The organism is Microbacterium album, assembly GCF_014643695.1.
GTDB lineage: Bacteria > Actinomycetota > Actinomycetes > Actinomycetales > Microbacteriaceae > Microbacterium > Microbacterium album.
The window spans coordinates 115,344-222,196 of the sequence record NZ_BMJY01000001.1; the positions used below are offsets into that span (position 1 = coordinate 115,344).

A 106,853-nucleotide genomic window follows, 5' to 3' on the forward strand; every position below is an offset into this window, starting at 1 on the left:
GGCGCCGGATGTCCCGAAATCCGTCGCTGCTGGAGTGCATGAGCGGCAGCTCCACGTTCTCCAGGGCGCTCAAATGGGCAACGAGTCCGGAGTTCTGAAGCACGAATCCGATTGACGTTGCGCGCAACCTGGCCGCTGAGCGCTCGCTTAAGCTCATGATTTCCGTGTCGCCGAGGTGATAGGAGGTGCCGCGGTCGAACGGGGCGAGAAGACCGAGGCAAGACAGCAGCGTGCTCTTTCCTGACCCGGATCGACCGACGATCGCCAACGACTCGCCAGCCCGCAGCTCCAAATCCACCTCGTGCAGGACGCGTGCGCCGCCCGAGAGGGTACGCGATGCGTTCTCAAGCCCGATGATCCGGTCAGCCATCGGAACCCAGCAGCGAGGGGCTCGGAATCCGCACCACGTCTCCCACCTTCACGCCGCTGACAATCTCGATGTATGCGCCGTCGGTGATGCCCAGTTCGACGGGGCGAGGTTCGTGGCCCTCACCGGCATAGACCATGCCGCGCTCGCGAGTACCAGCAACCGCGTCGATAGGTAGCGATGGGACGTCCACACGCTCGTCGAGAGTGAGTGCCAGCAGCCCCGTTGCGCCGACGACGCTGGGGACGTCCGTGGGGAGGCGACAGTACAGCGCATACACGTCGCCATCGTGTGTCGGTCGTGGATCGGCGAGGGTACAGTCGAAGGGGCCGGTCGAGCCGGTCAATTGCGCTCGGGCTGCGTTGGGCGTGCGGCCGGCTAAGCGAAGCACCTGCGCCGGGGTGAGCGTGGCCATGAGCAGTAGCGCTGAATCGTGGGCGCTCAGCAAAGGTGTGCCTTCCCCGACCTCGGCCTCAAGAGCGGCGAGCGGCTGCACCGAGGTGACCGTTGCCGGGAGTGTGATCGGCTGCGCGACGCCGTCTGCGCCGGAGAACGCGTAGCCTTCTTGACTCTCGTTCAGCCTGCCGGCTGCGTTCGCTGTGATGGCATAGTCAGCCCCGCTGGTCACCGTGACGTCAAGCGTGAGCACGTCGGTGATCGTTCGCGACGTAACGGTCGCGCTTGCTACCACCTCGGTGTTGTCGGGGTCAGACACCGACTCGCTACTGCTGACGTAACAACCGGCGAGAGCGGCCACGACGCTCCCCGCGACCGCCGCGCCCAGCGCGCGTCGCAGGACCGGAACAGTGCGCGTCACTTTCCTTCGACCTCTCGGTAGTACCCACAGTCGGAGTCGTACCACCCGCGCAATTGCGTCAAGTCGCCTAGTTCAGCTGCATCCAGCGCCTTATCCCAGATACCGTCCGGATCCGAATAGTGGGCAAGCGCCCAATCTGTCAACTGGAACTTGCGCATGTTTCTCATAGCGGTCGCCTGAGCTGCCGGATCCTGGGAACTCAGATAGACGTCCTCCCATGAGCAGTTCCAGAAGAAGTAGGCAGCCGCTCCGGCGTTGCCGTCACCGATGTTCCCATCCATATGGGGAGGCTCATCGGGCAACGTGACCCCCGGCGGAAGCTCCTCCGGGAAAGACGCGGCGATCTGCTTGTACAGCTCGACATACTCCTTGCTATTGAGCACGCGCTCCGTTCCTACCGTTTGACTCTGGTTCGATGCGCTACACGCCGTGATGGCCGCGAGGCTCAACGCCAACGCGACCACCACAGCGCTCCGTCGACGGTTCACAGGGTGAGAATCCCACTGAACGTCGGAGGCCAGAGCGCGACACACCCGCTGGTCGTTTCGGTCTTCCCGACCCTCGCGTTCATCGCGAGCGAGGTGTTCGGGATCGAGGTGCTTCCGCTGGAGGTCTTGTAGGAGTGCTTGCTCCGGTTCGTCGGAGCCTGTTCGAGTGTCGCCGTGACCTGGGTGCCGGACGTGTTGCGTAGGCCGGTTCGCAGTGTCCACACGCTTGCCCAGTGAGCGTTGGCCGTTAGTTGAAGACTCGCGCCACTGCCGGCTGTGTGCGCCCGGAAATTGCCAGACTGGAACAGGGCTCCCGCGCAGTTCAGGGTTGCGCTGACGTCATGCGTCGCGGCGGCCGCGGGAGCCGTCGTCGCCATGGTCAAACCGATCGCAGTGGATGCTGCCATCAGGGCGAGCCGTGCGCGCTTCTTGATGTGCTTCTTCGCGTCGCCGCGCTCCTGCGCAGCGGCCAGCTTTCTTTTCATGTCGTCCTCGTTCCGCTCGGTGTCTCTTATGAAGAGCGCCGGGGGTGGCGTCCTCATTCGGTCTATTTCCGGCAGACGCTGATGTGTTACATGCCACTTGAGAGTTTCGGACGCGGTTCGCGTCGGACCTGCGGCACCGAGCCCATCGGCCTGAATGACCTTCTGAGCGACTTCAAAGCGACCCATCGCGAGCCCCATCGAGGGTGGCGAAGCGGTAGGCGAGGCCAGCCGCCTTCGCCAGGTCGGGCTGCGCGTCGACCGGCGCGTCGCGACGAGCGATGACGTCGGACTCGGACAGGTCGTTCCCGAGTTCCTCATGCCGGCGCACGTGATCGGTCCACAGCTGACGAACCTCACGCTCGGGAAGCTCTCCGACCTCAAAGCCGAGTGGGGCGTCTCGATGCAGGCGCTTTTCGAACGTGCCTACCGGATGGGAAAGGCCGCCGCGTCGCCCCGCGCTGCGCTCCCGTCGGCACCGGTTCGTGGTCGCGCGGTCAGTCGAAGATGGCGCGGGGCGGCTCCAGGTCGACGTTGCACAGTTTTGCGCGTCTCAGCACCTCGACGGCCCGGGGGGACAAGAAGATGCCGCCATAGTTCGGCGCGACGAAGAAGTCCGACCCGTCCCACGAGTCGCGGTCGATTCTCTCCCCGTATTCGACCTTCTGTTTGGGCCCGCACCGTCCGAGCACCTGCAACAACGACAGTTGCCCGATGTCCTCTCGCCCGGTCACCTCGAGCGGCAGGAACTGACATCCCGTCAACTCCGCCTCGCGCACAGCCTCGACGAAGGCCTGCGACGTCGCGAGCAACACGGCCCAGCCTGTCCCGATCAGGTCTCCGAGCCGTCCGTGCGGATCTGCCGTCACGCTCGATGGCTCGAACCGAGCCCCCTGAAGAACGTCGAACTTATGAACGCCACCGAGATTGTTGATCCAGATTTGCGCCCCGGAATGCGATTTCAGTCTGAGCACCCGGAACTCGGGGGCCTGCCCGCTAGAAGTGGGTGTCGAAGCCATATTTGCCTCCCATTATTCGCCCGAAGTCGAGGATCTCAGCGCGCGTTCGATCCCTGCTCAAGAACTCGTGCCAGGTGCCGATCCTCACAACCCCGCCCGCCCGGGGGGCAATGCGCACCGTACGCCCGCCCCGTGAACTCGCGGTGACCACGCGTGTCGCGTCGCCCGCTGCCATTCGCTTCGCGCCCACCCTGCGCGCGCGTCCGCGAGTCTCCTCCGCCCAAGCCGCGCTGCTCGACTGCGCCTTATGGGTCTTGGTTGCTTCCTAGGAGCGGGAGCAGCTTCGAGGCTCTGGTGGCGGCTGGTCCTTGTTCCTTTGGGCTTCCCTTTCGGTGAGGATGTGCTTTCCGAGCGCGACGCCGGCATTCGTGGGGGACAGGGTCACGACCATTGTGGAGAGGAAGGGCTGGGTGATTTCTCCCCAATCCTTGCCGACGCGTTCCACGGTCTGCGCGGCGCCGGCGTCCCAGGACGTGACGCTCGACATCCCGGTTTCGGGGTCCTTTTTCACGGTCATCGGACGAGCCAGTCCGAGCGACACGAGCTCCTCGATGGAGTGCAACACATAGTGCTGCACCAATGGATCCGAAACGACCTTCGCTGCATCGTCCAACCCGAGGATCCTCGCGGCACGCGCAGCGAACTCCCACAGCGTCGCCGGATCTGTCAGGTTCGAGACGAGGAACTCTTCCGACAATCTCAGTATTCGTTCAAACGGAACTCGATCGACTTCCAAGCCCAGGGCCGTGGTGTCGAGCGTCTTGCCGCCCCCGCTCCTGTGAGCGGGAGGACGCCATACCGGCGGCAGGGGTTGGATGCCGTTTGCGTAGAGCTGCTCTCCGAGCGCGGTCCCGGCATCGGTGGAGGAGAGGCTCACGACCATGGCGGAGAAGAGAGGTTCAGTGATCTCTCCCCACTCCTTGCGGACGCGTTCCACGGTCTGCTCCGCGTCGGTGTCCCAGAACGTCAAGGTCCACTCCCCGGTGACGGGATCACGTCCCAACGTCAGCGGAAAAGCCAGCCCGAGTGACACCAACTCCTCGATGCAGCGCAGAACATACTGCTGCACCAACGGATCCGGGACGACCTGCGGCGCGTCGTCCAACCCGAGAGCCCGGGCGGCAAGAGAAGCGAACTCCCACAGCGTCGCATCGTCATCGAGATTCGTGACGAGGATCACTTCCGACAATCTCAGCATTCGTCGTCCAAATGGAACTTCTTCGTCTCTTCCATACCAGGGAACTTGAGATCGAGCGTATCGTCGTACTTCCTACTGGTGTGCCAGCCGAAGTACGTCCCGTCCCCCAGAGTCCAGCCGCCGTTGCTATGAGCAGTGGCTCCCAAGCCGCGCAACTGCTCGAACACTCGCTGCATCTGTTCTCGCCCGAGGGGTGAACCAATCGCGGAGCGAGGCGGCCACCGCCGACGGGTGTTCGTAGGGGGCCAGATGCCCAATGTCGTCGAGCACGAGCACATCCGGATGGTCGGGAAACCTGGATTGAAGCTCGTACGCCTGCCGGAGGGGCAGCCAGGGGTCATCGCGGCCCCAGCCGATACGTACGGGACAACGGGTAGCGCCCAGCTTCTCTGCCACGTCACGAGTATCGGAGGAGGTCAGGGCCGCAATCTGCTGGTAGAACGCCACCTTCCCGACGGGATCCAACCACGGAGAGGCAAGCGCATCGATGCGCGCTGCGGGCGTCCGTGGCGATGGACGTTCCGTCGACGACAACCGGGACCGGGTCAGGGAGCAGCGGATCGTGTGTGCGAGCATGGGATGACGCTAAGACTTCAGGCTCACCTGAAGTCAAGACTGAAGGACGCGCATCGATGAAGATCGGTGAGGCTTCGCGACGCGTCGGCGTCAACGCCCACGTGCTGCGGCACTGGCACGATATGGGCGTGGTCGTCCCGAATCGCGCCCCATCGGGCCATCGGATCTACACCGAGGAGCACATCCGTCGCCTCCGCATCGTCCAGGCCTGCCAGAGCGTCGGCATGAGCCTCGCCGAGGTAAGGCTCGTGCTTCACCGCGATGAAGCGGGCCGTGCCGAGGTCATCGAACAGAGGCTCCGATGGATCCGCACGCAACGCGCTCAGCTCGAGGACGCCGAGATGTTCCTCGAACACGTCGTCGGCTGCGCTCACGACCTCCTCACCCGGTGCCCGGACTGTACGAGATACGCGGCGAGGTACTCCTCAGGCCAGCACTCGACCGGCGATAGCGCGGCCGTGAAATCCGCGCTTTAGCCTGCCGCCGAGAACACCCGCCCGCGCGGTGATGATCGCGTTAGCTGTAGAGGACGGACCAATAGCCCGTGAGGGCCAAGGCGATGGCCAGTGCTCCTGCGGCGCGGCTGAGCCAGGCGCGACGAAGTCTCGGTCGGCTCAGCCCCGCCCAGATCGACACTCCGGCGGTCAGAACGACGGCAATCGACCACATGCTCGCGTTCGGGATGCGCGAGTCAGGGGCACAGCCAGGACCCGCGGGCAGAATCGACCGACAGGTTTCCTCCCCTCCAAGTGGAGCGGCGAGCCACCACATGCCGGCGATGGCGAATATCGACACGAGCGCGACGATCATCGGCCAGATCACGCGCGACAGACGTGCAGCCCCGGAGGTCGTCGGCTCCACCTCAAGACGCTGGGGTGTCGATTCCGCGGCCATGCTCGCCATGTTATCCAGGGGGGTTCGAGGTCCGATATGTCTATGCAGACGCCGCAGCCCACGTTCGGGTGCTCTGAGCGGCCGCATCGTATTCCGGCTCACCGGATTCCGCGATGAAGCGCAGCAGGTGCAGGGGCTCGTAGCAGTGAGGGATCGGCCCCACGCTCGGAAACTCACCTTCGAAGATCAGCCACTCCGCGTCAGCGCGCGAGTGCACGAGGATGTTCCCGAGGAAGACAGCAGCGCCGGTTTCCGGAATCGATTCGCGAACCTCCGCGTTCTGCGCGCGGATGAAGTCTCCGAAGCTGCTCACGCTCTCCGCGATGCGTGCCACATCGAAGCCCCGCGATTCGATCCACGCCTGAAACGGCTCGTAGCCTTCAAGGTGCCGAACTGGAGTCTTCGACGCCCCGTTATGCGCTTCATAGCCAGAACAACCGCGTGGTATCACTCGCACCGCTCCGATCGCGTGACTCGGGCCGGTGAATGGTCGTGTAGTCACCGAGGTGCTGCCTTCCGTCGCGCGTCGCCGATGACGCGACTTTACCCCGGTCATCCCGAGTGCTCCGACGCGTACCGACGGCCGATAGGCGCCGCTCGCTTCAGAGGTCCGTCTCGTCCTCCGCGAGGCGGAGCGCCTTCTCGGTGAAGTAGGTCACCTCGCCGTTGGTGTTCTCGACGCCGATCACAAACTTGCCGGAAGGGGTCGCCCGGACATCGACGACCTCACCGCGTCCGCGCGGCGTGACCACATCGGTGCCGGGCGTGAAGACTGTTCCGCTCATAGGGGAGATTCTGCGGGACCCGTCCGCACCCCACATCCCCCGCGAGACGGAGAGTTGCGATCATCGCGCGTGTACGTGCGGGCGGAGCCGCGCGACTCATGATGTCCTTCCGGTCAGCTCATCCGCACAGCAGCACGGGCAGAGCGAGAAGCACGCGCAGGGACCTGAAGGCACTCATGGGACACCAGACAGCCGGGGGCGGGCGTGACGACGTCAGCGTAGCGGCGCCCGCGGCCGACGGACAGCCCGGCGGGCGGACCGCCGGGCTATCCGTGCGGCCTCAGCGTGCGACCTTCCGGGGGAAGAGCACCGCGGCAGTCCAGACGGCGGCGACGATGAAGCCGGCGCACCAGAGGATGCCGATCCACCACTCGCTGCCCGGGGTCTCGCCGTTGAGCAGGGCGCGCGCGGCGTCGATGATGGGCGTCATGGGCTGGTGCTGGGCGAAGCCCTGCAGCCAATCGGGCATGGACTCCACCGGCGCGAAGCCCGAGGAGACGTAGGGCAGGAACAGGAGCATGAAGCCGTAGCCGCTGGCCGCCTCCGCGGAACCGGCGACCATCCCGAGGACCGCGAAGACGACAGTGATCACCAGGATCCACAGGGCGATCAGGCCGACGGATCCGACCAGCTGCAGCGGCGAGGCGTCGGTACGGAATCCCACGGCCCAGGCAGCCCCGTAGACCACCGCCGTCGCGAGCAGGTTGCGCACCATGGACGCGACCGTGTGCCCGAGCAGCACCGTGAACGACGGGAACGGCATCGTGCGCAGCCGGTTCATGAAGCCCGTGGTCATGTCGTTGCTGACGACGACGGCCGTATACGAGGCCCCGAAGCCGGCCGCCGTGACGACGATGGCCGGCAGCACGTAGGAGAGGTAGTCCTCCCGCGAAGCGGCGCCGTCGCCGGTCACGTCCATGGCCCCGCCCATCACGAACGTGAAGATCAGCATGAGCATGATCGGCAGGATGACCGCCATCAGGAGGGATTCGACGTCCCGGAAGGAGTGGGTGAGGCTCCGCGCCGAGAAGACGCGCAGCGCGGTGAGGAAGCCGGCGCCCGCCATCGGCGTGCCGCTCGAAGGCACCCGCTCGGGTGCCGTGATCGTCGTGGTCATCGGGCGACCTCCTTCGTGGCGGTGTCGGCGGGTGCCTGTCCGGTGAGCTCGAGGAAGACCTCGTCCATGGTGGGTTTGCGCACGGTGACGCTGACGTCGGGGCGGCGCTCGGCGATGCGCGCGAGCTGCCGCGCCAGGTCGTCCGCGGAGCCGTGCGTGGGGAGCGTCTCCACGATGTGCCCGGCGTCGTCGTGGAGCTGGATCGTCGACCCGCCCACGCGCTCCTTCAGCTGAGCGGCGGTGCCGTCGGCGACGATGCGGCCGGCGTCGAGCACCAGGATGCGCTCGGCGAGCACGTCGGCCTCCTCGAGGTACTGGGTGGTCAGGAAGATGGAGGTGCCGCTGGCCGCCAGCGCGTTGATCTCGTCCCAGAGCGCTTGCCGGCTCCGCGTGTCGAGCCCGGTGGTGGGTTCGTCGAGGAAGATCAGCCGCGGGGACGCGATGAGGCTCGCAGCGATGTCGACCTTGCGCCGCATGCCGCCGGAGTACGTCGACACGCGCTTGCCCGCGGCTGCGGTGAGATCGAAGCGGTCGAGCAGGACGTCGGCGCGCCGCTTGGCGTCCCGACGGGAGAGCCCGAAGAGCTGCCCCATCATCAGCATGTTCTCCATGCCCGACAGCGCGCCGTCCACGGCCGCGTACTGCCCAGTCAGCGAGATCATCCCCTGAAGGCGCTTCCGGTCGCGGCGCACGTCCAACCCGAGGACGCGCACCTCACCGCGGTCGAAGGGGATCAGGGTGGACAGGATGTTGACCAGCGTGGTCTTGCCCGCCCCGTTGGGGCCGAGGAGGGCGTGGATTCCCGAGGGGAGGGTCAGGTCGAGGTCGGTGAGCACCGGCTGTCGGCGGTAGCTCTTCGAGAGGCCCCTGACCTCGATGAGGGGCGTATCTGTGTACGACATATAGTGAGTATGTCATACACAGTCTATGAAGTACACAGTGCTCGGCTCGTGGGCGGCGGATGGCTCGGAATCGGGATGGGAGAATGGCCGGCATGACGGACGCCACGGAGACCGGGTTGCCGCGGGCTGTCGCGATCGCCTGGGGCATGCAGGAGGTTCCGCAGCGCGGTCCGAGCCGTGCACTGAGTCACGAGCGGATCGTCGAGGCGGCCATGCGAATCGCCGACGAGGACGGGCTGAGTGCCGTCACCATGCAGGCGGTGGCCGCGTCCGTCGGCTTCACGACGATGTCGCTGTACCGCTACGTCTCCGGCAAGGACGAACTGCTGCGGCTCATGCAGGATGCGGCGCTGACGGTGCCCGAGAAGCTCACCCTGCCCGACGACTGGCGTGAGGCCCTGCGGACGTGGGCGGTGATGGTGCGGGCGGCCTACCGTGCCCGGCCGTGGATGCTGCAGATCCCGCGGGGGCCGGTCTCGATCCTGATGCCCAACAGCATCCGCGTCGCGGATCTCGGGCTGGCGGCGATGAAGGACCTGCCCCTCGACGACACCGAGAAGACGGCCACCATCCTGGTGATCTCCCAGCACGTCAGCGCGTGGGTCGAGCTGGAGCAGAGCCTCGATGAGCAGGGGCCCCTCGCCGTGTCCGCCGAGGGCGTTCAGACCCTCGCGGAGGTCATCACGCCCGAGCGCTTCCCGCACCTCGCGCCGCTGCTGGAGTCCGGGCACTACATCGCCGACGGCGACCCCGCCGACGATCCCGACGGCATGGACGCCGAGTTCGAGTTCGGCCTCGAGCTGATCATCACCGGCCTGGAGGAGAAGGTCCGTCGGCGCAGCTGAGGGCGGCCTCGAGGGCGGCCGTGCGGCGCAGCAGGTCGTCCCGCTCCGCGCCATCGCGCAGCAGCGCGATCGCACGGCGGTACTCGGCGACCGCGTCGGCGGGGCGGCCCATCCGCTCGAGGATGCTGCCTCGGGTGACGGGCAGATACGGGTAATCGTGCGGGATGTCCGTCCGCGCATCGATGAAGGCGAGAGCCGCGTCGGGGCCGGCCGTCATCGCGACCGCCGCCCCGAGGTTGAGGGCGACGATGGGTGACGGCTGTGCGGCGAATAGGCGCCGGTAGAGCGCGACGATCGCCTCCCAGTCGGTCGCGTCGTACGAGGGGCTGGATGCGTGCAGGGCGGCGATCGCTGCCTGCAGCTGGTACGGGCCGGTGCGGCCCATGCCCGACGCGCGCTGCAGCAGCTCGTGGCCCCGGCGGATCCGCTCCCCGTCCCACCGGGAACGGTCCTGATCCTCGAGCAGGACCAGGCGGCCGCGCCCGTCAAAGCGCGCGGAGCGGCGTGCGTCGGTGAACGCGATCAGCGCGGCGAGCCCCAGGGCCTCCGGTTCGCGCGGCAGCAGCTGCGACACCGTGGTCGCGAGCCATTCCGCTTCCTCGCAGAGGTCGCCGCGGACCAGCCGCGGATGATCGCGGCTGGCGTGGCCCTCGGTGAAGATGAGGTAGATGACCTGGAGGACCGCGCGGATCCGGTCCTCGATCGCATCCGGCACGGTCAGGGGGATCCCGGACGCGCGGATCTTGTGCTTGGCCCGCACCAGGCGCTTGGCCATCGTCGCGGTCGGTACGACGTACGCTCGCGCAATCTGCTCCGTCGTCAGCCCGGCGACGTACCGCAGTGTGAGCGCGACCTGCGCTTCGAGGCCGAGCGCGGGATGACAGCAGGCGAAGACCATGCCGAGCAGCACGTCGTCCTGCGACGACGCGGGAGCGGGGGAGAGGAGCGGCAGGCGTTCGCGGAGCGCGCGGGTGCGACGCAGTCGATCGATCGCGCGCCGTTTCGCGAGGCGGTACAGCCAGCCCTCCGGGTTGCCGGGCGGTTCGCTGCCCCACGTCTCGCTCGCGGCGACGAAGGCGTCCTGCAGACAGTCTTCGGCGAGCCCCAGGTCGCCGGTGTCGTGGGCGAGCACCGCCACCAGCCGCGGCCAGTGCTCCGCGAACGTCTGCTCCAGGCTCATTCCCACTCGCGGATGGGGCGGATCTCCACCGCGCCGTACTCGGCCACCGGGATCTTCGCGGCCCAGCCGATGGCGTCGTCGAGCGTGGGCACGTCGATGATGAAGAAACCGCCCAGCGCCTCCTTCGTCTCGGCGAACGGGCCGTCGGTCAGCGTCACGTTCCCGCCGCGCACCCGCACGGTCGTGGCGCTGCTCGCGAGCTCGAGCTCTTCTCCGCTGACGAGAGCGCCGGCAGCCCGGAGCTCCTCATCGAGCTGCGCGAAGCGCGCCATCTCGGCCTCGGCTTCAGTCGAGCCGGGCTCGGCGTACGTGGACTCGTCGGCGGCCAGGATCAGAAGGTACTTCATCGTGGGTTCCCTTTCGTGAGGATGGGTGTCGTCGTAGAGACGAACGGGACGGGGCGATATGGACATCCTGGTCCGTGGAATGCAGCGTGTCTCGCGGATGTTCTCGGCGGGGCCGCGCCGTGCCCGTGGGGGCAGCGACGAGCCGAGTGTCGGCGGCTCGCGCTTAACCTATCCAGGGGCGCGCTGTCAAGGCTCCCGATAAAGCTGGACAGCCGGATGGCCTGCCGCCATCCTTTTATCAAGGCCTCCTCGGGGGAGGGGCCTCATAAAGACCAGGCCGACAGTTTGGGGACTGCGGTTTCACTGGTTCTCTGGGATATAGAGCGGGGCGGGGGCTGATTCGGGTACAGCCCCCGCCCCGATTCCCTTTCCCGCGCATACTTCCTTTTCCGCTGCGAATCACCTCGCCGCTCCACGGCGTCGCGGGACGCGATGAACCGGCGACGCGATGCCCGGACGCGATGCCCGGATGCGGGGCGTCAGCGGTCGCGCGGCTGACGTCCGGTGCGGATCGCGCGGGCCTCGGCGAGGTCCTTCTCCTCGGCCTCCGCGGCCTTGTCGATCTTCTTGGTGTCGCGGGGTGGAAGCTGAATCCGTTCTTCCGCGGGCATTCCGGCCTGCAGTTCGCGACCGCGCTCCATCTCCGCGTCGAATTCGGCACCGAACAGCAGCGCGATGTTCGCGATCCACAGCCAGAGCAGGAAGACGATCACCCCGGCGAGCGAACCGTAGGTGCGCTCATAGTTCGAGAAGTTGGCGACGTAGAACCCGAACCCGAGGGTCGCGAGCACCAAGACGACGATCGCGATGACAGCGCCCACACTGATCCAGCGGAAGTTCGGCTGTTTCGCGTTGGGCGTGAAGTAGTACAGCACCGCGACGATGAAGACGACGATGAAGGCGAGCACGGGCCAGCGCGCGATCTGCCACACCAGCAGGCCCGCCTCACCGATGCCGAGAGCCTCGCCGATCGCTTCCGCGACCGGGCCGGATACGACCAGCAGGACAGCCGCGAGTGCGACAAGGACGATCGCAAGCAGCGTCACGAGGAGCTGGGCAGGCTTGAGCTTCCAGAAGGGTCGGCCCTCATCGATCTCCCAGATCCGGTTGAGAGCCCGCGAGAAGGCGCCGACGTAGCCCGAGGCCGACCAGATGGCCAGGACGAGACCGCTGATGAGCGCGAAGCCCGCGGCGGGCGAGTTCGCGAACGACTCGATCGGTCCGCGCAGCGTGTCTGCTGCACCTCCCGGCGCCACGGAGTCCACGATGCCGAGCACTGCGTCGGCGGCCTGCTGCCCCTGCCCGACGACGCCGAGCAGCGAGAACACGGCGATCAGCGCAGGGAAGAGAGACAGCACGGCGTAGTACGTCAGGGCCGCCGCGAGGTCGGGACACTGGTCCTGGGAGAACTCGCGCACGGTCTTCTTCAGCACGTACTTCCACGACGGCTTCTCGATCTCCCCGAGGGAGTCCGGCTTGGTGGGGTGTTCCTCGTGGGGAGCGTGCTTCTGCTCGCGCCGCGACGACTCGCTGCTGCTCATGGTGTCCTCTCCCGACAGTGGCGGTGGCTCCCCGGCCACCGCCACTGTCTCGTGTGAATCGCGTTGCTCGCCGGATCAGCGAGCCCGGCTCACGCGCCGCCGACGTTGTCCCGCGCCTGCTGGGCGCGGTCGGTGACGTGACCCGCCGCGTCCTGGGCGTCGGACTGCACGTGGGAGGCGGCCTCGCTGGCGCGCTCCTTCACGGCCGCCGCGGCATCCTGGACGGGCTCCTTCAGGTCGGATCCCACCTGCTGGGCGACGTGCTTCGCCTCGTCCATCAGGGGCTGGGCCTGCTCTTTGACGTCGTCGGCCAGCTGCTTCTCCTTGGCCGAGGCCGGGATGAGCGACGAGATGAGCAGACCCGCGCCGAAGGCCATCAGACCCACGGCGAGCGGATTGCCCTCGGCCTTGCCCGCCGCCCGGTGCGTCGCGTGGGAGACACCGTCGGCCACGGATGAGCCCGCGTCGTGCAGAGACGAGGCGGCGTCGTCGGCCGCGCCCATCACGCGGTCACGAAGGGAGCCGAATGCGCCCTTGATCTTGTGCGTCTGGCGATGCGCGATCTTGGAGGGCGTCACCTTGTCGACGAGGGCATCGGCGTCCTGGCTGAGCTCGCGTCGGGTGCGCTCGATTTCGGCGCGGATCGCGTCGGGTGAATCGGTCATCGGTTCTCCTCATTTCTCTTCAGGGCGTCGGGGATCTTCCCCAGCGTCTCCGCGGTGCGCGGAGCGCCCTTGACTTCCTTGAGCTGGTTACGTCCCGTGAGGAACAGGGCTGCGGCGATCACGGCCCACAGCAGGGCGACCACGAGCGCCGACCAGCCCAGGCCGATCAGCTGCCCGATGCCCCACCACAGGGCGACAGAGAGGAAGAAGACGGCCATGAGAGCGGCGTATCCGGCGCCGCCCATCATGCCGGCGCCCTTCCCGGCGCGTGAGGCCGACTCCTTGAGCTCGGCCTTGGCGAGCTCGATCTCCTGCCGCATCAGCAGCGACAGATCCTGCGTCACCTCGCCCAGCAGCTCGCCCAGCGAGGTCGTCGCCGCCTTCTCCTCGGACGGGGTGTGCTCATCGGCCATCGTCGAAGGCCCCTCCCGTGCCGGCCCCGCCGTCGGGCGACGCGTTCTCGGTGTAGGCGGCGCGCGAGCTGTCGTACATCGGCGTCGGCTCCGCCGCGGACGGGTACTCGGCCGTTCCGCCGGCCCCGGACGCCGTGACGCCCGCCGCGGCCGCACCCGTGGCGCCGACCCCCGGTGAACCCGTCGCCGGGCGCGTGATGGGCGGTGTCGGCGCGGGCGGCGTCGTCCCCGCGCCCGCCGCGCCGGTCGTGCTCCCGCTCGGCGTCGAGCCGGAGGACCCGTGCTCGTCGGACGCGTTCTCGGCGAGCGCCCTCGTGAGGCGGCCTGCCACGACCCCCGCGACGAGCGCACCGGCGATGAACATGCCCGGCTTGCGCCGCGCGAACGACTTCACCTCGTGCAGCAGCGACCCCGGGTCGCGATCCGAGAGCCAGGAGGACGCCGCCGAGACACGCGTCGACGCCTGGCGGACCAGATCGGTCGCGAGGCCGGGGTTCTCCGAACCACGTGCGAGCGACTCCAGCTCCTCACCGATCGACCGCAGGCCGTCCGCGACGCGCTGCTGCTGTGACGCCGCCTGCTCGGTCAGCTCCTGTCGGGTCTGGGCATACACGTCCTTCACCTGGGACTTCGCCTCGTGCGCGACGGACGACGCCTCTTCCTTCGCCGTCTCGATGACGTGACCCGCCTCGGACTGCGCGACGTCCTTGACCTCGGCTGCTTCCTGCTTGGCGGCCTCGGTCCTGCCTGAGGACGCCCCCGTGCCGTTCCCCGCGGGCGGCACCTCACCATAGCTCTGCGACATCGGTCTTCCCTTCGGTTACCGCGTGTGGATGTGGGATCCCATGTAAGACGGTCGTCGCCGTTTGCGCGCGTGGGTTGACCGCAGCGAAACGGCGTGGCAGGGAGGACCGGGGCGCGGCTTTGAGCCGGGCGGGCCCGAGTGACGACCGGCAGGACGCAGCGGCGCGGCCGACGGCGAGCGGAGTGTCGAAGAAGCGGACCGGGGGATGCGCGGGATGCGCGGGAGCGCAGAGGGGGAGAGGGCGGCGTCAGCCGCGCCAGGTCACGAGGGCAAGCCCCTGCTTGGTGTCGGCGAGGAGGACGAACCCGTCGCCGAAGGCGTAGGTCATCCCGTAACCGTCGTCGTCGACGGTCGTCGCGAAGTCGGAGTTCTCCGTCAGGTACACGAACCCCTGACCCTCCTCGCGCCGCCACTGCTGCGCCTCGAGGTACTCCTGCATCTCGGCGGCGTGCGCCGGCTCGATCGGGGCCCAGCCGTAGATCTGCACGTGATCGGTCGCGATGTCGTGGTCACCCCACGTGCACTGGATGCCGCCCTCGATCACGTGCTCGCCGATGCGGAACTCCTCCTCCAGCGCCGTCATCCCGAAGCCGGTGAACTCGGCGGCAAGGGAGGTGGGGATGATCGTGTCGCACGCCGGCGTCTCGCCGGGCTCCGCGGGGTGCCCGGTGGTGTCGGCGCTGGGCATCGCAGAGGGGAACTCGTGCTCGCTGGGCGGAGGCTGGTCGGGGCCGCCCGAGCACGCGGTGAGCGTCAGCGCGAGCGCGAGCGCGAGGAGCGCGCTGCGGCGGCCGCGGTTCACGTCGTCACCGAGGCGGTGCCGGTCGTGAAGGGCCCCGTCCCTCCGGTCTTCGTCCTCCCGGCACTGTGCAGCACCTCCAGCACGGCGTCGTGGATGAGACCGTTGGTGGCGAGCGCCGATCCGGAGGCGATGCCGGGCTCCCCGTCGAATGACGTGAACCGGCCCCCGGCGGCGGTGACGATCGCGGCGGCGGCGGCGAGATCGTACTCCTTCACGTCGAACTCGCCGACGACCTCGAGCCGGCCTTCGGCGAGCAGCATGTACGACCACACATCGCCGTACGCGCGGTCGCGCCACACGCGCCGGGTCAGCGCCACGAGCGCGTCCAGGTGGCCGGCGTCGTCCCACTGCGCGATGCTCTGGAAGCTCACGCTCGCATCTTCGAGCGCGGCGATCCGCGAGACCGCGATGGGGCGGGCGGTGCCGCCCGCGGCCGTCCACGCGCCCAGGCCCTCGGCGCCCCACCAGCGGCGCCCCAGCGCGGGCGCACTGACCACGCCGAGCCGGACGGCCCCGTCGACCTCCAGCCCGATCATGGTGCCCCACACCGGCACGCCGCGCAGGAAGTTGGCGGTGCCGTCGATGGGGTCGACGATCCAGCGCCGCCCAGTGCGCTCGTCGGAGCCGTACTCCTCGCCGAACACGCCGTCGTCGGCGCGCTCTGCCGCGAGCAGGGAGCGAATGGCACGCTCGGCGGCGAGGTCCGCCTCGGTCACGTGAGTGTGATCGGCCTTGCGTGACACGTCGAGATCGGGTGAGTCGAAGCGTGGCAGCGTCTGCGCGTCCGCGGCGTCGGCGAGGCGCAGCGCGAAGTCGAGGTCCGCGCGGAGATCGCCCGCGAACGGGCGATCGGACGAGGCGGCGGACGCGGGGGAACTCACCGCTCAAGGATACCGGCGAGGCTTCAAGGAAACCGACCAGATCAGCCATCTTCCGTCATATGACGCCCTGGGTTGACGCCCTCGTCGGCGACCGGCGCCGAGCAGCCGGCGCCCGCACGAGGGATTGTGAGATGAGAGGCCGGCTCGATTCCGAGGTGCCGGCGATTCGCGCGCACGCCGCCGGCCTGGTAATGTGGACCCTCGGTTCGCGGGAGCGGAGAGCTCCTCCCGGCCATGCGCCTCTAGCTCAATCGGCAGAGCAACTGACTCTTAATCAGTGGGTTCAGGGTTCAAGTCCCTGGGGGCGCACCATTCGCAGAAGGCCCGCGATCCCTTACGAGAGTAGGGATCGCGGGCCTTCTTCTGTTTGTCGGGAACCGGTCCTGCCCACGTTTTGCCCATGTCTTCATCCGGCAGTCTGCAGCGCCAGCTCCCATGCAGGGCTGAACGTGGCTGCGCGCGCAGCGGCGTCGAGCTTGACGGCCACCGACTCGAGGTCGTCGTCGAATAGGTCCGCATAGGTGTCTAGCGTCTCGGCGGCTGAAGCGTGCCCGAGCATGAGCTGCAGCACCTTCACGTTCGCTCCGGCGCTGACCGCGAGCGATGCGGCGGTGTGGCGTAGGTCGTGCGGGGTGATGCGGGGGAACGTCGGGTCGATCTTTTGGGCGCGGGAGACGGCGCCCTCGAACCAGCCGGTTCCGTTCTCCACGCGTCGGAGGAATCCGCCATCGGGGTTGCTGAACAGCAGGTCGTTTGGTCGGCGCGCGTCGAGGAGCGCGGCGATCTCGGCGCCCAGGACGGCGGGGTAGGGGACGTGTCGGTCCTCCCAGGACTTCAGCTCTCCCTCGTGCACGACGCCGTTCACGGTGACGGCGTTCTTCTCGGCGTGGAGTCGGCGCTTGAGCTGGTTGACATGTCGTGCGCGCAGTGCGGTCGCTTCGCCCCAGCGAAGCCCGGTGTATCCCAGGACGCGGACGAGCGTGGGACGGGCGGAGCATCGGGCGAGGAGCTCGAGCTGCTGGTGGGATAGGTAGCTGCGGCCGGCCTTCTTCTTGGGCTTCTTCGGTCGGTTCTCGAGCCCTCGGGCGGGGTTCTTCTTGATGCGCCCGTCAGCGATCGCCATGTCGAGGATCCCGGCGAGCACGCCGAGCGCGCGCAGTGAGGTCGACGCGGACTTCTCGGAGGCGAGGCCGGCGAGCCACGCCTGCACTTCGGAAGGGACGATCGACCTGATCTCGCGGTGACCCCAGAACGGTTCGACGTGGTTCCGCCAGGCGCGAGGCAGCGGGTCGTACGACGACGGCTTGAGGACCTTCTTGCCAGCGAGCCATACGGGCGCGAGCTGCCCGACGGTGATCCGAGAAAGGGCGGGGTCGATGTACTCGCCGGTCGCCTTCGCGACGGTCACGGATGCGAGGAACACCTCGGCTTCCCGCTTCGTCTTGAACCCTCGCTTGTCGGTCTGGGACTTGTCGGGTTTCACGTAGCGGACGCGGTACCGCCTGCCCTTCGCGGTCGAGTAGGAGCTGATGCTGCCTGCCATCAGGACGCCTGTGCCACGTTCTCGCGGTGGTCCCACTGTCCGGCGCCCATCTTCGGACGTTCGTAGACGACGTCACCGAGGCGGAGCAGCATCCCCTTGTAGGCGTCGACGATCTCCACGGTCACGTCGAGGTCGTACGCCATCGAGGGGGAGTGCCCGTCGCGGAGACGCTCGACTTCCGCGAAAGCGTCTCGGTCGATGAGGAGACGTGCGGCCCACTCGAACGCTGCGCGCTCCTGGCGGGCGTGCTGCGGCCCGAAGATCGTCGGCGTGTGCCCGTGGACGGCGTGCCCGAGTTCGTGCGCGAGAACGGAGCGTGCGAGCCGCCGCGGCATGTGCGGGTTGAGGCGCACGGTACGGGACCCGTCGTGGTAGCCGCCGACCTTGCGGCCGCGGTGCTCGATCACGGTGAGGCCGAGCTCGTCGGCGAGGGCGAGTAGCTGCTGCATCGGATCAGGGGTGGTAGTCGTCGGTGTCCTGGGAGTGGTCGATGTCGCTCTCGAAAGCGACCTCGCCGAGAGCCTGGTCGTTGCCACCGACATTCGGCCGCATGTGCGTGACGTTCCCGAGCACTTCGCTGACGGGAACGTCGTAGGCGGTGTCCATCGAGGAGACGCGCAGGCGCCGCGCGACTTCCTCGACGATCTGCTCATCCGTGGCCGAGCGGAGGGCGGTCGCGGCCGCGTCGATCCCAGCGTCCTCCCGGCTCAGGTGTCCGGTCGAGACCAGCGCCGGGATGACCGGGAGCTCGTACTCCCGGCACACCGCGCGGACCGTCTCGAAGGAGAGCTGGTCGAGGTTGATCTGCCGATTGAGAGTGCCCTGGTTCATCCCGACTCGGCGGGCGACTTCGCGGATGGAGTCCTTGCCTCGAACCTCGTCGATCCACTTCATGCTCACGTTGACCATGTCTTAATCCTGAGTCATTCCTGTCTAACGCACAAGTCAATTGACGAACGCGGTTGACAGAGTGAGCGACATATCGGACGCGTGACGCATGAATCGGACAGTTGAGCAGGCGAGCGACATGATGGGCGTGATTCGTCCCGGTCTGCTCGACCGCCTGAAGGACCACTCGGGGATCAAGAGCGACGAGGCGTTCGCGCGGACTATCGGCGTGAGCCGGGAGACGCTGAACCGCCTCAAGAAGGGCGAGGAGCCGTCGCTTCGCACGGTGATCGGTATCGCTCACGCGTTCGGGCTCGCGCTCGGCGAGGTCGTGACGACAGTGCCGCGGCCGGACGCGAGCGAGGCGACGAACGGCGCCCGGAGCGAGGCCGCCTGATGGCCGCCAACGTCGTGCCGCTGCGCTCGAAGGCGCAGGCAGGGGAGCAGCAGTGGCTCTCGCCTGAGCAGGTGTGCGAGCGGGTCCCCGGGATGACCATCGACCGGCTCAAGGACATGCGCAAGCGCGGCGTCGGGCCGAAGTACTACAAGCCGACGCTGAAGACGGTGACCTACAGCTCGCGGGATATCGACACGTGGGTCGAGTCCACGGTCGTGACGACGAGGGAGCAGTCGTGATCGCCGTGCGCTGGGCGGCGCTCGTCGTCGCGGTCGCGTGCATGGCTGGGGCGTTGCACGCCGGGGTCGTGAACGGGTTCGTGCTGGCCGGCCTGGTGCTCCTGGTCGTGTTCGTGTGGCCGGCGCTGCCGTTCGTGTTGTGGGGTGTCGTCGCGGACGTGGTGTCCCCGGTGTGCCTGGACTGCCGGGACGGCAGGCACCTCGCTTGCGACGGCGGGTGCGACTGCCCGGTCGACCACGCCATTGAGCAACTCATCGCAGATGTCGATGCTCGGGCCGCCGGTGGTGTGCGATGAGCTTCCCGCTGCCTGATCTCGAGGCGAAGCCGGTCCGCTGGTGGCAGCCGTGGGCTGTGGCTGGTGCGGTGCTGTTCGTGGTCGATGTGGTCGGCCTGGCTGTGGCGGCGGTGGTCCTGTGAGCGTGCTGCTGGATCAGGAGACGGTCGTGCTCGAGGGGCTCGACTTCGAGCCTCGGTGTGAGGAGCGATACAGCGAGGAGCACGCGGCGACCCACACCATCATCTGCCGAGTCTGCGGTGGCGCTGTGCTCGCCTGTGAGAAGCACCTGGCGCATGCGCGGTGGCTGCTCCGAGACGAAGCGAAGCACATCCCGTGCGGCTCGGTCGAGCAGGGCTTCGACCTGCTGTTCACGTGGAGGCCACTGTGAACGTCCTCGGCGTAGACCCCAGCCTGACGTGCTCGGGTGTGGCGGTCGTGGAGTGGAACGCGGGCTCGCCGATCGCGGCGCCGTTTTGGGACACATGGCGTGCCCGGGCGGCGAAGCCGGAAGTCGCGACCGTGGCGGCCACGCGCCGCCGGATCCGGGTGATGTTGCGGGAGATCCTCGCGTTCGTCCCGGCGACGCTCGACCTCGCTGTGGTGGAGGGCCCGTCGTTCGGGTCGCGCACGGCTCTGTCGCTCGCAGACGAGCGCGCCGGCCTGCGGTGGATGCTCATCGATCAGCTCATGGCGCGGGTCGTCTCGCCGGATCGGGTGGTGGTCGTGCAGCCACGCAGTCGTGCGCTGCTCGCCACCGGGAGCGGCAAGGCGAGCAAGACGCAGGTGCTCGACACGGTGCGCGCGCTCGTCCCCGGCGCGCACATCCCCAACCACGACGTCGCTGACGCCGTCGCGCTGGCTGCGGCCGGCGCCCATCATCTCGGGCTCTCGCTGCCGTACAGCGACGCCCAGTCGAAGGCTCACGCGCGGATCGCGTGGCCGACAGCAGACGCGGCCTGAGCCGCACAACAGGGAGAGAGGCAGACATGGAGACCAAGCCGACCAGCTTCGCGCGCGGGGTGCCGCCGGAGGAGCGCAACGGGTTCTACGGCATGGAGGGCGACCTGATCGCGAACGCGCAGGACGCGCAGCCGATCGTCGCGATCGTGACGTACACGCTCGACGAGGTCGTGACGAAGACGCTGGCGGGTGAGACGTACCCGGTGGTGAAGGCGTTCTCGATCGAGCCGCTGCACGACGAGAAGGCGATCGTGGCGGCGATCAAGCTCCGGGACGCGGCGATGAAGCAGCGGACGGGCGTCGACACGCTCGATCTGCCCGAGGTGGACGAATGAGCGCGCCCACGCTGTTTCCGCAGTTCAAGCGCCGCAACCACGGGCGAGGGCACTCGTACTACATCGATGGCGAGAAGGTCGACGGCGTCACGACCCTGCTCGGCGACGGCGCCCGAAAGAAGGCCCTCGAGGCGTGGAACGGCAACGTGGTCGCGGACTACGCGGTCGACCACTGGGACGAGCTGTCCAAGCTGCCGTTCTCGCAGCGTCTCGACCGGCTGAAGAAGTCCCGCTACGAGGTGCGTGACGAGGCCGCGCGCCGCGGCTCCGAGGTGCACAACCTGGCCGAGCAGATTCTGCGCGGCGAGGAGGTCGCTGTGCCGGACGAGCTCGCCGGCCATGTCGAGTCCGCTGTCCGGTTCATGGACGAGTGGGAGGTCGAGGAGCTGCTCGTTGAGGCGCCCGGGGTGAACCTCGAGCACCGGTACGGCGGCACGTTCGATCTGCTGTTCCGGTCGCGCCGGTTCCCGGGGCGCACGTTCCTCGCGGACTGGAAGACGTCGAAGGACATCTACGGCGAGACGGCGCTGCAGCTCGAGGCGTACTCGCGGTTCGACTTCGTGCTCGGCACCGGCGGCGGCGAGGTGCCGCTGTCGGAGTTCGGGATTACCGATCACGTCGCGATCCACATCAAGGCGGACACGTACGTCGTCTACCCGATGCAGCGCGGCGACGACGTGTGGCAGCGGTTCCTCGCGACGGCGGCGTCGGCGCGCGCGAACCGCAAGGACGACATCGAGGCGCTGCGTGGCGACGCGATGTACCTGCCGGGGGTGGCGGCATGACCGAGCAGCAGGAGGCCCCGGTGGAGGAGCACGGCACGGAGGTGGAGCTCGCGCCGCAGCGTGGCGAGGTCGCGGCCGCGCAGCCGACCGCTGAGGCGGGTGTCGAGTGGGGGTCTGAGCAGCTGCTCCGGTTCGTGCGTGACCTGCAGCTGGCGCACACTGCGGCTCGTGCGCTCGTGAAGACGTCGTTCGTCCCGCAGTCGTACCAGGGCAAGCCGGAGGAGGCGGCGGCCGCGATCGTCACCGGTCAGGGCATCGGACTGGCTCCGTTGGCGTCGTTGCGGTCGATGGACGTCATCCAGGGCACGCCGGCGTTCCGGGCGATCACGATCCGCGCGATCGTGCAGTCGCACGGGCACGAGATCTGGGTCGAGGAGTCCACGTCGCACCGCGCGATCGTGAAGGGTCGCCGCAAGGGCACGGACAAGATCGAGACCTCCGTGTGGGACATGGACCGAGCCCGCGCTCTGGGTCTGACGAACAAGGCGAACTGGAAGAACCAGCCGGGCGCGATGCTCGTTGCTCGTGCGACTGCTGAGGTCGGGCGTCTGATCGCCGCGGACGCCCTGCTCGGCATGGCGTACTCGATCGAGGAGCTCGAGGACGGGGCGACTCCGGAACCGGTGGAGGAGAAGCCGAAGGCGGCGCGTGCGACGCGGACGGTGGCGCGGAAGCCGCGCGGCGCTGTGAGCGCACCAGAAGCGCAGGACGCTCCGGATGCACCCGCGGCGGATGTTCTCGCGCAGGACGGGCGCACAGAACCGGAGAGCACTGGTTCTGAGTCGGAGGAGGAGTACGAGGCGCGTGTGGCGGCGGAGTACGGGGCCGCGGTGGCGCGTGGGGAGGTGCAGTCATGAACGAGTTCAAGGCGAGCAACGGGGTGGCAGTGCGGCTCGTGTCGGCGGGGCTGGAAGCCCAGGTCGACAACGGGATCGGTGTCATTCACCTCGCGCTCGATCGCACGGCCGCTCTCCGTGAGTTCTTCCTGCACGAGCGTGACGAGCAGCTCGGCCGGTGGCGGTGGCCGGAGAACCCCGACTACGTGGTGTACCCGCGCGAGGAGCGCCGCGTCCGGGTCATCCATGAGCCGACTGGCGACTTCGCTGATTCCGTCCGTGGCACGACCATTCCGGGGCCGGTGAAGGATGCCGCTCGTGCCTACTTCGATGCTCACCCTGAGCCGAAGCCGTGGCGCGACGCGAAGCCCGGCGAGGTGTGGGTGGTCACCAAGGACGACACGGAGGGCGAGTTCGCGGCAGTCGTGAGCGACCCTGTCGTGACCGGCCGCACATCCTTCGACGCCGCAGCGATCAGCTTCCCCGTGACCGATCTCCGGATCACCGCGGCTCGCCGCATCTGGCCGGGGGCGACGTCGTGAGCGCCGTCGTCGATGCTCCCGTGGTGCGCACGGAGGACGGGGCGATCCTCGGCCCGGACTGGCGCCGTGCGGGCCTCGCGCGCCCGGAGTACACGGTGCCTGGTCGGATCCCGGCGGACGGTGTGCAGCCCGGTGACACGATCCGGGTGCTCGACATGGATCTGGTCGTGCTGAAGGTGTGGCGGGACCGTCCGCCGTTCGCTGCCGGCATCCGGGTGCTGGCCCGCACCGTCCGGGGTGCGGAGCTGGTGTTCGAGTACGCAGAGCGAGACATGGTCGACGTCGTCGCGGTAGGAGCGTTCGACCGATGAGCGAGCTGCCTCCCGCCCGGATCACGGATCCCGCGTCGGCGGTTGCCTGGTCGCACTACGTGCGCGAGAAGGTCACCCCGACGCCGGATCCGTCGCACATCGTCGCCCCTGACGACGTGATCGCTGAGCTGCAGAACCTGAAGGCCGCGGCCGGCCGGATGGTGCTGGTCGTGAAGGAGGCCGACGACCTCCGCGGGACCGCAGCGCGGGCCCTGGCCCGGGCGACGGCGAAGGCTCAGATGCAGGTCCGGGAGGAGGCGAAGGCCGAGAAGCTCACCGTCGACGAGAAGGCCGCTCGCGTGGAGCAGCTGACCGCGACGGAGGCGGACGAGGCGGCGGTCGCGGAGCGGGCGTACCAGTACGCGCGCTCCGTGGCCCGCCTGGTCGACGACCAGAAGTCGGCGGTGCAGACGATCGCTCGGCTGGTGGAGCTGACGTTCTCGCTCGCGGGATCTCGGAGGGCCGGCTGATGGGCATCCGAACGCTGAGGGCTGGCGACCCGATCCCCGCTGGCGAGCCACGTCGCTACCTGACCGGCGCCGGCTACATCAAGCTGCGCTGGAAGGTCGGCGTCGAGGACTACGTCGAGGTGTACGAGCACCGATTCGTGATGGGGATGCCCGACGATGACCTGCAGGTGCACCACCGCAACCGTGGACGCCGCGACAACCGTCCCGAGAACCTGGTCGTCCTCTCCGCCGCCGAGCACCGGGCGCTGCACGACGCAGAAGATCGTCCGGAGTTCGAGCGGCGCATGGCGGAGCGTGGCGGATATCGGTCACGAGCCGCGCAGCAGAAGGCCGAACGCGCCGCCGCTCGACGTGCTGCGTTGCACCGCCGCGCGCTCGCGATGCGAGCAATGTACGAGGCCGGATCGACGACGACGGAGATCGGTGATGCGTTCGGGATCCACTCGTCGAACGTCAGTATCCACCTGCGCCGCGTCGGTACGGAGATGCGGCCGTTCAGCTCGAGGTCGCGGCGATGAGCGCGGGCGGCAAGTTCCCGGCGGCGATGGTCCGGTTGATCTTCTTCGAGCGCGAGGGAGAGGCGTGCTTCATGTGCCGGAAGCCGCTGCGGTGGCATGAGCGCGGCATGGCGTGGTCGCTACACCACCGCAAGCCGCGCGGCATGGGCGGCACCTCCCGACAGGTGTCGCCGGCGGATGGCCTGGTCTTGTGCGGAAGCGGTGTGTCTGGCGATCACGGCTGGGCGGAGGCGAACCGGGCGCGCGCGATCGAGATGGGCGTGCTCATCTCGGCGCACGGCGTCGGCCCGGCGTTCGAGCCGGAGAACGTGCGGGTGCAACGGAACTCAGGCAGCTGGTGGCTGCTGACGCGCGATGGTCGCGCGGTGGAAGTGGAAGGAGGAGCGCGGTGAGCGTCAAGGTCACGAATCTCGTGTGGCACAGCGAGCAGGCTGCGCACCTGAAGGGGAACGCGTTCGTCGCGATGCTCGCGCTCGCTGACATCGCCGACGACGAGGGGCACGTGGTGTTCGCGCGCGAGGCGAAGCGGTCGCAGGAGGAGCTCGCGCGGAAGGCGCGCATGTCCGTGGCGACGTTCCGGCGGGCGACGCAGGATCTCGCGGAGCAGGGGCTGTTGGAGATCTCGCGGGAGTCGCAGCGGGCCGTGAACGACTACCGAATCCTGCTGACCGCTCAGATTGAGCGCTCAGAGGTGAGCGGTCACAGCGCTCAGGGTGAGCGGTCTGAGCGCTCATCTAGTGAGCGGTCAAACTCGAGCACTCCTTATAAGGGACGTAGTAACGGAAAGAACGTAGATGTAAGGCCGCGCAAGCGCGGCTCCCGCATCCCGGACCCGTTCGTGCTGACCGCCGAGATGAAGGCGTGGGCGGCCGCCGAGGTTCCCGGCCTGGACGTCGTCGTGCACACGCGCGAGTTCGTGGACTACTGGCGGGCGAAGTCAGGCAAGGACGCCACGAAGGTCGACTGGGTCGCGACGTGGCGGAACTGGATGCGGAAGGCGCACCGCTGGCAGGGCGAGCGGGCCTCGACGAAGCCAGCCCCCGATGACCGGCTGCGTGAAGGCCTCGAGCGCGGCGCCCGGCTGCAGGCCCTCGTCGGGGCTGAGCAGAGGGGGATCGCGTGAACATCCAGCAGACGAACGAGCTGCTGCTGCGGATCCAGGTGATCGACAACCGGCAGATCGGGGACTCGACGGTGCTGGCGTGGCACGAGCTCGTCGCGGACCTCGACTACGACGTCGCGGTGGAGGCGGTGCGGATGCATCGGATGGAGTCGAAGGAGTACCTCGTGCCGGCGCATGTGCGGGCGAACGCCGAGCGCATCCGCCTCGCGGGCATCGAGCGCACGGACGAGTGGGGCAACCGGATCGAGCCGGATGCGGCTGCGGTGGCTGCGCTCGAGCGGATCCGGCGTGGGCGCGCCGGTCAGCGGGCGGTGGGCGCGGCATGACCTACGACGAGATGCCGCCGGAGGACCCGTACACGGAGCCGGCGCCGCAGCCGGACGGCCGCGCGCTCGCGGAGCGGTACGTGATCGGCGCGATGCTGCAGAACCCCGCCGTGATCGGCGACGTGCAGGCCGAGGTCACCGCCGCGGACTTCGAGGACATCCGCCTCGGCGCGATCTTCGCAGGCGTGTGCCAGATGGTGGCCGAGAAGCAGCCCGTCGACTTCCTCACCGTGTGGGACCAGCTCGCGGCGTGGGACGTGCGCGGCATCGACCTGGGCACCCTGTCGTCCTGGGCGGATCAGGTGCCGACTGCACGGAACGCGGCCCACTATGCGCGGCTGGTGCGGGAGGCGTCGATGCGGCGCGCGCTCGCTGCGATCGGGTCGCGGCTGACGACGGCCGAGGACCCGGTGCGTGCGATGCGGGACACGCTCGACGCGCTCGGGAAGCTGTCGCAGCGCGGCGGGGCCGCGGCGGAGGCTAAGTCCCTCGGTGACCTGCTGAACGTGCCCGACGCGGACCTCGCCTACGACTGGGTGATCCCGGGACTGCTCGAACGGCAGGACCGGCTCATGCTGACCGGCACCGAGGGGTCGGGGAAGTCGGTGCTGCTGCGGCAGCTCGCGATCCTCACAGCGGCGGGCCTGCACCCGACCGAGTTCCACCAGATCGAGCCGCAGCGCGTGCTCGTGATCGACGCGGAGAACTCCGAACGGCAGTGGCAGCGGTCGGTCGCGGGGATGACGGATCAGGCGGCGACGCGCGGCCGGCGCGACCCGCGCCCGTACGTGCACGTCCGGTGTGCGCCGGCGATGGACATCACCCGCCCGGATGAGCAGGGCCGCATCCACCGGCTGATCGACGCGCACAAGCCGGACCTGTTGCTGATCGGGCCGCTGTACCGGCTGGTGCCGCGCGCGATCCAGTCGGACGACGACGCCGCCCCGGTGCTGTCGGTGCTGGACGGGTTGCGGGAGCGGGGCGTGTCGATGCTCATCGAGGCGCACGCGGGGCACGCGTCCGCGGGTGCGCAGGAGCGCGACCTGCGGCCGCGCGGGTCGTCCGCGCTGCTCGGGTGGCCGGAGTTCGGGCTCGGTCTGCGGCGGGACAAGCGGATCGAGGGTCGCGTGCCGACGTTCAGCCTCGTGCGGTGGCGAGGGGACCGGGACAGGCGTGAGTGGCCGTCGCGGCTGCTGCGGGGGCAGGCGTTCCCGTGGGAACCGACGCTCGGCTGACGAAGACAGGAAGCAAGGGAGAGACATGAATCCGTGGGAGATCTTCGGCTGGGTGGCGGCGCTCGCGCTCGCTGTCGTGGTGGCCGTGCTGGCGCTGGTGGTCTCGGTGGCGGCTATCCGTTCGCTGGGCGACGGGAAGAAGGCTCGGGAGGTGTTCCGTGGCCACGGGCAGTAAGGGCCGCCGGATGGTCGACGCGATCGACGACGTCGCGGCGGAGCTGCGCCTGGCGAACCGGATCGCGGTGCTGAAGCTCGGCGCGTCGGCGCTGGATCACGATCCGGGGAGCCGGGCGACGACTGATGTGGCGCGGGAGCGGGTCGCGCGGATGAACCGGCTGCGCGCGGAGATCCGCGCTGGCCTCGGACTGGACGGAGAAGGAGCATGAGCGAGCGGATCGACGCTGCCAAGGAGGCGTGGACGAATCTCGGGAGGGCCGGGGATCTGCTGGCGGCGGGGATCTCGGCAGCAGCCAGCGCCGCGGCCCACATCGCGCACACGCAGGCGACGCTCGCGCTTGTTGAGCAGCAGCGCATCGCGAACCTGATTGCGCTGGGAGGCATCGGCGGGGGTCCGATCAACAGCGCGTACCCCGATGAAGTGCTGCGGTACCTCCGGAGGGAGTATCCGGCCGCGGCCGACGCTCTGCGGGTGCAGGAGGTGTCTCGTGGCGATCACGGCTGAACTTCGGATCACGATCGCGGAGGTCGAGATCACGGACGAGTACCGCGTCCTGTTGACGACGGATCGGAAGAAGACGGACCTCGCGATCGACGAGGCCGAGCGACTCGCGCACGAGCTCATCGAAGCGGCGGCGGAGGCACGTGCCGCGCTGAAGCAGGACTTCTCGCGGGACGTGATGCGGCACGGGTTCGACGTGGACATGGCAGGGGAGGTCGGCTGATGCCGATCAAGGACTACACGACGACGATCAGCGTCGAGAAAACGATGGGCGAGATCACCGGAGCGCTCGCGCGCCGCGGCGTCACGCGCATCTCGACGCTGTTCGATGACGACGGGACGCCGGCGGGCCTCGGCTTCACCATGCGCACGGCGTACGGCCCTCGGGACTTCGAGCTCCCGGTGCGGACGTCCGGAGTGCTCGCGGCCCTCGAGGCTGATCGAGTGCAGCCGAAGTACCGCACGCCGGAGCACGCGGCGCGGGTGGCGTGGCGGATCGCGAAAGACTGGCTCGAGGCGCAGGCCGCGCTCATCGACGCGCAGCTCGCGACGCTCGACGAGGTGATGCTGCCGTACATGGTCGACGGCCGCGGCCAGACGATGTACGCGCTCTACGTGTCGAACCAGAACGCGATCGAGTCATGAGCACGCGGGATGCGCTCGTGAAGGCGCAAGAAGCAGTCGCGGACGCCGCGTCGGAGCTGATGCTCGACTACCTCGGCAAGCGTGCACGAGGCACCATCGACCCGGACACCACCGAGGAAGCGTTCAGCGCGCTCTACGAAGCCTTGGACGCGCACGGGTCGCTCGCTCTCGCGCTCGAGCATGTGGACGAGACGCCATGAGCGCCGGACCGATCAAGCAGTCGCGGGACGCGTGGAAGCCGCAGCCGAAGTCCACTCCGGACGCTCACCGGGTGTGCGCGCCGATGCCTCGCCGCGCGGGCCTTTCGTACTGCGGCAGGAACGGGCGCCGGGTCGTGTCCGACTGGGCGCAGGTGAAGTGCGCGGACTGCCTCGCCGCTCGCGCGGCCGACGTCGCGGCAGGTGCGGAATGAGCGCGGGCCCGAGGGTATGCACGCACGCGGGATGCGAGGCGCGGTCCGTTGCGCGGAGGCTCTGCCGCGCCCACTATCAGGCCGCGTGGAAGGCCGGCACGCTCGGCCAGCACCAGAAGCTGCCGCCGCGCGTGAAGGACCCGAAGATCTGCCCGCCGGAGCACAAGCACGCCGCGTCGCTGGTCTGCTACAACCTGCACCAGTGCCGGTGTACGCCGTGCAGCGAGCACCGCGCCGAAACCGATCAGCGGCGCGCGAAGCTGAAGGCGTACGGCCGGTTCGACACAGGCCTGGTCGATGCGGAGCCGGTGCGCGAGCACCTGCTGATGCTGGGCGAGTTCGGCATCGGCTACAAGCGGGTCGCTCGTCTCTCTGGTGTCGGCGTCACGCCCGTCAGGAACATCATCTGGGGCCGACAGGACCCGGGGCCGCGCAAGGGCGAGATCCCGAAGCGGATCAAGCGCGAAAACGCCGAGCGCATCCTCGCCGTCAAGCCCGACCTGAGCGCCCTGGCCGCCGGCGCGAAGATCCCCGCTCGCGGCACGCACCGCCGTCTGCAGGCGCTCGTCGCGATCGGATGGTCGCAGTCGAAACTGGCGATCCGGCTCGGAATCGAGCCGTCGAACTTCACCTCCGTGATGAAGCGCACACAGGTCACCGTTGCGCTGCATCGGAAGGTCGCCGCACTGTTCGACGAGCTCTGGTCGACGCTGCCGCCGCGCGATTCGTGGCGGGACAAGATCGCCTACTCCCGGTCTCTCCGGTTCGCGAAGGGACGCCGATGGCTGCCGCCTCTGGCGTGGGACGACATCGACAACGACATCGAGCCTCCTGTCCCTGACGAGGACGGAGTCATCGATGAAACCGCCGTCGAGCTCGCCCTCGCCGGCGAAAGCGTCCGTCTGACGCCGGAGGAGCGCCGCGAGTGCGTGCGGCGCCTGCACGTTGAGCGGTGGTCCGACGCGCGCGTCGCCGAGACGATCCGGGTGAACCCGAGGACGGTCCTCCGCATCCGTGAGGAGCTCGGCCTGGCCGCTTGGGACCAGAACGAGCTTCGGGACAAGGGAGCAGCATGACGATCCCCACGACCCTCGCCCTCGACCCCGCATGGACGGCATGGACCAAGCGCTACGAGTGGCACCTCGACCACGTGCCGGGACTGCTCGAACTGATGCGCGATTCGACACCGCGGATCTCGTCGGACTCGGCCCGCTACGGCAAGGAACGAACGAGCTCGTCGAGGGAGGCGCCGGTGCCGTTCAGCATCGACGCGGTGGACGACGCCGACGACCTCTGGGGTGCACTGGCGGCGTACACGCTCGAGGTCGCGGAACTGCTGGGGGAGCACCCACCGCATGTGCTCCGCGCGTCCTGGTGGCGCGCCGGCCAGGTGCAGGGCATCCGCGCCGCCGCCGACGCCAGGAAGGCCCGCTCGGACGCGTTCGAGGTCGTCGCCTGGTTGGTGGACCGGGAGACGCTGATCGCCGCGGAAACGGGCTTGCAGGACTCGGAAGAGCACCTGTTCGCCCTGGTGCGGAAGTCCCGCGCCCGGTGGCAGGCCGCGCCGAGGGCCCGCAGCGCTCGCCCTCGCCCGTGCCACGTGTGCGGGGAGGTCGCCGTGCTCATCGACTGGATGGACGTACCGGGCGGGATCGGGCCGGCGCTCCCCGTGGGGCGGTGCTCGCGGTGCGGGCAGCAGTACGAACGGAAGCCGACATGAGCGACAGACACCCGCTGAAAACCCGCGGCTCGCGCGCACGCACCGGGAGCTTGAAGCCATGCCAGACCGCGCCGTGATCATCGACGAGTACGGGCACGCATGGCAGAAGTCGGCCTATCTCGGTTTCTGGTACCGCGCGTTCGACGGGGACGGCATCAGCGCCTTCGAGCTGGCACAGAGAGCCGGGAAGCCACGGCAGGTGTCGCCATGACCGTCTGGCTCAACTACCGGCAGGCAGCGAAGCGAGTAAGCCGGTCCCGCCGCACGATTCGACGCTGGAAAGCACGCGGCATGCCCATGACGTTCGACGACCGCGGCCGCCGCGTCGTCGACGAGGAAGTGCTCCTCGCATGGTGGCGCGGACGACTCCTCGCAGACCCGATTCACCAGGCCCGACTCAAGGCGAAGCAGAAGGAGACACAGGTGGAGATCGACGAGGAAGAACTGCCAGGTCGAGGGGACTGGCGGAAAGACATCGACCCGGAGGAGGGACTGTGACCGACATCGAGCAGCCGTACACGCCGAGCCTGGACGAGGTGCGCGAGGCGCACGGCTGGACGGGACACGACAGCCACGTCGAGTCGAACCGCGCCGCCAAGCGCGCCGAGTTCGACCGCTGGCTGGCCGCGCATAACGAGGCCGTCCGTGCCGAGGCACTGAGGGAAGCGGGGCGTGACATAGACCGGATGATCGCCATTGCCCGCGACGATGAGCGCGAGAAGGCCGCACAGATCGCGGAGACGCACCCGGCCCCGCTCGGAGCTGTCGCCCGCCTCATCCGTGACGCCATCGCCGCCCGGATCAGGGCGCAGGGGAAGGAGCAGGGAGCATGAGCTGGACACCGCCGACCTATGACCAGTGGGGCGAGACGCCCGCTAACTACGAGCCTGAGCGGTGGGACGTGGTGCGTGATGACGGATTCGTGCTGATCGAGGGCACGAGCATCCTCGACGCGGACACGCAGGTCGCGTGGCTGAATGCACACCGACCGGGCGGACACACATACGAGAGCCGTCTGACAGAGGGGAACGAGTCATGACCGACATCGAGGCGCGCTTCTGGTCGAAGGTTGACAAGTCTGGCGACTGCTGGCTCTGGACGGCGGCGACGACCTACGGGTACGGCCGCTTCGCCATCACAAAGCGGCAGATGATCGGCGCGCATCGGTTCGCCTGGGAGACGGTGAACGGCCCGGTCCCGGATGGCATGGTGATCGACCACCTGTGCCGGATCCGGCTGTGCGTAAACCCGGCGCACATGGAGGTCGTGACGAACGGTGAGAACGTGCTTCGCGGCGAGGGACTGTCTGCCCTGAACGCCCGCAAGACGCACTGCAAGAACGGTCATGAGTTCACGCCCGAGAACACCATCGTGACGAAGAACCCTTCCGGCAATGGGCGTGCCTGCCGAGAGTGCCGCCGAGCGGCCTGGACCGCGCGCGCCACATGCCCGGAATGCGGCGGGAGTTTCAGCGCACGGAACCTCGCGCGCCACCGCACCAACCAGCACGGAGGTAGTCATGTCTGATCTTGCTCAGGAGGCCCGCGCCGAGGCGAACAGCGGTACAGGCTGGTACGAGGTGATCCATCCGCAGACCGCGACGACCGAGATCGTGCGGGTGATGGAGGACGGGTCGATCTACTGCCCCGAGGGGGTGCTGACGCGTGAGGAGTTCGCGTTCGCGTCGGCCCGAGGTCGCGTGCATCGTCTCGTGCGTGCTGACGACCCACCGGCCTCTCCCGTCACAAGGGAGACGGTGACCCCCGAGGCGCTCGCCCACGAGCTGTGGCGGTCGTACTCAGGATCGATCTGTGGACGGGACGGGTGCCGATACGAGAACGGCGAGAACGACGCCGACTACGAGTGTGGGTGCACCGAGTGCGTGACCACGTGGGAAGGCGTCGCTGACACCCTGATCGCCGCGTTCGACATCCGAGAGAGGAGCGAGTCGTGAAGATCACCGACGAGGCGGTAGAGCGGGCACTGGCGTCGTGGTTCGAGTCCGTGACTCATGCCGGCGCGTACGAGTCGGTCGCGGAGCACGTCAAGGAGCGGAACCGCCCGCGCATGCGCGCCGCTCTGGAAGCCGCGCTCGCTGAGGACGGGGGCGAGTGATGGACGCGCAGTTCATCCTCGACGCGATCCGCCGTGCCCACCCGGACGCGGCGGTCGTGCCCGAGGTCGTCATCCACGACCACCTGTGGGACGAGCGGAGGGCAGAGGCGAAGCCGATTCGTCGGATTGACGCGCTGATGGTCAGGAGCCTGCAACGCACGGCGATCGAGGTGAAGGTGTCGCTCGCGGACTGGAAGCGGGACACGTACCGAAAGCGCGCGCCGTGGGTTGCTGTCGTGAACAGGTTCGTCTTCGCCGTGCCGAAGAGCCTGCACGACCAGATCGGCGGCAACTACGGGATGCACCAGCTCGACACCTGGGACTGCGGCGTCTGGACGGTGGACGAGAACGGCCGGGTGGAGGTCGTCAAGAAGGCGAAGGTGCGCCCGCACCCTGAGCCACTGCCGCAGCAGGTCGTGCAGACGCTCGCGTTCCGCGCAGCGCGGGCAGCGCTCACCGAGAAGGGAGACGACCGTGCCACGCATGGTGAACGCTGACGTGGTGCTCGCCGGCCTCCGGGAGGCCCTGGCAACGCCCCGGGAGACTGGCCCACGCCGGGCGCTCGAGGTGTCGATCCTGCGCCGCCGGGTGTGGCGGCTCGCCGACTATGTGGAGGCGCAGGCTATCGAAGTCGAGAAGGGAGACAACCGTGCCTGACCCGGTCCCCGCGCCTATCCGCGCCGAGCTCGACCAGACCCCGGAGTGGTGGGACCGGCAGTACCGGGAGTTGGTCCGCGAGCGCATACCCCGGGACGCCGCATCCCACGAGGGACACGACCTCGACGAGATCAGCACCTACGACGGCACCACGCTCCGCCGCTGGTGCGTGGACTGCGGTGTGTCGATCGACCCGTACGCACAGCACGAAGACTCCGTCACCCGACGAACAGCGACATGATGCTCGCCGTCGCCCCGACCACCAGCCCGACCCCGATCAACGCGAGGTCAACCAGGGCCGCCCGCGGACGGGAGAGCAGGAAGTCAGCCAACGGTCCCACCATCGCGTTCATCTGAGCGCGGGACCCGTTCGAACCATCCGCGAGAGGGGAAGCCCGCCGCAACTCCGCAAGCCCCTCGTGGGCACCCAACGCGAGACGAATCAGACCGAACAGCGGCAGCGCCGCCGACACGACGTACATGGAGACGAGCAAGGAGACCATGCGCCGGATGCTATCGGCGTCGTGCGACACTCTCGGCGTGTCGCGTTTGACCCGCTCTCGTTGACCGCCCCTAACGTCAGAGTCGGATGATCCTGCGGCAGGGGCATGCAACGTGTCTGGTCGGCCGGTTCGAGCACTCTCCCGCTCGGCCGGCCGACCAGTTTCACATAGCGTCGAACGCGAGCAGGACGACGCCGATGGTGGCCGTCACCAGTAACACGGTCTGCCTCCTCCGCTCCGCCTGCGAGGCCGGCGCTCCTGACATCGCCAACGCTATGTCCGCCTCGGAGAGCGAAGGAGCGCGCTCCAGGCCGTGCGCCTTGAGGAGCGTCACCTGCAACTCGTGAACCTCGTCGTACGGACTGTGGAACACTCCGGGTTCCAGTCGTGACCGCACGGCTGACCGCGCCTCAGCGTCAGTTAGGCGCGCGTACGCCAACTTCTGCACATGCTCTCGAATCCGACGCTCTCGACGCAGGGCAGCGTGCTCGAGCAGGAACGAAGCGCCGCTGTAGAGGGAGCCCAGAATCGGGACGATGGCGGCGAGGAAGGCGAGCACGTTCCGAGAGTAGGGGAGCGAGACGATATGGGCAGCCACCCGATCCGCGACGGGAAGGGGCACCGCGCCTACCGGCGCCAGCAGGCCGCCCTGAAGCGGCGCACGAAGGTCGAGAAGCTGCCGTGCGGGTACGGCTCCCGGTCTGGCTGGGGATGCGGAGAGCAGATCGACCCCGACCTGCCGTCGACGCACCGCCGCAGCTTCACCGCAGACCACGACGAGGCGATCGCCAACGGCGGCAAGCTCGTCGGTCAGGTGCTCGTCCCGATGCACCGCGACTGCAACGCCCGCAAGAGCAACCACGCACCCGTCGAGATCTGGGAGGCATCGTGAACACCATCCACAAGGTGGACGTCGTCATCGCTGAGGGCGCCCCCGACACGACCACGACCGTGCCCGACTCCGGCCAGCCGAGCGAGCCGGAGCAAGTGGACGTCGTCCCAGACCCGCGCCGTCGCATCATCGTGCTGGCCCCGACGAAGCAGGCAGGTAACGACGAAGCGCGCGCGGCCGGCATCGAGCCCGTCGCCGTGGTCACGCCTCGGAGCCTGCACGCTGCACGCGGCATCACCGCCGATGAGCTGTGGGACGCGCCCAGCCTCACACCCGAGGACCGGGAGACGCTCCTCCCGCACGTCCTGCCGTCCATCGCCACCCACAAGGGAGAGTGACCCGTGGCCGCCATCGCTGGAACCCTCACGACCCGCATCCTCGTCGCCACCGGCGACAGTGAACCGACCGAGGTCGGCACCGTCACGACCGACCTGCACGCCACCGGCAACGGCGCAGGCATCACGCTCAGCGCCCGACGGTGGCGACGTGGCCTCGCCCTGGCCTTCCTCCGCATGGCCTGGGCCACCTGGACGATGGGGCGCGAGCATGGCACGCCGTAACGCCGCGACCGAGACGCGGCAACGTCCCATGGCGCACCTGCACCTCGCGTTCACCTCCGTCTTCGTCTCAGGGATAGGCGTCGGGGTGAGCATCGGCACCATCATCTCGGTGCTCGTAAACCGCTGACCGACTGGGGAGATACCCGATGATCAAGCGCCACGCCTACAGCCCGGAGAATGGCCGCCTCGTCGCGGCTATCACCGGCCCCGGATCCATCGAGGGACAGGGGCTCAAGCGCCTGCTTACCCGCGACCCCGTGTACGTCATAGCAGGTCGATGGCTAGTCGGTATCGGACCATGTCCCGACCGTGAAGGCCGGGCCCGGACCCGCCGACGTAACGGACACAGGGAGCTCGTCACCCGTCCTCGAGTCTTCCGCGTCCCCAAGGACCATCCCTGGCGAGCCAAGCGTCCCTGACCGCGCCCAGAAAATTCAGGGACTCCCGGTCGCTGCCAACCTCCCGCGCCGTCCTGGCGCGTTTCTCCCCGCACGGATTGGTGCTCCGCACCAGTTGTCGGGCCACACCAGTTCGGAGGTGCCCTGATGCCCCGAGCGAAGGCTCCGTGTGGCACGTACACCGCGTACAAGCGGCATCTGCGGATGCAGGAGCCGGTGGACGACGCCTGCCGTGTTGCGCAGCGTGAACACGACGCGGCGCGGTCGACGTCGGCGTCAGCGCGGGTAGCGCGACAAGCGGAACCGCCGCCACCGCCGGAGCCTCCTGCGCCGACTCCGACGACGGAGGACGGGCATGTGTCCCGACTCGAGGTGCTGAAGGAGCTGCTCGAGGAGCAGCGGAAGCTGCTGCCGGCGCTTCGCCAGTCGAACCCAGCGCGCGCGTATCTGCTGATGCGGGAGCAGCGGGAGACGGTGCGGGAGATCGCGGAGATTCAGGGCAATGGGCAGGTGAAGGGGGTCACGCTTGCCGACCAACTCGCCGAAGCTCGAGCGGCACGTGCTGCGAGGGCTGCAGGAGCCTAGGCTCTACACCCTTCCGCCGCGCGCGGGGACGCTCGTGGAGGACGCGCTCGATCTGTGGACGGTCGCTGGCCGCGAGCTGGACCCGTGGCAGGAGCTGTCGCTAGACGGGATCTTGTCGATCGATTCGTTCGGCATGTGGTCCTGCACGGAGTGGGGCGAGCTCGTCGCGCGGCAGAACGGCAAGGGCGACATCATCACGGCGTTCTGCCTGGCGAAGCTGTTCCTCTGGCCGAAGCCGGATGGGTCGCCGCGGACGATCGTGTACACGGCGCACCAGTTCAAGACCGCGCAGGAGATGTTCCGCCGGATGCGGTTCATCATCGAGAGTTCCGCGCTGCTCATGGGCGAGCTGCGTGGAGGGTCCCGAGGGATCCGCACGGCTCACGGTGAGGAGGGCTTCGAGCTCGCGAACGGGAATCGGCTGCTGTACCTCGCGCGCTCGCGCAACAGCGGCGTCGGCTTCACGATCGACGACCTCGTGGTCGACGAGGCTCAGGAAGCCTCCATCCCGGCCATGGACGCTCTGCTCCCGACCATGTCATCGGTGGAGAACACGCAGGTGTTGTTCTTCGGGACGGTCCCGGACGAGCTCAACGACGCCGAGTACTGGGAAGGCGTCCGCGATCGTGGACGTGCCGGCAACAGCCCTCGTACCGGGTGGATGGAGTTCAACCCGGAGGGATCGGACGATCCGGAGCTCGCGGAGAAGATTGACATCTACTCCAACGAGGTCGCGGCCGCAGGCAACCCCGGCCTGGGGTATCGCCCCGGCCTGACGCTCCAGCAGATCGCCGACGAGCGTGGCGAGCCCGGCGTCGATGGGCGCATGTCGAAGGACTCGTACCGGCGCCAGCGTCTGTCGATCTGGCCGAGCCGGCGACCGGAGGCTGCGGCGAAGCTGTCCGAGCTCGACCTCGACGTCTGGAAGCGGCACGCCAGGGAGGACGCCGCGGTGGTCGGTGACGGCGTCGTGCTGTCGCTGGCGCTCGGTCGTGGCGGCGGGTTCGCCACGATCGGCAAGGCGGTCCGGGTCGATACCGACGCGATCGCGGTCGAACACCACAAGACGGCGCGCGGCACGCTCTGGGTGGCCGACGACCTGAAGGAGCTCAAGGCCGAGCTCGGCAACGCGTTGGTGGTCCTCGACCCGAAGAACGCGGCCGCTGTGCTTTCCTCGCTCGATCAGGCAGGCATCAAGTACCTGGCGATGAACCTCGACGAGATCGCCGCGGCGCACACCCTGTTCATCGAGTACGTCAACGCCGGGATGGTCCCGCATCGGGATCAGCCAGAGGTGACAAAGTCCCTCGAGTTAGCCACGACGCGAAACATCGGCCGCGCTGGTGTCACCTGGGAGCAGTCGGACAAGACGAAGCCCGTGACCCAGGCGCAGGCGGTCACGTGGGCGCTGTGGGGCGTGCTCAAGTCCGAGGCGTCTCCGAAGAAGCCGCCACCGCCACCGCCTCCGAAGGCGCAGGCCATCACCCGCGACGACGTCGCCCGAGACGAAGCGAACCTCGCGCACGCGCGGTTCTAGACGAGGAGGTGGACGTGCCTGAGATCGGATACCAGGCTGACGCGGGACTCGTCACGTGGGGGACGCTCGTCGCTGAGACGCACGAGACGAACCCGGATCTGCAGTGGCCGAAGTCGATCGACGTGTTCGATCGGATGCGTCGCGAGGATCCGCAGGTGAAGTCGGTGCTCCGCGCGGTGACGCTGCCGATCATGCGCACCGAGTGGGCGATCGACGGCGCTGGGTGCCGGCCCGAGGTCATCGACCTCGTGGCCGCCGACCTCGGGCTTCCGGTGAAGGGCCGGGCGCCGGTCGCGCCGCTGCGCACCAAGGGCCGGTTCTCGTGGAAGGAGCACCTGCGGCTGGCGCTGCTGGAGCTCGTCTACGGCCACTCGTTCTTCGAGCAGGTCTACGACCAGGCGGGCGGGCGGGCGCACCTCACGAAGCTCGCGTGGCGCCCCCCACGCACGATCTCCGAGATCGACGTCGCGAAGGACGGCGGCCTGGTCGCGATCCGCCAGCACGGCACCGCAGGCAGGGGGGACGTGCGGATCCCGGTCGACCGTCTCGTGGCGTACGTGAACGAGCGCGAGGGCGCGAACTGGCTGGGCGAGTCGCTTCTCCGCTCGGCGTACAAGATGTGGCTCCTCAAGGATCGGGTGCTGCGCATCCAGGCACTGACCGCCGAGCGCAACGGCCTCGGCATGCCCGTCTACACGGGCGCCGAGCTGCCCGAGGGCATCGAGGGTGAGGAACGGGAGCGGTGGCTCGCGTCGGAGAAGGACGCCGGGCTCGAGCTCACGAAGAACTTCCGGGCCGGTGAGGCCGCGGGCGCGTCGATCCCGCCGAAGGCGAAGCTCGAGCTGATCGGGGTGACGGGTCGGCTGCCGGACACGGACAAGCCGATCCGCTACTACGACGAGCAGATCGCCCGCGCCGTGCTCGCGCACTTCCTGAACCTCGGCACCGAGACGGGATCGTGGGCCCTCGGATCGACGTTCGCGAACTTCTTCACGGACTCGCTGAACGCCGTCGCGCAGCACATCGCGGACGTGACCCAGCAGCACGTGATCGAGGACCTGGTCGACCTGAACTGGGGCCCCAACGAGCCCGCACCGCGGCTCGTGCCGGCGGCGATCGGCGAGCAGCAGGCGGTGACGGCCGAATCCATCCGAGCCCTCATCGAATGCGGCGCAGTCGTGGTCGACGAAGGGCTGCGTGCATACGTGCGAGACATGTTCGGCCTGCCGGTCGAGGAACTCATCAGCGGCTCGGACGCCGGCGCAACGGGCGCCGAGAACGCGCGGGCGGCGGCGGAGGTCGCGCAGAAGGTCTACCTCGCCACCGACAAGGTCCCGCTCCGACAAGACGAGGCACGCGAGCTGATCAGGCTCGCTGGGGCTGACCTCACCGGCGACGGGCCGGATGTCAGCCGTCTGCCGAACAACCAGCCCGAGGAGGCCGCATGAATCCGTTCCGACCGCTCGGCCGTGCTGAGGGCGAGCGAGCACCGATCCGAGCCGAGCTGCCGTCGAGCAAGACGGCGGGACCGGTGGCGACGATCCGGCTGTACGACCCGATCGACAGCTGGGGTGGCCCGTGGGGTGTGTCCGCGAAGGAATTCGCGCGAGCGCTCGACGAGCTGCCCGAGGACACGAGCGAGATCCGCCTCCTGATCAACTCGCCGGGCGGCGAGGTGTGGGAGGGCATCGCGATCATGAACACCCTGCGCGCACACTCGGCGCGCACGGTCGCGATCGTCGAGGGCATCGCTGCGTCGTCGGCGTCGTTCATCGCTGCGTCGTGCGACGAGCTGGTGATGATGCGCAACAGCGAGCTGTACATCCACAACGCGTGGGGCATCGTCATCGGCGACGCGGCGGACCTTCGAGCAGTCGCGGACGACCTCGAGCAGCACTGCGACCGGAACATCGCGAGCGTCTACGCGGCGAAGACGGGCGACACCGTCGACCACTGGCTCGCCGAGATGGACAAGGACTGGTTCCTCACCGCCGAGCAGGCGGTGCAGGAGAAGCTCGCCGACCGGATCGAGGGCGTCGGTGACGCCGCCTCGGCCAAGGCGAAGTTCGACCTGTCGGTGTTCGCACGATCGGACGGCCGCCGCGCCGCCGTTCGCGCGGGTTCCGCGAAGCTCCCGAGCTCGTCCGAGCCGGGTGACCCCAACCAGAAGGAGGAGCTCACCGTGAGCGACACCATCAAGGCTGGTCTCCGTGAGCGGCTCGGCGTGACCGATGCCGACGCCTCGGACGAGACGCTGCTCGCAGCGCTCGACCAGGCGCTCGAGGAGCAGGCCGAAGCCCCGACGGCGACTGTCGTCAACAACGCTGTGCCCGAGGGCGCGATCGTCGTCGACAAGGCTGCGTTCGAGCAGCTGCAGCGCGACGCGAACGCGGGCCGCCAGGCGAAGGAGTCCATCGACGCGCAGCGTCGCGACGCGATCGTCGCTACCGCGCTGAAGGAGGGCCGCATCGCCGCCGCCTCGAAGGACAGCTGGCGCGCCCAGCTGGACAAGGACGAGGACGGGATCGCCGCGATCCTCGCCTCGCTGCCGAAGAGCGCCGCCGTGCCGGTCGACGAGGTCGGCCACTCCGACACGCTCACGAGCGCTGACGACGCGCTGTACGCCCAGGTGTACGGCTCGAACGAGAAGGAGGCCTGACATGGCTGACTACCTGCCCAAGTTCAAGCCCGGCGAGGCAGTCACCTTCACCGCCTCCGCTGACGTCACCGGTGGCCGTCTCGTGGCCGTGACCGGCGATCGCACGGTCGGACCCGCTGATGCCGACTCGGCGGCGGTGGTCGGTGTTGCCGGCTTCGACGCCAAGTCGGGGGAGCGCGTCACCGTGTTCACCCGCGCCGGCGGCGTCCACCGACTGACCGCGGCCGGTGCGATCGCGGCCGGCGCATCCGTCATCTCCGCCGCGGACGGGAAGATCGCGACGGTCGGCGACGGCACCAACCCCATCGGCCTGGCCCTCGCGGCCGCCACCGCCAACGACGACGTCATCGACGTCCTGTTCATCTGAGAGGAGATGACGTGTCTTTCACCTACCCGGTGGCGCACCCTACGGGGACGCTCACCAAGGAGCAGCTTCACCTGTTCCTCGCGAATCCGCGACTCATCGCCCGACGAGTCGCCGACATCACGAAGATGCGCTTCATCGCGGACTACCTGCTGCAGGGCCGGTTCGACGCGACCGGCGGCGGCATCTTCTACGAGACCGGTGAGCCCGTCTTCGCGGCGGACGACCCGGAGGCCGTCGCGCCGCTCGGCGAGTACCCCACGGTCGTGCTCGAGGACGGCACGGTCGTCTCGGCGAAGACCGACAAGTGGGGCCTCGACACGATCATCTCGGACGAGAAGATCGCTCGTCAGGGACGCACCCCGGTCGACCGCGGCATCCTCCGCGTCAGCAACACGATCATCCGCTTCGTGGACTCGGTCGCCATGGCGGTGATCGCGTCGCGCGTGTCCAGCACCTTCAACTCGGGCGCGTGGGACTCGGCCGGCGCGGCCGTCGAGTCGCTGCTGACGATCCAGGCGGAGCGTGCTGACCTCGGGCTCGGCTTCGAGCTCGACACGGTCGTGCTGCGCCCGTCGCAGTACGCGAAGGTCATCGGCATGCTCATCGACGACAAGGCGCTGCCGCGCGAGTCGGGCGAGACGGCCATCCAGGGCAACCTGCCGGTCAACGCGCTCGGTGTGACGTGGGCGACCACGCCGCACTTCCAGGGCGCGAACCCGCTGCTGGTGGACCGCGACAACCTCGGCGGCATGGCCGACGAGAAGCTCGGGGGCCCCGGCTACGTCTCGGCCGGCGCCTTCGGCGTCGAGGTCAAGTCGATCCGTGACGACGACACCGAGGGCTACAAGGTCCGCGGCCGCCGCGTCACCGTTCCGGTGGTGACCGAGCCGCTGGCCGGCGTCCAGCTCGTGGGGACGGGCCTCTGATGGCCGCCGCGCAGACTGCCGAGCAGAAGGCCACCGCTCAGAAGGCGGCAGCCGATTCGCAGGCATCGGCCGCGGCCGAGCAGGACGTCGCGGCCAAGAAGGCCGCCGAGGATAAGGCCGCGGCTGAGCAGGCGGCGGCTGACGCCGAGCGCGCACGCCTCGAAGCGGCGAAGAAGGCCGCGTCGCAGCTGCAGGTCATCGGCCCGGTGGCCGTTCTGCCGCTGAAGTCCGGTGGCGAGCGGTACGTGTACCGCGGCGCGCCGGTCGGTGACGAGTTCACCGAGGAGGGCGTGAAGCACGCCCAGTCGGTCGGTCTCGTCGGCAAGCCGAAGAAGTAACGAGAAGGGGGGCGGTGCCGTGATCACGCACGACCAGATCGGGTCCGATGAGGACCTCGCTCGCGAGGTGCTCATCATCGGTCGCGACATCGCCCCCTGCCTCGACTCGTTCCCGGACGGGTCGGAGCAGCAGAAGGACGCGATCGCGATCCTGCGCCGCGTCTACAAGACCGCGGCCGCGCGGGGGTCGCACCTCATCAAGTCGCAGGCCATCGGGCCCGCGCGGGTCGAGTACGCCGACATCGCGTCGGCGTTCGACGGGCAGCCCCGCCGCGCCCTGCGGGCGCTGTGCGGCGCATCGTCCGCCGCGGGGCTGCCGGTCGGGTCGTTCCCGAATGAACGCCCCATCGCCCGCCTGTGGCCGGAGCGGTACGGATGAGCTTCCCGTTCGGCAAGACGGTGTACCGCCTTCGCGCGAAGCCGATCCTCGACCCCTACTCGCAGGAGCAGATCGGCGAGGACTGGTCCGAACCGGACGTGCAGCCCATCGAGGGCGCGTTCGTCGCGCACACCTCGACGTCGATGCTGGGCGGCGCGACTCGGTCGCAGGCGCTCGAGGCGAAGTCGCTGTACTGCGGGCCGGCGGACGTGCGCAAGGGCGACAAGATCCGCGACGGCGAGGACGGTGCGATCTACACGATCGATGGCATCCCGCCGGCGTCGGACACTCACCCGTTCACGGGATGGACCCCGGAGCGGGAGATCCCGCTGACCCGCGCGGTCGGCTGACCGGGGAGGTGTCGCATGGCTTACAGGGACCAGACGTCGGTCGACTTCAACGACGTCTACTTCGACAACATCATGAAGTCGGCGGGTGTCGATGCTCTGACGAAGGACGCCGCCGAGCGCGCCGCGGGCGTGGCCCGCAGCACAGCCCCGGTGGACACAGGGTCGTATCGCGACCAGATCCGGGTGGTGGTGCGAGAGTCCCGCTACCGGCGCGTGTACCGGGTCGTCGGGCACGATCCGAAGACGCTGCTGATCGAGTCGAAGACGGGCAACCTCGCCCGGGCGCTGAAGGCGGCGAAGTCGTGAGGGTCACGCCCCCGGACCTCGAACTCTGGCTGACCAGCTACGTCCGGGCGCAGGCGGCCGCTGACGGGCACAACGTGACGGTCAGCAACAAGGAGCCGGCGAACCTGTCTGCGCCGCTCACACGGCCGCTCATCGTGATCCGTGACGACTCCGGTTCCCGCCTGTCGCACGTGACGTTCGACCGTTCCATCGGCGCGTCGGTGCTCGCGGGATCGAAGCAGAACGACAAGCCGGCGAACGACCTCGCGCGCTGGCTGGCTGGAGTGTTGTTCGACCTGGATCTTCCGCTCGTGGAGGGCTGCCCGATCGCGGCAGTGGACCCGAGCGGGTGCAACGGCCCGTATGCCGTTGCTGACGAACTCGACGTGGCCCGCCGGTACATGACCGCTGGGTACACGGTCGTGGGCTCCTGGTGAGCCGCTGAACCCGATACCGCGGATGCGTCGGCAGCCGACGTGACCGCTCCCACCCATATCCGGCCCCGTGATGAGCGGGGCTTTTGTCATGCGAAGGAGAAGCAATGGCTGCCGACAACCAGGGCAACGACCTCGAGGCCGTTGGTGTCCCGATCACGGGCATGGCCGCGTACGCGCCGGTCGATGCGGAGAACGTGATCGCGAAGGCGGAACTCGGTGCGAGCCCGCTCGTGCTGCCCGCCGTCTACAAGCGCCTCGGCCTGTACAAGGTCGATGGTGGCCCCGCACCGGCTCGTGAATCGGGCGACCCGATCGAGTTCTTCCAGAAGGGCTACACGCTCGCGGGCGATGGCACGCGCTCCGTGGTGATCAACCTCGCGGAGCAGAACGCCGCCGTGCAGCAGCTCATCGAGGGCGCCGAGCCGGACGAGAACGGCGTCATCGAGGTGTCCTCGTCGCTGCCGGACAACCGGTTCATCCTGCTCGTCGTCACGAAGTACCGCGGCGGCAAGGAGAAGCGCCAGATCGGTGTCGCGTCGGTCACGGCGGTGGAGGCCGACCAGCAGACCCGCGGCGAGGTGGAGGGCCAGGCGGTGACGTTCACCTGGCAGGAGGACGACCTGTTCAACGGCGCCCCGTTCTGGCAGTGGGGTCCCGCTGCCCCCGGTGAGTCGGTGGACGCCGACGCCTGACGCAGACCGGCTGGCCGGGGTGCTATCGGGTCGCCCCGGCCAGCCTCTAACCCGAACCCGACAATCCCGATTGGAGGGCCACCATGGCCGCACGATCCCCGAAGACGGCGAAGCCCGAAGCGCCGGTGGAGGAGTACGACTTCGACGCGTGGACGCCGGAGGACGAGGAGAAGGCGATCGCGGCGATCGCGCCCGAGGTGAAGTACATCATCGTCGAGCGCACGTTCGTCGGTCGCTTCTTCGACGGAACCATCGTGAAGGCGTCGCTCGCGCTGAGCCTCAACGATGTTGACGCGCTGCAGGCCGAGCACGAGAACGAGATCGACCAGTTCCGTGCCCTGATCAAGGTGGTCGGCGGCGAGGAGAACGTGAGCGCGCTGAGCCGACAGGACATCTCGGACGTCGCCCAGATGGCTACGAAGTACTTCGACGTGCTGCAGCGAATCCAGGGAGCGAACCGCCCGGAATCCTGAGCGTCGCCCAGACCATCCGGGAGCACCGCGGGACCGTAGCGCGCACTCTGCGCGAGACCTTCGGCGTGGGGCTCTCGGATCTGGGTGACGCCGTCACCTGGGGTGAGGCGAAGCTCCTCATCGAGGAAGCCGCCGCCGACCCGTCGACCGCGTTCGGCGCGGAGCTCGCTGGCTGGGCGTATCCGGCGTCGATGCCGGCCTTGCTGGGGCTGATCGCGCAGATCGGCGACGCGAAGGCGTCGAAGCGGGTCATGCCGTGGGCGATGGAGAATCCGCGGCGGCCGAAGGAGACGGCAACGCCTGACGAGGTCGCGGCCGCGGAAGCCGAGCTTGAGGCGGGCATCGTCTTCGCCAACTGACGGGAGGTGCCATGTCGTCCGAGGTCGGTTCGGGGCACATCAGCATCTTCCCGGTGATGACGGGGTTCAAGTCCCGCGTCACGAAGGAGACGAAGTCCGCGGGCGCCGCCGGCGCGAAGACGTTCGAGGGCGGTTTCAAGGGCGCGGGATCGAAGGCTGGCCGCACGCTCGGCCGTGACCTGAAGGCGTCGCTGTCCGCGTCGGCGGGGAACCTCGGCGCGGCGGAGCTGCGGAAGCTGAACGGCGAGGTCGCGTCGGCGTCGTCGGCGCTGTCGAAGGCGCGACTGCGTCAGCAGGACGAGGCCGGCAAGGTCCGCGTCGCTGAGGTCAGGCTGCGGGAGGCGATCGAGAAGTCGGGCGAGGGGTCGTCGCAGGCGGTCGCCGCCGAGGAGCGCCTCGAGGCGGCCCGTCGCCGGCACCAGGCCGCGACCGACGCGGTCGCCGCGGCGTCCGACCGGCTCAAGGGTGCGCAGGACCGTCTGCGCACCGCGACGACGCAGACCGCCGCCGCGTCGCAGGCCGCGTCCCGTGGCCTGCGCGGCATGGTGTCGAACCTCCGCGACGGGTGGAAGGACTCCAACGCGGCGCAGTCGGCGTTCACAGGCATCGCCGGGTCGATTGGTGGCATCGCGCGCGCCCTCTCCGACATCACCGGCCTCACGCTGCTCGGGCGCATGGCGAGGAACGCTGCGGCCCAGGCGGCCAAGGCGTTCACGTCGCTCGCGACGATGGTCGGTGGTCGGCTCGCTGCGGCGTGGACGGTCGCGAGCCGTTGGCTCGGCGGCGTCGGCTCTGCCGTTGGCCGCGCGCTCGCGCCGGTCGGTCGGGTCATCGCGTCGGTCGGCACGACGATCGCGTCGCCCTTCATCAGGCTCGGCACTCGGGTAGCGACGTGGATGTCGCCGGTCACCACTCAGGTGTCCGCGATGTTCTCGAAGGTCGGCGCGTCCGCGGGCCCTGCGTTCTCCCGAATCGTCGGGCACGTGCGCCAGATGTCCGGACCCCTCGGTTCCGCCGCGGCGTCGGCGTTCCAGTCGGTCGTTGGCGCTGCCAGCCGAGCGGGCTCTGCGGCAGGGCAGGCGCTCGGAGCTGGGCTCCAGAACGCGGCCACCGGCGCTGTAACGGTCGCTGCCGCTGGCATCGGTGTTGCTCTCACGAAGGGCTTCTCCCGCCTCAACTCGATCGACACGGCGCAGGCGAAGCTGCGCGGCTTCGGCCACTCGGTCGAGAGCATCGACGCGATCATGCAGGACGCTCTCGCGTCCGTCAGCGGCACAGCCTTCGGTCTCGGCGAGGCGGTAACGGTCGCAGCGTCCGCGGTCGCGGCTCAGATCAAGCCGGGCGAGCAGCTCGAGAACCACCTCAAGAACATCGCCAACAACGCCTCCGCGGCGGGCATGTCGATGGAGGAGATGGGTTCCATCTTCAACAAGGCCGCCACGCAGGCTAACGGCGTCCAGAACGACGTCATCGGCCAGCTCGCAGACCGCGGAATCCCCATCTACCAGCAGCTCGCCGAGCAGATGGGAGTCACCGCCGGCGAGGTCTTCAAGATGGCCTCCGAGGGCAAGGTCGACTTCGAGACGTTCTCGCGGGCGGCGGAGTCCGCGGCGGGCACGGTCGCGAAGGAGATGGGCACCACCGTCCCGGGCGCGGCGAAGAACTTCTTCGCGGCCATGGGCCGGATCGGCGCGAACGCGCTCGAGGGTGTCTACGGCAAGATCGGTCCGCTGATCCAGGCGGCGACGTCGGCGCTCGGTCCCATAGAGGAGCGCGCGAAGGCGCTCGGTGACGTGCTCCTGCGGGTCCTCGGCCCTGCGATGGACTGGCTCACGGATCTGTTCAACAGGATCGGTGAGGGCGCGTCCCTGGCGGATCTCGGCTTGTCGAACATGCTGAGCCTGATCGGCCCGTTGGCGGGTGCGTTCGTCGCTCTCGGCGCGGGCGGGCTGGCTGGTCTGCTGAGCCGGATCCCGATGCTCACGGCGCTCCTCCCGGGGCTGACCGGCGCGCTCGGTCTGCTGGGCGGTCCGCTCGGGATCGCCGCCGCGGCGTTCGCGGGCTTCGCCCTGTCGGGCGGGGACGTCGGCGCCCTGGTGGAGAGCATCACCGGCATCGTCGACCAGGTCGTCGCGGCGCTCCCCGGGCTGGTGGAGCAGGTTGCGCAGTTCGTGCCGAAGCTCGTCTCCGCGATCCTCGAGCAGGTCCCGCAGCTGCTGGTCGCGGCGATCGAGATCGTCACGGCCCTGGTGCAGGGACTGATCGAGGCGGTGCCGGTGCTCGTCGAGGGCGCGCTCGCGCTCGTCGATGGTCTGATCACCGCGATCACCGACAACCTGCCCATGATCGTGCAGGCCGCGATCTTGCTCGTGACCGCCTTGATCGGCGGGCTCGTGCAGGCGGTGCCACTGCTGATCCAGGGTGCGCTGCAGCTGGTGACCGGGTTGCTGGACGCGATCGTCGGGGCGCTCCCGATGATCATCGACGGCGGCGTGCAGCTGCTCATGGCCCTCGTCACGGGTCTGGTGGGGGCGCTCCCGCAGCTGCTCAGCGCGGCTCTCTCGCTCGTGATGGGGCTGCTCGACACGATCATCCGGAACCTGCCGAAGATCATCCAGGGCGGCATCCAGCTGCTCATGTCTCTGGTGCAGGGGCTGATCCGGGCACTCCCGCAACTGATCAGTGCGGCGATCAACCTCGTTGTTCAGCTCGTCGCGGGACTGCTGCGGATGCTGCCTCGTCTGATTGAGGCGGGTATCCAGCTCGTTGTGTCGCTGATCGTCGGGCTCATCAGGGCGATCCCGCAGATCGTTGAGATGATCCCGCAGATCATCGAGGCGATCTGGAACGGGCTGACCTCGGTGAACTGGGCCGACCTCGGCGTGCAGATCGTCCAGGGCATCATCGCCGGGCTCGGCTCGATGGTCGGCGCTGTGGTCGACGCGATCACGAACGTCGCGAAGGCCGCGTTCGACGGCTTCAAGTCGTTCTTCGGGATCGCATCCCCGTCGAAGCTGATGCGCCGCACCACGAAGTGGGTTGTCGAGGGTGCAGCGCTCGGGGTGGAGGACGAGGCGCCGGCGTTCGCGGAGTCGCTGGTCGACATGGCATCGACGGCGTCGAAGCGGGCGCAGGCCGCGATGGGCACGGTGACCGCGACTGTCGCTGGGGCTGTTGCTGAGCGGCGTGCTGGATCGGCTGTGGCTGGCTCCATGGGCCCGTCTGAGACGGGTACCGGCGACAGCGCGGCATTCGTGAACTACGGCACGATCCAGGTCACCGACGAGAAGGCGCTCGTGCGGGAAGTCGAGAAGAAGCGCCGCCGTGGCAACCGGCGGGCCGGAGTGACGGGGGAGGTCTGATGGTCCTCATCCTCAGTGCGCCGCCTGTCGCGCCCCCGGTGCCGCCCGCGCAGTGGGTGGGGCTGGGGATCGAGTGGGTCGCTCCGGATGGCACCGTGTGGGATCTGACGGATCCGAGCAAGGGTGTCGTGCTCGTGCGAGATGGCGTCGAGGGGCTTCACTTCCCGCGGGTGGAGAAGTTCTCCTCGGCGTCGCGCGCCATCCCCGGGAAACGCTCTCGGGGGTGGCGCGCGCTCGCGCGGGACGTGTTCTGGCGGGTGTACATCTACCGGGACTCGTCGGCGGCGTGGCTGGAGCTCTACCGGCGGTTCTTCGATTCGATCCACCCCGACCGGGTGGGGACGTGGCGGGTGACCGCCGGGGACCAGACCCGGGAGCTGCGGCTCACGGGGACGTTCGACGAGCCGTGGGTGTACGACCGGGATCCGCTGTACCGGGGGTGGGCGCTCTACGGTGTCGCGATGGAGGCCGATCAGCCGTTCTGGGCGGGGGCGCCGATCAAGCGTGGCCCGTGGCGGGCGCCGGCTCCGGTGCCGTTCTTCGATGCGGATGGATCGCCACCGCTGCACATCTCGCAGGGGTCGACGTTCGCGTCCGCGCGGATCCCGAATGCGGGGGACGTGGACGCGTGGCCGGTGTGGACCCTAGAGGGCCCGCTTGATCCGGTGGAGGTCGGCATCGGGGAAGCGATCGTGCAGGTGCCGTTCCCGATCCTCGATGGCCAGGTGCTGCGGATCGACACGGACCCGCGGAACGTCACCGCGACGTTGGACGGCGCGGACGTGACTCGCCTGCTGGGGTTCCAGCGGTTCGCGCCGGTCCCTCCTGGCGGGGAGGTGCCGCTGCATGTCGCGGCGGCCGGCGGGGGTGCGGTGAGCGTCGAGCTCGTGCCGCTGTACTTCCGCGCGTTCTGAGAGGGGGCCGGGATGGAGCTGGATGCCCCAGCCAAGCTCGAGTTCGTCCTCTACGACAAGACCGGTGAGTTCCGACAGACGATCGTCCCCAACACGGTGCATGCCGAGCTGTTGTGGAACGGTGCCTCCTTCGCGGAGCTGACGTTCGATGACGACGACAAGGCATGGTCCGACCTCGGCCCCGGATCACGCGTGCGGGTGCTCGTCAACGGGCGGTCGGAGATCCACGGCCCGATCGTGGAGTTCGCCGGCGAGGGGCCGGAGGGCGGGACGACGATCACCGTCGAGGACGACTTCAGGCTGTTCCGGAACCTCGGGTGGCAGGTCCCTGGTGCGCCGATCAGCGGCCAGGGCGCCGCGGCCTACCGTCGCTACACCGGCCCCACGGAAACGGTCGTGAAAGCCGCGTGTGCGGACCTCTCCGCTCGGATGGGCCTCGGGTGGACGATCGCGCCGAACAAGCAGCTTGGGTCCGCGCAGCGGGTGGAGTTCCGCATGCATCCGCTGGTGGACAAGCTCGTCCCGCTGCTCGAGGCGGATGCGCTGACCTGGACGCTCCGAGACGGAGTGGTCGAGGTCGAGGCGGGGGATCTGTTCCCGCGTGTGCTCACCGCGGAGTCGGGGGTGCTCGGCGACTACTCGTGGCGGATCACGGCCCCCACGGCGACGCAGGTCGTCGTCGGTGGTGAGGGTGAGGGCGTCGAGCGTCTGTTCCAGCGGTTCACGAATCCGGCCGCGGAAGCGGAGTGGGGCTTCCCGGTGGAGATCTTCAAGGACTCGCGGATGGCGCAGGGCGTCACGGACCTGTCCCCGGACGGGCGTGAGGCGCTCGCTGAGGGCTCCGCGAAGGTCTCCCTGACCGCGGACCTCATCGAGAACTCCTGGTTCCGCTACGGGGCGTACAAGGTCGGGGATCTGGTGCAGGTGCAGATCGGGCCGGCGGACCATCCGCAGATCGACACGGTCGAGGTCATCACTCAGGTGGTGATCGACGACACGCCCGAGGAGGGGCTGACGATCACACCCCACCTGGGGGAGATCGAGGACGACGGCGACAGCCGGCTCGCCCGACAGGTCGCGCGGCTCAGCGCGGCTCTCCGAGACCTGAGGAGCGCATCATGATCACGAGCGTCGGATACGCCGGCACCGTCTCCGAGGTGGAGTGGGCCGATCTGGCTTGGAGGGCCGGCGGCGCCCGCTACGGGGTGGCAGGCATCGACGACTGGCGAGCCACGGTCGCGATGGGCGACCGCGCGGTGCAGATCTCTCCCGGCAAAGGCTGGGGCAACGGGGTCGTGGACACGTCCGACGCGCCGGAGGTGCTGACAGCGGCGCCCGTGGCCAGCGGCACCCGCTACGACTTGCTGGTCGCGCGTCGGGACTGGCAGACACGGCAGACGACGTTCGCGATCGTGCAGGGCAGCGCCGAGCGCGCGATCCCCGCCCGCGCGACCGACGTGGGGATCGTCGATGAGCAGCCGCTCTGGCTGCTGCGGGTCGTGGCCGGCCAGTCGCAGGTGCAGGAGATCATCGACGTCCGGGTGATTCCGGGCGACGGCGGGATGCTCGCGTTCGACCAGCTCGCCCTGTCCTACCTGGGCCTGCTGGGCACCGTCGTGCGCATCGGGGATGTCGTGTGGTCCCGAGTGCTCAACGCTGTCGGGACGCCAACCTGGCGGTCAGCACCTTCTCCCGACACCGACACCGGGTGGGTGACGCTGACGCCGCAGAACCAAGCCTGGTCGGTGGCGGCGCAGTACGGGTATCAGGCCCTCGCCGTGCGGCGGATTGGGTTCAGCACGGACCTCAGCGGCATCATCCGCAACGCGACTCAGCGCGTGCAGGCGGGGTTCGTGGGAGCGCATGTCCCGGCAGGGTCCCGCCCGCGCGCGCGGACGCTGCTCACCTGCCACATCGCCGGCGTGGAAGCCGTGGTGGAGCCGAACGGGCGGCTGCTGTTCGCCCGCGCGGACCTCGCACCGGGCACGCCGATCCCGCTGGCCGGCCACTGGATCTCCGAGAGCTGAGAAGGAGGCCCGTCATGGGCGGAACCGACACCACGGTGCGGATCGATGGGTGGCCCGTCGCGCCGGGCACCGCACACGCATTCCAGACACGGCTCAAGCCCGCGTTCGAGAGGGCGTTCCCCGGCATCACACTGCACGTGTACTCCGGCTACCGGTCCTACGCGGACCAGGAAGCAATCTTCCGGGAACGGTACCGGGCAGGGGCGCACAGCCCGTACGGGGACTACCGGTGGTGGAACGGCGTCCGGTGGGGGCGCGTGTCTGGCGAGGGCACCGTCGCGGTCCCCGGCACGTCGAACCACCAGTCCGGCCACGCGCTCGACGTTCGCGACTCGGGGCGCGACGCCGGGGTCACCGTCGCGGGCAACGCCCGGTCGAACTGGATCCGCCAGAACGCTCGCGACCACGGCTTCGACCCCGCCGGGTACGGCTTCGCGGAGCCCTGGCACATCGAGTACACCGGCGACCCGTGGGCGGCCCCTGCCGCGGTCGCATCCGTCCAGACCGCTACGGCGGCTTTCTCTGAGGAGGACCCTGACATGCCCATCCACATTCGTCGCGAGAGGGACGGCCACACCTGGACCGTCGTCCCCGGCCTGTACATCAAGCACCACCCGAACGTGCAGAACGGGAACATCGCCGGCTACCTCACCACCGGATCGACGAAGCGGCCCGACTTCCGCAGCCTCAACGACGCCGATCTCAGCATCGCGATGTGGGACCTCGGCTTCCCCGAGCTGAAGGGCGACATCGGCAAGCTCCCGAGGAACGGCGGCTACGTATGGGCCGAGCGTGCGGCGGCGACGACGTGGGTCAAGGACCGCCTCGGTGGCTCGGTCCTGGGCAACGCGCCCAGCATCTCGGCGCTGCTGGACCGGATCGCGAAGAAGCTCGGCGCCTGATGCGGCACCGGATCACCGCTCGAGGAGGTCCCGCCCTATGAGCCCTACCCGTGTCGTCAAGTTCCTGTGGAACTCGATCACCGAGCCGCGACACCTCAAGGTTGCGTACGCGGCGATCTACGCCGTCGTGCTCGGCACCGGCATGGCCACGCTCCTGCACCCGCCCCGCACGATCGAGGGCGAGCTCGGCCAGCTGCTCACGGTCATCTGGTCGGCGTTCCTCCTCCTCGGCGGGTTCGGCGGCCTCCTGACCGTGTTCCCGGGCTGGTGGTGGGCGGAGCGCCTGTCGATCGTGCTCACCCTGACGGGTCTCGGCATCTACGCGCTCGTCGTCGTGAGCCTGCACTTCACGTCCTCGGGGTCCAGGCTGACGCAGCTCGGCACGATCCTCCTCGCCGCGTCACCGTTCATCATCCGCTGGGTGCTCATCCGGAAGTACTCGTTCGAGCCACGCACCCGGGGGTAGCTCATGGACGCCCAGCTGGTCGCCGCGCTCGGCTCCTCCACGGTCCTCGGCATCGTCATCACGAAGGTCTTCGACTGGGTGCGGGACGCCCGGGCGGGCCATCTGCAGCGACGTCGTGCCGAGGTCGACCGTGCCATCACGGAGCGCGACAAGGCGCTCGTCGCGCTCGAGGCGTCGGAGTGCGCTGAGGAGGACGCGGCGCGCCGCGTCCGCATCGTCGAGGAGTCTCTCGCGATCCACCGTCGCGTCATCATCGACGCTCCCTGCCTCGGCCCCGAGGCGCTTCCCACCTACCCGTCCCGAAAGGACTGACGATGCTCACCAACCTGACCAGCAAGCTGTGGTGGCGCGACGCCGCGCTGCGCGCCCTGTACACGGCCGTGGCCGTCGCGCTGCCCTACCTCGGGGCCACGCTCATCACCGAGGTGCCGTGGCTCACGGTTATCCTCGCCGGCGGGCTCGGCGCGGTCGCGTCGCTCGCCACGTCCCTCGCAGGCCTCCCGGAGGTCGAGGGCGTCGACCTGCCGTGGTGGCTGGCCGCTGTCGAGCGCACCGTGAAGACGTTCGCGCAGGCCCTGGGCGCCGGGTTCGTCGGCGCGACGCTCCTGACCGACGTCGACTGGCCGATGGTGCTGCAGGCGGCCGCTCTGTCCGCGCTCGTGTCGCTGCTGCGCCTGGTGCTCGCCACGCTTCCCGCCGACCCGACCATCGCGCTTGTGCAGGAAGAGGAGCGCCGATGATCGACTTCTTCCCGGTGTCCCTCGCGGTGGACCCGGAGTCCCCGACCGTGATCGTCCCGAACGCGCAGGCGGAGGTCTTCGCGGCGTCCGACACGGGCTTCACGATTCCGCTGCCGATCACGGACCTCAGCGACGTGCCGATGACGCTCGTCAGCGGCCCGACCGGGATCTACCCGGCGTTCAAGGTCGCGACGGGTGAGACGCAGGTGCTCGTCCGGTCGGGCGGTCTGGTGACGCCGATGACGTCGGTCCTCGGGCAGCTGCTCGAGGTGATCCCGGACCCGCGGGCCGCAGCGGATGGCGACGTGCCGATGGTGCAGGGCGGCGAGTACCGGGCCGTGCCCCTGCCGACTGCGCAGGAGATGCAGGAAGCGATGGCCGCCACGGAAGAGGCCTCGCGCGTCGCGCAGGAAGCGGCGCGGATCCTCCAGGAGCTCGTCGATCACTCCGGCACTCCGCTGGTCCCCGACCCGGACCGCGAGGGCACCTTCCTCATCCTCAATCCCGTGGCGATCGCGCCGAACCCCGCCCGTGAGGGCACCTTCACGATCGGAGGAGCAGCATGACGTACGTGCCCGTGGGCATCGACGAGGACAACAACCTGCCGCCGGCAGCGCGTCAGGCGCTCGCCCAGTCGGACGAGCTATCGAACACATTCGTTGAGCTCGACGGGCTAACGCTTGATGCGCGTAGGTTCGGTGTCGCCGCGGATGGTGTAGCGGACGACACCGCCGCGCTGCGAGCGTGCTCGGCTGCCGCGTCGAGCGCAGCGGTCGCTGCTTCCCGGCCAGTCACGATCCTGCTGCCGGCGGGCCCCATGCGAGTTACGGGCGCGATCGGCACTCTGGCCTCCAACGGACGATACGAAATCCCTTCACGCGTGCGCTGGATCGGCCGAGGACGGGGGGTCACAGAGTTCCGGCCTGAGGGCTCTGGATACAGCCTCTTCACCCGAAAAGGCGGTGCGAGCGCCCCGCTTCTCGGCGTGGAGTTCGCCCACTTCGACATTCGCGGTGACGGTTATACCCAGCCGGGCGCGTACAACCCAGAGTTCGGCAAGGGAATCTTCGGCCAGTACTTCCTTGGCGCGTGGTTCCACGACCTCGGCATCTTCAACACGCTCGCGACCGGCCTAGGTGTGGACTTCCTCGCTGGGGGGTCGATCATCGAGCGTGTCTGGGCGGAAGGCTGCGGGCGTGGGTACACGGGGAACTTCGAGGGCAATATCGGTGCGTCTGGGATCGGTATCGGCACTCGGGGGTCGTGGACGGCGAGAGAGGACCTCGTCGTCCGCGACTGCATCGCGATCAACAACAAGAACAACGGCCTCTTCGACGAGGACCAGTTCATGCCTAACAAGGCTCCCGCGTTCGGGACGCGATACGTGAACTGCCTCGCGATCGGCAACCGGATTGGCTTCGCCTCGAAGGAGTCCAACTCACGGTTCATCGCGTGCGAGGCCTACGGGAACTCGCAGTGGGGCGCAGCTGTCGGTGACGCGGCCAGATTCGAGGGCGGCTCGTACTCGCGGAACGGCGATCCGGCCGATGCTGTGAGCTACGGAGACGGGATCGTCGTACGCCGGCACGAAGGCGACCTATACGGCGAGCCGACATTCTCGGGCAGCGTCCTTGTGGAGGGCAATGCCCGGTCCGGCCTGCGCTACGAGTTCCGCAGCGCCACGGCGAAGATGTCTCCTCTCAGCGGCATTGTGGCTCGTCGGAACGGTCAGTCGGGTGTCCTGTTCGTTGCTAGCCCGACCTCGCTTGCAATGCCGCGGGTCTACCTGGGCAGCATCGTCACTGAAGACAACGGACAGTTCCTGGTGTCCAATCGTCGAGCGGGTGTGACCTTCACCGGGACGGCGAGCATCGCCGAAATCCACGCTCTCGGTGGCACCTACCGAGACACGGGCGGCGGGACGCAGGAGCGAGCCATCCACGTGGTGGGGTCCTCCGTGGCTGTGGGGGGCGGCGAAGTGCAGGGGAACGTGATCAGTGGGCACACCCTCCAGGCGATCCGGTTTGAGAACACCGCATCGGAGGCGAACGTCTTGGTTCGCGGCAACGATGGGCTGAGGAGCGAAGCGCGCGGCGTTGCGACCATTCCCGATGGGAACATGACGGTCACAGTCGCGCACGGGCTGTTCAAGACGCCCACAGACATCGTGGCCACACCCCGCGGTACTGCGACCCCGCTGGCGGTCGACACGGTCAACGCCAACACCTTCCGAGTCACCCGGAGCCCTCTCACAGCGGGGGCTCTGGACGTGAACTGGCGCGCCGCGGTGTGATCAGCGAGCCACGGGCACCCGTCGACGGGAAAGGAGGGACTGCATCCCGTCGACGGGTGCCCGAAGCAGGCCGAACGCGCGATACCAGAAGTCCCGCAAACCCACCTCGATAATTCGGTGCAGCAGCCATGCCGAGACGATCAGACCGACGATCATCGCAGGGTAGACGAGCCACAGGTTTTCGTTGGTGCCGACTCTGTTCAGGACGGTATAGCCAATGTGGGCGTGCAGAAGGTAGATCGGGTAGGTGAGGTCACTGGTCGGGCGCGAGAGCGGGATCCGTAGCGTCTGAACCCGAGGGATCCACAGCAACGCGATCAGCACGAAGAAGATCGTGATGAGCCCGAGAACGACAGGCAGGGACGCCGAGAAGGCGTGGCCCGCATCCCAGGACGGGAAGCGCCGAGCGACGAACAACAGGGACGCAGCGAAGCCCGCGGTCAGTCCGATCACCCGGTAGACGCTGAAGCCACGCGACTGGATCGACGCCATGATCGCCCCGGACGCGAAGAAGGCGTAGAACGTCCCCATGTACGGCAGATTCGAGATCGAGGGCAACGCGATGTTGAGGGCGAGCATGACGATCGCCCACGCGGGGAAGAACGCGTCTAGGAAGCGTCCGAGCCCGACCATGATGAGGGCGAACACCAGAAGGTAGAACGAGATCTCATACGTCAGGGTCCAGTAGACACCGTCGATTGCGTTCTGATCGAACATCCCGGGCACCATGGTCAGGTTCGCGAGGAATTGGACGGGCGTGACCTTCATATCTGGATTGCCCCAGAACGTAACGACGAGAGTCGTGGCCGCCATAGCGACCCAATAGGCAGGGAACAGACGCACCCCTCGCCCGACGACGAACTGCCCTGCCGACTTCCCGCGTGCGGATTGCGTGACCACGTAGCCGCTGATCAAGAAGAACAGGTGCACACCGAAGTAGCCGTAGATGGCGATCGGCGCGAGCATGCCGAATCCGACCTCGCTGACCTTCCCGTTGTTGATCCCGTTGAAGAACCAGTGGAAGCACACGACCATCAGCGCGGCCACGAATCGCAGCACGTCGAGCAGTTCGAGGCGGCGATGCTTCGCGGGTTCGCCGACGGCAAGGGGTTCAGCCATAGCCGAATCGTAGTGGCGCCCTGTCTCCACTATCGAACGCAGTACATGGGGGTCTCTCGACCCCGCGAAGCACGATCGCCCCTCCCGGGTGAGCTACTGACACCGCACGCGGTGGCTGGCTCCCCGGGAGGGGCGGTTTCGTCGTGTCCGGGGTCAGCGGCGGCGTCGCCGCAGGCGCCCCTCGAGGAGCTTGAACACGAGCGCGAGCGCGACGGCCGCGCCGACGAAGGCCCACGGCCCGGGGTTCGCGGCGATGGCCGACAGCAGGAAGCCAGGCGCCTGCAGGACGGCGTCGAGGATGATCGCGCCCAGGTCGGGCATCTCGGGGGTCACGAGCGCGAGCATAGCGGTGTCCGCGCGCCTGCGTATGCTCTTCTTCTCGGCCGGAGAAGGGGACCGGTCTATGCGCAGCGAACGCGAGTGGCATCCGATCATGGCCGCGGTGGAGGATGAGCCGGCCCGGTGGCGGATGCTGGACTCCCTCGGCAAGGAGTACGCCCGAATCGAGCTGCGCCGTGTCGCCGGCGGCGGGCTCCGCTACAAGGTCGAGTTCCGTGGCGAGCTGATCGGGTGGGCGACGTCGCTGCGCGTCGCATGTGAGGGCGCGCACAGGGCGTTCCTGCGCTCCCACGGCCCGAACGTCACCAGCGCCGCACCGACGCCGGAGCAGCTCGCGGAGCGCCGCAAGCGAGGGTCAGTCACGCTGTGAGTCGGCAATACGTCCCAGGTGCTCTGTCTGCCGCTCCTGCTGCATCCGGTGCTCGTGCGCCAGCCACTCCGGCGAGTTGATCACGTGGGGGTTGGGCGTCATGCCCGGCACGTACCCGCCCCGTCGGTGCGGAGAGGGGAGGCGTTCGACGATGACAGCCCCGATCGCGCCGACTGCCGCGCACGCCCACACCATCCACGCATGGAACTCACCCAGGACGAACAGCGCGAGCCCGAACGCGAGCAGCGCACCGAATGCGCCGCCCCCGACCGCTCCGCGAACGAACGCGTACAGCACCTTCACGATCCCGCCTCCATGAGTGCGACTCTAGCGGCGACCGTCACCAACCGGGTAGCGCCGGCCCGTCCGTGCCGGGTCGGTCGACCTCGGGCCACGGCTCGAAGCGCCCGCATTCCGGGCACCGGTCCCCACCCTCGGCCGGTCGCATCACGACCATGCAGTGCGGGCACGTCGGCTGGGTGCCGTCCATCACACCCGCCGGACGTGCAGCAGCGCCCACCCCTCGGGCATCGCGGCGCGCACGGCGTCGATCGTGTCGCCCTCGACCTCACGGAGCCCGTCGCGCCGCTCGAACCGCCCGACCGCCTTGAGCGCAGTCGACCCGGCGCGCATGTCAACAGTCGTGGCCACGAGCTCCCATCCGTGCGGGATCTGCCGCTCGAGCTGGACGCGCACGTCGGCGAGGGACTCGCCGTCGACGGGCACCTCGCGGGACTCCATGGGACGAATCAGACCGATCAGCACGACCACAGCCTATGTCGGAGGGGTGTGGCATCGTGGCCGGCGATGCCTGCCCCCACGCCTGCCGACCTCCTCGACTTCGAGCGCGCCCACCCACGCCACAACGGGTCGAAGGAAGAGAAGATCATCCGTGAGCTCGGCATCGGTCCGGCTCGCTACTACCAGTTGCTCGCGCGCGTCGCCGCCTCCCCCGAGGGGATGCAGCATGATCCGCTGACCGCGCGCAGAGTGCGTGAGCGGGGCAGTAGGCGCCTCGTGGCGTGAGCCTGCCCAGTTTTTGCCCATACTTTGCCCACATCGACCACCTTTGACGCCCCCGGAGGCCCCTTCATCGCCCGCATATTTCCGCGGTTGGCGCACCGTTCAGCGGTGCGGAATAGGGTTCAAGTCCCTGGGGGCGCACCATACTCGGCATTCGTCCCACAGTCTCGGATCGGGATGTTTCGGTCATGCCGATCGGGTCGTTGATTCGGCCCTGTCGCCGAGTGGCGTGGCGGGTCTACGTTGACGCCATGGGCACACTCATCTACGACAGCAACGAACCGCCGATCGTCATCGAGGACCGCGCGCTGGCGCATCTCAAGGTCGTGGTTCTCGCCAAGCTCCGCCGCCACGAGTGCTTCGCCGTGTCGTGGCGACATCCCGACGGCCACGGTCGCAGCACGATCTGGCTGCACCCCGCGATCCCGCTCCGGTTCGTCTTCAACGAACCCGAACCGCCGGAACTCAATCGCCAGTGGCTCGCCGAACTCGCGGAGACGGCGAGCGTGCTCGGCGGCATCCGGCTGGGCGAGGAGCAGATCGCGGCGTAGCCTCGCCGGGGGTGAACGAGGGGGTGCACGAGACCGCCCAGCGGCACAACCCGGTATCTCCGTGGGTCGAGCGGCCGTAGCGTGGGGCGAATGAGCGACATGCAGACGATGGTGCGGACAGAGGTGGGGATCGACGACCGCAGCTATTACCTCGCCCAGGGGCAGGACGTCGAAGCGCTGAAGCGCCGGATCGAGGAGGCGGCGCGGTCCGGCCCCGTCTTCGTCGACTTCACCGTCGTCGGCAATCGTTCAGTGAGCGTGCTCGTCTCATCCGCCAGCCGAATCGTGTTCACCATCGAGACCGTGCAGTATGACCCGCGCGACAACGGCGACGAGGAAGCACCGTACGGGGGCCTGTTCGACGGGCTGTAGCCGCACCGTCGGCACGCGACCGCTGGCGCCCTCGAACGCGGACCCGGGTCCGTCGGGGAGCGAGGGTTCGTTTTCCTTCCATGTCAACGCCCTCGAAGCGCCGATCCGCGTCTCGTTACGTTGGTGTCGTGCTCGCCCCGAGCGGCGGCACCGTCCGCCTCTCCCGGGTCGAGGCTTGGGGGGAAGACTCCCTGGGAGAGGCGGGCGCTCCTGCCGGGAGGCTCGCGGAGCTGCCTCTTCCCTCACGGGCGCGAGAGGCGTATTCTTCCGGACACGTCCGCGCCCCCTCGCGGACACGTCGCCCTGTGGGCCGGGCCGCCCCTCCCTGGGTTCGAGCATGCTCCCCGGGGAGGGGCGGATCCTCGCTCCGCGCCTTGCCCACCGACTCGGCCTGTGTGTCGGGGTGGGCATCCGCGCGCGGCGTGACGGATCCCCGCGAGAGCGCCGTATCTGCGTGTAGAATCTCGCGACGATGACGCAAATACGGATCTCTGAAGCGGCGGCCTTCCTCGGCGTGAGCGACGACACGGTTCGACGCTGGACCGAGCAGGGTGTGCTCGAGGCGACCGTCGACGCGCGCGGACGCAAGGTCGTGGACGGCCTGGCGCTCGCCCGGTTCGCGCGGGAGCGGGCGTCGGCGCCCGCGGATCCCCTCGGTGAGGTCGCCACCTCCGCGCGAAACCGCTTCGTGGGCCTGGTGACGCATGTGGTCTCCGACCGCGTGATGAGCCAGGTGGAGTTGCAGTGCGGCCCGCATCGCGTCGTCTCCCTGATGAGCACCGAGGCCGTGAAGGAACTCGGCATCGAGCCCGGCACGGTGGCGGTCGCCAGCGTCAAGGCGACACAGGTCACCGTCGAGGTGGCTCGCGACCGGACGCCGTGAAGGAGAGGCCATGACGTCCCGCCGTACCCTCTTCGCCGCACTCGCGCTGGCCGGCGCCACCGCGCTCGCCGGATGCGGGTCTTCCTCGGGCGGCGTCGCGACGCCGACGGGGGAGAGCACGCTGGTCGTCGCGGCGGCTGCCTCGCTGCAGAGCGCCTTCACCGAGATCGGCAGGGAGTTCCAGGCGGCGCACGACGGTGTCGTCGTGCAGTTCACCTTCGGAGGCAGCTCGGGCCTCGCCGCCCAGCTGGCCGAGGGCGCCCCGGCGGATGTGTTCGCGAGCGCCGATGTCGTGAACATGGATCGCGCCGTGGACGCCGGGCTCGTCGACGGCGCGCCGGTGCCCTTCGCGCGCAACACACTCGAGATCGTCACGCACCCGGGAAACCCCGCCGGGATCGAGGATCTCGCCTCCCTGGCCCAGCCGGGGGTCGAGCTGGCGGTGTGTGCGCCGCAGGTGCCGTGCGGTGCCGCGACGGCCGCCGTCGCCGCCGAGGCGGGCGTGGTCCTGCGCCCGGCGAGCGAGGAGCAGAGCGTGACCGACGTGCTCGCGCGCGTCACGAGCGGAGAGGCCGACGCGGGGCTGGTGTACGTCACGGACGCCGCGGCGGCCGGGGCGGGCGTGCACCGCGTCCCGTTCCCCGAAGCCGAGAAGGCGGTGAACGAGTACCCCATCGCCGTGCTCGCGGCCTCGGCAGCACCCGCCCTCGCGGGGGACTTCGTCGCCTACGTCACCGGCCCCGAGGGGCAGGCCGTGCTCGCCGCACACGGCTTCCGCGCGCCGTGAGCGCCGCCGCACCGGCCCACGGCAGGCTGCCCGGCTGGGTGTACGTGCCCGCCGCCCTCGCGGCCGCGCTCGTGCTGCTGCCCCTGGCCGGCCTGCTCTCGCGCGTCGATTGGCCCGCGCTACCGGTTCTGCTCACGACGGACACCGCGCTGGACGCCCTCGGCCTCAGCATCCGCACCGCGGGCATGAGCACGGCGCTCTGCGTGCTGCTGGGGGTGCCGCTGGCATTCGTGCTGGCGCGCAGCTCCTTCCCGGGGCTCGCGCTCCTGCGCGCGCTCGTGCTGCTGCCGCTCGTGCTGCCGCCGGTGGTCGGGGGCCTCGCGCTGCTGTATGCGTTCGGGCGCAACGGCCTGCTCGGCGAGGTGCTGGAGCTCGGGGGACTGCGCATCGGGTTCACGACCGCGGCCGTCGTGATGGCACAGGCGTTCGTCTCGTTGCCGTTCCTCGTGCTGAGCCTCGAGGGCGCGCTGCGCCTCGAGCACCGCCGCTACGAGCTCGTGGCGGCGTCGCTCGGGGCGTCGCCCTCGGTCGTCCTGCGGCGCATCAGCCTCCCGCTCGTGTTCCCGGCCCTCGTCTCGGGGGCGATCCTCGCGTTCGCTCGGTCGCTCGGGGAGTTCGGCGCGACGCTCACCTTCGCCGGCAGCTACCAGGGCACGACGCGCACGCTACCGCTGGAGATCTACCTGCAGCGCGAGGTCGACCCCGACATCGCGGTAGCCCTGTCGCTGCTGCTCGTGCTTGTCGCGCTCGTCGGCGTGCTCCTCACCGCCTCCCGCCAGTTGCGGGGGCGCAGGTGAGCGGCCTGGAGCTGCGGGTACACGTCGCCGATCGGGACGTGGACGTGGCGCTGGAGATCGGTGCCGGCGAGACCGTCGCGGTGATCGGCGCGAACGGGGCGGGGAAGTCGACGCTGCTCGAGGCGCTCGCCGGCTTCCTGCGTCCCGACCGCGGGCGGATCGTGCTCGAGGGCGAAACGCTGCTCGACACCGAGAGCAGCGAGGCGGTACCTCCGCACCGGCGTCCGGTCGCGCTGCTGGCACAGGAGGCGCTGCTCTTCCCGCACCTCACCGTGCGCAACAACGTCGCGTTCCCCCTGCGTCACCGGCTCGGCCTGGCGCGCCCAGCCGCGGCCGTCGAGGCGGGACGGCGCCTCGATGCGCTCGGCGCAGGACACCTCGCACAGCGACGGCCCGCCCAGCTGTCGGGCGGTCAGGCCCAGCGCGTCGCTCTCGTGCGCGCTCTCGCGGCCGATCCGAGGCTGCTGCTGCTCGATGAACCGCTCGCGGCCCTCGACGCGACGGCGGTGCCCGACATGCGGGCCGCGTTGCGCGCGGCCGCGTCGGGGCGCACCGCCCTGGTGGTCACCCACGACCCGCTGGACGCGCTGTCGCTCGCCGAGCGAGTCGTCGTGATCGAGCGCGGCCGCGTCGTGCAGCAGGGGCCGCCGACGGAGGTGCTGAGGACTCCGCGCAGCGAGTTCGGTCGCTCGCTGCTGGCCCTCAATCCGTGGATCGCCGCGGTCGACCTCGAGGCTCTGCGCGCGGGACTCGGCGATGACTGAGCCGGATCGAGGCGGCGGTCCGCCGACACAGGTCGCAGACGTCAGTCCCCGGGGTCGACGTCCTGCACCGCCTGCCCGATGTAGCGGGCCTGTTGCCGCTGGTGCTGCTCGATGGCCTGGAGCAGGGCGTGGATCGCCTCGAGGCGATCGCACACCGCCCGGACTTCGGTGCTGGTAGGGCTCGTCCATTCTTCGGGTGTGGTCGCCATGGCGACACCCTCTCCCCTTCTGCCCTCCCGCGACGAGGGCCTTGAGAGCGGGGGGCATCGGGTGCTATTACGCAGTCCCCGGGCACCCGCGGGATTCCCCCCCCATAGTCTCGTATTGTGTCGATGACGGCATGGAGAACGCGCGAAAATACCATCGGGCGGGCTCGCGCCCCAATCCGGATTCGAAGGGATTCCGAATCGTGATGTCCGCAGCGCCGGAATCGGCGACCGACGACGACGCGCTCGTCGGTGCCATCCTCCGCGCGCTCGCGGCGTCGGACCATACCGGGGCGATCGCTCTGGCCGAGCGGCACTGGGGCTACCTGGTGAGCTTCCGTCTCGGGGTGCTGCGTGCCGTCGTCGACGCGCTGCCGGACGACTTCCTGCAAGCCCGGCCCACGTTCGCGGTGCTGCGACAGCTGCTGCTGCACACCTTCCTCGGCCCACTGCGGCCCACAGTGTACGCCGACACGATCCCCCCGCTGACGGCCGACATGCCGCTGCTCGACCACGTCGTCGTGCACACGGCGCGTTCGGCGATCGCGCGCTCCGTCGGCCGGGTGAGCGACGCGATCGCCTGGGCGGACAGAGCGCGCATCGAGCTGGCGACGGCCTCGTGCGAGGAGCGTGCCGCCGCCGAGCACGCGATGTCGGAGCTGCACGAGCACTGGGGGCTCACCTTCCTGTTCGCGGGGCGCGAGCGCGAGGCGATCGCGCTCTTCGAGCAGTCGTACGAGTGGGCCGAGCGCCTGGGAAACCCGCGCGGGGCCGTCGCGGCCGCGGGCGAGCTCGCCTGGCTGGACGCGCACGCCGGGCGCAGCGACGCCGCGCGCGCACGCCTGCGTAGGGTCCGCGCGCTCATCGACGAGAACCCCGGGATGCACCCCACGCGCGGCAGCCACCTGCTCGCCGAGGCGATCCTTCACGTCGACGCGCTCGAGATCCGCGAGGCGCACGCCGCGCTGGAGGCGATGGACGACCCCGGCGAGCACTCCCTGCTCCGCGTCGCCATCCGCGGGCTCGTCAGCGGGTACGATCCCGAACGCGATCCCAGCACCGTGGCCGCCGAGCTCCTCGCGGATGTCAGCGCACATCACGAGGGCTTCGCGCAGGCTCCACTCAACCTCCGCATGCTCGGCGCGGCTCAGGCGCGCCTGCACGTGCGGGCAGGACACCCGGAGTGGGCGCTGCGGGTGCTGCAGCGCGGCGAGCGCAACGGCAGCAGCGCGGCAACCGATGGGCGCACGGCGCCCGTGCTCTACCTGCTGGGCGAGCACGATCGGGCGTACGCCCTCACCTCGCAGGTCCTCGGAGACGTGGAGGCGCCTCCTCGCGCCTGCGTCTTCGCGCTCGCCGTGCGGGCCGCCATCGAGCTCCACCGGGGCGAGACCGCCCTCGCCACCGATACCTTCTCCCAGGCGCTCGAGCTCGTCGTCCGCTACGGTCTCGTCGTCGGCTTCGCCACGCTTCCCCCGGAGGATCTGCGCGGGCTGGCCGCGCTGTTGCCGAGCGACGGGCGCGTGGCCATCCTCGATGGGCTGCTGGACGGGCTCATGGCCGTGCCCGCCGTGCCCCAGGTGCCGCGGCTGACGCGGCGGGAGCGCGCGGTGCTGGCGACGCTCGCCACCGGCGCCACCCTGCCGCAGGCGGCGACCCGCCTGTCGGTCTCGGTGAACACCGTGAAGACCCAGCTGCGCTCACTGCACCGCAAGCTCGGGGTGCACGACCGCCAGCAGCTGATCGTCGCGGCGCGCCGACGGGGACTGCTGTGAGCGGCGGAGCCTCCGGCGAGGCGGCCATCGCCGTGTACCTCGCCCTCGCGGAGGGCGACGGCGAAGGAGCCGTCTCGATCGCGGAAGCACATTGGGACGACCTCTCGCGGGAACGCAGCACCGTCCTCCGGCTCGTGGCCGAGAGCGTCCCGGCCGGGTTGATCGACGGGAGGGAGCACTGGCAGGACGTGCTGTATCGGGCGCCCTTCCGCCTGCCCGCGGGCCCTGCGGGCCGCGGCGATTCGGCCGTGCGCCAGCGATTGGTGGACCTCACGCGGCGCAGCAGGCAGGCGCGGCTCGGCGGCGACATCGCGCTCGCGCTGGAGACCGCCTTCGAGGCGCGCGACGCGTTCCGCGAGGCGGCGCGGCGGGGCGAGGCTCCCACCGACGCCGCCCATCTCATGATCGAGTGGGCGATGGCCTTCGTGGTCGGCGGACCCATGCCGCGGACCGGCTGGGACACGCAGCCGGAGGAGCAGCTCGAAGAGACCTACTCCTGGGCCGTATCCTCCGGCGACCACGTGTCCGCCTCGCGCGCGGCCGCCGAGCTGGCATGGCTGCACGCGTTCGCCGGCCGAGCGGCGACCACGCAGCGCTGGACGCGGCGAGCCTCGGTGATGTGGCACGCCAACACGGGCAGCCCGCTGGGGGCCTCCCCGGCTTACATCGCGCTCTCGCTGCGCCGGAGCGACGGCCTGGACTTCCGTGGGGCCATCGAAGCCCTTGCGGTGCTGGCAGGCGACCACGTGCCGGATCATCGCATCCTCGTGGCCACGGCCACCGCCATGTACGGCGTGCACCTCAACGACGGGGTGGTGCAGGAGACCCGGCGAGAACTGATGCGGACGATCGAAGCCGCGCCGGAAGGGCTCCTGGCGGCGCCGCTGAACCAGGGTGCGATCGCGTACGCGGAGTCGTACCGCCTGCTGCTCGGCGGGGATCCGATGGCGGCGCTGCGCCTGCTGGATAAGGGCCCCGGGACCCGGCTGCCACTGTACGCCGAGGCGCGGCGCGCCTCGGCGGCCCTGCAGCGCGGTGACCTGAGCCAGGCGGAGACGGCGGCGATGACGGCGCTCGAGGAGGGCGGTGCCATGCCGCGCTTCATGATCGAGGCGTGGGCGGCGCTCGCGGCCGTCCAGCTGCGCGCGGGCGCCCACGACACGGCCCGGGAGATGTTCGGCCGAGCGGTGGATCTGTCGGACCGGGAGCGGCTTCCGGTCGCGCTCGCGCTGACGTCGAGCGACGACCACGCTCGGCTCAGCGCGCTGCTGCGCGACGGGCACGAGCGCCCGAGCCTGGTTGCGCTGCGAGAGCGGCGCATGCGTCGCCCGGAGCGCGTCGACGCCACGGACGCGCTCACGCCGCAGGAGCAGCGCGTCGTGAGGACGATCGCGGAGGGACTCTCCGTGCCCGAGGCCGCGACGCGCCTGAACGTTTCGGTCAACACCGTCAAGACGCAGCTGCGCGCGGTATACCGCAAGCTCGGAGCGACCCGCCGGGAGGAGATGCTGGGGACCGCGCGGACACGCGGCATCCTCTGAGCGCCGCTGCCCGGAGGGCGCGTCAGGGCTGGAGCCCCGTGAACTCGCGGATCAGGCGCTCGCCCCGGTCGGCCGCCCCGGTGCGGACGGCGTCCGCGAGCGCGTGGAGGTGCGTGACGTTCTCGGTCGTCTGCCCCGCCGCTGACATCAGGTTCCGCTGGATGGCGACTCCGATGTCGTACGACATCGTCTCGATGAACGCGTTGGCGGCGTACGACTGGAGGAGATCCTGCAGCTCTCGCACCGCCGCGGCGACGGTTCCCGAGGCTCCGGTGCGCTCGGCGATGCCGTCGATCGCGTCGCCGGCCTGGGCGCGCTGCTCGGGCGTCATGCGCTGCAGGGCCATACGCAGGAGGGAGATGGTGTAGTGGGCGGCGAACTCCGCGGTCGCGGCGGCCAGTTCGGGCGTGACTTCGGTCACGCGCGTGTAGCGGCTGGCGGCGGTCTCGATGAGCCCGACGCGCTGGAGCCGCTGCAGGGCCTCCCGCACGGGCATGCGCGACACGCCGAGCTGCTGCGCGAGGTCGTGGTCGCGCAGGCGCGTGCCCGCCGGCAGGCTGCCGTCCATGATGGCGTTGGCGATGCGCTCGGCGACCATGTCACTGAGACGTGTGGGGGAGATGTCGAGCGTGCCGATCATCATGGGGTTTACCGTCCTTGCTCGAGAAGAAGCGTGACCCGGCGCCGGGTAGCCGCCGACGGCGCGCGGGCGCCACGGCCGACATCGCCGGGGTGCGCAACAGCAGGGGGCCGAAGAGAGCGGTCGGGTACCGGTCATTCGGATGTTGCGCGGTGAGCAAACGATATGCCGGACAATATGCATCCGGCATGGCGTCCGTCCGGGATTCCGGCGAGGACGTGACAGGATTCACCCGTCATATCACCCTTCTCGGGCATGGGTGGGGAAGCGCTCAGCGTCGCGACGCGCTGCGGCTGCGGGATGCGGCGCGCTCGGAGTAGTACTTGCCCTCCTTGCCCCTGATGGGCGAGTCGTCGGAGACGGTCTGGCCGCGGCTCGCGCGACGGACGTCGACGACGGTTCCGATGGCGAGCGCAACCGAGATGAACCAGCTGAGCCACGCCAGCGCCGTGCGCCACGTGAACCTCTGCTGCCCGCTGCCCCTGAGGAGCGAATAGCCGTGCGCGAGCGCCCCGAGGAGGCCGGTGCCCAGGAGGTATTTCCGCATGCCCCCACCGTAGCCGCACCCCGGGCGGCGCGCAGGGGCTTGCGTCGGGGGAGCGGCGCGTGGCAGGCGGTCCGTATAGCCGAGCGGGAATGCGGCGGTCAAACCCGGCTCGTCGCGGGGGCGCGAGGGCATCGCGCTGATACTGTGGGCGCCAGTCTCGATGGAGGAGCCTCATGTCTCGCGCAGATCTCGTCGTCGTCGCAAATCGTCTGCCGGTCGATCGAGTGGTGTCCGAGGGAGGCGAGTCGTGGCGGCGTTCGCCCGGCGGGCTCGTGACCGCGCTCGAGCCGGTGATGCGCAAGCCCGACCGGGCATGGGTCGGATGGGCGGGCCAGCCCGATCTCGACATCGCGCCCTTCGACTTCGAGGGCGCCCGCCTCGTTCCCGTCGCGCTGTCGGCGTCCGAGATCGAGCAGTACTACGAGGGCTTCGCCAACGGCACCATCTGGCCGCTGTACCACGACGTGATCGCGGCACCCCTCTACAAGCGGCGCTGGTGGGAGGTCTACGTCCAGGTCAACCGGCGTTTCGCCCAGGCGGCCGCCGACGTCGTCGAGCAGGGCGGGGTGGTCTGGGTCCAGGACTACCAGCTCCAACTCGTGCCCAAGATGCTCCGCGAGCTGCGGCCCGACATCACGATCGGCTACTTCCACCACATTCCCTTCCCCGCATACGGGCTGTACTCGCAGCTCCCGTGGCGGCGACAGGTGCTCGAAGGCCTGCTGGGCGCGGACGTCATCGGCTTCCAGCGACAGGCAGACGCCGGCAACTTCCAGCGATCGGTCCGGCGCGTCCTGCGCTACACGACTCGGTCGAGCGAGGTCGTCGTGCCGTCCGCCGAGGGCGAGCCGCGGGTCGCGATCGCGAAGGCGTACCCCATCTCCATCGACGCCGACGCCTTCATCCGCCTCGCCCAGGACCCGGACGTGCAGGCCCGCGCCACGGAGATCCGCGAGCAGCTGGGCAGCCCCAAGACGATCCTGCTGGGAGTGGACCGGCTCGACTACACCAAGGGCATCCGCCACCGCCTCAAGGCCTTCGGAGAACTGCTCGAGGACGGCCGGCTCAGCGTGGGCGACGCGACGCTCGTGCAGGTCGCGAGCCCCTCGCGGCAGCGCGTCGACGCCTACGCCGAGCTGCGGGACGAGATCGAGCTGACCGTCGGCCGCATCAACGGCGACTACGACACGATGCACCACACCGCCATCCGCTATCTGCACCAGGGCTTCCCGCGGGAGGAGATGGTCGCGCTGTATCTCGCAGCCGACGTCATGCTCGTCACCGCGCTGCGCGACGGGATGAACCTCGTCGCGAAGGAGTACGTCGCCTCTCGCATCGACAACAGCGGCGTGCTGCTGCTGAGCGAGTTCGCGGGCGCCGCCGACGAGCTGACCAGCGCGCTGCTGGTGAACCCCCACGACATCGACGGCATGAAGGACCTCATCATGCGCGCGGTGGAGATGTCGCCCGGAGAGCAGTCGCGTCGCATGCGGGCGCTGCGCAGGCGGGTGCTCGACCACGACGTGGAAGACTGGTCGCAGGACTTCCTGACCGACATCGAAAAGGTGCGCCGGGTGCGACGCGGCGCCTGAACGCACGGCTCCGCCGCCGAACGTTCGGAGAGGACTGTCATGAGCACGACGGACTGGACGGCGAGCGTCGAGCAGCTCGCGCGGACCGAGCGCCTCCTGGTCGCCCTCGATTTCGACGGGACGCTGGCTCTGCTGCAGGACGAGCCGATGGCGGTGCGCGCCCTCCCGGAGACCGCCGCCGCCGTCGCCCGCCTCGTCGAGCTGCCGGACACGGTCGTGGCATTCGTGTCGGGCCGCCAACTGGTGGACCTGCGCGTGATCGGCGAGCACGACGACGCGTCCCGCGTCTGGCTCGCAGGCTCCCACGGCGTCGAGTTCTGGCGCCCCGAGGGCGTCGCGGCGGTCGAAGCCGAGGATGCGCCCGCCCCAGCGCCGCCTGCGGCAGATCCGGCCGACCTGCAGGCCCGGGCGCGCGCGGCCGTCGCGCACGTCGAGGGCGCGTGGATCGAGGCCAAGGCGTTCGGCTTCGCCCTGCACACGCGCCTCGTGGCGCCGGAGGACGTGGAGAGCACGCGCGCCGCGGTCGACGCGCTCATGGCCCGAGAGGCACCCGAGTGGCGCCGCCGTAGGGGCCACGGAGTCGTGGAGTACGCGTGGCGTCACGAGGGCAAGGACGCGGCCGTCGCGCGCCTGCGCGCCGAGACAAGGGCGACCGCCGTGCTCTTCGCGGGCGACGACGTCACGGACGAGGACGCCCTGCGCAGCCTCGGCGAGGGCGATCTCGGGGTCCGCGTGGGGGAGGGGGAGACGGCCGCGCGGGTGCGCGTCGCCGACCCGCTGGAGCTCGCCGAGCTGCTCACCGCGCTGGCCGACGCGCGTGCATCCTGAGCGGCGCGCGAGCGCCGCGGGGTGCGGTTTGCGAGCCGTGCCGGAGCGCCCTCCGCGACGGGCATAGACTTCCGACATGGTCGACCTCGCAACACCGTCCGGAACGCCCGATATCAAGCCCCGCAGCCGCGTCGTCACGGACGGCATCGAGGCCACCACGTCACGCGGCATGCTCCGCGCGGTCGGGATGGGCGATGCCGACTGGGAGAAGCCGCAGATCGGCATCGCCTCCAGCTGGAACGAGATCACCCCCTGCAACCTGAGCCTCGACCGCCTGGCGCAGGGCGCCAAGGAGGGCGTGCACTCGGGCGGGGGATACCCGCTGCAGTTCGGCACGATCTCGGTGTCCGACGGCATCTCGATGGGCCACGAGGGCATGCACTTCTCGCTCGTGTCGCGCGAGGTCATCGCCGACAGCGTCGAGACAGTCATCATGGCCGAGCGCCTGGACGGCACCGTCCTGCTCGCGGGCTGCGACAAGTCGATCCCTGGCATGCTCATGGCGAGCGCGCGTCTGGGCCTGTCGAGCGTGTTCCTCTACGCCGGGTCGATTGCGCCCGGCTGGGTGAAGCTCTCGGACGGCACCGAGAAGGACATCACGATCATCGACTCGTTCGAGGGCGTCGGCGCCTGCCGGGCCGGCCGGATGAGCGAAGAGGACCTCAAGCGCATCGAGTGCGCGTTCGCGCCGGGTGAGGGCGCGTGCGGCGGCATGTACACGGCCAACACGATGGCGTCGGTCGCCGAGGCGCTGGGCCTGAGCCTGCCGGGATCGGCCGCGCCGCCCTCGGCCGACCGGCGCCGTGACTACTTCGCCCACCGCTCGGGCGAGGCCGTGGTGAACCTGCTGCGCCTCGGCATCACGACGAAGGACATCCTGACGAAGGAGTCGTTCGAGAACGCGATCGCGCTCGCGATGGCGCTCGGCGGCTCCACCAACGTCGTGCTGCACCTGCTCGCGATCGCGCGCGAGGCCGACGTCGACCTCAGCCTGCACGACTTCAACCGCATCGGCGACCGCGTGCCGCACGTGGCCGACATGAAGCCGTTCGGCAAGTACGTCATGAACGACGTCGACCGTCACGGCGGCATCCCCGTGATCATGAAGGCCATGCTCGACGAGGGGCTGCTGCACGGCGACGCGCTCACCGTCACGGGCAAGACCGTGGCCGAGAACCTGCGCGACCTGAACCCCGACCCCGTCGACGGGGAGGTCATCCACCGCTTCGACGACCCCATCCACGCCACGGGTGGCCTGACGATCCTGCACGGCTCGCTCGCCCCGGAGGGCGCCGTGGTGAAGTCGGCCGGCTTCGACGCGGACGTCTTCGAGGGGCCGGCGCGCGTGTTCGAGCGCGAGCGCGCCGCGATGGACGCCCTCGCCGAGGGACGGATCTCCGCGGGCGACGTCGTCGTCATCCGCTACGAGGGCCCCAAGGGCGGCCCCGGCATGCGGGAGATGCTCGCCATCACCGGCGCCATCAAGGGCGCCGGCCTCGGCAAGGATGTACTACTCTTGACGGACGGACGATTCTCAGGCGGCACAACCGGTCTGTGCATCGGCCATATTGCACCCGAGGCGGTGGACGCAGGTCCGATCGCCCTCGTGCGCGATGGTGATCTGATCAGGGTCGATATCGCGGCTCGCACGCTCGACCTACTCGTCGACGACGCTGAGCTCGAATCCCGCCGCTCCGGCTGGGAGCCCCTGCCCCCGCGCTACACCCGCGGTGTCCTGGCGAAGTACTCGCGACTCGTGCGCTCCGCTGCGGAGGGCGCGACGACCGGCTGATCCGCGTCCTCGCGGAGATCCTCGATTCGATTCCAAGGAAGCACCCCCATGCCGTCCGAACCCGCAACGGCCCTGCCGCGGCCGCCTGCCCGCTCCTCCTCATCGTCCGCGTCGACGCCCGTGATGACGGGCGCCGAGGCGGTCGTCCGCTCGCTCGAGCTGCTCGGCGTCACCGACGTCTTCGGCCTTCCGGGCGGAGCGATCCTGCCCGTGTACGACCCGCTCATGTCGGCGACCGAGCTGCGCCACATCCTCGTGCGTCACGAGCAGGGCGCCGGTCACGCCGCGGAGGGGTACGCATCCGCAAGCGGAAGGGTCGGCGTCGCGATCGCGACGTCGGGTCCCGGTGCCACGAACCTCGTCACGGCGATCGCGGACGCCTACATGGACTCCGTGCCGATCGTCGCGATCACCGGTCAGGTGTTCTCGACCCTCATGGGCACCGACGCGTTCCAGGAGGCGGACATCGTCGGCATCACGATGCCGATCACGAAGCACTCCTTCCTCGTCAAGCGGCCGGAGGACATCCCGGGCGCCATCGCGGCGGCGTTCGAGATCGCCTCGACGGGGCGCCCCGGCCCCGTGCTCGTCGACATCACGAAGGACGCTCAGCAGGACGAGGCGCCGTTCGTGTGGCCGCCGCGCATCGACCTGCCCGGCTACCGCCCCGTCACGAAGGCGCACGGCAAGCAGATCCAGGCCGCCGCGGCCCTGATGGCGCAGGCCGAGCGCCCCGTGCTCTACGTCGGCGGCGGCGTCATCCGCGCCCGTGCGGCGACCGAGCTCAAGGCGCTCGCCGAGGCGAGCGGCGCGCCCGTCGTGACCACGCTCATGGCGCGCGGCGCGTTCCCCGACTCGCATCCGCAGCACCTCGGCATGCCCGGCATGCACGGCTCAGTGCCGGCCGTGCTGGCGCTGCAGGAGGCCGACCTGCTCGTGGCGCTCGGCGCGCGGTTCGACGACCGCGTCACGGGCAAGGCCTCGCTGTTCGCGCCCAAGGCCAAGGTCGTGCACGTGGACATCGATCCTGCCGAGATCTCGAAGATCCGCGCCGCCGACGTGCCGATCGTGGGCGACCTGAAGGACGTGCTGGTCGATCTCGAGGCGGCGCTGCCGCGCGCGAGTGAGCGCGCCGACATCGACGAGTGGTGGGCGTACCTGCGCGGGCTGCAGGAGCAGTACCCGCTCGGGTACGCGCCGACGAGCGACGGCCTGCTCTCGCCCCAGTACGTCATCCAGCGCATCGGCGAGCTGACCGGACCCGAGGGCGTCTACGCCGCGGGCGTCGGGCAGCACCAGATGTGGGCGGCGCAGTTCATCAAGTACGAGCGCCCCAACTCCTGGCTCAACTCCGGCGGCGCGGGCACGATGGGATACTCCGTGCCGGCCGCGATGGGCGCGAAGGTCGCGGAACCGCACCGCACCGTGTGGGCGATCGACGGCGACGGCTGCTTCCAGATGACCAATCAGGAGCTCGCCACCTGCGTCATCAACAACATCCCGATCAAGGTCGCGATCATCAACAACTCGTCGCTCGGCATGGTGCGGCAGTGGCAGACGCTGTTCTACGACGGGCGGTACTCGAACACCGACCTCAACACGGGCCACGACTCCATCCGGATCCCCGACTTCGTCAAGCTCGCGGAGGCGTACGGCTGCCTCGCGATGCGCGTCGAGAAGGAGGAGGACGTCGACGCGGCTATCCGCACGGCGCTCGAGACCAACGACCGCCCGGTCGTGATCGACTTCGTGGTGAGCGCCGACGCCATGGTGTGGCCGATGGTGCCGCAGGGCGTCAGCAACAGCTACGTGCAGTACGCGCGCGACCACGCGCCGGCGTTCGCAGAGGAGGAGTGACATGACCACCCACGTGCTGAGCCTCCTCGTCGAGGACAAGCCGGGCCTGCTGACGCGCGTCGCAGGGCTGTTCGCCCGCAGGGGCTTCAACATCGAGTCGCTCGCGGTCGGCGTGACCGAGGTGCCGGGCCTGTCCCGCATCACGGTCGTCGTCGACGTGGACCAGCTGCCCCTCGAGCAGGTCACGAAGCAGCTCAACAAGCTGATCAACGTCCTGAAGATCGTGGAGCTGGACCCCGCGACGAGCGTGCAGCGCGAGCACGTGCTCGTCAAGGTGCGCGCCGACAACCAGACCCGCTCGAACGTGATCGAGGTCGTGAACCTGTTCCGTGCGAGCGTCGTCGACTACGCCTCGGACGCCCTCGTGATCGAGATCACGGGAGACAAGGGCAAGATCGACGCGTTCCTCCGCGCGATCGAGCCGTTCGGGATCCGCGAGCTCGCCCAGTCCGGCCTGCTCGCCCTCGGCCGCGGCAGCAAGTCCATCACCGAGCGCGTCCTGCGCAGCTGACTTCAACGAGACCCCAACCCACCAAGGAGAACCACCACCGTGAGCACCGAGATCTTCTACGACGCCGATGCCGACCTCTCGCTCATCCAGGGCAAGAAGGTCGCGATCGTCGGATACGGGTCGCAGGGACACGCACACGCCCAGAACCTGCGCGACTCGGGCGTCGAGGTCGCGATTGCGCTGAAGGACGGCTCGAAGTCCGCGCCGAAGGCTCAGGAGGAGGGCTTCGAGGTCAAGAACGTCGCCGACGCCACCGCGTGGGCCGACCTCATCATGATCCTCGCGCCGGACCAGCACCAGCGCTCGATCTACTCCGAGTCGATCGCCCCGAACCTCGCGCCCGGCAAGACCCTCGCCTTCGCCCACGGCTTCAACATCCGCTTCGGCTACATCGACGCCCCCGACGGCGTGGACGTAATCCTGGTGGCGCCCAAGGCCCCCGGCCACACGGTGCGCCGCGAGTTCGTCGCGGGCCGCGGCATCCCGGACATCATCGCGGTCGAGCGCGACGCGTCGGGTCAGGCGTGGGACGTCGCGCTGTCGTACGCCAAGGCGATCGGCGGGACGCGCGCGGGCGTGATCAAGACGACGTTCACCGAGGAGACCGAGACCGACCTGTTCGGCGAGCAGGCCGTGCTGTGCGGTGGCATGAGCCACCTCGTGCAGGCCGGCTTCGAGGTGCTCACCGAGGCGGGCTACCAGCCGCAGATCGCCTACTTCGAGGTGCTGCACGAGCTCAAGCTCATCGTCGACCTCATGTGGGAGGGCGGCATCGCCAAGCAGCGCTGGTCGATCTCCGACACGGCCGAGTTCGGCGACTACGTCTCGGGCCCCCGCGTCATCGACGCCGGCGTCAAGGAGCGCATGAAGGAGGTCCTCGCCGACATCCAGTCGGGTGCCTTCGCCCAGCGCTTCATCGAGGACCAGGACAACGGCGCGAAGGAGTTCCTCGCGCTGCGCGAGAAGGAGCAGGGTCACCCCATCGAGGCGACCGGCAAGGAGCTGCGTGCCCTGTTCGCCTGGAAGTCCCAGGACGAGGACTACGTCGAGGGAAGCGCCGCGCGCTGACCCGCGCCACAGACCGCTCTACCTGAGCCGGAACAAGGCCCCCGCACCCAGAAGGTGCGGGGGCCGCTCCGTTTCCCGCTGCCGCGCGGAGTTTACGTATCGTTCACGTCCCCGTGGTCATTTCGTCTATGTAAGTGAAATACCGTAGACGCAACGTCCACAGCGGGAGAGCATCATCGACACCATCGTCTTCGACTTCGACGGGACCGTGGCCATCGGGCCCGGGCCGGTCCTCGCCTATGCGCGACACGTCGAGCGCGTGCTCGGTGCGGCACGCGGCTTCGAGCTCCGCGTCGCCGCCGAGATCGTGACGGCCGAGGAGCGCGGCGCGTATCCCGTCTCGGTGCTCGACGGCTACGACCTCGTGCGGCAGCACGCCCTGGCTGCGGGCGCGACCGACGAGCAGATCGAGCTGGCATACCGGGCCAGCCGCTCGCAGCTCGGCAGCGGGCAAGCCCCCGTGGCCGTGCCACGGGGCATCGCGGCCCTGCTCGAGGAGCTGCGCGGGCGCGTGCGCGTCGCGCTGGTGACGAACGCGCCCGCGACCGGGCTGGACGGCGTCCTCGACGCGCTCGGCCTCGGCGGCGGCTTCCACGAGGTGCACGCCTCGGCCGGGAAGCCCGCCGGCCTGCGTGAGCTCGCCGCCGCCTGGTTGGCCGAGGGGCGCGTGCTCAGCATCGGCGACATCTGGGTGAACGACCTCGAGCCGGTCCACGCGCTCGGCGGCGACACGGCGCTGGTCGGTTCGCCCCCCGACGGCGCGACGCCGACCTTCGCCGGTCAGAACCTGCCCGCGCTCTATCCCGACATCCGCCGCTGGGCCTCGTCCGCGCCGGACCACGACCTTCCCTCCTCCCACCCCGCCACATCCAACGAGACGGAGCCCACCCGATGAACACCAGGAAGCTGACCCGAACGCTTCTGCCCGCCGCCGCGGTCCTCGCGCTCGCGCTGTCCGGCTGCGCCGGCGGCGGCCAGAGCGCCGACGAGGACGAGCCGCTCGTCCTGCAGTTCGTGCCGACCCGCACCGACAGCGACATGCAGGCACAGGCCCAGCCGCTGGCCTCCCTGCTGTCCGACGAGCTCGGGCGCGAGGTGCAGGTGACGATCGCGACCGACTACTCCACGATCATCGAGGCGATGGCGGCCGGACAGGTCGACATCGGCATCATGCCGCCGGCGACGTACGTGCTGGCGCACGACCAGGGCGCCGCCGAGGTGCTCCTGCAAGCGCAGATCCCGGCGATGGACCCCGACACCGCGACGCCGACCGACATGCTGGTCGACAGCTTCCGCGGCGAGATCGTCGTGCGGGCCGACAGCGGCATCGAGAGCCTCGAGGATCTTCGCGGCGCGACGATCGCGGCGCAGAACGCGGCCAGCGCGAGCGGCTACATCTTCCCCGTCGTCGAGCTGGCGGACGCCGGCCTCGACATCCACGAGGACCTCACCATCACGACCGTCGCGGGCATCGACTCCGCGATCCTGGCCGTGCTGAACGGCGACGTCGACGCCGCGTTCGCGTTCGAAGGCGGCCGCGTGCTGCTGCTGAGCGAGATCCCCGACATCACCGAGCAGGTCTCGGTGCTGTACCTGACCGAGAACCGCATCCCGAACGACGCGATCGCGGTGCAGCCCTCGATGGACGCCGACCTGAAGCAGCAGGTCAAGGACGCGTTCCTCGCCATCGCGGCGGATCCCGAGGGTCACGAGATCGTGTCGAGCCTGTACTCGCACCAGGGTTACGCCGAGGCCGACCAGGCGGCGTACGACATCGTGCGAGAGTACACCGAGCGCGCCGGCGACCTGTGAGCGCGAGGGGCCGGGCGGTCATCGCCGCCCGGCCCCTCCGCTCCGCGAGAGAAGAGACGACGGATGATCACGTTCCAGGGCGTCGGGAAGACGTATCCCAACGGCGTGCGCGGGCTCCACGACATCGACCTGACGGTCGAGCGCGGCGAGTTCGTCGCCGTCATCGGCCTGTCCGGGGCCGGAAAGTCCACGCTGCTGCGCACCATCAACCGGCTCGCGGACGTCACGGAGGGCGAGGTCCTCGTCGAGGGTGAGGCCGTCAGCCGCGCCACCGGACGTCGCCTGCGTCGCCTGCGCAGCCGCATCGGCATGGTCTTCCAGGGCTTCAACCTGGTGGGCGTCAGCAGCGTGCAGCGCAACGTGATCGTCGGGCGCCTCGCGCACCGGCCCTCGTGGCTCGGCACGCTCGGCCTGTTCGGGCGCGAGGACTACGCGCTCGTGCGGGACGCGCTCGACCGCGTCGGGCTCGCGGAGAAGATCCACACGCGCGCCGATCAGCTCTCGGGCGGACAGCAGCAGCGCGTGGCGATCGCGCGGGCCCTCGTGCAGCAGCCGGCCATCCTGCTCGCCGACGAGCCCGTGGCGTCGCTCGATCCGGTCAGCACCGACCGCGTGATGTCGGACCTCCGGCGCGTGAGCGAGCAGCTCGGCCTGACGGTGCTGACGAGCCTCCACTCGGTTCCGCTGGCGCGCCGCTGGGCGACGCGCATCATCGGGATGCGCGGCGGTGAGGTCGTGTTCGACGGCTCGCCGCAGGAGGCGACGGACGAGCGGCTGAGCGAGATCTACGGGGAGGAGTACCGCGCGCTCGCCCTGCAGGGACAGTCGGCGCCGGCAGCCCCCGCTCCCGAGGCGGACGCCGGTCCGGAGGTGGACCCGGCCGCCACCACGCGGGGCCTGCTGTGAGGCTGTCGGACACGATCCATCGGCGGCTGCCCCTGCACCTCGCCTTCGCCGCCGCCTTCGTCCTCCTGCTCGCTCTGAGCGGCGCCACCGTCGGGGCCGACACGGGACGCCTCTTCGGCAACCTGGATCGCGCGGGCAACGTGATCGGCCGGATGCTGAGCCCGGACTGGTCCTTCCTCCCGTCCGTGCTCCCCGCCCTGCGCGAGACGGTGCAGATGGCGATCGCCGGCACGGCGCTCGGCACCGCCCTCGCCCTGCCCGTGAGCTTCCTCGCGACCACCACCGTGAGCGGCAGCCGCGTCGTCACGTCCGCGGTGCGCGCCGTCCTCAACATCATCCGCACGATCCCCGACGTGCTCGTGGCGTCGCTCCTGGTGGCCCTCGTGAGCATCGGCCCCTTCACGGGAATGCTCGCCATCACGGTGTTCACGTTCGGGTTCATCAGCAAGCTCTTCTACGAGGCCATCGACACGATCCACCACGGGCCGGTCGAGTCGCTCGCCTCGGTCGGGGCGACGCGCCCGCAGATCGCGGTCCACGCGGTGCTTCCCCAGATCATGCCCAACGTCGTCAGCTACACGCTCTACGTGCTCGAGATCAACGTGCGCGCCTCGATCGTGCTCGGGATGGTCGGCGCCGGCGGCGTCGGCGTGCCGCTGCAGTCGGCCATGGGTCTGACCCGCTACGACAGGGTGGCGGTCATCGTCATCGCCGTGTTCGCCGTGGTGCTCGTGATCGACGCCGTGAGCGCCTGGGCGCGAAGGAGGATGCTGTGACCGCGCTGCACGACGGGAAGGCGAGCGCCCCCGCGACCCCCGCGCCCGCCCGTCGCTCGCCGTGGCTACACCCGGGCCGCATCGCGATCGCCGTCGCGGTGGTCGCGCTGCTGGTGTGGGCCTTCCAAGGCATCGGCTTCCGGGGGCTGGGCGCCTCCTGGCCGCAGGTGCTGGCGGCGATCGGCCGCGGCTTCGCCGAGCCGGACTGGGCGTACGTCTACGACGGCAGCGGCGAGGATCTGCTGAGCGCGCTGCTCGTCACGGTCGCGATCGCGTTCTTCGGGACGGTCCTCGCGGTGTTCTTCGCCGCGCCCCTGGCGTTCCTCGCCGCGCGCCGCCCGGGGATCCGGCGGATCCTGCTGCCCGGCGTGACGGGCGTGGGCCTGACGGTCCTGCGCACGTTCCCCGACCTGATCCTGGCGGTCATCTTCGTCGTGATCGTCGGCCCCGGGCCCTTCGCGGGCGCCCTGGCGATCGGCGTGGGCTCGATCGGCATGCTCGGGCGTCTCTTCGCGGAGGAGATCGAGAAGCTCCCACCGGGGCCCGACGAGGCGCTCACGGCGGCCGGCGCCGCCCGCGCCCACGTGCTCGTGTACGCCCAGCTGCCGCGCCTCGTGCCGCACTTCCTGTCGCTCGCGCTGAACCGTTTCGAGATCTCCGTGCGCTCGGCCGCGATCCTCGGCATGGTGGGAGCGGGAGGCATCGGCACGCCCATCCTGTTCGCGGTGAGCTCGCGCAGCTGGGACCGCGTGGCGATCATCCTGCTCGGCGTCGTCGTGACCATCACGCTCATCGACGCCGTATCGGGTGCCCTGCGAAGGAGACTGCGATGAGAGCCGACGGCACGCTCACCGTCTACGCGACGAGCGATCTGCACGCGCACGTCCAGCGCCCCGACGGCGGAATCGCCGCGGTCGCCGCGCACATCCGCGGCGCCGGGAGCGAGCGGTCGCTGTGGATCGACAACGGCGACACCCTGAGCGGGTCGGCGGTCGGCGCGTTCCTCTCCGGCCGCGCGGAGGATCATCCGATCCTTCCGGCTCTGGAGGACGCCGGGCTCGACGTGGGCGTGCCGGGCAACCACGACTTCGACCACGGCGCGGCGGTGCTGGCCCGCCGTGCGAGCGCGCTGCGGCGCGCCGCGTACGTGTGCGCCAACGTCCGCACGGCAGCGGGGGAGACGCTCTTCCCGCCGTCGACCGTGCTCGACCGCGCCGGACTGCGCATCGGGATCATCGGGGCCGTCACGGGTCACCTGCAGCGCCTCACGCGCTACGACGCGGTCGTCGACGTCACGGTGGCCGATCCGCTCGCGGCCGTGACGGCCGAGGCCGAGCGGCTGCGCGGGGACGTCGACGTGCTGCTGCTGAGCTACCACGGCGGCTTCGAGGCCGACCCCGTCAGCGGCAGGCCCACGCAGTACGACACGGGCGAGGACCAGGCGGCGCGGCTGCTCGCGTCCGTGCCGGGGCTCGACGGCCTCATCGCGGGGCACCAGCACCGCGTCGCCGCGGGCGTCGCCCCGGGCGCGACCGGACCCGTCGCCTATGTGCAGCCCGGCTATGCGGGCGAGCGCATCGGCGTGCTCCGCTTCACGGTGAGCGACGGCGCGGTGGTCTCGCGAAGCGCCGAGACCGTCGTGCCCGCCGCCCCCGCGGACGCGGTGGCGCTCACGGCGGAGCACGCCGCGGCCCGGCGCTGGCTGGACACCGCGAGCGGGCTGGACGAGGACGCGATCCATCGCATCGTGGGCGCCCGCACCGGGGCGTCCGTCACCGTGCTGCAGCTTCCGGGCGGGTCCCCGACCTGGGCGGAGCTGTCGGCCGCGCTGCCCCCGCCGTACGGCGTGGAGCGCTACCGGATGCCCCGGGCCGAGCTCGCCGCCGCCCTCGCGCGGGCGCCCGAGGGCGTGAGCGTGCGCGGGCTGGATCCGGACCCGGCCGGGTGGCCGCTCCACGTCGATGTCGTGGCGAGCGCCGCGCTGCGCGGCGGCCTGCTGCCCGAGGGGCGCGTGCAGGACGCACGCCCGTACGACTGGCTGGACGAGCTGGTGACGACGGCGGGGTGACCGCCGAGGGTGACGTCCGTCGCTGAGCCGGACGCCGCCGACGCACACGCGCTACCGTGTAGACGCCCGAACGGGGAAGGAGCCAGATGACGGTCGGATCCGAGGAGAGCACCCCGGCGGTGCGCATCGCCGCTGTCCGCAACGAGCTGCGTCCGGCCGAGCTGCGCATCGCCGAGGCGCTGCAGGCCGATCCGGCGACCGCCGTCGAGTCGACCGCGCAGGAGTTCGCCGACCGGCTCGGCGTCGCGCGTTCGTCGGTCATCCGCACGTGCCAGAAGCTCGGCTACACGGGCTGGCCGCGGTTGCGCGTCGCCCTTGCCCGGCAGATCGCGCTCGCCGCGCCGGCGCGGCCCGCGCTGGGCGACCAGACGGGGCTGGGTGCCATGCGCGCCGAGATCGACCGGTTCGCCGCGCTCCTGCCGCAGACGCTCGCCCTCCTGGCCGAGGACGTGGTCGAGCGCGTCGTCGCGGCGCTCGTCAGCGCGCGGCGCGTGCTGTGCGTCGCGAACGGGCTGTCCAGCCCGCTCGCCCTGGACCTGGCGATGCGCCTGACCGCGGCCGGGCGGCAGACGGACGTCCTGCAGGACGCCTTCGGCCAGCAGGTCGCCGCGCGCCACCTGGGCGAAGAGGACGTGCTGGTCGTCATCAGCGGCTCCGGTGCCAACGAGCTGAGCCTGCGCGCCGCCGCGGCGGCCCGGCGGGGCGGCGCGCGCGTGATCGCCGTCACCTCCTTCGCGTCCTCGCCGCTCATGCAGCACGCCGACGACGCGCTCGTCGTCGCCTCCGTGCACGAGTCCTTCCGCGACGAGCTCGAGTACACCTCGCGCATCGCGCACGCCGTGCTGCTGCACGCCCTGGTGCCCCTCGTCGTCGAGCGCCTCGGGCCGTCCGCTCGAGCCGCGCGCACGAGCGTGCTCGAGGTGCTGGGCGCAAACCTCAGCGACGAGCACGCGAGCGAGGACGCCTCCCGGGGCTGAGCGCGGGGGACGCCGCGCGTCGGCGCCGTTCGGTGCGGAGCCCGGTGCGGGGTGCTCAGCGCACGATGAGGCGCGGCTCGACGAGCACGTGGGCCGCGCCGGGCTCGGCGACGCGCGACGTCACGACGCTGCCGGTCGGGCCCATGAGCAGCTCGAGCGCCCCCGCCGCCACGGCCTCAGGCAGCTGCTCGACGCTGCTGATCTCCAGCGCCTCGGCCGTGGGCGTGTTGTCGAAGCCGACGAGCGGGAGGTCCGGTCGGCCCGCCGCCGTCGCGGCGAGATGGGCCCCGATCGCGAGCGCGTCGCTCGCGCAGACGAGCGCGTCGAGGGTCATGCCCGCCGCCAGCGCCTCCGCGACGGCCCGGCGGGCCTCCGCGACGCTCTCCTCCGCGGTGAGCCGGACGGGAGCGCGGCCGGCCGGCATCGCCTCGCGCCAGCCGCGTTCGCGATCGTCGCCGGTGCCGGAGCCCTCGGGCCAGCCCAGGAACGCGACGTCGGGGCCTGCGTGGGCGAGCGCCCAGTGCGTCGCCTGGCGCGTGCCGGCAGCGCCGTCGACATCCACCCACAGGTGGGCGGGGTCGTCCAGATCGTCGGCGCCCCAGGGGCGGCCGAACGAGACGAACGGCGTGCCGCGGCGGGCCAGCCACGTCGTGCGCGGGTCGTCGCGGAACGTGCCCGTGACCACGACCGCGTCGATCTCGCCGCCGTCGAGGAGGTCCCGCATCCGCTCGATCTCCTGCTGCGCCTCGCGCGCGGCGTACAGCTGCACTCGCATGCCGCGTGCGTCCGCGTGCTCGGTGAGGGCGTGCACGAAGCGGTCGAGGACCGTGCCCGAGATCCCGCCCGCATATGGGTTGAGTCGGATGCCGATCGTCGAGCTGCGGCGCGTGCGCAGCTGACGCGCTGCCGCGTGGGGGCGATAGCCGAGGTCGGCGATCGCGCGCTGCACCCGTTCGCGCGTCGCCGGCCGGACGATCTCGGGGGCGTTGAGCACGTTCGACACCGTCTGTCGGGAGACGCCGGCGGCCCGTGCGACGTCCTCGACCGTGGGTGCCTTCGCCACTGTCCCGTCCTCTCGTCATCGCTGGGGACCGACCGTCATCCTATGGCGCCGCCCGGCGGTGCGCGCGCCGCGCCGGCTTGACACGCGCGGTGCCGGTGCTAGCGTGGATGATCGTACTTGAACGTTCAAATTCCGGGAAGACCGGCACCGACCTGCCACATCACACGGCCTGGCTCATCAAAGGAGAAGAGACAATGACACGGCACACCACACGGAGGGCGCTGGGCATCGGCGCGCTCCTCGCGTCGGGGACGATGGTCCTCGCCGCCTGCGGCTCGGGCTTCGACGACACCGCGGACACCGCCGACCCCACGGAGGGCGGCGGTGGGCTCACGATCCTCATCGGATCGTCCGGCGACGCGGAGACCCAGGCCGTCCAGGCCGCCGTCGACGCGTGGTCGCAGGAGTCGGGCGTGAGCGCGACCGTGCAGGCCGCCAACGACCTGCCGCAGCAGCTGTCCCAGGGTTTCGCCGCGGGCACGCCGGCGGACGTGTTCTACCTGGCACCCGAGGCGATCGCCGGCTACGCCGGGAACGGCTCTCTCGCCGCCTACGGCGACCAGCTGGCGAACAAGGACGACTTCTATCCGTCGCTCGTGGAGAACTTCACGTTCGAGGACGAGTTCTACTGCGCGCCGAAGGACTTCTCGACACTCGCGCTCGTGATCAACACGGGCCTGTGGTCGGAGGCGGGGCTCACCGAGGACGACTACCCGACGACGTGGGAGGAGCTGGCGGACGTCGCGCAGCAGCTCACCACGGACGGCCGCGTGGGACTTGCGTTCAGCGCCGAGTACCAGCGCGTGGGCGTCTTCATGGCGCAGGCCGGTGGCGGACTCGTCGTCGACGGCGAGGCGGTCGCCGACAGCGAGGAGAACGTCGAGGCGCTGGAGTACGTTAAGACGCACCTCGAGGACGGCTCGTTCGCGTTCGCTCCCGACCTGGGCGCGGGCTGGGGTGGCGAGGCGTTCGGCGCCGAGAGCGCGGCCATGGTGATCGAGGGCAACTGGATCACGGGCGCGCTCGCGAACGACTATCCGGACCTGGAGTACACGGTCGTGCCGCTCCCGGCCGGTCCGGGCGGACAGGGCACGCTGCAGTTCACGAACTGCTGGGGCGTGGCCGCGGACAGCCCGAACCAGGAGCAGGCGCTCGACCTGATCGAGTTCCTCACCAGCACCGACCAGCAGCTGGCGTTCTCCGAGGCGTTCGGCCCCATGCCGTCGATCCAGTCGGCCGCGGACGCGTGGTCGGAGGCCAACCCCGAGCTGACCGCTTTCCTCGAGGGGGCCGAGTACGCCCAGTTCCCGCCGAACCAGGCCGGGGCCGCCGACGTGATCGGCGACTTCAACGCGCAGCTCGAGTCGCTCCGCACGGGCGACCCCGCCGCGATCCTCGGCTCGGTCCAGGCGAACCTCGAGGCGATCGTCGAGTAAGACGACCGCTCGCACCATGACTGATCGCACCGCACGCTCTCGCCGCGCCGCGCCCTCGGGCATTCGGCGCGGCGAGAGCGCCGCCGGCTGGCTGTTCACCCTCCCGGTGATCGTCATCCTCGGCACGTTCCTCCTGGTGCCCGTGCTCATGGCGCTGTGGGTGAGCCTGTCGGACTGGACGGGGCGCGGCAGCCCGTTCTCGTCGGGCGTGGGCTTCGTCGGGCTCGACAACTACGCCGCCGTGACCACGGGCGGCGGGCTCGCCGAGCGCGACTTCGGCATCGCGCTGCGCAACAACGCCTGGTATGCGCTGCTCGTCGTGCCGCTGCAGACCGCGCTGTCGCTGTTCCTCGCGGTGCTCGTCAACCGCGCCGTCCTGCGCGGACGCGGGATCTTCCGCACCGCGTTCTACTTCCCGTCGGTCACGAGCTCGGTCGCGATCACGGTGCTGTGGCTGTTCCTGTTCTCGACGTCCGGCGTCGTCAACCAGGTGCTGTCGTGGATCGGCATCGCCGGGCCGAACTGGTTCAACGACCCCAGCGGCGTCTTCCACAACCTGCTCGCGGGCGTGGGGGTGCAGTCGGGACCCGCTGCGCTGATGGAGAACCGGTTCCTCGGCGTGTCCTGGTGGGACTGGCTGGGCGGGCCGTCGGTGGCGATGTTCGCCTTCATCCTCATGGGGGTGTTCACGACCTCCGGGACGTTCATGCTGCTGTTCCTCGCCGCGCTGCAGAACATCGGCGGCGAGGTGCAGGAGGCCGCGATGGTGGACGGCGCGACCGGCTGGCAGCGCTTCTGGCGCGTGACGCTGCCGCAGCTGCGCCCGACCCTGTTCACGGTGCTGACCCTGGGGCTGATCGGCTGCTGGCAGGTGTTCGACCAGATCTACACCGGCACGCAGGGCGCGCCGGGCAAGACGACCCTCACGCCCGCATACCTCAGCTATCAGTCCGCGTTCCTGTCGCAGGAGTGGGGCCGCGGCGCCGCGATCGCGTTCATCCTGTTCGGGATCATCGTGATCCTGACGATCCTGCAGCGCTGGCTGCTGCGCGACCGGCCCGTGTCGCGGCGCCGGATGCGGCTCTACGAGGTCGCCACGGGCGGTGGTTCGCGATGAGCGCCGTGACGTCCACGCCGCGTCCCGCCGGGCCGCGCCGGCGCCGGCTCCGCACCGCGGGACCGTCGCAAATCCTGCTGTACCTGCTGCTGATCGCGATCGCGATCGTGTACGTCTATCCCTTCCTCGTGCAGGTCGCGACGTCGTTCAAGACCGACGCCGAGGCGGCCGCGTCGGCGACCTCGCTGTTCCCGGCGACGTTCACGTGGGCGGCGTACGAGCGGCTGTTCCTGAACTCGGACTTCCCGGCCTGGTTCGCCAACTCGACGGTCGTGACCGTGCTGGTCACGCTCGGCCGGGTGTTCTTCAACTCGCTCGCCGGGTACGCGCTGGCCCGCCTGCGTTTCCGCGGTCGCGGCCTGATCTTCGCCGCGCTGGTCGCGGTCATGTCGGTGCCGGCCGTGGTCCTGCTGATCCCGAAGTTCCTCGTGATCAACCAGCTCGGCATCTACGACTCGTACGCGGGCATGGTGCTGCCGCTGCTCGTGGACGCCGCGGGCGTGTTCATCATGAAGAACTTCTTCGAGTCGATCCCCGTCGCGGTGGAGGAGCAGGCCCGCATCGACGGCGCGGGGATCTTCCGCACGTTCTGGTCGGTCGTGCTACCCATGGCCCGGCCCGCCCTCATCACGATCGTGATCCTGTCGTTCCAGGGCTCGTGGAACGAGCTGAGCCACTTCATCGTGTCGACGCAGTCGCCGGAGCTGACGACCCTCACGAAGGGCGTCGCGTCGCTCGCCAGCGGGCAGCTCAGTCAGGGCAGCCAGTATCCGCTCAAGCTCGCGGCGGCCGCGATCATGACGATCCCCGTCGCCGTCCTGTTCTTCATCTTCCAACGCCGCATCATGAACGCCAGTGAAGGAGCCGTCAAGGAATGAACTCCGACCCCCGAGGGGCGCAGCTGCTGCTCCAGCCCCTGCTCGATGACGCCATCATCGCGCTCCGCGCACCCACGCAGGTGTGGTCCGGGCGTGACGGCGACCTGGGAGGGGCGGCGATCGACGGCGTCTTCCACGGCGACGTGCGGCACATCCGCGCGATCGAGTCGACGTGCGACGAGTCCCGGATCGAGTGGATCTCGCTGTCGTCGCACGGATCGTCGCGCGTGGTGTTCGCGGGGCTGTTGCGGGGCCTGGACGAGGAGTCGGTCGCCGATCCGCGCGTGCGGCTCGTGCGCGACCGGCGCGTGGACGGACGGGCGGTGACCGAGACCTGGTCGCTGCGCAACGGCCGCGACGTGCCCGTGGCGACGACGCTGCGCATGCGGATCGCGCCGGAGTTCGCCTCGCTGCACGAGGTGAAGGCGGGGGGATCGACGGCCGCCGAATTCGTCGTGACGGGCGAGGACGACCGCATCGTCGTCAGCGCCGGCGCGCAGAGCTTCACGCTGACGGCGCCGGGCGCGCGCGTGGAGCCCGAGGCCGGCGCGGTCGTGGTGTCGTGGCGCATCGAGGCGGCCGCCCGCAGCGAGGTACACGTATCCTGGGACGTCGCGCTCCACGACGACACCCTCGTGGTCGAGCCGGCGAGCCGGCCCGTGTCGTGGGACGCGTCGGAGGTCGCCGCCGGCGTCGCGCAGCGCCATCCGCGGCTCGCGCGCTGGCTCGAGACCGCGCTCGGCGACCTGGACGCGCTGCGCCTGGCCCTGCCGGGCCATCCCGAGGACGAGTTCTACGCGGCCGGCGCGCCGTGGTTCTTCACGCTGTTCGGCCGCGACTCGATCTGGGCCGCGCGCCTGATGCTGCCGCTCGACGCGGCGATCGCCGCGTCGACGCTGCGCGTGCTCGCGCGGCTGCAGGGCGACGTCGACGACGCAGCCACTGCGCAGGAGCCCGGCAAGATCCTGCACGAGCTGCGCTCGTCCGCGCTCGAGATCCCGGGCGAGAACGTCTCGCTGCCCCCGCTGTACTACGGCAGCGTGGACGCCACGCCGCTGTGGGTGTGCCTGCTCGCGGACGCCTGGCGGGCGGGCATGCCCGAGGACGAGGTGCGCCCGCTGATCCCGACGTTGCTCCGCGCGCTCGGCTGGCTGATGGAGTACGGCGACAGCGACGGCGACGGGTTCATCGACTACATCGATCGCACGGGCACCGGGCTGGCGAACCAGGGCTGGAAGGACTCGGGCGACTCGATCCAGTGGCGCGACGGCCGCCTCGCCGAGGGACCCATCGCGCTGTGCGAGGTGCAGGGATACGCGTACGAGGCCGCCCTCGGGGGCGCGGCACTCCTGGAGCACTTCGGCGGCGGGGAAGGCGCCTGCACGCCGACCGCCCTGCGCGAGTGGGCGGGCGCCCTGCGTTCCCGCTTCGCGGACGCCTTCTGGGTCCGCACGCCCGAGGGCCGTTACCCTGCCGTCGCGCTCGACCGGCACAAGCGCCCCGTGGACACGCTCACGAGCAACATCGGTCACCTCATCGGCACGGGCATCCTGGAGCCGGACGAGGAGCGCCACGTCGCCGACCTGCTGCTGGGGGAGTCGATGCTGTCGGGCTTCGGCATCCGCACCATGTCGACCGAGGCGGCGGGGTACTGGCCGCTGTCGTACCACGGCGGCAGCGTGTGGACGCACGACACCGCGATCGCCGTGCACGGCATGGTGCGCGCGGGCCTGGAGCAGGCGCGCCGCGTGGTCGACGGCATGCTCGACGCCGCGGAGGGCTTCGTCTACCGCGTGCCCGAGCTGCACAGCGGCGACCCCCGCCTGGAGACCTCGGTGCCGACGCCGTACCCCGCCGCCTGCCGCCCGCAGGCCTGGTCGGCCGCCGCGGCGGTGACGGCGCTGACGGCGGTCGAGGAAGGGTAGCGCCCCGGCTGGCCGGGACTGCTCGCCGGCCGGCTGGGAATGCGGACGGGGCGGGTCGCGCTGAACTGGGTATGGAGCACCCCGTCCTTTCCGGTTCGCTCGTCGCCGAGCTGCGCGCAGCCCTGGTCGATCAGCGCCGCGCGGTGGAGCGCACGCTGGCCGCCCGCGCGGCCGACCTCTCGGGCGTGGCCTCCGCCCGCGGCGACGCGACCGCGGACGACGAGCACGACCCCGAGGGTGCGACGCTGTCGGGGGAGTGGTCGCGCCTGGCCGGCCTCAGTGCGGCGGCACGCCGCGAGCTGACGGACATCGACGCGGCGCTCGCCCGCCTCGACGCGGGCGAGGCCGGCGTGTGCGAGTCATGCGGCGAACCGATCCCGGAGGGCCGCCTGCGGGCGCGCCCCACGGCGACGCGGTGCGTCGTCTGTGCGACGTGAGGCTCCAGGCTTGCGGGCGCACAGGCAACGTCGGCGAGACTGCGTTGCCATGCGCGTCGAGGCTGAGCCGATAGTGTCGTTTCGGCTGGGAGAAGGGAGCGTGCGGTGGCAAGGGCGTGGGTGATCAGGGCCGGCCGTTACGGTGAGCGCGAGGACTGGGCGCTTGAGCATGGGTTTTCGGGCGGCGGATGGTCGGAGCTACCGGACCTGACACCGTACGAATCGCGCGAGCAGATCGCTGAACTCGTGGCCAGGGTTCACGCGGACAACCCCAAGGCGCACGCGAACTACACCGGCCAGCTCTACGCACTACGCTCACGCGTGCAGCCTGGCGACCTGCTCGCGTTGCCGTTGAAGAGTGGTAGCGGCACGATCGCGCTCGGCAGGGTCACTGGCGGTTACCGGTACCTCGGAGATGACATGCCCGCGGATCGCCGCCACGTGGTGGAGGTGGATTGGAGGGTCACGGACCTGCCGCGGACCGCGGTCAAGCAGGACCTCCTCTATACGCTTGGGAGCGCGCTGACGATCTTCGCTCCGTCGCGGGGCGCGGCGGAGGAGCGCCTGGAGGCGCTGATGCAGACGGGCGCGGATCCCGGGCAGCTCGCGATCACCAGCTCGTCGAAGGCGACCCGGGCGGCGACGAATGACGACGATGTCGATGACCCGGAGACGCAGACTGATCTGCTCGAGGTTGCTCGCGACAGGATTATGACGCGCATCTCGGAGGAGTTCGTGGGCGACGGACTGGAGGTCCTCGTCGCGGCGATCCTCGAAGCCGAGGGATTCGTGTGCAGGAAGTCGCCGATCGGCGCGGACCGCGGGATCGACGTGATCGCCGGTCGCGGCGTGCTCGGCATGGACTCGCCTCGCGTGGTTGTGCAGGTGAAGTCGGGCGGGCAGGTGTCGGACGCCGTCGTCCGTGACCTGAGCGGCGTCGTCCACGAGCAAGGCGCTGATCACGGGCTGCTTGTCGCGTGGGGCGGACTCACGAGGCCGGCAAAAGACACGGTGTACAAGCAACAATTCCGCCTCAGAGCCTGGACCGCCGAAGAAGTCGTCGACGCCGTGCTCCGCACGTACGATCGCCTGCCGGACGACATCCAGTCGCGTCTTCCGCTCAAGCGAGTGTGGGTCCTGGCGGACTGACACCTCGTCGTTCGTGGATCTCGTCTGAGGTCCGTGAGAGTATCCCTCAGTTACCCGGACACATCGATCCGAGGAGCCGCGAGTCACCCGCGAGCACCATCCCCCAAGGAGCAGACCCGCATGACCCCTACAACAAAGGAAGCCCAGCGCGCTGAGCTGCACAAGGCGATCTGGCGTATCGCCAACGACCTACGCGGCTCGGTGGACGGGTGGGACTTCAAGAGTTACGTGCTCGGCATGCTCTTCTACCGGTTCATCTCCGAGAACCTCACCGCATACATCAACAGGGGAGAGCACGACGCCGGCGACGAGTCCTTCGACTACGCGAAGCTGCCCGACGACGAGGCGGAGTTCGTCCGGCGTGACGTCGTTGCGGAGAAGGGCTTCTTCATCCTCCCGAGCGAGCTGTTCGTCAACGTGCGCCGTCGTGCCGCTCACGACGAGAACCTCAACGAGACGCTGGAGCGGGTGTTCAAGAACATCGAGGGTTCCGCGCTCGGCACCGACTCCGAGGATGACCTGAAGGGGTTGTTCGACGATCTCGACGTCAACAGCAACAAGCTCGGCTCCACCGTCGCCCGTCGCAACGAGAAGCTCGTGAAGCTGCTGGATGCCATCGGCGACCTGCCGCTGGGCCGCTTCGAGGACAACTCGATCGACCTGTTCGGCGACGCCTACGAATACCTGATGCAGATGTACGCCGCGAACGCGGGCAAGTCTGGCGGTGAGTACTACACGCCGCAGGAGGTCTCCGAGCTGCTGGCGCGCATCGCGGTCTCGGGCAAGAAGTCCGTCAACAAGGTCTACGACCCGGCCGTCGGCTCGGGCTCGCTGCTGCTGAAGTTCGCCAAGGTGCTCGGCAAGAACAACGTCCGCCAGGGGTTCTACGGCCAGGAGATCAACCTGACCACGTACAACCTGGCGCGGATCAACATGTTCCTGCACGACATCAACTACGCCGACTTCAACCTCGCCCACGGCGACACCCTGACCGAGCCAGCCCACCGGGATGACGAGCCGTTTGAGGCGATTGTCTCCAACCCCCCGTACTCGATCCGCTGGGACGGAGACGCGGATCCGCTGCTCATCAACGACGATCGGTACGCGCCGGCAGGCGTGCTGGCGCCGAGATCGAAGGCCGACCTCGCCTTCACAATGCACATGCTCAGCTGCCTAGCCGTCAACGGCACCGCTGCGATCGTCGAGTTCCCTGGGGTGCTGTACCGCGGGGGAGCGGAGCAGAAGATCCGCAAGTACCTGATCGACAACAACTACGTCGACGCCATCATCCAGCTGCCGCCAGACCTCTTCTTCGGCACCACCATCGCGACCTGCATCCTGGTGCTCAAGAAGTCGAAGAAGACCAGCGATGTCCTGTTCATCAACGCCTCTGGCGAGTGCAAGCGCGTGGGCAACAAGAATAAACTGCTACCGGGCAACCAGCAGAACATCCTCAGCGCCTACGAGCTCCGCGAGGACGAAGACCACTTCGCCAAGCTGGTGAGTAACGAGGACATCGCGGCCAATGGCTACAACATCGCCGTGTCGTCCTACGTCGAGGCTGAGGACACGCGCGAGGTCGTGGACATCCAGGCGCTCAATGCCGAGATCGCGCGCATCGTCGCGCGTCAGACTGAGCTGCGCAGCTCTATCGACGAGATCGTCGCTGATCTGGAAGCGGGTGGACATGCGGCTGTCTGAATTGCTTTCAAAAGCACCGAGCGTCATCTCCGCGCAGGTCGAAGGCTTTCTTGACGATCGCCCGCTCGCCTGGGGCAAGCACAAGAAGATCAAAGTGGGCAAGATATTCCACAACTTCCATTGCCGCGGCTGTGGTGATGTGCGTACCTTCGAATCGGGTGAGGAGCTCTACTGTCTCGGTTTAGGTGCTGAGCAGATCAGCATCGACGCAACGTTGCGATGTATGGTCTGTAAGGCCTCTGTGGAAGCTTGGTTTCTCGTCAGTGCTGACGAGAACATCTCTGGGCGCGCCCCCGAAGTCCGCGTTGACCGCTATGCCGAGAACCTTCGAGATCGGGCGGACCGAATTGGAGCTGTCGACGGTCCCTTCGCGGACCTTGTCAAACGTGCTCAGCTAGCCTACGAGTGTGGCCTCGGCGCGGGCGCTGTCATTTATCTGCGCAAGATCTTCGAGAAGATCACATGGGAAGTTGCCGACCTCGTCGGGGTGGAGACCAAGAAGCCAAACGGCAACCCTCGTCCGTTCGCTGCTGTGCTCAAGGAGGTGAACGATCAGCGAATGATCATCCCGCAGCGGTTTTCGAGTGATGGATACCATCTATTTAGTGAACTTAGTGGGATCATTCACGGTGACTCAAGCGAGACGGAGGCGCTAGAGAAGTTCAAGCCGTGTCTTCAGCTCGTGCTCGGCGTTGTTGAGGAGGTTAGCCGGGACAATAAGGTCGCCAAGGCGATCGAGGACCTTGGTTGGAACGTCGACGTAATCAACGCAATCGCCGAAAAGGAGGACGCCGCATGAATCGCCTCGGTGAGCTTATCTCGGAACTTGCGCCGAGCGGTGTGCCGTATCTTGCTCTGGGTGACGTCGCTCGCTATTCAGACACGCGGGTGAATGCGTCTGAACTTGACGAGACGAACTTCGTTGGCGTTGGCAACTTGGTCGCAGATAAGGGCGGTCGTGTCGACGCGAGCCACCCGCCGAACAGCGCGCGTCTGACTGCGTACGAGCCGGGCGACATTCTCATAGGCAACATCCGTCCATATCTTAGGAAGGTCTGGCGCGCGACGAACGCGGGGGGCTGTAGCGGGGATGTCCTCGCTATTCGTATCGCGCAAGAGTGTCGCGAATCACTTAATTCTAAGTTCCTCTACTACTTGTTGTCCTCCGACGGATTCTTCGCGTACAACATGCGACACGCGAAAGGTGCCAAGATGCCACGCGGCGATAAGCTAGCCATCTTGAGTTTTCGAATTCCCGTCCCGCCTATCGAGATTCAGCGCGAAATTGTGGCAGTATTGGATAGGTTCACTCAGCTGGAAGCGGAGCTCGCAGCGCAGCTCGCAGTGGAGCTCGCAGCGCGGCGCGCTCAGTACTCGTATCATCTGCGGTCTGCTGTTTTGCCCGCAGGTGATATAGCTTGGACGACGCTTGGCCAGGCCACGCTCAACCACGATCGGAAGCGGAGGCCCGTCACGCGAGCTGACCGTCAGGACGGTGAGTTCCCATACTATGGTGCGAATGGTATTCAAGACTACGTCCACGACTTCCTCTTCGACGGAACCTTCCTACTCGTCGGTGAAGATGGAAGCGTAAAGAACCGGGATGGGACTCCGATTCTCAATTGGGCTTCGGGTAAGATCTGGGTGAACAACCATGCGCATGTGCTGACTGCTGCGAGCGAAGAGTTTAATCTGCGCTATCTGTACTACTACCTGGCGACGGTAGACGTTACGGCGTACGTCACTGGCGGCACCCAACCGAAAATCAATCAGCGGAATCTGAACAAGATTCCTGTGCCCGTTGTGCGGCGAGAGTTTCAGGACCGGGTCGTCATCATGCTGGATAAGTTCGACGCCCTCGTCAATGACATCAGTAACGGTCTCCCGGCTGAGCTCGCTGCGCGTCGTAAACAATACGAGTACTACTGCGACCGCTTGCTGACCTTCAAGGAGCTCGCGGCATGAGTGACGCGCCTGCTCGCAAGTACGACCCGATCGCCGTCTCCGCCGAGAGCACAGTTGTCGCTGAGTACGTTCCGGATGCTCCCGTCGAGTATGCCTACCAGTCGGAGGCCGCGCTCGAGCGGGAGATGATCCGTCTGCTCGAGGCGCAGGCGTACGAGTATCTGCCGGTGAGCTCCGAGGCGCAGCTCGTCGCTAACCTCCGTTCCCAGCTTGAGGCGCTCAACAACTTCACGTTCTCGGATGCCGAGTGGGACGTGTTCTTCTCGACGCGCATTGCCGGGCGCAACGACGGCATCGTCGAGAAGACCCTGCGCATCCAGGGAGACCACGTCCAGACCCTCAAGCGGGATGACGGGGCGACCAAGAACATCTCCCTCATTGACAAGAAGAACGTCCACAACAACCGTCTGCAGGTCATCAACCAGTACGAGATGGCCAAGGGCGACGAGCGCGACGGCGGCGGCAACTATGCCAACCGCTACGACGTGACCGTGTTGGTCAATGGCCTCCCGATGGTCCATGTCGAGCTGAAGCGCCGCGGCGTCGACATCCGTGAGGCGTTCAACCAGATCGACCGCTATCAGCGCGACAGCTTCTGGGCGGGCTCCGGCCTCTTTGAGTATGTGCAACTGTTCGTCATCAGCAACGGCACGCTGACGAAGTACTACTCCAACAGCACCCGCGCCAAGCACCTCAAGGAAGCGAGCGCCAAGCCTGGCCGCGGCAAGCAGTCGAGCAACTCGTTCGAGTTCACCTCGTGGTGGGCGGACGCGCAGAATAGGCCGATCCAGGATCTGACGGCCTTCGTCAAGACGTTCTTCGCCAAGCACGCTCTGCTCAACATCCTCACGAAGTACTGCGTGCTGACGGTCGACCGTGACCTGCTGGTCATGCGCCCGTACCAGATCGTGGCGACCGAGCGGATCCTGCAGAGGATCGCGATCGCTACCAACTACAAGAAGCTCGGCACGATCGAAGCCGGTGGCTATGTCTGGCACACCACAGGCTCGGGCAAGACCCTGACTTCGTTCAAGGCCGCGCAGCTCGCCTCAAAGCTGCCAGACGTCAGCAAGGTGCTCTTTGTCGTCGACCGCAAGGACCTCGACTACCAGACTATGCGCGAGTACGACCGGTTCGAGAAGGGGGCCGCCAACTCGAACGCGTCGACGGCGGTCCTCAAGGCGCAGCTGGAGGATCCGAACGCTCGGATCATCATCACGACGATCCAGAAGCTCGCCACGTTCATCAAGGCGAACAAGGGGCACGAGATCTACTCAGGCCACGTCGTGATCATCTTCGACGAGTGCCACCGCTCGCAGTTCGGCGACATGCACGCGGCCATCACGAAGGCGTTCAAGCGCTACAACCTGTTCGGTTTCACCGGCACCCCGATCTTCGCCGCCAACGCGGACACGGGCGGCAACCCGACGCTTCGCACCACGGCGCAGGCGTTCGGCTGCTTCCTGCACGGCGACCCCGCGACGTGCCCGCCTGAGGCGCACCAGATGGCCATCCACACCTACACGATCGTCGACGCGATCACCGACAAGAACGTGCTGCCGTTCAAGATCGACTACGTCAACACTGTGAAGGTCGGCACCGTCATCGACAAGCAGGTGCCCGCCATCGACGCCGAGAAGGCGCTGCTGGATCCGCGCCGCATCCGCGAGATCGTGAAGTACACGCTCGAGCACTTCGACCAGAAGACCAAACGCGACGTCGCCGGCTACGAGCACTCAATCGTCACCAACGTCGCCGAGTCTGTCCGTGCCCGCCGGGCAATCGAAGCCATCCGCGAGAAGAAGCGAGTCCGGGGCTTCAACGCCCTGTTCGCGACGGCATCGATCGATGCTGCGCGTCGCTACTACAACCAGTTCCAGATCCAGATGGAGGAGCTGCCGGCCGATCGGCGCCTGAAGGTTGGGCTAATCTTCTCCTACGGAGCCAATGACGCAGTCGACGACGGGATCCTCGACGACGAGGCGTTCGAGACCGACGCCCTGAGCATGGACGTTCGAAGCTTCCTCGAGGACGCCATCCAGGACTACAACCACATGTTCGGGACGAGCTATGACACAAGCTCGGACAAGTTCCAGAACTACTACAAGGACCTGTCGCAGCGGATGAAGAACCGCGAGATCGACCTGGTCATCGTCGTGAACATGTTCCTCACCGGCTTCGATGCCACCACGATGAACACCCTGTTCGTCGACAAGAACCTCCGCGCTCACGGCCTTATTCAGGCCTACTCGCGCACCAACCGCATCCTCAACTCCGTCAAGACTTACGGGCACATCGTCGCCTTCCGCGACCTTGAGGAGGAGACCAACGCTGCGCTCGAGCTGTTCGGCAACAAGGACGCTCGCGGCGTCGTGCTGCTCAAGCCGTTCGGTGACTACTACACCGAGTACGCCGACAAGGTCACCGAGCTGCTCGAGAACTTCCCGCTCGGACAGCAGATCATCGGCGAGGCCGCGCAGAAGCAGTTCATCCAGCTGTTCGGCGCCATCCTGCGCCTGCAGAACATCCTGACCTCGTTCGATGAGTTCGCCGACCAGGACCCACTCACCGAGCGGCAGCACCAGGACTACCGCAGCGTCTACCTCGATCTCTACGCCGAGTGGCGCCCCAAGACCGACGGCGACAAGGAACTGATCAACGACGATGTCGTCTTCGAGATCGAGCTCGTCAAGCAGGTCGAGATCAACGTCGACTACATCCTCATGCTCGTCGAGAAGTACCGCAGTTCGTTCGGCGACGGAGAGAACAAGGAGATCCGCGCCGAAATCGCGCGCGCCGTCGACGCGAGCCCGAGCCTGCGCAGCAAGCGTGACTTGGTCGAGAACTTCGTCGACTCGGTTTCTGTGGACGGCACGGTCGATGAGCAGTGGAGTGCGTTCGTTGCTGCGAAGCGCGAGGCGGAGCTCAACGCGATCATTGAGCAGGAGAACCTCAAGCCTGACCAGACGCGTGAGTTTGTCGATACTGCGTTCCGAGATGGCCAGCTGCGGACGACGGGCACCGAGATCACACGCATCCTGCCGCCTGTGTCCCGCTTCAACCGGGTCGCTGGCCACGGCGAGAAGAAGAAGCGCGTCGTCGAGGCCCTGGCGCGGTTCTTCGAGCGGTTTGCAGGACTCGGGACTGGGGACTAGGAGCACCGTGAGGATCGCGAGCGCAGCGATTCACAGCCACCGCCGCTCTGTTCTGGCCCGCTTCCTCGGCTAACTCCGCCCGGGAAACACCCACCCCACCGACGCGCGTCCCTCTGGTATCCTGAAGCGTCACGCGTGTGCGTGGGGTCCGGCGTCGCCGGGCAGGCCCACCGCGTGGCGTACGACAATCCAACCACCGCCTCGGCTCGTCCGTGGACCCGCACGTCCGTGAGGGTCTCGTGCCGAAGGCCCGATCATCAACCCCATAAGGCAAACCACTACATGACTAACGTAACGACCGCCCCGGCCACCAAGCAGGTCGCGATCAACGACATCGGCTCTGCTGAGGACTTCCTGGCCGCGGTCGAGAAGACTCTCAAGTCCTTCAACGACGGCGACATCATCGAGGGCACGATCGTGAAGATCGACCGCGACGAGGTGCTGCTGGACGTGAGCTTCAAGACCGAGGGTGTCATCCCCTCGCGCGAGCTCTCCATCAAGCACGACGTCGACCCGAACGAGGTCGTCAGCGTCGGCGACGTCGTCGAGGCGCTTGTTCTCCAGAAGGAGGACAAGGAAGGACGTCTGATCCTGTCGAAGAAGCGCGCGCAGTACGAGCGCGCCTGGGGCGACGTGGAGAAGATCAAGGAGAACGACGGCGTCGTCACCGGCACCGTCATCGAGGTCGTCAAGGGCGGCCTCATCGTCGACATCGGCCTGCGCGGCTTCCTGCCGGCGTCGCTCATCGAGCTGCGCCGCGTCCGCGACCTCACGCCGTACCTCGGCCAGGAGATCGAGGCGAAGATCCTCGAGCTCGACAAGAACCGCAACAACGTCGTGCTCTCGCGCCGCGCCCTCCTCGAGGAGACGCAGTCGGCTACGCGCACGCAGTTCCTCAACAACCTGCACAAGGGCCAGGTCCGCAAGGGCGTCGTCTCGTCGATCGTCAACTTCGGTGCGTTCGTCGACCTCGGCGGCGTAGACGGCCTCGTGCACGTCTCGGAGCTGTCGTGGAAGCACATCGAGCACGCCTCCGAGGTCGTCGAGGTGGGCCAGGAGGTCACCGTCGAGATCCTCGAGGTCGACCTCGACCGCGAGCGCGTCTCCCTGTCGCTGAAGGCGACGCAGGAGGACCCGTGGCAGGTCTTCGCCCGCACCCACGCGATCGGCCAGATCACGCCGGGCAAGGTCACCAAGCTGGTTCCGTTCGGTGCGTTCGTCCGCGTCGCCGACGGCATCGAGGGCCTCGTGCACATCTCGGAGCTGTCGAGCAAGCACGTCGAGCTCGCCGAGCAGGTCGTGTCGGTGGGCGAGGAGGTCTTCGTCCGCGTCATCGACATCGACCTCGACCGTCGCCGCATCTCGCTCTCGCTCAAGCAGGCGAACGAGCTCGTGGACGTCAACGGCACCGAGTTCGACCCGGCGCTGTACGGCATGGTCACCGAGTACGACGAGAACGGCGAGTACAAGTACCCCGAGGGCTTCGACCCGGAGACCAACCAGTGGCTCGAGGGCTTCGACGAGGCCCGCGAGAAGTGGGAGCAGGAGTACGCCGCCGCTCAGGCGCGCTGGGAGGCCCACAAGGCTCAGGTGGCGAAGGCCGCCGAGGCCGAGGCCGCCGCGGGCGAGGACTTCGGCGGTGCCGCCGGCTCGTTCAGCTCGGAGGCCGCCGGTGCCGGCACCCTCGCCGACGACGAGGCCCTCGCCGCACTGCGCGAGAAGCTCGCCGGTCGCTGATCCACAGCTGACCTGACGTAACGGGGCCGAATCCCCACAGGCTCTACCGCCTGGGGATCCGGCCCCGTTCGTCGTTCCCGCGCGGCTTCGCGCGTAACGGGGCCGTCGTATGACGCTGTGTTGCGCTCCGACGCGCGGCGAGACGGCGCTTCCGCGAGCATGGGGGCATGCCCGCCACGCTGACGTCGCCGCGCCCGACGCGCACCGCCGCCGCTGCGGGCGTCGTCGCGCTCTCCGGCGTCTCGCGCGCGTTCGACGGCCCGCGGGGATCCCGCGAGGTGCTCCGCGGCGTCGACCTCGAACTCGCCGCGGGCGAGATCCTGTCGGTCGTCGGGCCCTCGGGCGGCGGGAAATCGACCCTGCTGCGCCTCATCGGCGGGCTGGACGTGCCCACCACGGGCGCGATCACGATCGACGGCACGCCGGTCGCCGACACGGATGCCCGCACCGCGGTGGCCTTCCAGGAGCCGCGTCTGCTGCCGTGGCGCACGCTCGCCCAGAACGTCGCGATCGGCCTGCCGCGCGGCACCGGCAAGCGCGCCGGGCGCGAGCGCGTCGCCGAGCTGCTGCGCCTGGTCGGCCTCGAGCACGCGGCCGAGCTGCGCCCGCGCGAGGTCTCCGGCGGCATGGCCCAGCGGGCGTCGCTCGCGCGCGCCCTCGCCCGCAACCCCGACGTGCTGCTGCTCGACGAGCCCTTCGGCGCGCTCGACGCCCTGACGCGTCTGCGCATGCAGGACCTGCTGCTCGACATCCACGCGGCCCAGCCGACGACCGTGCTGCTCGTCACGCACGACGTCGAGGAGGCGCTCTACCTCGGCGACCGCGTGCTGCTGCTGCGCTCGCTTGCCGACGCCACGTCCGAGACGACCGCCGACGCCGCACCCACGTCGCTCGCGCGCATGGTTCACGTGCCGGGCGAGCGCCCGCGCGACCGCGCCGCCGCCGAGCTCGCACAGCTGCGCGCGGGGCTCCTGGAGGGGCTCGGCGTCGACACCCACCACCACGAGGAGAACTCATGACCACCATCCGACGCGCCGCCTCCGTCGCCCTCGTCGCCGCGGGATCGATCGCGCTGCTCGCCGGCTGCGTCGCCGGTGAGGGGGCCGCCGCGAACCCCGACGACGGGTCCACGAGCGAGTGGTCGACCGACACCCTCGCCATCGACTTCGCCACCTACAACCCGCTCAGCCTCGTCGTGCGCGACCAGGGGCTGATCGAGGAGGCGCTGGGCGACGGCGTGACGGTCGAGTGGGTGCAGTCCGCGGGGTCGAACAAGGCCAACGAGCTGCTGCGCTCCGGGTCGATCGACGTCGGCTCCACCGCGGGATCGGCCGCGCTGCTCGCCCGGGCGAACGGCTCGCCCATCCAGGTGATCGGCATCTACTCGCAGCCCGAGTGGTCGGCGCTCGTCGTCGGCCCCGACAGCGACATCACCTCCGTGGGCGACCTCGCCGGCCGCTCCGTCGCCGCGACGAAGGGCACCGACCCGTACTTCTTCCTGCTGCAGGCGCTCGACGAGGCCGGCGTGGACGTGCGCGACGTCGAGGTGCAGAACCTGCAGCACGCCGACGGTCGAGCCGCGCTCGACGGCGGATCGGTGGAGGCATGGGCCGGGCTCGACCCGATCATGGCGGCCGCCGAGCAGGAGTCCGGCGCCGAGCTGCTGTACCGCAACGTCGACTTCAACACCTACGGCTTCCTCAACGCCACGGAGGAGTTCCTCACGAACCACCCGGACGTCGCGCAGATCGTCGTCGACGCCTACGAGGACGCCCGCGCGTGGGCGCTGGAGCACCCCGAGGAGACCGCCCAGCTGCTCGCGGACGTCGCCGGCATCGACATCGAGGTCGCCACGATCGTGATCCAGGAGCGGTCGAACCTCGACGTCAGCGGTGTGCCGGGAGCCGCTCAGCTCGCGGTACTGGAGCGGATCGCGCCGGTGCTCGTCGACTCGGGTGACGTCAAGACGGCCAAGGCCGTGGACGACGCGCTCGCCACGATCGTGAACGCCGAGTTCGCCGAGCGGGCGGTGAACCGGTAGTGAGCCTTCCGGAGGCCGCAGCGCTCGAGGGCGCCCGCCGCGCGCTCGAACTCCCGGGCGCCGCGGCGGGGCGGCGCCCCGCGGGACGGAAGCGCTCGGTCTGGGATCGCCGCGCGGTGCGCGTGGCCGCCGGATTCGCGCTGCCCGCCGCCGTCCTGCTCGCCTGGCACCTCACCACCGTCAGCGGGCTGGTGCCCGCCCACCGGCTGCCGGAGCCCGCGTCCGTCCTGACCGCGGCCGTCGACCTCGCCCAGCGCGGCGAGCTGTGGCACCACATCGCAATCTCGGTGCAGCGGGTGTTCATCGGCTTCGCGATCGGCGGCGCCGTGGGCCTCGCGGTGGCGGCTGTCGTGGGCCTGTCCCGCGCGGGCGACGCGTTCCTGAGCCCCATGCTCGCAGCCCTCCGCGCCGTGCCCTCGCTCGCCTGGGTGCCCCTGCTCATCCTGTGGCTGCGGATCGGGGAGGAGTCGAAGATCACGCTTATCGCGATCGGCGCGTTCTTCCCCGTCTTCACCACCGTCGCCGCGGCCCTGCGCCACGTCGACCCGCAGCTCGTGGAGGCCGGGCGCTCGTTCAGTCTGCGCGGCTGGTCCCTGTTCCGCACCGTGCAGCTGCCGGCGGTCGTGCCCTCCGTCGTGTCGGGCCTCCGGCTCGCGCTCGCGCAGTCGTGGCTGTTCCTCGTCGCGGCCGAGCTGATCGCGTCGTCGATGGGACTCGGGTTCCTGCTGAACGACTCGCAACAGACCGGACGGGTCGACCGCATCCTGCTCGCGATCGTGCTCCTGGCGCTGCTGGGGGCCCTGGCGAACGCCCTGCTCGGGATCGCCGAGAAGCGGTTGCTTCGGCGCTGGACTTGACCCGGGGGTCGGTTGGGGTCGGGGTTGGGGGCGGTTTCGACTCGCTGCGCTCGCTCAACCCGTTTCGACTTCGCGGCTGCGCCGCTTCGCTCAACGAGCAGGGGGGGGCGGCTCCGCCGCTTCGCTCAACGAGCGGGGTGGGGCGGGGGCGGGTCAGGTGTCGGTGCGGGCGGCGAGGGCGTCGGCGGCGCGCTGGTTGGCGAGCGCCTCCGCGTCCTCTTCGCCGGGGGGTGCCGACTCGCCCATGCTCATCATGAGGCGGTTGGCCCACGCGAAGAACGACGCGGACTCCACGATGTCCTGGATGTCCGAGCGCGAGAATCCGACCGCCTCGAGCGCCGTCACGTGGTGCGCGGCGAAGCGCGGGGGAGAGGCCGTCAGCGCCGCGGCGGCATCGACGATGGCGCGCCACCGCTTGTCGAGCTCGACGTCCACGCCCTCCGCCAGCAGCCGGTCGACGTCCTCCTCGCGCTTCGTGAACGTCACGGTGAAACGCGAGTGCACGCTCGTGCACAGGTCGCACCCGTTGAGGCGCGATGCGACCGTCGCCGCCAGCTCACGCTCGCCGCGCGGCAGGCCGGGGCGCGCGAGGAAGATCGCGCGGTCCAGCGCCGTACGCGCCTCGAGCGCCGCGGGATGCCACGCCAGGAGGCGGAAGTAGGGGGAGTCGGGCCACACGCTGGACTCGTACGCGGCGATCTGCTCGGGGCTGCCGGTCTCGGGACCGACGGGCTCGATCCACGCGTGCCACGCGCGCTCGGCGGTCGTGAAGTGGGCGCTCATGCGTGTCCTCCCTGCGCATCGGCGAGCACGCGCAGGCCGTGCGCGACGCGCGTCTGGTAGCTGACGAACCCGGTAATCTGACCGATCACGACGATCTCGGCCGGGCTCCAGCCGGCCCCCTCCAGCCCGGCCAGGTCGTCGGCCGTCGCCGCCGCGGGACGCGTGATGAGCAGATCGACGAACCGCAGCGCGGCACGGATGCGGCGCGGCGCGCGCACGCCCTGCGCTCCGTCCGGCCCCGCCACCACGAGGTCCTTGTGGACGTCCGCGTCCGCGACGCCCTCCAGGTAGAACTCCGCGGCCGAGGCGTCGCCGTCCAGCCACGCCGCGCGCGCCGCGAGCAGGTGCCGGGTCGGCCGGTCCAGCCCCGGGACCGGGTCGTCGGCGGGCACGTCGAACAGCGCGTGGTAGCTGGCCTGGGCGGCCTCCCGCACGACCGGCCGGTGATCGCGCGGCGAGTCGTCGCCCGCCTCCGCGATCCGCTCGATGACGTCCATCACTCGCCCTTCCTCTCGTCGGCCGTGTCGCCGCCCGCCGCGGCAGCCTCGTCCAGCTCCTGCGCATCCCGGGCGATGCGCTCGGCGAGCGCGAGCGGATCGGCGTCCGGATCGCTCGCCTGCCCCAGATACGCCTCGCGCACCGCGGGATGCGCCAGCAGCTCGCTCGCGGTGCCCGCGATGGCGATGTGGCCCGTACGCAAAACGTACCCGCGCTGCGCCACGCTGAGCGCCAGCTCGGCGTTCTGCTCGACCACCAGGACGCTCACGCCGAGCTCCGCGTTGATGCGCGCGATGTGCTCCAGCACCCGCTCGACCACGATCGGCGCGAGGCCCATGGTCGGCTCGTCCATGCAGATCAGCCGCGGGCGGCTCATGAGCGCGCGCCCGAAGGCGAGCATCTGCTGCTCACCGCCCGACATGCTGCCCGCGCGCTGTCGGCGCCGCTCGTCCAGCCGCGGGAAGAACTCGTAGATCTCCGAGAGCGTGCGACGGATCTCGCGGTCGCGGCGCGTGTGGGCCCCCGTGAGGAGGTTGTCCTCGACCGTCATGTCCGGGAACACGCGACGCGCCTCGGGCACGGAGGCGATGCCGGCCGCGATGCGGCGCGGCGTGCTCCACGCGGTGATGTCCTGACCGTCGTACCAGACGCTGCCGGCGGCGGGCCTGACGAGCCCCAGGATCGTCTTCATGGTCGTCGACTTGCCCGACGCGTTGCCGCCCAGCAGCGAGACGATCTGGCCCTCGCCGACCGTGAGCGACACGTCCTGCAGCGCATGGCTGGCGCCGTAGACGACGCTGACGTCGCGGAACTCGAGCAGGGTGCTCATGCGTCCGTCCCCTCTGCGAAGGACTTGCCGAGATAGGCCTCGACCACCCGCGGGTCGCGGCGCACCTCGGCGGGGGTTCCCTCCGCGATCTTGCGGCCGTTGTCGAGCACGACGACGCGGTCCGACAGGGTCATCACGAGGTCGAGCTTGTGCTCGACCAGCAGGATGGTCTGGCCCTGGCGCTTGAGGTCCTGCAGCTGCCGCAGCACCTCCGACGTCTCGGTCTGGTTCATTCCGGCGGTGGGCTCGTCGAGCACGAGCAGGCGCGGCCGCGACACGAGCGCGCGTGCGATCTCCACGCGGCGCCGGTTGGCGTAGCTGAGCGAGTAGGCGTAGTCGTCGATGCGCGGCGCGAGCCGCTCGCCGAAGCGCGCGGCCTCCTCCGCCACGCGCTCCCGGTCGGCGGCGTCCTGGCGGCGACGCGCGGCCGAGGGCACGAGCGCCAGGCCCGCCTCGGCCAGCAGCGGCAGCCAGCGCACGCCCGGTACCCGTCGCAGGGCCTGCAGCGGACGCCCCGTGCTCTGCACCGGCTCCAGCCCGACGGCGATGTTGTCGGCGACGGTGAGGTTGCCGATCACCCGCCCGTTCTGGAAGGTCCGGGTCAGGCCGAGGCGGGCGATGTCGTAGGGGCGGCGCCCGGTGATGCGCTGCCCCGCCAGGGTGACGGACCCGCCGTTGGCCGGCAGCGTGCCGCTGATCAGGTTGAGCGTGGTGGTCTTGCCCGAGCCGTTGGGTCCGATGACGGACACGACCTCGCCCTCAGCGACATCGAAGCTCACGTCGTCGACGACGGTGAGCCCGCCGAAGCGCCTCACGAGGTTCCGGACGCTCAGCAGCGCGGTCATCCCACGACCTCCTTCCGCCGGGCGCCGGCTCTGCTCTCACGCCAGGACCGCACGCGGTCGCGCAGACCGACGTGCGACCACAGCCCCTGCGGGCGCAGGAGGATCAGCAGCAGCAGGAGCACGCCGTAGAACAGCAGGCGCCAGTCGGCCAGGCCCCGGAAGAGCTCGGGCACGCCGACGAGGATCACCGCGCCGATCACCGCGCCCATGGGCGCCCGCAGGCCGCCCAGGATCGCGATCGTGACGGCCAGCACCGACAGCGAGATGCCGAACTGCGCGGGCTCGATGTAGGTCACCTGCGCGGCGTAGAGCGCGCCCGCGAAGCCCGCGAGCACCGAGCCGAGGCCGAACGCGAGCGACTTGTACGCGGCGGGGTGGATGCCGCTCGCGGCCGCGGCGACCTCGTCCTCGCGCACGGCGGCCCACGTGCGCCCGAGGTGCGACCCCGCCAGGCGCGTGACGAAGACCAGCGCGATCACGAGGACGGCGAGCGTGAGCAGGTACATGCCCCACGCGCTCGAGACGGGCTCGCCGAACAGCGTCGGCCGCGGGATGCCGTAGAGCCCGCGGGCGCCGTTCGTGATGTCGTGCAGGTTCAGCGCGAGCGCCGCGATCAGCGCGCCCGTGGCCAGCGTGGCCATCGACACGTAGTGGCCGCGCAGCCGCCACGTGGCCGCCGTGAGGATCACGCTCACGAGCGCGGCCACCAGACCCGCCGCGACGAAGCTCGCCCAGAAGCCCCAGCCCGCCTTGGTCACGAGCAGCGCCGAGGTGTAGGCGCCGACCGCGAGCGCGCCCGCCTGCCCGAGCACGATCTGGCCCGCGAGGCCGCCCGCGATCGTGACCGACAGGGCGAACAGCGCATAGATCCACACGAGCGCTCCGGCGCGCAGGACGTAGTCTCCGACCACGAGGGGCAGCAGCGCCGCGGCGGCGAGCAGGCCGGCTCCGACCCACGGGTTCAGCCGCACGGGTCGCCCGGCGCCGAAGAACGTCCCCGTCATCGGCTCGGACGCGAGCACCGGCACGCGGCCCAGGATGCCGCCGGGGCGGATCCAGAGCACGAGGATCAGCGCGCCGAACGTGATCAGCGCGCGCACCGAGTCGCCCCACAGCGCCACGCCGAACGCCTCCCCGACGCCGAGCACGAGGCCGCCGATGATCGCGCCCGGCAGCGAGCCGAGCCCGCCGATCGTCGCGGCTGCGAACGCGGTCACGCCCGCGGTGAAGCCCATCGAGGGCTGGACGTTGGAGTAATACATGCCGACGAGGACGCCCGCGACGCCGCCCAGCGCCGAGGCGACGACGAAGGACGTCGCCTGCACCCGTCCCACGGGAATGCCCATCTGGGCCGCCGCCTCGGGATCCTGCGCCGTCGCGCGGATCGCGCGCCCGAGACGGGTGTACGCCAGCGTGAGCGCCAGGCCCACGACGCACACCACGCTCACGCCGATGATGACCAGCGCGATCGTGCCGAAGCGGAAGCCGAACAGCTCGAAGTTGCTGCGCTCGAGCAGCGACGGGAAGCGCTTGGTCTCCGCGCCGAACACGCGCTGGGACGTGTTGTCGAGGATGATCCCGACCGCGAAGGTCGCCAGCAGCACCGCGATCCCGGGCGCCGACCGCAGCGGGCGCACGGCGGCGAAGTAGATCGCCAGGCCCAGCACGCTCGTGAAGAGGATCACCCCCGCCAGCACGGCCCACAGCGGCCAGCCCAGCTGCGCCGCGAGGAACCAGCCCAGCATGCCGCCCACGGCGAAGATCGCACCGTGGGCGAAGTTGACGACGTTCGAGACGCCGAAGATGAGCGAGACGCCGACGGCGAGCAGAGCGTACGTGCTTCCGCTCACGATCCCGGCGAGCAGGATGTCCATGGATTCCCTTTCGACGGCGAGATCCGGGCGGGCTCGGTGTGAGCCCGCCCGGATTCGCGGTCCATGTCAGCTGGCGAGGGCGCGCCCGCTGCCCGATGCCCGGGCGCCCCCGGCGGTCAGTCGCGGAGCTGGAACGCGCCGTCCCTGACCACGAGAGGATACTGCTGCGCGTCGTCGACGCGGCGGTTCTCGTTGAACGTGATGTCGCCGTAGAGGATCGTCTCGAAGTCCGTGCCCTCGTCGAGCGCGTCGCGGATGCCCGAGCGCGTGAGGTCGCCCGCCTCGTGGGCGGCCTCAGCCGCCTGCGCCACGATGCCGAGCGCGTCGTAGGCGCGGATCGCGAAATCGCTGGGCACCTCGACGCCGTACTCGTCCCGGAAGTCGGCGATGAACTGCTGCACGCGCTCGTCCGGGTTCGAGGGCGTGAAGTAGCTGAGCGTCTCCACGCCCTCCGCCGCCTCGTCCGCGAGCTCGATGAACTGCTGGTTGTAGATCGAGCTGATGCCGACGATCGGCTGCTCGATGCCCAGCTCGCGAGCCTGAGACGTGATGAGCGCGCCGTCCGCGGCGTAGCCGATGATGACGATCACCTCGGGATTCGCCCCGCGCGCGCTCAGCAGCAGGGGACGGTAGTCGGTGCCCTCCGGGTCGTGTACACCTGCTCGAGGCCGGCGTCCTGGGCGCCCTCGTCGAAGTAGCCGTACGTGTTCAGGCCCCAGTCGGTCTCGTGGTAGAACACGGCAGCCGTGTCCCCGTGCTCGAGGGCGAACTCGGCCAGGCGCGGCGCCTCGTACTCCTGCGACACCCACGTGGCGAAGATGTAGTCGCCGGGGTCGGTGACGTCCGAGGCGGACTGGGTGAAGAGGAACTGCACGAGCCCGGCCGGCTGATAGATCGGGCTCGCCGCGGCGGCGGCGGGGGTGCCGAAGTCGGCGAACGTCGCGAGGATGGACGAGTCGTCGACGAACTTCTGCGCGAGCGACGCCGCCTGGGCGGGGTCGGACTGCGAGTCCTCGTACACCAGCTCGACCGGTCGGCCCCCGATGCCGCCGGCCTCGTTGATCTCCTTCAGCTTGAGCT

Annotated in this window: 139 protein-coding genes, 1 tRNA gene and 1 pseudogene (2 of these 141 cut by a window edge); 103 read left to right on the forward strand and 38 right to left on the reverse strand. The window is 69.4% G+C overall.

Annotation, left to right across the window (positions count from 1 at the left end; all coding sequences use genetic code 11):
* From IEX37_RS00490 to IEX37_RS00515, 6 genes are all read right to left on the reverse strand, one after another.
* Positions 1–370, reverse strand: the 5' portion of a protein-coding gene (locus IEX37_RS00490; RefSeq protein ID WP_188754286.1) for an ABC transporter ATP-binding protein. Its footprint begins 323 nt before the window's first position; 370 of the gene's 693 nt are visible here — the first part of the coding sequence; it begins with the start codon at positions 368–370; the stop codon falls past the left edge of the window.
* On the reverse strand, positions 363–1,082 hold the full coding sequence (locus IEX37_RS00495) for an efflux RND transporter periplasmic adaptor subunit (RefSeq protein ID WP_188754287.1): 720 nt from the start codon (positions 1,080–1,082) through the stop codon (positions 363–365). Before IEX37_RS00495 ends, IEX37_RS00490 begins: the two co-directional genes overlap by 8 nt.
* A gap of 98 nt (positions 1,083–1,180) precedes the next feature.
* Positions 1,181–1,567 (reverse strand): hypothetical protein, encoded by a 387-nt coding sequence (locus IEX37_RS00500; protein ID WP_188754288.1) that lies wholly within the window; start codon positions 1,565–1,567, stop codon positions 1,181–1,183.
* Between the two features lie 101 nt (positions 1,568–1,668).
* A complete protein-coding gene (locus IEX37_RS00505) occupies positions 1,669–2,157 on the reverse strand; it encodes a hypothetical protein (protein ID WP_188754289.1) in 489 nt (162 codons plus the stop codon).
* A gap of 494 nt (positions 2,158–2,651) precedes the next feature.
* Positions 2,652–3,173: a hypothetical protein gene (locus IEX37_RS00510; RefSeq protein ID WP_188754290.1), complete on the reverse strand. Its 522-nt coding sequence runs from the start codon at positions 3,171–3,173 to the stop codon at positions 2,652–2,654.
* A gap of 265 nt (positions 3,174–3,438) precedes the next feature.
* Positions 3,439–4,353, reverse strand: coding sequence for a hypothetical protein (locus IEX37_RS00515; RefSeq protein ID WP_188754291.1), 915 nt, complete (start codon positions 4,351–4,353; stop codon positions 3,439–3,441).
* A gap of 650 nt (positions 4,354–5,003) precedes the next feature.
* On the opposite strand from IEX37_RS00515, the gene IEX37_RS16120 reads away from it, so the two are divergent.
* Positions 5,004–5,423 (forward strand): helix-turn-helix domain-containing protein, encoded by a 420-nt coding sequence (locus tag IEX37_RS16120; protein WP_188754292.1) that lies wholly within the window; start codon positions 5,004–5,006, stop codon positions 5,421–5,423.
* A 40-nt stretch (positions 5,424–5,463) separates the two neighbouring features.
* Here IEX37_RS16120 and IEX37_RS00525 read toward each other — a convergent pair whose 3' ends face one another.
* From IEX37_RS00525 to IEX37_RS00545, 5 genes are all read right to left on the reverse strand, one after another.
* Positions 5,464–5,841, reverse strand: coding sequence for a hypothetical protein (locus tag IEX37_RS00525; protein ID WP_188754293.1), 378 nt, complete (start codon positions 5,839–5,841; stop codon positions 5,464–5,466).
* Between the two features lie 40 nt (positions 5,842–5,881).
* Positions 5,882–6,175 carry a hypothetical protein gene (locus IEX37_RS00530; RefSeq protein ID WP_188754294.1) on the reverse strand — a complete coding sequence of 98 codons (294 nt, stop codon included), beginning with the start codon at positions 6,173–6,175 and terminating at the stop codon, positions 5,882–5,884.
* A 268-nt stretch (positions 6,176–6,443) separates the two neighbouring features.
* Complete coding sequence (locus IEX37_RS00535) at positions 6,444–6,626, reverse strand: hypothetical protein (RefSeq protein WP_188754295.1); 183 nt, start codon at positions 6,624–6,626, stop codon at positions 6,444–6,446.
* 280 nt (positions 6,627–6,906) lie between these two features.
* Positions 6,907–7,743, reverse strand: coding sequence for an ABC transporter permease (locus IEX37_RS00540; protein WP_188754296.1), 837 nt, complete (start codon positions 7,741–7,743; stop codon positions 6,907–6,909).
* Positions 7,740–8,645, reverse strand: a complete 906-nt coding sequence (locus tag IEX37_RS00545) for an ATP-binding cassette domain-containing protein (RefSeq protein WP_188754297.1) — start codon at positions 8,643–8,645, stop codon at positions 7,740–7,742. The genes IEX37_RS00540 and IEX37_RS00545 overlap by 4 nt, the downstream gene beginning before the upstream one ends.
* A gap of 92 nt (positions 8,646–8,737) precedes the next feature.
* On the opposite strand from IEX37_RS00545, the gene IEX37_RS00550 reads away from it, so the two are divergent.
* Entirely contained in the window at positions 8,738–9,490 is a 753-nt protein-coding gene (locus tag IEX37_RS00550) for a TetR/AcrR family transcriptional regulator (protein ID WP_188754298.1), read from the forward strand.
* On the opposite strand, the gene IEX37_RS00555 is transcribed toward IEX37_RS00550, so the two are convergent.
* From IEX37_RS00555 to IEX37_RS00590, 8 genes are all read right to left on the reverse strand, one after another.
* A complete protein-coding gene (locus IEX37_RS00555; RefSeq protein WP_188754299.1) occupies positions 9,453–10,670 on the reverse strand; it encodes an RNA polymerase sigma factor in 1,218 nt (405 codons plus the stop codon). The genes IEX37_RS00550 and IEX37_RS00555 overlap by 38 nt on opposite strands.
* Positions 10,667–11,017 (reverse strand): YciI family protein, encoded by a 351-nt coding sequence (locus tag IEX37_RS00560; protein ID WP_188754300.1) that lies wholly within the window; start codon positions 11,015–11,017, stop codon positions 10,667–10,669. The genes IEX37_RS00555 and IEX37_RS00560 overlap by 4 nt, the downstream gene beginning before the upstream one ends.
* A 479-nt stretch (positions 11,018–11,496) precedes the next feature.
* Positions 11,497–12,558, reverse strand: a complete 1,062-nt coding sequence (locus tag IEX37_RS00565) for a YihY/virulence factor BrkB family protein (protein WP_188754301.1) — start codon at positions 12,556–12,558, stop codon at positions 11,497–11,499.
* Between the two features lie 89 nt (positions 12,559–12,647).
* Complete coding sequence (locus IEX37_RS00570) at positions 12,648–13,223, reverse strand: DUF3618 domain-containing protein (protein WP_188754302.1); 576 nt, start codon at positions 13,221–13,223, stop codon at positions 12,648–12,650.
* Positions 13,220–13,636: a phage holin family protein gene (locus tag IEX37_RS00575; RefSeq protein ID WP_188754303.1), complete on the reverse strand. Its 417-nt coding sequence runs from the start codon at positions 13,634–13,636 to the stop codon at positions 13,220–13,222. Before IEX37_RS00575 ends, IEX37_RS00570 begins: the two co-directional genes overlap by 4 nt.
* Positions 13,626–14,441, reverse strand: coding sequence for a F0F1 ATP synthase subunit B family protein (locus IEX37_RS00580; protein ID WP_188754304.1), 816 nt, complete (start codon positions 14,439–14,441; stop codon positions 13,626–13,628). Before IEX37_RS00580 ends, IEX37_RS00575 begins: the two co-directional genes overlap by 11 nt.
* Before the next feature lie 247 nt (positions 14,442–14,688).
* Positions 14,689–15,243, reverse strand: coding sequence for a hypothetical protein (locus IEX37_RS00585; RefSeq protein WP_188754305.1), 555 nt, complete (start codon positions 15,241–15,243; stop codon positions 14,689–14,691).
* Complete coding sequence (locus tag IEX37_RS00590) at positions 15,240–16,124, reverse strand: inositol monophosphatase family protein (RefSeq protein ID WP_188754306.1); 885 nt, start codon at positions 16,122–16,124, stop codon at positions 15,240–15,242. Before IEX37_RS00590 ends, IEX37_RS00585 begins: the two co-directional genes overlap by 4 nt.
* Before the next feature lie 236 nt (positions 16,125–16,360).
* On the opposite strand from IEX37_RS00590, the gene IEX37_RS00595 reads away from it, so the two are divergent.
* Positions 16,361–16,436 (forward strand) — tRNA-Lys (locus tag IEX37_RS00595).
* A gap of 94 nt (positions 16,437–16,530) precedes the next feature.
* On the opposite strand, the gene IEX37_RS00600 is transcribed toward IEX37_RS00595, so the two are convergent.
* Genes IEX37_RS00600 through IEX37_RS00610 form a run of 3 tightly spaced genes read right to left on the reverse strand, consistent with a single transcriptional unit; the run spans position 16,531 to position 18,576 of the window.
* Positions 16,531–17,667 (reverse strand): site-specific integrase, encoded by a 1,137-nt coding sequence (locus IEX37_RS00600; protein WP_188754307.1) that lies wholly within the window; start codon positions 17,665–17,667, stop codon positions 16,531–16,533.
* A complete protein-coding gene (locus IEX37_RS00605) occupies positions 17,667–18,116 on the reverse strand; it encodes an ImmA/IrrE family metallo-endopeptidase (protein WP_188754308.1) in 450 nt (149 codons plus the stop codon). Before IEX37_RS00605 ends, IEX37_RS00600 begins: the two co-directional genes overlap by 1 nt.
* 4 nt (positions 18,117–18,120) lie before the next feature.
* The gene (locus tag IEX37_RS00610; protein ID WP_188754309.1) at positions 18,121–18,576 is read right to left on the reverse strand and encodes a hypothetical protein; all 456 of its coding nucleotides are present in this window, start codon (positions 18,574–18,576) and stop codon (positions 18,121–18,123) included.
* An 88-nt stretch (positions 18,577–18,664) separates the two neighbouring features.
* On the opposite strand from IEX37_RS00610, the gene IEX37_RS00615 reads away from it, so the two are divergent.
* From IEX37_RS00615 to IEX37_RS00780, 35 genes are all read left to right on the forward strand, one after another.
* Entirely contained in the window at positions 18,665–18,952 is a 288-nt protein-coding gene (locus tag IEX37_RS00615; RefSeq protein ID WP_188754310.1) for a helix-turn-helix transcriptional regulator, read from the forward strand.
* Positions 18,952–19,191 carry a helix-turn-helix transcriptional regulator gene (locus IEX37_RS00620; RefSeq protein ID WP_188754311.1) on the forward strand — a complete coding sequence of 80 codons (240 nt, stop codon included), beginning with the start codon at positions 18,952–18,954 and terminating at the stop codon, positions 19,189–19,191. The genes IEX37_RS00615 and IEX37_RS00620 overlap by 1 nt, the downstream gene beginning before the upstream one ends.
* Positions 19,188–19,487, forward strand: a complete 300-nt coding sequence (locus IEX37_RS00625) for a hypothetical protein (RefSeq protein ID WP_188754312.1) — start codon at positions 19,188–19,190, stop codon at positions 19,485–19,487. Before IEX37_RS00620 ends, IEX37_RS00625 begins: the two co-directional genes overlap by 4 nt.
* The gene (locus IEX37_RS16045) at positions 19,484–19,609 is read left to right on the forward strand and encodes a hypothetical protein (protein WP_268236506.1); all 126 of its coding nucleotides are present in this window, start codon (positions 19,484–19,486) and stop codon (positions 19,607–19,609) included. The genes IEX37_RS00625 and IEX37_RS16045 overlap by 4 nt, the downstream gene beginning before the upstream one ends.
* A complete protein-coding gene (locus IEX37_RS00630) occupies positions 19,606–19,857 on the forward strand; it encodes a hypothetical protein (RefSeq protein WP_188754313.1) in 252 nt (83 codons plus the stop codon). Before IEX37_RS16045 ends, IEX37_RS00630 begins: the two co-directional genes overlap by 4 nt.
* Positions 19,854–20,429, forward strand: a complete 576-nt coding sequence (locus tag IEX37_RS00635; RefSeq protein WP_188754314.1) for a hypothetical protein — start codon at positions 19,854–19,856, stop codon at positions 20,427–20,429. The genes IEX37_RS00630 and IEX37_RS00635 overlap by 4 nt, the downstream gene beginning before the upstream one ends.
* A gap of 26 nt (positions 20,430–20,455) precedes the next feature.
* The gene (locus IEX37_RS00640; RefSeq protein WP_188754315.1) at positions 20,456–20,764 is read left to right on the forward strand and encodes a hypothetical protein; all 309 of its coding nucleotides are present in this window, start codon (positions 20,456–20,458) and stop codon (positions 20,762–20,764) included.
* Positions 20,761–21,549 carry a hypothetical protein gene (locus IEX37_RS00645; protein ID WP_188754316.1) on the forward strand — a complete coding sequence of 263 codons (789 nt, stop codon included), beginning with the start codon at positions 20,761–20,763 and terminating at the stop codon, positions 21,547–21,549. The genes IEX37_RS00640 and IEX37_RS00645 overlap by 4 nt, the downstream gene beginning before the upstream one ends.
* Positions 21,546–22,406: a hypothetical protein gene (locus tag IEX37_RS00650; RefSeq protein WP_188754317.1), complete on the forward strand. Its 861-nt coding sequence runs from the start codon at positions 21,546–21,548 to the stop codon at positions 22,404–22,406. The genes IEX37_RS00645 and IEX37_RS00650 overlap by 4 nt, the downstream gene beginning before the upstream one ends.
* Positions 22,403–22,927, forward strand: a complete 525-nt coding sequence (locus IEX37_RS00655) for a hypothetical protein (protein ID WP_188754318.1) — start codon at positions 22,403–22,405, stop codon at positions 22,925–22,927. Before IEX37_RS00650 ends, IEX37_RS00655 begins: the two co-directional genes overlap by 4 nt.
* Positions 22,924–23,238 (forward strand): hypothetical protein, encoded by a 315-nt coding sequence (locus IEX37_RS00660; RefSeq protein ID WP_188754319.1) that lies wholly within the window; start codon positions 22,924–22,926, stop codon positions 23,236–23,238. Before IEX37_RS00655 ends, IEX37_RS00660 begins: the two co-directional genes overlap by 4 nt.
* Positions 23,235–23,708, forward strand: a complete 474-nt coding sequence (locus IEX37_RS00665) for a hypothetical protein (RefSeq protein WP_188754320.1) — start codon at positions 23,235–23,237, stop codon at positions 23,706–23,708. Before IEX37_RS00660 ends, IEX37_RS00665 begins: the two co-directional genes overlap by 4 nt.
* A complete protein-coding gene (locus IEX37_RS00670; RefSeq protein ID WP_188754321.1) occupies positions 23,708–24,226 on the forward strand; it encodes an HNH endonuclease in 519 nt (172 codons plus the stop codon). The genes IEX37_RS00665 and IEX37_RS00670 overlap by 1 nt, the downstream gene beginning before the upstream one ends.
* The gene (locus IEX37_RS15895; RefSeq protein ID WP_229662988.1) at positions 24,223–24,618 is read left to right on the forward strand and encodes a hypothetical protein; all 396 of its coding nucleotides are present in this window, start codon (positions 24,223–24,225) and stop codon (positions 24,616–24,618) included. The genes IEX37_RS00670 and IEX37_RS15895 overlap by 4 nt, the downstream gene beginning before the upstream one ends.
* Positions 24,615–25,349 carry a helix-turn-helix domain-containing protein gene (locus tag IEX37_RS00680; RefSeq protein WP_188754322.1) on the forward strand — a complete coding sequence of 245 codons (735 nt, stop codon included), beginning with the start codon at positions 24,615–24,617 and terminating at the stop codon, positions 25,347–25,349. Before IEX37_RS15895 ends, IEX37_RS00680 begins: the two co-directional genes overlap by 4 nt.
* Positions 25,346–25,675 carry a hypothetical protein gene (locus tag IEX37_RS00685; RefSeq protein ID WP_188754323.1) on the forward strand — a complete coding sequence of 110 codons (330 nt, stop codon included), beginning with the start codon at positions 25,346–25,348 and terminating at the stop codon, positions 25,673–25,675. Before IEX37_RS00680 ends, IEX37_RS00685 begins: the two co-directional genes overlap by 4 nt.
* Positions 25,672–26,910, forward strand: coding sequence for an AAA family ATPase (locus IEX37_RS00690; RefSeq protein WP_188754324.1), 1,239 nt, complete (start codon positions 25,672–25,674; stop codon positions 26,908–26,910). Before IEX37_RS00685 ends, IEX37_RS00690 begins: the two co-directional genes overlap by 4 nt.
* A 25-nt stretch (positions 26,911–26,935) precedes the next feature.
* Complete coding sequence (locus IEX37_RS00695; protein WP_188754325.1) at positions 26,936–27,085, forward strand: hypothetical protein; 150 nt, start codon at positions 26,936–26,938, stop codon at positions 27,083–27,085.
* On the forward strand, positions 27,069–27,296 hold the full coding sequence (locus IEX37_RS00700) for a hypothetical protein (RefSeq protein WP_188754326.1): 228 nt from the start codon (positions 27,069–27,071) through the stop codon (positions 27,294–27,296). Before IEX37_RS00695 ends, IEX37_RS00700 begins: the two co-directional genes overlap by 17 nt.
* Positions 27,293–27,592 carry a hypothetical protein gene (locus tag IEX37_RS00705; RefSeq protein ID WP_188754327.1) on the forward strand — a complete coding sequence of 100 codons (300 nt, stop codon included), beginning with the start codon at positions 27,293–27,295 and terminating at the stop codon, positions 27,590–27,592. Before IEX37_RS00700 ends, IEX37_RS00705 begins: the two co-directional genes overlap by 4 nt.
* Positions 27,576–27,812, forward strand: coding sequence for a hypothetical protein (locus tag IEX37_RS00710; protein WP_188754328.1), 237 nt, complete (start codon positions 27,576–27,578; stop codon positions 27,810–27,812). The genes IEX37_RS00705 and IEX37_RS00710 overlap by 17 nt, the downstream gene beginning before the upstream one ends.
* Positions 27,812–28,234 (forward strand): hypothetical protein, encoded by a 423-nt coding sequence (locus IEX37_RS00715; protein ID WP_188754329.1) that lies wholly within the window; start codon positions 27,812–27,814, stop codon positions 28,232–28,234. Before IEX37_RS00710 ends, IEX37_RS00715 begins: the two co-directional genes overlap by 1 nt.
* A complete protein-coding gene (locus tag IEX37_RS00720) occupies positions 28,231–28,434 on the forward strand; it encodes a hypothetical protein (RefSeq protein ID WP_188754330.1) in 204 nt (67 codons plus the stop codon). The genes IEX37_RS00715 and IEX37_RS00720 overlap by 4 nt, the downstream gene beginning before the upstream one ends.
* 208 nt (positions 28,435–28,642) lie before the next feature.
* Positions 28,643–29,722, forward strand: a complete 1,080-nt coding sequence (locus IEX37_RS00725) for a hypothetical protein (RefSeq protein WP_188754331.1) — start codon at positions 28,643–28,645, stop codon at positions 29,720–29,722.
* Positions 29,719–30,366, forward strand: coding sequence for a hypothetical protein (locus tag IEX37_RS00730; protein WP_188754332.1), 648 nt, complete (start codon positions 29,719–29,721; stop codon positions 30,364–30,366). Before IEX37_RS00725 ends, IEX37_RS00730 begins: the two co-directional genes overlap by 4 nt.
* Before the next feature lie 58 nt (positions 30,367–30,424).
* Positions 30,425–30,577, forward strand: a complete 153-nt coding sequence (locus tag IEX37_RS00735) for a hypothetical protein (RefSeq protein ID WP_188754333.1) — start codon at positions 30,425–30,427, stop codon at positions 30,575–30,577.
* Positions 30,574–30,864 (forward strand): hypothetical protein, encoded by a 291-nt coding sequence (locus IEX37_RS00740; RefSeq protein WP_188754334.1) that lies wholly within the window; start codon positions 30,574–30,576, stop codon positions 30,862–30,864. Before IEX37_RS00735 ends, IEX37_RS00740 begins: the two co-directional genes overlap by 4 nt.
* On the forward strand, positions 30,861–31,199 hold the full coding sequence (locus tag IEX37_RS00745) for a hypothetical protein (RefSeq protein WP_188754335.1): 339 nt from the start codon (positions 30,861–30,863) through the stop codon (positions 31,197–31,199). The genes IEX37_RS00740 and IEX37_RS00745 overlap by 4 nt, the downstream gene beginning before the upstream one ends.
* On the forward strand, positions 31,196–31,405 hold the full coding sequence (locus IEX37_RS00750; RefSeq protein WP_188754336.1) for a hypothetical protein: 210 nt from the start codon (positions 31,196–31,198) through the stop codon (positions 31,403–31,405). The genes IEX37_RS00745 and IEX37_RS00750 overlap by 4 nt, the downstream gene beginning before the upstream one ends.
* Positions 31,402–31,893, forward strand: coding sequence for an HNH endonuclease (locus IEX37_RS00755; protein WP_188754337.1), 492 nt, complete (start codon positions 31,402–31,404; stop codon positions 31,891–31,893). Before IEX37_RS00750 ends, IEX37_RS00755 begins: the two co-directional genes overlap by 4 nt.
* Positions 31,886–32,320: a hypothetical protein gene (locus IEX37_RS00760; RefSeq protein WP_188754338.1), complete on the forward strand. Its 435-nt coding sequence runs from the start codon at positions 31,886–31,888 to the stop codon at positions 32,318–32,320. Before IEX37_RS00755 ends, IEX37_RS00760 begins: the two co-directional genes overlap by 8 nt.
* Positions 32,317–32,481, forward strand: a complete 165-nt coding sequence (locus tag IEX37_RS00765; protein WP_188754339.1) for a formate dehydrogenase subunit delta — start codon at positions 32,317–32,319, stop codon at positions 32,479–32,481. Before IEX37_RS00760 ends, IEX37_RS00765 begins: the two co-directional genes overlap by 4 nt.
* The gene (locus IEX37_RS00770) at positions 32,481–32,978 is read left to right on the forward strand and encodes a hypothetical protein (protein WP_188754340.1); all 498 of its coding nucleotides are present in this window, start codon (positions 32,481–32,483) and stop codon (positions 32,976–32,978) included. Before IEX37_RS00765 ends, IEX37_RS00770 begins: the two co-directional genes overlap by 1 nt.
* Positions 32,965–33,138 carry a hypothetical protein gene (locus IEX37_RS00775; RefSeq protein WP_188754341.1) on the forward strand — a complete coding sequence of 58 codons (174 nt, stop codon included), beginning with the start codon at positions 32,965–32,967 and terminating at the stop codon, positions 33,136–33,138. The genes IEX37_RS00770 and IEX37_RS00775 overlap by 14 nt, the downstream gene beginning before the upstream one ends.
* Positions 33,131–33,379 carry a hypothetical protein gene (locus tag IEX37_RS00780; protein ID WP_188754342.1) on the forward strand — a complete coding sequence of 83 codons (249 nt, stop codon included), beginning with the start codon at positions 33,131–33,133 and terminating at the stop codon, positions 33,377–33,379. The genes IEX37_RS00775 and IEX37_RS00780 overlap by 8 nt, the downstream gene beginning before the upstream one ends.
* Here the strand turns inward: IEX37_RS00780 and IEX37_RS00785 are convergent.
* On the reverse strand, positions 33,357–33,641 hold the full coding sequence (locus IEX37_RS00785; RefSeq protein WP_188754343.1) for a hypothetical protein: 285 nt from the start codon (positions 33,639–33,641) through the stop codon (positions 33,357–33,359). The two genes, IEX37_RS00780 and IEX37_RS00785, sit on opposite strands and share 23 nt — an antisense overlap.
* A 163-nt stretch (positions 33,642–33,804) precedes the next feature.
* Positions 33,805–34,200, reverse strand: a complete 396-nt coding sequence (locus tag IEX37_RS00790) for a hypothetical protein (RefSeq protein WP_188754344.1) — start codon at positions 34,198–34,200, stop codon at positions 33,805–33,807.
* 27 nt (positions 34,201–34,227) lie between these two features.
* Between IEX37_RS00790 and IEX37_RS00795 the strand changes: the two genes are divergently transcribed.
* The 28 genes from IEX37_RS00795 to IEX37_RS00930 all read left to right on the forward strand — a co-directional run bounded on the left by IEX37_RS00795 (position 34,228) and on the right by IEX37_RS00930 (position 55,582).
* Positions 34,228–34,533: a hypothetical protein gene (locus tag IEX37_RS00795; RefSeq protein WP_188754345.1), complete on the forward strand. Its 306-nt coding sequence runs from the start codon at positions 34,228–34,230 to the stop codon at positions 34,531–34,533.
* Entirely contained in the window at positions 34,530–34,871 is a 342-nt protein-coding gene (locus IEX37_RS00800) for a hypothetical protein (protein WP_188754346.1), read from the forward strand. The genes IEX37_RS00795 and IEX37_RS00800 overlap by 4 nt, the downstream gene beginning before the upstream one ends.
* A gap of 3 nt (positions 34,872–34,874) precedes the next feature.
* Positions 34,875–35,093, forward strand: coding sequence for a hypothetical protein (locus tag IEX37_RS00805; protein WP_188754347.1), 219 nt, complete (start codon positions 34,875–34,877; stop codon positions 35,091–35,093).
* On the forward strand, positions 35,080–35,220 hold the full coding sequence (locus tag IEX37_RS00810) for a hypothetical protein (protein ID WP_188754348.1): 141 nt from the start codon (positions 35,080–35,082) through the stop codon (positions 35,218–35,220). The genes IEX37_RS00805 and IEX37_RS00810 overlap by 14 nt, the downstream gene beginning before the upstream one ends.
* Positions 35,221–35,848: 628 nt before the next feature.
* Positions 35,849–36,076: a hypothetical protein gene (locus IEX37_RS00815; protein WP_188754349.1), complete on the forward strand. Its 228-nt coding sequence runs from the start codon at positions 35,849–35,851 to the stop codon at positions 36,074–36,076.
* Entirely contained in the window at positions 36,018–37,613 is a 1,596-nt protein-coding gene (locus IEX37_RS00820; RefSeq protein WP_188754350.1) for a terminase large subunit domain-containing protein, read from the forward strand. The genes IEX37_RS00815 and IEX37_RS00820 overlap by 59 nt, the downstream gene beginning before the upstream one ends.
* 14 nt (positions 37,614–37,627) lie before the next feature.
* Positions 37,628–39,061 carry a phage portal protein family protein gene (locus tag IEX37_RS00825; RefSeq protein ID WP_188754351.1) on the forward strand — a complete coding sequence of 478 codons (1,434 nt, stop codon included), beginning with the start codon at positions 37,628–37,630 and terminating at the stop codon, positions 39,059–39,061.
* Entirely contained in the window at positions 39,058–40,272 is a 1,215-nt protein-coding gene (locus IEX37_RS00830; RefSeq protein WP_188754352.1) for a head maturation protease, ClpP-related, read from the forward strand. Before IEX37_RS00825 ends, IEX37_RS00830 begins: the two co-directional genes overlap by 4 nt.
* A gap of 1 nt (position 40,273) precedes the next feature.
* Complete coding sequence (locus IEX37_RS00835; protein ID WP_188754353.1) at positions 40,274–40,639, forward strand: capsid cement protein; 366 nt, start codon at positions 40,274–40,276, stop codon at positions 40,637–40,639.
* Between the two features lie 11 nt (positions 40,640–40,650).
* A complete protein-coding gene (locus IEX37_RS00840) occupies positions 40,651–41,565 on the forward strand; it encodes a phage major capsid protein (RefSeq protein WP_229662989.1) in 915 nt (304 codons plus the stop codon).
* Positions 41,565–41,903: a hypothetical protein gene (locus IEX37_RS00845; protein ID WP_188754354.1), complete on the forward strand. Its 339-nt coding sequence runs from the start codon at positions 41,565–41,567 to the stop codon at positions 41,901–41,903. The genes IEX37_RS00840 and IEX37_RS00845 overlap by 1 nt, the downstream gene beginning before the upstream one ends.
* 19 nt (positions 41,904–41,922) lie before the next feature.
* A complete protein-coding gene (locus IEX37_RS00850; protein ID WP_188754355.1) occupies positions 41,923–42,282 on the forward strand; it encodes a hypothetical protein in 360 nt (119 codons plus the stop codon).
* Complete coding sequence (locus IEX37_RS00855) at positions 42,279–42,632, forward strand: hypothetical protein (RefSeq protein WP_188754356.1); 354 nt, start codon at positions 42,279–42,281, stop codon at positions 42,630–42,632. The genes IEX37_RS00850 and IEX37_RS00855 overlap by 4 nt, the downstream gene beginning before the upstream one ends.
* 15 nt (positions 42,633–42,647) lie before the next feature.
* A complete protein-coding gene (locus tag IEX37_RS00860; RefSeq protein WP_188754357.1) occupies positions 42,648–42,938 on the forward strand; it encodes an HK97 gp10 family phage protein in 291 nt (96 codons plus the stop codon).
* On the forward strand, positions 42,935–43,354 hold the full coding sequence (locus IEX37_RS00865; protein WP_188754358.1) for a hypothetical protein: 420 nt from the start codon (positions 42,935–42,937) through the stop codon (positions 43,352–43,354). Before IEX37_RS00860 ends, IEX37_RS00865 begins: the two co-directional genes overlap by 4 nt.
* A gap of 104 nt (positions 43,355–43,458) precedes the next feature.
* Positions 43,459–44,046 carry a hypothetical protein gene (locus tag IEX37_RS00870; RefSeq protein WP_188754359.1) on the forward strand — a complete coding sequence of 196 codons (588 nt, stop codon included), beginning with the start codon at positions 43,459–43,461 and terminating at the stop codon, positions 44,044–44,046.
* Between the two features lie 83 nt (positions 44,047–44,129).
* A complete protein-coding gene (locus IEX37_RS00875) occupies positions 44,130–44,519 on the forward strand; it encodes a hypothetical protein (protein ID WP_188754360.1) in 390 nt (129 codons plus the stop codon).
* 65 nt (positions 44,520–44,584) lie between these two features.
* Positions 44,585–44,878, forward strand: a complete 294-nt coding sequence (locus IEX37_RS00880) for a hypothetical protein (RefSeq protein WP_229662990.1) — start codon at positions 44,585–44,587, stop codon at positions 44,876–44,878.
* Positions 44,879–44,889: 11 nt separating this feature from the next.
* Positions 44,890–48,240 carry a phage tail protein gene (locus tag IEX37_RS00885; RefSeq protein WP_188754361.1) on the forward strand — a complete coding sequence of 1,117 codons (3,351 nt, stop codon included), beginning with the start codon at positions 44,890–44,892 and terminating at the stop codon, positions 48,238–48,240.
* Positions 48,240–49,154, forward strand: a complete 915-nt coding sequence (locus IEX37_RS00890; protein WP_188754362.1) for a hypothetical protein — start codon at positions 48,240–48,242, stop codon at positions 49,152–49,154. The genes IEX37_RS00885 and IEX37_RS00890 overlap by 1 nt, the downstream gene beginning before the upstream one ends.
* Positions 49,155–49,166: 12 nt before the next feature.
* Entirely contained in the window at positions 49,167–50,276 is a 1,110-nt protein-coding gene (locus tag IEX37_RS00895) for a Gp37-like protein (protein WP_188754363.1), read from the forward strand.
* Entirely contained in the window at positions 50,273–51,181 is a 909-nt protein-coding gene (locus IEX37_RS00900; RefSeq protein ID WP_188754364.1) for a hypothetical protein, read from the forward strand. Before IEX37_RS00895 ends, IEX37_RS00900 begins: the two co-directional genes overlap by 4 nt.
* 14 nt (positions 51,182–51,195) lie before the next feature.
* Positions 51,196–52,083 carry a M15 family metallopeptidase gene (locus IEX37_RS00905; RefSeq protein ID WP_188754365.1) on the forward strand — a complete coding sequence of 296 codons (888 nt, stop codon included), beginning with the start codon at positions 51,196–51,198 and terminating at the stop codon, positions 52,081–52,083.
* 37 nt (positions 52,084–52,120) lie between these two features.
* Positions 52,121–52,549, forward strand: a complete 429-nt coding sequence (locus IEX37_RS00910) for a hypothetical protein (protein WP_188754366.1) — start codon at positions 52,121–52,123, stop codon at positions 52,547–52,549.
* Between the two features lie 3 nt (positions 52,550–52,552).
* Positions 52,553–52,861, forward strand: a complete 309-nt coding sequence (locus IEX37_RS00915) for a hypothetical protein (protein WP_188754367.1) — start codon at positions 52,553–52,555, stop codon at positions 52,859–52,861.
* 2 nt (positions 52,862–52,863) lie between these two features.
* On the forward strand, positions 52,864–53,289 hold the full coding sequence (locus IEX37_RS00920) for a holin (RefSeq protein WP_188754368.1): 426 nt from the start codon (positions 52,864–52,866) through the stop codon (positions 53,287–53,289).
* The gene (locus tag IEX37_RS00925; RefSeq protein WP_188754369.1) at positions 53,286–53,855 is read left to right on the forward strand and encodes a hypothetical protein; all 570 of its coding nucleotides are present in this window, start codon (positions 53,286–53,288) and stop codon (positions 53,853–53,855) included. Before IEX37_RS00920 ends, IEX37_RS00925 begins: the two co-directional genes overlap by 4 nt.
* Complete coding sequence (locus IEX37_RS00930) at positions 53,852–55,582, forward strand: hypothetical protein (RefSeq protein WP_188754370.1); 1,731 nt, start codon at positions 53,852–53,854, stop codon at positions 55,580–55,582. The genes IEX37_RS00925 and IEX37_RS00930 overlap by 4 nt, the downstream gene beginning before the upstream one ends.
* On the opposite strand, the gene IEX37_RS00935 is transcribed toward IEX37_RS00930, so the two are convergent.
* Entirely contained in the window at positions 55,583–56,701 is a 1,119-nt protein-coding gene (locus tag IEX37_RS00935) for an acyltransferase family protein (protein WP_188754371.1), read from the reverse strand.
* Between the two features lie 153 nt (positions 56,702–56,854).
* A complete protein-coding gene (locus IEX37_RS00940) occupies positions 56,855–57,034 on the reverse strand; it encodes a hypothetical protein (protein WP_188754372.1) in 180 nt (59 codons plus the stop codon).
* A 70-nt stretch (positions 57,035–57,104) separates the two neighbouring features.
* Here IEX37_RS00940 and IEX37_RS00945 point away from each other — a divergent pair, with 70 nt between their 5' ends.
* A complete protein-coding gene (locus tag IEX37_RS00945; protein WP_188754373.1) occupies positions 57,105–57,410 on the forward strand; it encodes a hypothetical protein in 306 nt (101 codons plus the stop codon).
* Here IEX37_RS00945 and IEX37_RS00950 read toward each other — a convergent pair.
* Positions 57,396–57,713: a hypothetical protein gene (locus tag IEX37_RS00950; protein ID WP_188754374.1), complete on the reverse strand. Its 318-nt coding sequence runs from the start codon at positions 57,711–57,713 to the stop codon at positions 57,396–57,398. The genes IEX37_RS00945 and IEX37_RS00950 overlap by 15 nt on opposite strands.
* Before the next feature lie 186 nt (positions 57,714–57,899).
* Positions 57,900–58,175: a hypothetical protein gene (locus IEX37_RS00955; RefSeq protein ID WP_188754375.1), complete on the reverse strand. Its 276-nt coding sequence runs from the start codon at positions 58,173–58,175 to the stop codon at positions 57,900–57,902.
* A 42-nt stretch (positions 58,176–58,217) separates the two neighbouring features.
* Here IEX37_RS00955 and IEX37_RS00960 point away from each other — a divergent pair, with 42 nt between their 5' ends.
* The 7 genes from IEX37_RS00960 (at position 58,218) to IEX37_RS00990 (ending at position 62,587) form a co-directional block, all read left to right on the forward strand.
* The gene (locus tag IEX37_RS00960; protein WP_188754376.1) at positions 58,218–58,436 is read left to right on the forward strand and encodes a DUF3263 domain-containing protein; all 219 of its coding nucleotides are present in this window, start codon (positions 58,218–58,220) and stop codon (positions 58,434–58,436) included.
* A 248-nt stretch (positions 58,437–58,684) separates the two neighbouring features.
* Positions 58,685–58,984 carry a DUF7882 family protein gene (locus tag IEX37_RS00965; RefSeq protein WP_188754377.1) on the forward strand — a complete coding sequence of 100 codons (300 nt, stop codon included), beginning with the start codon at positions 58,685–58,687 and terminating at the stop codon, positions 58,982–58,984.
* Positions 58,985–59,074: 90 nt separating this feature from the next.
* Complete coding sequence (locus IEX37_RS00970; RefSeq protein ID WP_229662991.1) at positions 59,075–59,356, forward strand: hypothetical protein; 282 nt, start codon at positions 59,075–59,077, stop codon at positions 59,354–59,356.
* Between the two features lie 472 nt (positions 59,357–59,828).
* On the forward strand, positions 59,829–60,239 hold the full coding sequence (locus tag IEX37_RS00975; RefSeq protein ID WP_188754378.1) for a TOBE domain-containing protein: 411 nt from the start codon (positions 59,829–59,831) through the stop codon (positions 60,237–60,239).
* A gap of 10 nt (positions 60,240–60,249) precedes the next feature.
* Complete coding sequence (modA, locus tag IEX37_RS00980) at positions 60,250–61,026, forward strand: molybdate ABC transporter substrate-binding protein (RefSeq protein WP_188754379.1); 777 nt, start codon at positions 60,250–60,252, stop codon at positions 61,024–61,026.
* A complete protein-coding gene (locus tag IEX37_RS00985; RefSeq protein WP_188754380.1) occupies positions 61,023–61,823 on the forward strand; it encodes an ABC transporter permease in 801 nt (266 codons plus the stop codon). The genes modA and IEX37_RS00985 overlap by 4 nt, the downstream gene beginning before the upstream one ends.
* A complete protein-coding gene (locus tag IEX37_RS00990) occupies positions 61,820–62,587 on the forward strand; it encodes an ABC transporter ATP-binding protein (RefSeq protein WP_188754381.1) in 768 nt (255 codons plus the stop codon). Before IEX37_RS00985 ends, IEX37_RS00990 begins: the two co-directional genes overlap by 4 nt.
* A gap of 41 nt (positions 62,588–62,628) precedes the next feature.
* Here the strand turns inward: IEX37_RS00990 and IEX37_RS00995 are convergent, their stop codons facing one another.
* Positions 62,629–62,796, reverse strand: a complete 168-nt coding sequence (locus tag IEX37_RS00995) for a hypothetical protein (RefSeq protein WP_188754382.1) — start codon at positions 62,794–62,796, stop codon at positions 62,629–62,631.
* A gap of 203 nt (positions 62,797–62,999) precedes the next feature.
* Here IEX37_RS00995 and IEX37_RS01000 point away from each other — a divergent pair, with 203 nt between their 5' ends.
* Complete coding sequence (locus IEX37_RS01000; RefSeq protein ID WP_229663022.1) at positions 63,000–64,568, forward strand: LuxR C-terminal-related transcriptional regulator; 1,569 nt, start codon at positions 63,000–63,002, stop codon at positions 64,566–64,568.
* On the forward strand, positions 64,565–66,109 hold the full coding sequence (locus IEX37_RS01005) for a helix-turn-helix transcriptional regulator (protein WP_188754384.1): 1,545 nt from the start codon (positions 64,565–64,567) through the stop codon (positions 66,107–66,109). Before IEX37_RS01000 ends, IEX37_RS01005 begins: the two co-directional genes overlap by 4 nt.
* Positions 66,110–66,131: 22 nt before the next feature.
* On the opposite strand, the gene IEX37_RS01010 is transcribed toward IEX37_RS01005, so the two are convergent.
* Both IEX37_RS01010 and IEX37_RS01015 read right to left on the reverse strand, forming a co-directional pair.
* Complete coding sequence (locus IEX37_RS01010; protein ID WP_188754385.1) at positions 66,132–66,752, reverse strand: GntR family transcriptional regulator; 621 nt, start codon at positions 66,750–66,752, stop codon at positions 66,132–66,134.
* Between the two features lie 268 nt (positions 66,753–67,020).
* Complete coding sequence (locus IEX37_RS01015) at positions 67,021–67,296, reverse strand: hypothetical protein (RefSeq protein ID WP_188754386.1); 276 nt, start codon at positions 67,294–67,296, stop codon at positions 67,021–67,023.
* Between the two features lie 173 nt (positions 67,297–67,469).
* On the opposite strand from IEX37_RS01015, the gene IEX37_RS01020 reads away from it, so the two are divergent.
* From IEX37_RS01020 to IEX37_RS01080, 13 genes are all read left to right on the forward strand, one after another.
* Positions 67,470–68,888, forward strand: a complete 1,419-nt coding sequence (locus tag IEX37_RS01020) for an alpha,alpha-trehalose-phosphate synthase (UDP-forming) (protein WP_188754387.1) — start codon at positions 67,470–67,472, stop codon at positions 68,886–68,888.
* Positions 68,889–68,927: 39 nt separating this feature from the next.
* The gene (otsB, locus tag IEX37_RS01025) at positions 68,928–69,716 is read left to right on the forward strand and encodes a trehalose-phosphatase (RefSeq protein ID WP_188754388.1); all 789 of its coding nucleotides are present in this window, start codon (positions 68,928–68,930) and stop codon (positions 69,714–69,716) included.
* Between the two features lie 76 nt (positions 69,717–69,792).
* Entirely contained in the window at positions 69,793–71,508 is a 1,716-nt protein-coding gene (ilvD, locus tag IEX37_RS01030) for a dihydroxy-acid dehydratase (RefSeq protein WP_188754389.1), read from the forward strand.
* Positions 71,509–71,556: 48 nt separating this feature from the next.
* Complete coding sequence (locus tag IEX37_RS01035) at positions 71,557–73,365, forward strand: acetolactate synthase large subunit (RefSeq protein ID WP_188754390.1); 1,809 nt, start codon at positions 71,557–71,559, stop codon at positions 73,363–73,365.
* 1 nt (position 73,366) lies between these two features.
* Positions 73,367–73,876 (forward strand): acetolactate synthase small subunit, encoded by a 510-nt coding sequence (ilvN, locus tag IEX37_RS01040; protein WP_188754391.1) that lies wholly within the window; start codon positions 73,367–73,369, stop codon positions 73,874–73,876.
* A gap of 39 nt (positions 73,877–73,915) precedes the next feature.
* Positions 73,916–74,944, forward strand: a complete 1,029-nt coding sequence (ilvC, locus tag IEX37_RS01045) for a ketol-acid reductoisomerase (protein ID WP_188754392.1) — start codon at positions 73,916–73,918, stop codon at positions 74,942–74,944.
* 184 nt (positions 74,945–75,128) lie between these two features.
* A complete protein-coding gene (locus IEX37_RS01050; protein ID WP_373286240.1) occupies positions 75,129–75,839 on the forward strand; it encodes an HAD family hydrolase in 711 nt (236 codons plus the stop codon).
* Complete coding sequence (locus IEX37_RS01055; RefSeq protein WP_188754394.1) at positions 75,836–76,756, forward strand: phosphate/phosphite/phosphonate ABC transporter substrate-binding protein; 921 nt, start codon at positions 75,836–75,838, stop codon at positions 76,754–76,756. The genes IEX37_RS01050 and IEX37_RS01055 overlap by 4 nt, the downstream gene beginning before the upstream one ends.
* A gap of 63 nt (positions 76,757–76,819) precedes the next feature.
* On the forward strand, positions 76,820–77,662 hold the full coding sequence (gene phnC, locus IEX37_RS01060) for a phosphonate ABC transporter ATP-binding protein (protein WP_188754395.1): 843 nt from the start codon (positions 76,820–76,822) through the stop codon (positions 77,660–77,662).
* Complete coding sequence (gene phnE / locus IEX37_RS01065; RefSeq protein WP_188754396.1) at positions 77,659–78,438, forward strand: phosphonate ABC transporter, permease protein PhnE; 780 nt, start codon at positions 77,659–77,661, stop codon at positions 78,436–78,438. The genes phnC and phnE (IEX37_RS01065) overlap by 4 nt, the downstream gene beginning before the upstream one ends.
* Positions 78,435–79,271 carry a phosphonate ABC transporter, permease protein PhnE gene (phnE, locus tag IEX37_RS01070; protein WP_229662992.1) on the forward strand — a complete coding sequence of 279 codons (837 nt, stop codon included), beginning with the start codon at positions 78,435–78,437 and terminating at the stop codon, positions 79,269–79,271. The genes phnE (IEX37_RS01065) and phnE (IEX37_RS01070) overlap by 4 nt, the downstream gene beginning before the upstream one ends.
* Complete coding sequence (locus IEX37_RS01075) at positions 79,268–80,506, forward strand: metallophosphoesterase (RefSeq protein ID WP_188754397.1); 1,239 nt, start codon at positions 79,268–79,270, stop codon at positions 80,504–80,506. Before phnE (IEX37_RS01070) ends, IEX37_RS01075 begins: the two co-directional genes overlap by 4 nt.
* Positions 80,507–80,592: 86 nt before the next feature.
* Positions 80,593–81,483 carry a MurR/RpiR family transcriptional regulator gene (locus IEX37_RS01080; RefSeq protein ID WP_188754398.1) on the forward strand — a complete coding sequence of 297 codons (891 nt, stop codon included), beginning with the start codon at positions 80,593–80,595 and terminating at the stop codon, positions 81,481–81,483.
* A gap of 55 nt (positions 81,484–81,538) precedes the next feature.
* Here IEX37_RS01080 and IEX37_RS01085 read toward each other — a convergent pair whose 3' ends face one another.
* On the reverse strand, positions 81,539–82,546 hold the full coding sequence (locus IEX37_RS01085) for a LacI family DNA-binding transcriptional regulator (RefSeq protein WP_188754399.1): 1,008 nt from the start codon (positions 82,544–82,546) through the stop codon (positions 81,539–81,541).
* Positions 82,547–82,740: 194 nt separating this feature from the next.
* Between IEX37_RS01085 and IEX37_RS01090 the strand changes: the two genes are divergently transcribed.
* The 14 genes from IEX37_RS01090 (at position 82,741) to IEX37_RS01155 (ending at position 100,944) form a co-directional block, all read left to right on the forward strand.
* A complete protein-coding gene (locus tag IEX37_RS01090; RefSeq protein WP_188754400.1) occupies positions 82,741–83,982 on the forward strand; it encodes a sugar ABC transporter substrate-binding protein in 1,242 nt (413 codons plus the stop codon).
* 16 nt (positions 83,983–83,998) lie between these two features.
* Complete coding sequence (locus tag IEX37_RS01095) at positions 83,999–85,099, forward strand: carbohydrate ABC transporter permease (RefSeq protein ID WP_188754401.1); 1,101 nt, start codon at positions 83,999–84,001, stop codon at positions 85,097–85,099.
* Entirely contained in the window at positions 85,096–85,977 is an 882-nt protein-coding gene (locus IEX37_RS01100) for a carbohydrate ABC transporter permease (protein ID WP_188754402.1), read from the forward strand. The genes IEX37_RS01095 and IEX37_RS01100 overlap by 4 nt, the downstream gene beginning before the upstream one ends.
* Positions 85,974–87,902, forward strand: coding sequence for a glycogen debranching N-terminal domain-containing protein (locus IEX37_RS01105; RefSeq protein WP_188754403.1), 1,929 nt, complete (start codon positions 85,974–85,976; stop codon positions 87,900–87,902). The genes IEX37_RS01100 and IEX37_RS01105 overlap by 4 nt, the downstream gene beginning before the upstream one ends.
* Before the next feature lie 71 nt (positions 87,903–87,973).
* Positions 87,974–88,339: a TraR/DksA family transcriptional regulator gene (locus IEX37_RS01110; RefSeq protein WP_188754404.1), complete on the forward strand. Its 366-nt coding sequence runs from the start codon at positions 87,974–87,976 to the stop codon at positions 88,337–88,339.
* A gap of 120 nt (positions 88,340–88,459) precedes the next feature.
* On the forward strand, positions 88,460–89,488 hold the full coding sequence (locus IEX37_RS01115) for a restriction endonuclease (protein ID WP_229662993.1): 1,029 nt from the start codon (positions 88,460–88,462) through the stop codon (positions 89,486–89,488).
* Between the two features lie 120 nt (positions 89,489–89,608).
* Positions 89,609–91,189: a type I restriction-modification system subunit M gene (locus IEX37_RS01120; protein WP_188754406.1), complete on the forward strand. Its 1,581-nt coding sequence runs from the start codon at positions 89,609–89,611 to the stop codon at positions 91,187–91,189.
* Entirely contained in the window at positions 91,176–91,988 is an 813-nt protein-coding gene (locus IEX37_RS01125) for a hypothetical protein (protein WP_188754407.1), read from the forward strand. Before IEX37_RS01120 ends, IEX37_RS01125 begins: the two co-directional genes overlap by 14 nt.
* Complete coding sequence (locus IEX37_RS01130; protein ID WP_188754408.1) at positions 91,985–93,154, forward strand: restriction endonuclease subunit S; 1,170 nt, start codon at positions 91,985–91,987, stop codon at positions 93,152–93,154. Before IEX37_RS01125 ends, IEX37_RS01130 begins: the two co-directional genes overlap by 4 nt.
* Complete coding sequence (locus IEX37_RS01135; protein WP_188754409.1) at positions 93,151–96,309, forward strand: type I restriction endonuclease subunit R; 3,159 nt, start codon at positions 93,151–93,153, stop codon at positions 96,307–96,309. Before IEX37_RS01130 ends, IEX37_RS01135 begins: the two co-directional genes overlap by 4 nt.
* A 282-nt stretch (positions 96,310–96,591) precedes the next feature.
* Positions 96,592–98,046 carry a 30S ribosomal protein S1 gene (gene rpsA / locus IEX37_RS01140; protein ID WP_188754410.1) on the forward strand — a complete coding sequence of 485 codons (1,455 nt, stop codon included), beginning with the start codon at positions 96,592–96,594 and terminating at the stop codon, positions 98,044–98,046.
* A 167-nt stretch (positions 98,047–98,213) separates the two neighbouring features.
* Entirely contained in the window at positions 98,214–99,065 is an 852-nt protein-coding gene (locus tag IEX37_RS01145; protein ID WP_188754411.1) for an ABC transporter ATP-binding protein, read from the forward strand.
* Positions 99,062–100,087, forward strand: a complete 1,026-nt coding sequence (locus IEX37_RS01150) for an aliphatic sulfonate ABC transporter substrate-binding protein (protein WP_188754412.1) — start codon at positions 99,062–99,064, stop codon at positions 100,085–100,087. Before IEX37_RS01145 ends, IEX37_RS01150 begins: the two co-directional genes overlap by 4 nt.
* A complete protein-coding gene (locus tag IEX37_RS01155) occupies positions 100,087–100,944 on the forward strand; it encodes an ABC transporter permease (RefSeq protein ID WP_188754413.1) in 858 nt (285 codons plus the stop codon). The genes IEX37_RS01150 and IEX37_RS01155 overlap by 1 nt, the downstream gene beginning before the upstream one ends.
* 153 nt (positions 100,945–101,097) lie before the next feature.
* Here IEX37_RS01155 and IEX37_RS01160 read toward each other — a convergent pair whose 3' ends face one another.
* The 6 genes and pseudogenes from IEX37_RS01160 to IEX37_RS16125 form a co-directional block, all read right to left on the reverse strand.
* Positions 101,098–101,727: a peroxidase-related enzyme gene (locus IEX37_RS01160; protein ID WP_188754414.1), complete on the reverse strand. Its 630-nt coding sequence runs from the start codon at positions 101,725–101,727 to the stop codon at positions 101,098–101,100.
* Positions 101,724–102,227 carry a CMD domain-containing protein gene (locus tag IEX37_RS01165; protein WP_188754415.1) on the reverse strand — a complete coding sequence of 168 codons (504 nt, stop codon included), beginning with the start codon at positions 102,225–102,227 and terminating at the stop codon, positions 101,724–101,726. Before IEX37_RS01165 ends, IEX37_RS01160 begins: the two co-directional genes overlap by 4 nt.
* Positions 102,224–103,054 carry an ABC transporter ATP-binding protein gene (locus IEX37_RS01170; RefSeq protein ID WP_188754416.1) on the reverse strand — a complete coding sequence of 277 codons (831 nt, stop codon included), beginning with the start codon at positions 103,052–103,054 and terminating at the stop codon, positions 102,224–102,226. The genes IEX37_RS01165 and IEX37_RS01170 overlap by 4 nt, the downstream gene beginning before the upstream one ends.
* The gene (locus IEX37_RS01175) at positions 103,051–103,899 is read right to left on the reverse strand and encodes an ABC transporter ATP-binding protein (protein WP_188754417.1); all 849 of its coding nucleotides are present in this window, start codon (positions 103,897–103,899) and stop codon (positions 103,051–103,053) included. Before IEX37_RS01175 ends, IEX37_RS01170 begins: the two co-directional genes overlap by 4 nt.
* A complete protein-coding gene (locus tag IEX37_RS01180; RefSeq protein WP_188754418.1) occupies positions 103,896–105,773 on the reverse strand; it encodes an ABC transporter permease in 1,878 nt (625 codons plus the stop codon). The genes IEX37_RS01175 and IEX37_RS01180 overlap by 4 nt, the downstream gene beginning before the upstream one ends.
* A 116-nt stretch (positions 105,774–105,889) precedes the next feature.
* A pseudogene (locus IEX37_RS16125) lies at positions 105,890–106,853 on the reverse strand (ABC transporter substrate-binding protein) (it continues 184 nt past the right edge of the window).

Bases quoted from the DNA above. Each gene is read 5' to 3' on its own strand.
- IEX37_RS01125 (WP_188754407.1), top strand. From the start codon at position 91,176: ATGCGGCTGTCTGAATTGCTTTCAAAAGCACCGAGCGTCATCTCCGCG.
- IEX37_RS00910 (WP_188754366.1), top strand. From the start codon at position 52,121: ATGAGCCCTACCCGTGTCGTCAAGTTCCTGTGGAACTCGATCACCGAG.
- IEX37_RS01135 (WP_188754409.1), top strand. From the start codon at position 93,151: ATGAGTGACGCGCCTGCTCGCAAGTACGACCCGATCGCCGTCTCCGCC.
- IEX37_RS00905 (WP_188754365.1), top strand. From the start codon at position 51,196: ATGGGCGGAACCGACACCACGGTGCGGATCGATGGGTGGCCCGTCGCG.
- IEX37_RS00550 (WP_188754298.1), top strand. From the start codon at position 8,738: ATGACGGACGCCACGGAGACCGGGTTGCCGCGGGCTGTCGCGATCGCC.
- IEX37_RS00555 (WP_188754299.1), bottom strand. From the start codon at position 10,670: ATGAGCCTGGAGCAGACGTTCGCGGAGCACTGGCCGCGGCTGGTGGCG.
- IEX37_RS00915 (WP_188754367.1), top strand. From the start codon at position 52,553: ATGGACGCCCAGCTGGTCGCCGCGCTCGGCTCCTCCACGGTCCTCGGC.
- IEX37_RS01120 (WP_188754406.1), top strand. From the start codon at position 89,609: ATGACCCCTACAACAAAGGAAGCCCAGCGCGCTGAGCTGCACAAGGCG.
- IEX37_RS00740 (WP_188754334.1), top strand. From the start codon at position 30,574: ATGACCGTCTGGCTCAACTACCGGCAGGCAGCGAAGCGAGTAAGCCGG.
- IEX37_RS01020 (WP_188754387.1), top strand. From the start codon at position 67,470: ATGTCTCGCGCAGATCTCGTCGTCGTCGCAAATCGTCTGCCGGTCGAT.
- IEX37_RS00665 (WP_188754320.1), top strand. From the start codon at position 23,235: ATGAGCGAGCTGCCTCCCGCCCGGATCACGGATCCCGCGTCGGCGGTT.
- IEX37_RS00750 (WP_188754336.1), top strand. From the start codon at position 31,196: ATGAGCTGGACACCGCCGACCTATGACCAGTGGGGCGAGACGCCCGCT.
- IEX37_RS00975 (WP_188754378.1), top strand. From the start codon at position 59,829: ATGACGCAAATACGGATCTCTGAAGCGGCGGCCTTCCTCGGCGTGAGC.
- IEX37_RS00640 (WP_188754315.1), top strand. From the start codon at position 20,456: ATGGAGACCAAGCCGACCAGCTTCGCGCGCGGGGTGCCGCCGGAGGAG.
- IEX37_RS00735 (WP_188754333.1), top strand. From the start codon at position 30,425: ATGCCAGACCGCGCCGTGATCATCGACGAGTACGGGCACGCATGGCAG.
- IEX37_RS01080 (WP_188754398.1), top strand. From the start codon at position 80,593: ATGACGGTCGGATCCGAGGAGAGCACCCCGGCGGTGCGCATCGCCGCT.
- IEX37_RS00570 (WP_188754302.1), bottom strand. From the start codon at position 13,223: ATGACCGATTCACCCGACGCGATCCGCGCCGAAATCGAGCGCACCCGA.
- IEX37_RS01180 (WP_188754418.1), bottom strand. From the start codon at position 105,773: ATGGACATCCTGCTCGCCGGGATCGTGAGCGGAAGCACGTACGCTCTG.
- IEX37_RS01015 (WP_188754386.1), bottom strand. From the start codon at position 67,296: ATGCGGAAATACCTCCTGGGCACCGGCCTCCTCGGGGCGCTCGCGCAC.
- IEX37_RS00785 (WP_188754343.1), bottom strand. From the start codon at position 33,641: ATGGTCTCCTTGCTCGTCTCCATGTACGTCGTGTCGGCGGCGCTGCCG.
- rpsA (WP_188754410.1), top strand. From the start codon at position 96,592: ATGACTAACGTAACGACCGCCCCGGCCACCAAGCAGGTCGCGATCAAC.
- IEX37_RS00960 (WP_188754376.1), top strand. From the start codon at position 58,218: ATGCCTGCCCCCACGCCTGCCGACCTCCTCGACTTCGAGCGCGCCCAC.
- IEX37_RS00715 (WP_188754329.1), top strand. From the start codon at position 27,812: ATGCCGATCAAGGACTACACGACGACGATCAGCGTCGAGAAAACGATG.
- IEX37_RS01175 (WP_188754417.1), bottom strand. From the start codon at position 103,899: ATGACCGCGCTGCTGAGCGTCCGGAACCTCGTGAGGCGCTTCGGCGGG.
- IEX37_RS00720 (WP_188754330.1), top strand. From the start codon at position 28,231: ATGAGCACGCGGGATGCGCTCGTGAAGGCGCAAGAAGCAGTCGCGGAC.
- IEX37_RS01100 (WP_188754402.1), top strand. From the start codon at position 85,096: ATGAGCGCCGTGACGTCCACGCCGCGTCCCGCCGGGCCGCGCCGGCGC.
- IEX37_RS00870 (WP_188754359.1), top strand. From the start codon at position 43,459: ATGGCTGCCGACAACCAGGGCAACGACCTCGAGGCCGTTGGTGTCCCG.
- IEX37_RS00545 (WP_188754297.1), bottom strand. From the start codon at position 8,645: ATGTCGTACACAGATACGCCCCTCATCGAGGTCAGGGGCCTCTCGAAG.
- IEX37_RS00770 (WP_188754340.1), top strand. From the start codon at position 32,481: ATGGACGCGCAGTTCATCCTCGACGCGATCCGCCGTGCCCACCCGGAC.
- IEX37_RS15895 (WP_229662988.1), top strand. From the start codon at position 24,223: ATGAGCGCGGGCGGCAAGTTCCCGGCGGCGATGGTCCGGTTGATCTTC.
- IEX37_RS16120 (WP_188754292.1), top strand. From the start codon at position 5,004: ATGAAGATCGGTGAGGCTTCGCGACGCGTCGGCGTCAACGCCCACGTG.
- IEX37_RS01105 (WP_188754403.1), top strand. From the start codon at position 85,974: ATGAACTCCGACCCCCGAGGGGCGCAGCTGCTGCTCCAGCCCCTGCTC.
- IEX37_RS01130 (WP_188754408.1), top strand. From the start codon at position 91,985: ATGAATCGCCTCGGTGAGCTTATCTCGGAACTTGCGCCGAGCGGTGTG.
- IEX37_RS00670 (WP_188754321.1), top strand. From the start codon at position 23,708: ATGGGCATCCGAACGCTGAGGGCTGGCGACCCGATCCCCGCTGGCGAG.
- IEX37_RS00830 (WP_188754352.1), top strand. From the start codon at position 39,058: ATGAATCCGTTCCGACCGCTCGGCCGTGCTGAGGGCGAGCGAGCACCG.
- IEX37_RS00695 (WP_188754325.1), top strand. From the start codon at position 26,936: ATGAATCCGTGGGAGATCTTCGGCTGGGTGGCGGCGCTCGCGCTCGCT.
- IEX37_RS00615 (WP_188754310.1), top strand. From the start codon at position 18,665: ATGAATCGGACAGTTGAGCAGGCGAGCGACATGATGGGCGTGATTCGT.
- IEX37_RS00845 (WP_188754354.1), top strand. From the start codon at position 41,565: ATGGCCGCCGCGCAGACTGCCGAGCAGAAGGCCACCGCTCAGAAGGCG.
- IEX37_RS00775 (WP_188754341.1), top strand. From the start codon at position 32,965: ATGGTGAACGCTGACGTGGTGCTCGCCGGCCTCCGGGAGGCCCTGGCA.
- IEX37_RS00610 (WP_188754309.1), bottom strand. From the start codon at position 18,576: ATGGTCAACGTGAGCATGAAGTGGATCGACGAGGTTCGAGGCAAGGAC.
- IEX37_RS00575 (WP_188754303.1), bottom strand. From the start codon at position 13,636: ATGGCCGATGAGCACACCCCGTCCGAGGAGAAGGCGGCGACGACCTCG.
- IEX37_RS16045 (WP_268236506.1), top strand. From the start codon at position 19,484: ATGAGCTTCCCGCTGCCTGATCTCGAGGCGAAGCCGGTCCGCTGGTGG.
- IEX37_RS00965 (WP_188754377.1), top strand. From the start codon at position 58,685: ATGGGCACACTCATCTACGACAGCAACGAACCGCCGATCGTCATCGAG.
- IEX37_RS00810 (WP_188754348.1), top strand. From the start codon at position 35,080: ATGGCACGCCGTAACGCCGCGACCGAGACGCGGCAACGTCCCATGGCG.
- IEX37_RS01160 (WP_188754414.1), bottom strand. From the start codon at position 101,727: ATGAGCGCCCACTTCACGACCGCCGAGCGCGCGTGGCACGCGTGGATC.
- IEX37_RS00970 (WP_229662991.1), top strand. From the start codon at position 59,075: ATGAGCGACATGCAGACGATGGTGCGGACAGAGGTGGGGATCGACGAC.
- IEX37_RS00900 (WP_188754364.1), top strand. From the start codon at position 50,273: ATGATCACGAGCGTCGGATACGCCGGCACCGTCTCCGAGGTGGAGTGG.
- ilvD (WP_188754389.1), top strand. From the start codon at position 69,793: ATGGTCGACCTCGCAACACCGTCCGGAACGCCCGATATCAAGCCCCGC.
- IEX37_RS00860 (WP_188754357.1), top strand. From the start codon at position 42,648: ATGGCTTACAGGGACCAGACGTCGGTCGACTTCAACGACGTCTACTTC.
- IEX37_RS00620 (WP_188754311.1), top strand. From the start codon at position 18,952: ATGGCCGCCAACGTCGTGCCGCTGCGCTCGAAGGCGCAGGCAGGGGAG.
- IEX37_RS00690 (WP_188754324.1), top strand. From the start codon at position 25,672: ATGACCTACGACGAGATGCCGCCGGAGGACCCGTACACGGAGCCGGCG.
- IEX37_RS00535 (WP_188754295.1), bottom strand. From the start codon at position 6,626: ATGAGCGGAACAGTCTTCACGCCCGGCACCGATGTGGTCACGCCGCGC.
- ilvN (WP_188754391.1), top strand. From the start codon at position 73,367: ATGACCACCCACGTGCTGAGCCTCCTCGTCGAGGACAAGCCGGGCCTG.
- IEX37_RS00540 (WP_188754296.1), bottom strand. From the start codon at position 7,743: ATGACCACGACGATCACGGCACCCGAGCGGGTGCCTTCGAGCGGCACG.
- IEX37_RS01010 (WP_188754385.1), bottom strand. From the start codon at position 66,752: ATGATGATCGGCACGCTCGACATCTCCCCCACACGTCTCAGTGACATG.
- IEX37_RS00755 (WP_188754337.1), top strand. From the start codon at position 31,402: ATGACCGACATCGAGGCGCGCTTCTGGTCGAAGGTTGACAAGTCTGGC.
- IEX37_RS00655 (WP_188754318.1), top strand. From the start codon at position 22,403: ATGAACGAGTTCAAGGCGAGCAACGGGGTGGCAGTGCGGCTCGTGTCG.
- IEX37_RS00920 (WP_188754368.1), top strand. From the start codon at position 52,864: ATGCTCACCAACCTGACCAGCAAGCTGTGGTGGCGCGACGCCGCGCTG.
- IEX37_RS01090 (WP_188754400.1), top strand. From the start codon at position 82,741: ATGACACGGCACACCACACGGAGGGCGCTGGGCATCGGCGCGCTCCTC.
- IEX37_RS00605 (WP_188754308.1), bottom strand. From the start codon at position 18,116: ATGCAGCAGCTACTCGCCCTCGCCGACGAGCTCGGCCTCACCGTGATC.
- IEX37_RS00705 (WP_188754327.1), top strand. From the start codon at position 27,293: ATGAGCGAGCGGATCGACGCTGCCAAGGAGGCGTGGACGAATCTCGGG.
- IEX37_RS01170 (WP_188754416.1), bottom strand. From the start codon at position 103,054: ATGAGCACCCTGCTCGAGTTCCGCGACGTCAGCGTCGTCTACGGCGCC.
- IEX37_RS00995 (WP_188754382.1), bottom strand. From the start codon at position 62,796: ATGGCGACCACACCCGAAGAATGGACGAGCCCTACCAGCACCGAAGTC.
- IEX37_RS00645 (WP_188754316.1), top strand. From the start codon at position 20,761: ATGAGCGCGCCCACGCTGTTTCCGCAGTTCAAGCGCCGCAACCACGGG.
- IEX37_RS01145 (WP_188754411.1), top strand. From the start codon at position 98,214: ATGCCCGCCACGCTGACGTCGCCGCGCCCGACGCGCACCGCCGCCGCT.
- IEX37_RS01110 (WP_188754404.1), top strand. From the start codon at position 87,974: ATGGAGCACCCCGTCCTTTCCGGTTCGCTCGTCGCCGAGCTGCGCGCA.
- IEX37_RS00890 (WP_188754362.1), top strand. From the start codon at position 48,240: ATGGTCCTCATCCTCAGTGCGCCGCCTGTCGCGCCCCCGGTGCCGCCC.
- otsB (WP_188754388.1), top strand. From the start codon at position 68,928: ATGAGCACGACGGACTGGACGGCGAGCGTCGAGCAGCTCGCGCGGACC.
- IEX37_RS00835 (WP_188754353.1), top strand. From the start codon at position 40,274: ATGGCTGACTACCTGCCCAAGTTCAAGCCCGGCGAGGCAGTCACCTTC.
- IEX37_RS00600 (WP_188754307.1), bottom strand. From the start codon at position 17,667: ATGGCAGGCAGCATCAGCTCCTACTCGACCGCGAAGGGCAGGCGGTAC.
- IEX37_RS00895 (WP_188754363.1), top strand. From the start codon at position 49,167: ATGGAGCTGGATGCCCCAGCCAAGCTCGAGTTCGTCCTCTACGACAAG.
- IEX37_RS01095 (WP_188754401.1), top strand. From the start codon at position 83,999: ATGACTGATCGCACCGCACGCTCTCGCCGCGCCGCGCCCTCGGGCATT.
- phnC (WP_188754395.1), top strand. From the start codon at position 76,820: ATGATCACGTTCCAGGGCGTCGGGAAGACGTATCCCAACGGCGTGCGC.
- IEX37_RS00935 (WP_188754371.1), bottom strand. From the start codon at position 56,701: ATGGCTGAACCCCTTGCCGTCGGCGAACCCGCGAAGCATCGCCGCCTC.
- IEX37_RS00855 (WP_188754356.1), top strand. From the start codon at position 42,279: ATGAGCTTCCCGTTCGGCAAGACGGTGTACCGCCTTCGCGCGAAGCCG.
- IEX37_RS01000 (WP_229663022.1), top strand. From the start codon at position 63,000: ATGTCCGCAGCGCCGGAATCGGCGACCGACGACGACGCGCTCGTCGGT.
- IEX37_RS00875 (WP_188754360.1), top strand. From the start codon at position 44,130: ATGGCCGCACGATCCCCGAAGACGGCGAAGCCCGAAGCGCCGGTGGAG.
- IEX37_RS00925 (WP_188754369.1), top strand. From the start codon at position 53,286: ATGATCGACTTCTTCCCGGTGTCCCTCGCGGTGGACCCGGAGTCCCCG.
- modA (WP_188754379.1), top strand. From the start codon at position 60,250: ATGACGTCCCGCCGTACCCTCTTCGCCGCACTCGCGCTGGCCGGCGCC.
- IEX37_RS01035 (WP_188754390.1), top strand. From the start codon at position 71,557: ATGCCGTCCGAACCCGCAACGGCCCTGCCGCGGCCGCCTGCCCGCTCC.
- IEX37_RS00795 (WP_188754345.1), top strand. From the start codon at position 34,228: ATGGGCAGCCACCCGATCCGCGACGGGAAGGGGCACCGCGCCTACCGG.
- IEX37_RS00525 (WP_188754293.1), bottom strand. From the start codon at position 5,841: ATGGCCGCGGAATCGACACCCCAGCGTCTTGAGGTGGAGCCGACGACC.
- IEX37_RS00510 (WP_188754290.1), bottom strand. From the start codon at position 3,173: ATGGCTTCGACACCCACTTCTAGCGGGCAGGCCCCCGAGTTCCGGGTG.
- IEX37_RS01150 (WP_188754412.1), top strand. From the start codon at position 99,062: ATGACCACCATCCGACGCGCCGCCTCCGTCGCCCTCGTCGCCGCGGGA.
- IEX37_RS00730 (WP_188754332.1), top strand. From the start codon at position 29,719: ATGACGATCCCCACGACCCTCGCCCTCGACCCCGCATGGACGGCATGG.
- IEX37_RS00885 (WP_188754361.1), top strand. From the start codon at position 44,890: ATGTCGTCCGAGGTCGGTTCGGGGCACATCAGCATCTTCCCGGTGATG.
- IEX37_RS00930 (WP_188754370.1), top strand. From the start codon at position 53,852: ATGACGTACGTGCCCGTGGGCATCGACGAGGACAACAACCTGCCGCCG.
- IEX37_RS01055 (WP_188754394.1), top strand. From the start codon at position 75,836: ATGAACACCAGGAAGCTGACCCGAACGCTTCTGCCCGCCGCCGCGGTC.
- IEX37_RS00580 (WP_188754304.1), bottom strand. From the start codon at position 14,441: ATGTCGCAGAGCTATGGTGAGGTGCCGCCCGCGGGGAACGGCACGGGG.
- IEX37_RS01075 (WP_188754397.1), top strand. From the start codon at position 79,268: ATGAGAGCCGACGGCACGCTCACCGTCTACGCGACGAGCGATCTGCAC.
- IEX37_RS00945 (WP_188754373.1), top strand. From the start codon at position 57,105: ATGCGCAGCGAACGCGAGTGGCATCCGATCATGGCCGCGGTGGAGGAT.
- IEX37_RS00560 (WP_188754300.1), bottom strand. From the start codon at position 11,017: ATGAAGTACCTTCTGATCCTGGCCGCCGACGAGTCCACGTACGCCGAG.
- IEX37_RS00650 (WP_188754317.1), top strand. From the start codon at position 21,546: ATGACCGAGCAGCAGGAGGCCCCGGTGGAGGAGCACGGCACGGAGGTG.
- IEX37_RS00565 (WP_188754301.1), bottom strand. From the start codon at position 12,558: ATGAGCAGCAGCGAGTCGTCGCGGCGCGAGCAGAAGCACGCTCCCCAC.
- IEX37_RS00760 (WP_188754338.1), top strand. From the start codon at position 31,886: ATGTCTGATCTTGCTCAGGAGGCCCGCGCCGAGGCGAACAGCGGTACA.
- IEX37_RS00505 (WP_188754289.1), bottom strand. From the start codon at position 2,157: ATGAAAAGAAAGCTGGCCGCTGCGCAGGAGCGCGGCGACGCGAAGAAG.
- IEX37_RS00725 (WP_188754331.1), top strand. From the start codon at position 28,643: ATGAGCGCGGGCCCGAGGGTATGCACGCACGCGGGATGCGAGGCGCGG.